Origin of the sequence: Dyadobacter tibetensis Y620-1 (assembly GCF_000566685.1) — a bacterium.
In the GTDB taxonomy this organism is placed as follows: Bacteria; Bacteroidota; Bacteroidia; order Cytophagales; family Spirosomataceae; genus Dyadobacter; species Dyadobacter tibetensis.
The window spans coordinates 1-115,343 of the sequence record NZ_AZQN01000002.1 but is presented as its reverse complement, the minus strand read 5'-3'; the positions used below and the strand labels follow the sequence as shown (position 1 = coordinate 115,343).

The 115,343-nt window shown below is 44.2% G+C and carries 104 protein-coding genes; 53 read left to right on the top strand and 51 right to left on the bottom strand.

What is annotated here, in order from left to right:
* The first annotated feature begins 20 nt into the window (after positions 1 to 20).
* The 13 genes from flxY to X939_RS0104065 all read left to right on the top strand — a co-directional run bounded on the left by flxY (position 21) and on the right by X939_RS0104065 (position 11,554).
* Positions 21 to 1,283: a flexirubin biosynthesis putative acyl-CoA ligase FlxY gene (gene flxY / locus X939_RS0104125; RefSeq protein ID WP_025762001.1), complete on the top strand. Its 1,263-nt coding sequence runs from the start codon at positions 21 to 23 to the stop codon at positions 1,281 to 1,283.
* A 133-nt stretch (positions 1,284 to 1,416) separates the two neighbouring features.
* Positions 1,417 to 2,046, top strand: a complete 630-nt coding sequence (locus tag X939_RS0104120) for a hypothetical protein (protein ID WP_025762000.1) — start codon at positions 1,417 to 1,419, stop codon at positions 2,044 to 2,046.
* 111 nt (positions 2,047 to 2,157) lie between these two features.
* On the top strand, positions 2,158 to 2,862 hold the full coding sequence (locus tag X939_RS0104115) for a YdcF family protein (protein WP_025761999.1): 705 nt from the start codon (positions 2,158 to 2,160) through the stop codon (positions 2,860 to 2,862).
* Positions 2,863 to 2,877: 15 nt separating this feature from the next.
* Positions 2,878 to 3,936, top strand: coding sequence for a methyltransferase (locus X939_RS0104110; RefSeq protein WP_025761998.1), 1,059 nt, complete (start codon positions 2,878 to 2,880; stop codon positions 3,934 to 3,936).
* Complete coding sequence (locus X939_RS0104105; RefSeq protein WP_025761997.1) at positions 3,936 to 4,448, top strand: hypothetical protein; 513 nt, start codon at positions 3,936 to 3,938, stop codon at positions 4,446 to 4,448. Before X939_RS0104110 ends, X939_RS0104105 begins: the two co-directional genes overlap by 1 nt.
* Positions 4,445 to 5,362, top strand: a complete 918-nt coding sequence (locus X939_RS0104100; protein ID WP_025761996.1) for a hypothetical protein — start codon at positions 4,445 to 4,447, stop codon at positions 5,360 to 5,362. The genes X939_RS0104105 and X939_RS0104100 overlap by 4 nt, the downstream gene beginning before the upstream one ends.
* Entirely contained in the window at positions 5,362 to 6,504 is a 1,143-nt protein-coding gene (gene darB / locus X939_RS0104095; protein WP_025761995.1) for a dialkylresorcinol biosynthesis protein DarB, read from the top strand. The genes X939_RS0104100 and darB overlap by 1 nt, the downstream gene beginning before the upstream one ends.
* A gap of 54 nt (positions 6,505 to 6,558) precedes the next feature.
* Entirely contained in the window at positions 6,559 to 6,957 is a 399-nt protein-coding gene (gene DarG, locus X939_RS0104090; protein WP_025761994.1) for a flexirubin biosynthesis protein DarG, read from the top strand.
* 4 nt (positions 6,958 to 6,961) lie between these two features.
* On the top strand, positions 6,962 to 7,996 hold the full coding sequence (gene darH, locus X939_RS0104085; protein ID WP_229235991.1) for a BtrH-related acyltransferase DarH: 1,035 nt from the start codon (positions 6,962 to 6,964) through the stop codon (positions 7,994 to 7,996).
* The gene (locus tag X939_RS0104080; protein ID WP_025761992.1) at positions 7,996 to 8,745 is read left to right on the top strand and encodes an ABC transporter ATP-binding protein; all 750 of its coding nucleotides are present in this window, start codon (positions 7,996 to 7,998) and stop codon (positions 8,743 to 8,745) included. The genes darH and X939_RS0104080 overlap by 1 nt, the downstream gene beginning before the upstream one ends.
* Positions 8,745 to 10,028: an ABC transporter permease gene (locus X939_RS0104075; RefSeq protein WP_025761991.1), complete on the top strand. Its 1,284-nt coding sequence runs from the start codon at positions 8,745 to 8,747 to the stop codon at positions 10,026 to 10,028. The genes X939_RS0104080 and X939_RS0104075 overlap by 1 nt, the downstream gene beginning before the upstream one ends.
* A gap of 67 nt (positions 10,029 to 10,095) precedes the next feature.
* Positions 10,096 to 10,365 (top strand): phosphopantetheine-binding protein, encoded by a 270-nt coding sequence (locus X939_RS0104070; RefSeq protein WP_025761990.1) that lies wholly within the window; start codon positions 10,096 to 10,098, stop codon positions 10,363 to 10,365.
* A gap of 1 nt (position 10,366) precedes the next feature.
* A complete protein-coding gene (locus X939_RS0104065; protein ID WP_025761989.1) occupies positions 10,367 to 11,554 on the top strand; it encodes a beta-ketoacyl-[acyl-carrier-protein] synthase family protein in 1,188 nt (395 codons plus the stop codon).
* A 172-nt stretch (positions 11,555 to 11,726) separates the two neighbouring features.
* On the opposite strand, the gene scpA is transcribed toward X939_RS0104065, so the two are convergent.
* Positions 11,727 to 13,853, bottom strand: coding sequence for a methylmalonyl-CoA mutase (gene scpA, locus X939_RS0104060; protein ID WP_025761988.1), 2,127 nt, complete (start codon positions 13,851 to 13,853; stop codon positions 11,727 to 11,729).
* 151 nt (positions 13,854 to 14,004) lie between these two features.
* On the bottom strand, positions 14,005 to 15,180 hold the full coding sequence (locus tag X939_RS0104055) for a methylmalonyl-CoA mutase family protein (protein ID WP_025761987.1): 1,176 nt from the start codon (positions 15,178 to 15,180) through the stop codon (positions 14,005 to 14,007).
* A 262-nt stretch (positions 15,181 to 15,442) separates the two neighbouring features.
* On the opposite strand from X939_RS0104055, the gene dnaA reads away from it, so the two are divergent.
* Together dnaA and X939_RS0104045 are read left to right on the top strand one after the other, a co-directional pair.
* A complete protein-coding gene (gene dnaA, locus X939_RS0104050) occupies positions 15,443 to 16,870 on the top strand; it encodes a chromosomal replication initiator protein DnaA (protein ID WP_025761986.1) in 1,428 nt (475 codons plus the stop codon).
* A gap of 54 nt (positions 16,871 to 16,924) precedes the next feature.
* Entirely contained in the window at positions 16,925 to 17,947 is a 1,023-nt protein-coding gene (locus tag X939_RS0104045) for a GNAT family N-acetyltransferase (protein WP_025761985.1), read from the top strand.
* Here X939_RS0104045 and X939_RS0104040 read toward each other — a convergent pair.
* Both X939_RS0104040 and X939_RS0104035 read right to left on the bottom strand, forming a co-directional pair.
* Positions 17,891 to 18,685: a DUF3108 domain-containing protein gene (locus X939_RS0104040; RefSeq protein WP_025761984.1), complete on the bottom strand. Its 795-nt coding sequence runs from the start codon at positions 18,683 to 18,685 to the stop codon at positions 17,891 to 17,893. The two genes, X939_RS0104045 and X939_RS0104040, sit on opposite strands and share 57 nt — an antisense overlap.
* A 10-nt stretch (positions 18,686 to 18,695) precedes the next feature.
* Positions 18,696 to 19,730: an aminopeptidase gene (locus X939_RS0104035; RefSeq protein ID WP_025761983.1), complete on the bottom strand. Its 1,035-nt coding sequence runs from the start codon at positions 19,728 to 19,730 to the stop codon at positions 18,696 to 18,698.
* 616 nt (positions 19,731 to 20,346) lie between these two features.
* Between X939_RS0104035 and recA the strand changes: the two genes are divergently transcribed.
* Positions 20,347 to 21,411, top strand: a complete 1,065-nt coding sequence (gene recA / locus X939_RS0104025; RefSeq protein ID WP_025761982.1) for a recombinase RecA — start codon at positions 20,347 to 20,349, stop codon at positions 21,409 to 21,411.
* Positions 21,412 to 21,510: 99 nt separating this feature from the next.
* Here the strand turns inward: recA and X939_RS0104020 are convergent, their stop codons facing one another.
* The 6 genes from X939_RS0104020 to X939_RS0103995 all read right to left on the bottom strand — a co-directional run bounded on the left by X939_RS0104020 (position 21,511) and on the right by X939_RS0103995 (position 28,812).
* Positions 21,511 to 23,052: a magnesium chelatase ATPase subunit I gene (locus tag X939_RS0104020; RefSeq protein ID WP_025761981.1), complete on the bottom strand. Its 1,542-nt coding sequence runs from the start codon at positions 23,050 to 23,052 to the stop codon at positions 21,511 to 21,513.
* A gap of 14 nt (positions 23,053 to 23,066) precedes the next feature.
* Positions 23,067 to 24,638, bottom strand: coding sequence for a ribonuclease Y (rny, locus tag X939_RS0104015; protein ID WP_025761980.1), 1,572 nt, complete (start codon positions 24,636 to 24,638; stop codon positions 23,067 to 23,069).
* Positions 24,639 to 24,789: 151 nt separating this feature from the next.
* The gene (locus X939_RS0104010) at positions 24,790 to 25,101 is read right to left on the bottom strand and encodes a cell division protein ZapA (protein WP_025761979.1); all 312 of its coding nucleotides are present in this window, start codon (positions 25,099 to 25,101) and stop codon (positions 24,790 to 24,792) included.
* Positions 25,098 to 25,442: a hypothetical protein gene (locus X939_RS0104005; protein ID WP_025761978.1), complete on the bottom strand. Its 345-nt coding sequence runs from the start codon at positions 25,440 to 25,442 to the stop codon at positions 25,098 to 25,100. The genes X939_RS0104010 and X939_RS0104005 overlap by 4 nt, the downstream gene beginning before the upstream one ends.
* 88 nt (positions 25,443 to 25,530) lie before the next feature.
* A complete protein-coding gene (gene pheT / locus X939_RS0104000) occupies positions 25,531 to 27,945 on the bottom strand; it encodes a phenylalanine--tRNA ligase subunit beta (RefSeq protein WP_025761977.1) in 2,415 nt (804 codons plus the stop codon).
* A gap of 210 nt (positions 27,946 to 28,155) precedes the next feature.
* Positions 28,156 to 28,812 carry a DUF1684 domain-containing protein gene (locus X939_RS0103995; protein ID WP_025761976.1) on the bottom strand — a complete coding sequence of 219 codons (657 nt, stop codon included), beginning with the start codon at positions 28,810 to 28,812 and terminating at the stop codon, positions 28,156 to 28,158.
* A gap of 187 nt (positions 28,813 to 28,999) precedes the next feature.
* Here X939_RS0103995 and X939_RS0103990 point away from each other — a divergent pair, with 187 nt between their 5' ends.
* Both X939_RS0103990 and X939_RS0103985 read left to right on the top strand, forming a co-directional pair.
* Positions 29,000 to 29,377, top strand: a complete 378-nt coding sequence (locus X939_RS0103990) for a response regulator (RefSeq protein WP_025761975.1) — start codon at positions 29,000 to 29,002, stop codon at positions 29,375 to 29,377.
* Between the two features lie 11 nt (positions 29,378 to 29,388).
* Positions 29,389 to 30,150 carry an MBL fold metallo-hydrolase gene (locus tag X939_RS0103985; protein WP_025761974.1) on the top strand — a complete coding sequence of 254 codons (762 nt, stop codon included), beginning with the start codon at positions 29,389 to 29,391 and terminating at the stop codon, positions 30,148 to 30,150.
* A gap of 158 nt (positions 30,151 to 30,308) precedes the next feature.
* Here X939_RS0103985 and X939_RS0103980 read toward each other — a convergent pair whose 3' ends face one another.
* Together X939_RS0103980 and X939_RS0103975 are read right to left on the bottom strand one after the other, a co-directional pair.
* Positions 30,309 to 32,480: a cation:proton antiporter gene (locus tag X939_RS0103980; RefSeq protein ID WP_044198477.1), complete on the bottom strand. Its 2,172-nt coding sequence runs from the start codon at positions 32,478 to 32,480 to the stop codon at positions 30,309 to 30,311.
* A 5-nt stretch (positions 32,481 to 32,485) separates the two neighbouring features.
* Positions 32,486 to 33,304 (bottom strand): carbonic anhydrase, encoded by an 819-nt coding sequence (locus X939_RS0103975; RefSeq protein WP_025761972.1) that lies wholly within the window; start codon positions 33,302 to 33,304, stop codon positions 32,486 to 32,488.
* Between the two features lie 263 nt (positions 33,305 to 33,567).
* Here X939_RS0103975 and X939_RS0103970 point away from each other — a divergent pair, with 263 nt between their 5' ends.
* The 4 genes from X939_RS0103970 (at position 33,568) to rodA (ending at position 39,587) form a co-directional block, all read left to right on the top strand.
* Positions 33,568 to 34,638, top strand: a complete 1,071-nt coding sequence (locus tag X939_RS0103970) for a PLP-dependent cysteine synthase family protein (protein ID WP_025761971.1) — start codon at positions 33,568 to 33,570, stop codon at positions 34,636 to 34,638.
* Between the two features lie 27 nt (positions 34,639 to 34,665).
* Entirely contained in the window at positions 34,666 to 36,246 is a 1,581-nt protein-coding gene (locus X939_RS0103965) for an NFACT RNA binding domain-containing protein (RefSeq protein ID WP_025761970.1), read from the top strand.
* A 157-nt stretch (positions 36,247 to 36,403) separates the two neighbouring features.
* Positions 36,404 to 38,269, top strand: a complete 1,866-nt coding sequence (gene mrdA, locus X939_RS0103960; RefSeq protein ID WP_025761969.1) for a penicillin-binding protein 2 — start codon at positions 36,404 to 36,406, stop codon at positions 38,267 to 38,269.
* Between the two features lie 34 nt (positions 38,270 to 38,303).
* Positions 38,304 to 39,587, top strand: a complete 1,284-nt coding sequence (gene rodA / locus X939_RS0103955) for a rod shape-determining protein RodA (protein WP_025761968.1) — start codon at positions 38,304 to 38,306, stop codon at positions 39,585 to 39,587.
* A 54-nt stretch (positions 39,588 to 39,641) separates the two neighbouring features.
* Here rodA and X939_RS0103950 read toward each other — a convergent pair whose 3' ends face one another.
* Positions 39,642 to 40,022, bottom strand: coding sequence for a DUF423 domain-containing protein (locus X939_RS0103950; RefSeq protein WP_025761967.1), 381 nt, complete (start codon positions 40,020 to 40,022; stop codon positions 39,642 to 39,644).
* 190 nt (positions 40,023 to 40,212) lie between these two features.
* Here X939_RS0103950 and X939_RS0103945 point away from each other — a divergent pair, with 190 nt between their 5' ends.
* Entirely contained in the window at positions 40,213 to 41,277 is a 1,065-nt protein-coding gene (locus tag X939_RS0103945) for a glycosyltransferase family 9 protein (RefSeq protein WP_025761966.1), read from the top strand.
* A 31-nt stretch (positions 41,278 to 41,308) separates the two neighbouring features.
* Here the strand turns inward: X939_RS0103945 and X939_RS0103940 are convergent, their stop codons facing one another.
* Positions 41,309 to 41,971: a YggS family pyridoxal phosphate-dependent enzyme gene (locus X939_RS0103940; protein ID WP_025761965.1), complete on the bottom strand. Its 663-nt coding sequence runs from the start codon at positions 41,969 to 41,971 to the stop codon at positions 41,309 to 41,311.
* A gap of 139 nt (positions 41,972 to 42,110) precedes the next feature.
* Between X939_RS0103940 and X939_RS0103935 the strand changes: the two genes are divergently transcribed.
* The 4 genes from X939_RS0103935 (at position 42,111) to rplI (ending at position 44,280) form a co-directional block, all read left to right on the top strand.
* Entirely contained in the window at positions 42,111 to 43,052 is a 942-nt protein-coding gene (locus X939_RS0103935) for a DUF8428 domain-containing protein (RefSeq protein WP_025761964.1), read from the top strand.
* A gap of 125 nt (positions 43,053 to 43,177) precedes the next feature.
* Positions 43,178 to 43,552 (top strand): 30S ribosomal protein S6, encoded by a 375-nt coding sequence (gene rpsF / locus X939_RS0103930; protein WP_025761963.1) that lies wholly within the window; start codon positions 43,178 to 43,180, stop codon positions 43,550 to 43,552.
* A gap of 3 nt (positions 43,553 to 43,555) precedes the next feature.
* Positions 43,556 to 43,807, top strand: a complete 252-nt coding sequence (rpsR, locus tag X939_RS0103925; RefSeq protein ID WP_025761962.1) for a 30S ribosomal protein S18 — start codon at positions 43,556 to 43,558, stop codon at positions 43,805 to 43,807.
* A 17-nt stretch (positions 43,808 to 43,824) separates the two neighbouring features.
* On the top strand, positions 43,825 to 44,280 hold the full coding sequence (gene rplI / locus X939_RS0103920; RefSeq protein ID WP_025761961.1) for a 50S ribosomal protein L9: 456 nt from the start codon (positions 43,825 to 43,827) through the stop codon (positions 44,278 to 44,280).
* A gap of 74 nt (positions 44,281 to 44,354) precedes the next feature.
* Here the strand turns inward: rplI and lysM are convergent, their stop codons facing one another.
* Positions 44,355 to 44,810: a peptidoglycan-binding protein LysM gene (lysM, locus tag X939_RS0103915; protein ID WP_025761960.1), complete on the bottom strand. Its 456-nt coding sequence runs from the start codon at positions 44,808 to 44,810 to the stop codon at positions 44,355 to 44,357.
* 227 nt (positions 44,811 to 45,037) lie between these two features.
* On the opposite strand from lysM, the gene X939_RS0103910 reads away from it, so the two are divergent.
* The gene (locus tag X939_RS0103910) at positions 45,038 to 46,675 is read left to right on the top strand and encodes a glycerol-3-phosphate dehydrogenase/oxidase (protein ID WP_025761959.1); all 1,638 of its coding nucleotides are present in this window, start codon (positions 45,038 to 45,040) and stop codon (positions 46,673 to 46,675) included.
* 46 nt (positions 46,676 to 46,721) lie between these two features.
* Positions 46,722 to 47,774 carry a beta-ketoacyl synthase chain length factor gene (locus X939_RS0103905; protein ID WP_025761958.1) on the top strand — a complete coding sequence of 351 codons (1,053 nt, stop codon included), beginning with the start codon at positions 46,722 to 46,724 and terminating at the stop codon, positions 47,772 to 47,774.
* Positions 47,775 to 47,791: 17 nt separating this feature from the next.
* On the opposite strand, the gene X939_RS0103900 is transcribed toward X939_RS0103905, so the two are convergent.
* The 3 genes from X939_RS0103900 to X939_RS0103890 form a co-directional block, all read right to left on the bottom strand.
* Complete coding sequence (locus X939_RS0103900; protein ID WP_025761957.1) at positions 47,792 to 49,039, bottom strand: NAD(P)/FAD-dependent oxidoreductase; 1,248 nt, start codon at positions 49,037 to 49,039, stop codon at positions 47,792 to 47,794.
* 2 nt (positions 49,040 to 49,041) lie between these two features.
* Positions 49,042 to 50,571 (bottom strand): phytoene desaturase family protein, encoded by a 1,530-nt coding sequence (locus tag X939_RS0103895; protein WP_025761956.1) that lies wholly within the window; start codon positions 50,569 to 50,571, stop codon positions 49,042 to 49,044.
* A gap of 93 nt (positions 50,572 to 50,664) precedes the next feature.
* The gene (locus X939_RS0103890) at positions 50,665 to 54,498 is read right to left on the bottom strand and encodes a 1-acyl-sn-glycerol-3-phosphate acyltransferase (protein WP_025761955.1); all 3,834 of its coding nucleotides are present in this window, start codon (positions 54,496 to 54,498) and stop codon (positions 50,665 to 50,667) included.
* Between the two features lie 151 nt (positions 54,499 to 54,649).
* Here X939_RS0103890 and flxA point away from each other — a divergent pair, with 151 nt between their 5' ends.
* The 11 genes from flxA to X939_RS0103835 all read left to right on the top strand — a co-directional run bounded on the left by flxA (position 54,650) and on the right by X939_RS0103835 (position 63,626).
* Entirely contained in the window at positions 54,650 to 56,179 is a 1,530-nt protein-coding gene (gene flxA / locus X939_RS0103885) for a flexirubin biosynthesis tyrosine ammonia-lyase FlxA (protein WP_025761954.1), read from the top strand.
* Positions 56,176 to 56,907, top strand: coding sequence for a flexirubin biosynthesis SDR family reductase FlxB (gene flxB, locus X939_RS0103880; RefSeq protein WP_025761953.1), 732 nt, complete (start codon positions 56,176 to 56,178; stop codon positions 56,905 to 56,907). The genes flxA and flxB overlap by 4 nt, the downstream gene beginning before the upstream one ends.
* A gap of 2 nt (positions 56,908 to 56,909) precedes the next feature.
* Positions 56,910 to 58,133: a beta-ketoacyl-[acyl-carrier-protein] synthase family protein gene (locus X939_RS0103875; RefSeq protein ID WP_025761952.1), complete on the top strand. Its 1,224-nt coding sequence runs from the start codon at positions 56,910 to 56,912 to the stop codon at positions 58,131 to 58,133.
* A 193-nt stretch (positions 58,134 to 58,326) separates the two neighbouring features.
* A complete protein-coding gene (locus X939_RS0103870) occupies positions 58,327 to 58,593 on the top strand; it encodes a phosphopantetheine-binding protein (protein ID WP_025761951.1) in 267 nt (88 codons plus the stop codon).
* Between the two features lie 3 nt (positions 58,594 to 58,596).
* Positions 58,597 to 59,469, top strand: a complete 873-nt coding sequence (locus X939_RS0103865) for a lysophospholipid acyltransferase family protein (protein ID WP_025761950.1) — start codon at positions 58,597 to 58,599, stop codon at positions 59,467 to 59,469.
* The gene (locus X939_RS0103860) at positions 59,462 to 59,875 is read left to right on the top strand and encodes a hotdog family protein (RefSeq protein ID WP_025761949.1); all 414 of its coding nucleotides are present in this window, start codon (positions 59,462 to 59,464) and stop codon (positions 59,873 to 59,875) included. The genes X939_RS0103865 and X939_RS0103860 overlap by 8 nt, the downstream gene beginning before the upstream one ends.
* Positions 59,876 to 59,962: 87 nt before the next feature.
* Positions 59,963 to 60,376 (top strand): acyl-CoA thioesterase, encoded by a 414-nt coding sequence (locus tag X939_RS0103855; protein ID WP_025761948.1) that lies wholly within the window; start codon positions 59,963 to 59,965, stop codon positions 60,374 to 60,376.
* 27 nt (positions 60,377 to 60,403) lie between these two features.
* On the top strand, positions 60,404 to 61,486 hold the full coding sequence (locus tag X939_RS0103850) for a beta-ketoacyl synthase N-terminal-like domain-containing protein (RefSeq protein WP_025761947.1): 1,083 nt from the start codon (positions 60,404 to 60,406) through the stop codon (positions 61,484 to 61,486).
* Positions 61,483 to 62,136, top strand: coding sequence for a hypothetical protein (locus X939_RS0103845; protein WP_025761946.1), 654 nt, complete (start codon positions 61,483 to 61,485; stop codon positions 62,134 to 62,136). Before X939_RS0103850 ends, X939_RS0103845 begins: the two co-directional genes overlap by 4 nt.
* A 27-nt stretch (positions 62,137 to 62,163) precedes the next feature.
* Complete coding sequence (locus tag X939_RS0103840; RefSeq protein ID WP_025761945.1) at positions 62,164 to 62,421, top strand: acyl carrier protein; 258 nt, start codon at positions 62,164 to 62,166, stop codon at positions 62,419 to 62,421.
* Between the two features lie 20 nt (positions 62,422 to 62,441).
* A complete protein-coding gene (locus X939_RS0103835; RefSeq protein WP_025761944.1) occupies positions 62,442 to 63,626 on the top strand; it encodes a beta-ketoacyl-[acyl-carrier-protein] synthase family protein in 1,185 nt (394 codons plus the stop codon).
* 32 nt (positions 63,627 to 63,658) lie between these two features.
* Here the strand turns inward: X939_RS0103835 and X939_RS0103830 are convergent, their stop codons facing one another.
* Positions 63,659 to 64,540: a hypothetical protein gene (locus X939_RS0103830; RefSeq protein WP_025761943.1), complete on the bottom strand. Its 882-nt coding sequence runs from the start codon at positions 64,538 to 64,540 to the stop codon at positions 63,659 to 63,661.
* Entirely contained in the window at positions 64,537 to 64,956 is a 420-nt protein-coding gene (locus X939_RS0103825; RefSeq protein ID WP_131694665.1) for a hypothetical protein, read from the bottom strand. The genes X939_RS0103830 and X939_RS0103825 overlap by 4 nt, the downstream gene beginning before the upstream one ends.
* Before the next feature lie 225 nt (positions 64,957 to 65,181).
* Here X939_RS0103825 and X939_RS0103820 point away from each other — a divergent pair, with 225 nt between their 5' ends.
* Genes X939_RS0103820 through X939_RS0103800 form a run of 5 tightly spaced genes read left to right on the top strand, consistent with a single transcriptional unit; the run spans position 65,182 to position 69,112 of the window.
* Positions 65,182 to 66,132 (top strand): beta-ketoacyl synthase chain length factor, encoded by a 951-nt coding sequence (locus X939_RS0103820; RefSeq protein ID WP_025761941.1) that lies wholly within the window; start codon positions 65,182 to 65,184, stop codon positions 66,130 to 66,132.
* Positions 66,122 to 66,889, top strand: a complete 768-nt coding sequence (locus tag X939_RS0103815) for a polysaccharide deacetylase family protein (RefSeq protein WP_025761940.1) — start codon at positions 66,122 to 66,124, stop codon at positions 66,887 to 66,889. The genes X939_RS0103820 and X939_RS0103815 overlap by 11 nt, the downstream gene beginning before the upstream one ends.
* Positions 66,879 to 67,508: a flexirubin biosynthesis/transport protein LolA2 gene (gene lolA2 / locus X939_RS0103810; protein WP_025761939.1), complete on the top strand. Its 630-nt coding sequence runs from the start codon at positions 66,879 to 66,881 to the stop codon at positions 67,506 to 67,508. Before X939_RS0103815 ends, lolA2 begins: the two co-directional genes overlap by 11 nt.
* A 42-nt stretch (positions 67,509 to 67,550) precedes the next feature.
* Positions 67,551 to 67,913 carry an ApeI family dehydratase gene (locus X939_RS0103805; RefSeq protein ID WP_025761938.1) on the top strand — a complete coding sequence of 121 codons (363 nt, stop codon included), beginning with the start codon at positions 67,551 to 67,553 and terminating at the stop codon, positions 67,911 to 67,913.
* 44 nt (positions 67,914 to 67,957) lie between these two features.
* Positions 67,958 to 69,112: a DUF2062 domain-containing protein gene (locus tag X939_RS0103800; protein WP_025761937.1), complete on the top strand. Its 1,155-nt coding sequence runs from the start codon at positions 67,958 to 67,960 to the stop codon at positions 69,110 to 69,112.
* A 98-nt stretch (positions 69,113 to 69,210) separates the two neighbouring features.
* Here the strand turns inward: X939_RS0103800 and X939_RS22035 are convergent, their stop codons facing one another.
* The 20 genes from X939_RS22035 to X939_RS0103700 all read right to left on the bottom strand — a co-directional run bounded on the left by X939_RS22035 (position 69,211) and on the right by X939_RS0103700 (position 92,867).
* The gene (locus X939_RS22035) at positions 69,211 to 70,332 is read right to left on the bottom strand and encodes a YjbH domain-containing protein (RefSeq protein ID WP_044198472.1); all 1,122 of its coding nucleotides are present in this window, start codon (positions 70,330 to 70,332) and stop codon (positions 69,211 to 69,213) included.
* Complete coding sequence (locus tag X939_RS22030) at positions 70,319 to 71,170, bottom strand: YjbH domain-containing protein (protein WP_052353407.1); 852 nt, start codon at positions 71,168 to 71,170, stop codon at positions 70,319 to 70,321. Before X939_RS22030 ends, X939_RS22035 begins: the two co-directional genes overlap by 14 nt.
* Positions 71,157 to 72,188 (bottom strand): hypothetical protein, encoded by a 1,032-nt coding sequence (locus X939_RS0103790; RefSeq protein ID WP_131694667.1) that lies wholly within the window; start codon positions 72,186 to 72,188, stop codon positions 71,157 to 71,159. Before X939_RS0103790 ends, X939_RS22030 begins: the two co-directional genes overlap by 14 nt.
* A 143-nt stretch (positions 72,189 to 72,331) precedes the next feature.
* The gene (locus X939_RS0103780; RefSeq protein ID WP_025761935.1) at positions 72,332 to 73,702 is read right to left on the bottom strand and encodes an exopolysaccharide biosynthesis polyprenyl glycosylphosphotransferase; all 1,371 of its coding nucleotides are present in this window, start codon (positions 73,700 to 73,702) and stop codon (positions 72,332 to 72,334) included.
* A gap of 330 nt (positions 73,703 to 74,032) precedes the next feature.
* The gene (locus X939_RS0103775; protein ID WP_025761934.1) at positions 74,033 to 74,836 is read right to left on the bottom strand and encodes a WecB/TagA/CpsF family glycosyltransferase; all 804 of its coding nucleotides are present in this window, start codon (positions 74,834 to 74,836) and stop codon (positions 74,033 to 74,035) included.
* Positions 74,837 to 75,011: 175 nt separating this feature from the next.
* Positions 75,012 to 75,551 (bottom strand): acyltransferase, encoded by a 540-nt coding sequence (locus X939_RS0103770; RefSeq protein ID WP_025761933.1) that lies wholly within the window; start codon positions 75,549 to 75,551, stop codon positions 75,012 to 75,014.
* The gene (locus tag X939_RS0103765) at positions 75,551 to 76,477 is read right to left on the bottom strand and encodes a glycosyltransferase (RefSeq protein WP_044198470.1); all 927 of its coding nucleotides are present in this window, start codon (positions 76,475 to 76,477) and stop codon (positions 75,551 to 75,553) included. Before X939_RS0103765 ends, X939_RS0103770 begins: the two co-directional genes overlap by 1 nt.
* 60 nt (positions 76,478 to 76,537) lie before the next feature.
* Complete coding sequence (locus X939_RS0103760) at positions 76,538 to 77,743, bottom strand: glycosyltransferase (RefSeq protein ID WP_084299306.1); 1,206 nt, start codon at positions 77,741 to 77,743, stop codon at positions 76,538 to 76,540.
* Positions 77,744 to 77,774: 31 nt separating this feature from the next.
* A complete protein-coding gene (locus tag X939_RS0103755; RefSeq protein ID WP_025761930.1) occupies positions 77,775 to 78,821 on the bottom strand; it encodes a polysaccharide pyruvyl transferase family protein in 1,047 nt (348 codons plus the stop codon).
* 2 nt (positions 78,822 to 78,823) lie between these two features.
* A complete protein-coding gene (locus X939_RS0103750) occupies positions 78,824 to 80,008 on the bottom strand; it encodes a hypothetical protein (RefSeq protein WP_025761929.1) in 1,185 nt (394 codons plus the stop codon).
* A gap of 13 nt (positions 80,009 to 80,021) precedes the next feature.
* Complete coding sequence (locus X939_RS0103745) at positions 80,022 to 81,056, bottom strand: nitroreductase family protein (protein ID WP_025761928.1); 1,035 nt, start codon at positions 81,054 to 81,056, stop codon at positions 80,022 to 80,024.
* Positions 81,053 to 82,516 (bottom strand): oligosaccharide flippase family protein, encoded by a 1,464-nt coding sequence (locus tag X939_RS0103740; RefSeq protein ID WP_025761927.1) that lies wholly within the window; start codon positions 82,514 to 82,516, stop codon positions 81,053 to 81,055. Before X939_RS0103740 ends, X939_RS0103745 begins: the two co-directional genes overlap by 4 nt.
* Before the next feature lie 24 nt (positions 82,517 to 82,540).
* Positions 82,541 to 83,191 (bottom strand): acyltransferase, encoded by a 651-nt coding sequence (locus X939_RS0103735; RefSeq protein ID WP_025761926.1) that lies wholly within the window; start codon positions 83,189 to 83,191, stop codon positions 82,541 to 82,543.
* Between the two features lie 54 nt (positions 83,192 to 83,245).
* The gene (gmd, locus tag X939_RS0103730; RefSeq protein WP_025761925.1) at positions 83,246 to 84,391 is read right to left on the bottom strand and encodes a GDP-mannose 4,6-dehydratase; all 1,146 of its coding nucleotides are present in this window, start codon (positions 84,389 to 84,391) and stop codon (positions 83,246 to 83,248) included.
* A 43-nt stretch (positions 84,392 to 84,434) separates the two neighbouring features.
* On the bottom strand, positions 84,435 to 85,376 hold the full coding sequence (gene fcl / locus X939_RS0103725) for a GDP-L-fucose synthase (RefSeq protein ID WP_025761924.1): 942 nt from the start codon (positions 85,374 to 85,376) through the stop codon (positions 84,435 to 84,437).
* 354 nt (positions 85,377 to 85,730) lie between these two features.
* Positions 85,731 to 86,735, bottom strand: coding sequence for a mannose-1-phosphate guanylyltransferase (locus X939_RS0103720; protein WP_025761923.1), 1,005 nt, complete (start codon positions 86,733 to 86,735; stop codon positions 85,731 to 85,733).
* Positions 86,736 to 86,861: 126 nt separating this feature from the next.
* Positions 86,862 to 88,193: a UDP-glucose dehydrogenase family protein gene (locus tag X939_RS0103715; RefSeq protein ID WP_025761922.1), complete on the bottom strand. Its 1,332-nt coding sequence runs from the start codon at positions 88,191 to 88,193 to the stop codon at positions 86,862 to 86,864.
* Between the two features lie 483 nt (positions 88,194 to 88,676).
* Positions 88,677 to 91,067, bottom strand: coding sequence for a GumC family protein (locus X939_RS0103710; protein ID WP_025761921.1), 2,391 nt, complete (start codon positions 91,065 to 91,067; stop codon positions 88,677 to 88,679).
* Between the two features lie 36 nt (positions 91,068 to 91,103).
* Entirely contained in the window at positions 91,104 to 91,931 is an 828-nt protein-coding gene (locus tag X939_RS0103705) for a polysaccharide biosynthesis/export family protein (RefSeq protein ID WP_025761920.1), read from the bottom strand.
* A 204-nt stretch (positions 91,932 to 92,135) separates the two neighbouring features.
* Positions 92,136 to 92,867: a tyrosine-protein phosphatase gene (locus tag X939_RS0103700; protein ID WP_025761919.1), complete on the bottom strand. Its 732-nt coding sequence runs from the start codon at positions 92,865 to 92,867 to the stop codon at positions 92,136 to 92,138.
* Between the two features lie 766 nt (positions 92,868 to 93,633).
* Here X939_RS0103700 and X939_RS0103695 point away from each other — a divergent pair.
* Positions 93,634 to 94,275 carry a 3-keto-disaccharide hydrolase gene (locus tag X939_RS0103695; protein ID WP_025761918.1) on the top strand — a complete coding sequence of 214 codons (642 nt, stop codon included), beginning with the start codon at positions 93,634 to 93,636 and terminating at the stop codon, positions 94,273 to 94,275.
* A 21-nt stretch (positions 94,276 to 94,296) separates the two neighbouring features.
* Here the strand turns inward: X939_RS0103695 and X939_RS0103690 are convergent, their stop codons facing one another.
* On the bottom strand, positions 94,297 to 95,229 hold the full coding sequence (locus X939_RS0103690; protein WP_025761917.1) for an AraC family transcriptional regulator: 933 nt from the start codon (positions 95,227 to 95,229) through the stop codon (positions 94,297 to 94,299).
* Positions 95,230 to 95,458: 229 nt separating this feature from the next.
* Between X939_RS0103690 and X939_RS0103685 the strand changes: the two genes are divergently transcribed.
* From X939_RS0103685 to X939_RS0103660, 5 genes are all read left to right on the top strand, one after another.
* Complete coding sequence (locus X939_RS0103685) at positions 95,459 to 97,036, top strand: aldehyde dehydrogenase family protein (RefSeq protein WP_025761916.1); 1,578 nt, start codon at positions 95,459 to 95,461, stop codon at positions 97,034 to 97,036.
* 15 nt (positions 97,037 to 97,051) lie between these two features.
* Positions 97,052 to 97,429, top strand: a complete 378-nt coding sequence (locus tag X939_RS0103680) for a DUF779 domain-containing protein (RefSeq protein ID WP_052353406.1) — start codon at positions 97,052 to 97,054, stop codon at positions 97,427 to 97,429.
* Between the two features lie 241 nt (positions 97,430 to 97,670).
* On the top strand, positions 97,671 to 98,972 hold the full coding sequence (locus tag X939_RS22025) for a DEAD/DEAH box helicase (RefSeq protein ID WP_044198467.1): 1,302 nt from the start codon (positions 97,671 to 97,673) through the stop codon (positions 98,970 to 98,972).
* 391 nt (positions 98,973 to 99,363) lie between these two features.
* Positions 99,364 to 100,098, top strand: coding sequence for a DUF1361 domain-containing protein (locus X939_RS0103665; protein ID WP_229235990.1), 735 nt, complete (start codon positions 99,364 to 99,366; stop codon positions 100,096 to 100,098).
* 21 nt (positions 100,099 to 100,119) lie between these two features.
* Entirely contained in the window at positions 100,120 to 100,812 is a 693-nt protein-coding gene (locus X939_RS0103660; protein WP_025761913.1) for a pseudouridine synthase, read from the top strand.
* Here the strand turns inward: X939_RS0103660 and X939_RS0103655 are convergent.
* The 9 genes from X939_RS0103655 to X939_RS0103615 all read right to left on the bottom strand — a co-directional run bounded on the left by X939_RS0103655 (position 100,807) and on the right by X939_RS0103615 (position 110,368).
* Complete coding sequence (locus tag X939_RS0103655; RefSeq protein WP_025761912.1) at positions 100,807 to 101,781, bottom strand: c-type cytochrome; 975 nt, start codon at positions 101,779 to 101,781, stop codon at positions 100,807 to 100,809. The genes X939_RS0103660 and X939_RS0103655 overlap by 6 nt on opposite strands.
* Positions 101,782 to 102,042: 261 nt before the next feature.
* The gene (msrB, locus tag X939_RS0103650) at positions 102,043 to 102,570 is read right to left on the bottom strand and encodes a peptide-methionine (R)-S-oxide reductase MsrB (protein WP_084299336.1); all 528 of its coding nucleotides are present in this window, start codon (positions 102,568 to 102,570) and stop codon (positions 102,043 to 102,045) included.
* 86 nt (positions 102,571 to 102,656) lie between these two features.
* A complete protein-coding gene (bshB1, locus tag X939_RS0103645) occupies positions 102,657 to 103,388 on the bottom strand; it encodes a bacillithiol biosynthesis deacetylase BshB1 (RefSeq protein WP_025761910.1) in 732 nt (243 codons plus the stop codon).
* A 9-nt stretch (positions 103,389 to 103,397) separates the two neighbouring features.
* Complete coding sequence (locus X939_RS0103640) at positions 103,398 to 104,471, bottom strand: M23 family metallopeptidase (protein ID WP_025761909.1); 1,074 nt, start codon at positions 104,469 to 104,471, stop codon at positions 103,398 to 103,400.
* A gap of 73 nt (positions 104,472 to 104,544) precedes the next feature.
* Complete coding sequence (gene trxB, locus X939_RS0103635) at positions 104,545 to 105,504, bottom strand: thioredoxin-disulfide reductase (RefSeq protein WP_025761908.1); 960 nt, start codon at positions 105,502 to 105,504, stop codon at positions 104,545 to 104,547.
* Between the two features lie 152 nt (positions 105,505 to 105,656).
* Positions 105,657 to 107,555, bottom strand: a complete 1,899-nt coding sequence (locus X939_RS0103630) for an OmpA family protein (protein ID WP_025761907.1) — start codon at positions 107,553 to 107,555, stop codon at positions 105,657 to 105,659.
* Complete coding sequence (locus tag X939_RS0103625; RefSeq protein ID WP_025761906.1) at positions 107,555 to 108,136, bottom strand: 7-carboxy-7-deazaguanine synthase QueE; 582 nt, start codon at positions 108,134 to 108,136, stop codon at positions 107,555 to 107,557. Before X939_RS0103625 ends, X939_RS0103630 begins: the two co-directional genes overlap by 1 nt.
* A gap of 129 nt (positions 108,137 to 108,265) precedes the next feature.
* Positions 108,266 to 109,270, bottom strand: coding sequence for an SGNH/GDSL hydrolase family protein (locus X939_RS0103620; RefSeq protein WP_025761905.1), 1,005 nt, complete (start codon positions 109,268 to 109,270; stop codon positions 108,266 to 108,268).
* A 3-nt stretch (positions 109,271 to 109,273) separates the two neighbouring features.
* Positions 109,274 to 110,368 (bottom strand): acyltransferase family protein, encoded by a 1,095-nt coding sequence (locus X939_RS0103615; RefSeq protein WP_025761904.1) that lies wholly within the window; start codon positions 110,366 to 110,368, stop codon positions 109,274 to 109,276.
* A 178-nt stretch (positions 110,369 to 110,546) separates the two neighbouring features.
* Here X939_RS0103615 and mnmE point away from each other — a divergent pair, with 178 nt between their 5' ends.
* Together mnmE and X939_RS22880 are read left to right on the top strand one after the other, a co-directional pair.
* Positions 110,547 to 111,908 (top strand): tRNA uridine-5-carboxymethylaminomethyl(34) synthesis GTPase MnmE, encoded by a 1,362-nt coding sequence (gene mnmE, locus X939_RS0103605; RefSeq protein WP_044198463.1) that lies wholly within the window; start codon positions 110,547 to 110,549, stop codon positions 111,906 to 111,908.
* 392 nt (positions 111,909 to 112,300) lie between these two features.
* Entirely contained in the window at positions 112,301 to 113,317 is a 1,017-nt protein-coding gene (locus tag X939_RS22880) for a PDDEXK family nuclease (protein WP_025761901.1), read from the top strand.
* Positions 113,318 to 114,637: 1,320 nt separating this feature from the next.
* On the opposite strand, the gene tnpA is transcribed toward X939_RS22880, so the two are convergent.
* Positions 114,638 to 115,099: an IS200/IS605 family transposase gene (gene tnpA, locus X939_RS0103575; protein ID WP_025761899.1), complete on the bottom strand. Its 462-nt coding sequence runs from the start codon at positions 115,097 to 115,099 to the stop codon at positions 114,638 to 114,640.
* Positions 115,100 to 115,343 lie beyond the last annotated feature (244 nt).

The window sequence follows — 115,343 nt, the reverse complement described above, 5'->3', positions numbered from 1 at the left end:
TTCAATGAATCTTTATTCCTATGAATGAAACTATATTAACCGATCCCCAAGCGCAAAAGTTAAATAAGCTTTTGCATTATTTAAATACTTTTTCGCCGTACTATCAGCGCATTATTCAAGAGGCTGGGCTTGATTTACAAAGGCCTGCCGGCCTATCCGACCTTAGGAGACTCCCTTTTACCACCAAGGACGATCTTGCCCGTCATAATGATGCATTTTTATGTGTACCCAAATCGGCGGTGGTAGACTACGTTACCACTTCCGGAACATTAAGCGATCCGGTAGCTTTTTATCTAACCGATTCGGATATCGAACGACTTGCCGATAATGAAGCGGAGTCCTTTCGGTGTGCCGGAGGTGGGAGCGAGGATGTATATCAATTGATGACGACTATTGACAAACGGTTTATGGCTGGATTAGCCTATTGGATGGGGGCACGTCGTCTAGGTGCCGGAATGGTGCGGGTTGGTCCCGGCGCCCCCTTTCTTCAGTGGGAATCTATCTCCCGATTTTCACCCACGGTTTTGATCGCCATTCCTTCATTTATTCCAAAATTAATCGCTTACGCTGAAGCGAATGGAATTGATTATAGAAACAGCAGTGTTCGCTCTATCATTTGTATAGGTGAACCAATTAGACAGTCAAATTTCGAGCTTAATGAGCTGGGCAAACGAATTGTAGGGAAGTGGGACCTGCAACTCTACTCTACCTATGCTTCTACTGAGATGGGTGCAGCTTTTACCGAATGTAAGTATGGTAAAGGAGGACACCTAAATCCTGAACTTCTTATTTTAGAGATGGTCGATGAGCAGGGAAACCAGGTAGCCGATGGAGAACTTGGCGAAGTGGTGATTTCTACCCTTGGCGTTGAGGGTATGCCCCTACTTCGTTACCGAACCGGTGATCTATGTCACTATCATGCTCAGCCATGCGACTGTGGGCGTCCGGGCCCTAGACTTGGTCCGGTGGTAGGTCGTAAGCAGCAAATGATAAAATTCAAAGGCACCACTATCTTTCCTCCGGCTCTTTTTGATGTGCTGGATATGATCAAAGAAATCGACATGTATCAAGTGGTAGTTGCAAAAGATGAATTTCAAAATGATCTGGTAACCATACTGCTACCCATGGATCTGGAGTCTAAAGATTTTCGCAATATGTTACTTTCTCTCTTCAAATCACGCTTACGTGTTACCCCTTATCTATCATTTATTACCACTGACGAACTTTCCTTTAGATTATACAAGCATGAGAAACGCAAACCTGAAAAATTGATCTATATTTGACCACACCCCAACCGTTGTACTGAGGATGAATTAAATATTTTTCCTACATAGGATGGATTGTACGCATCTATTTTACTGGGGTAAGTTTCGGTAATTATTTGTAAACCATTGAAAAGTAAACGTAATGGAAACGATGAAAAAGTGTATTTTTTTATTATTTTTTCTATTGCCGGGTTCAAGTTTATTTGCCCAGCATAGTATGGCCGATTTGTTTTCTGGAAAGGCTAAGGTGGTATTTTTAGGTGTTGACTTTACACATGCCCATTATGTAGGAAAGGCAGGGTTCACCGATCCCTCAGCGATTAAGAATCAACATATTAACAGTTGGAATACCCTGATTGAAGCTGAGCCCAAGAAGTTTTCTCTGGAAAAACCATTGAAACTTAAGTCGGACCAGTATGAAAGTGATGTGGCTGATATGGTGAACCTTAATAAAAAATCAGCAGAGGTAGAAGGCCATATTTCCGAAGAGGCTAAAGCCATAACTGAGGCCCAGGTAAAGCAATATGTATCCCAATATAATCTTTCGGAAAAATCGGGTATAGGGGTAGTTTATATTGCCGAAAATCTTAATAAAAATGAGGAACGCATGACCGCATGGGTTACTTTTATCGACCTGAGCACCAAAAATGTGTTGCATACTGAGCTCATGGAAGGCAAAGCAGGAGGTTTTGGCTTTAGAAACTACTGGGCGGGAGCCATTTACAATATCAATAAACAGGTAGGATCGAATTATAAAAAATGGAGCAAGCAGATGATGTAATTACATTTATTAGAAAATCGATTCAAAAATGGAAAGTACTGTGGAGGGGCTGCTGCTCCCTCCACAGTTTGTTTTTTGCTTAGGCCACTTCCCTCGACATAGCCTCCACCCATGCTGAATAAATTACTTCTGATCGTTATCGCTTTGACCAGTTTGGGATGTAGCCGCTATATATATAAACAAGCCGGCAAGTCATTTGCTGCAGATATCACCCAGCAACCCTACGACGCGATCATAGTGCCCGGCTTCCCCTATTCGGGTAAGAGCTGGGATAGCATACTCCAGATGCGAATCCATTGGGCAAACTATTTGTTCCGGAAAGGCTACACCCGTAATATTATATTTTCGGGGGGAGCGGTCGCCACGCGATTTATAGAAAGCGAAATTATGATGTCCTATGCTGAGGCCTTAGGAGTACCCAAGAAACATCTGTTTGCCGAAAAGCGAGCAGAACATAGTACTGAAAATGTATATTATTCCTATCGGCTGGCCAAAGAGTTAGGCTTTAGACATATAGCCCTGGCTACCGATCCTTTTCAGAATAGTTTTATGGAATCCTTCATAAAGAAATTTGAATTACCTATAGCCAGTTTGCCCATCGTTATTGATACACTTGCGGGCATCGATACCTATGAGCCCTGTATCGATTCTTTAGCCTCAATTAAAAAGGATTTCGTAAAATTGTCGGACAAAGAGAATTTCTTTCAGAGATTTAAAGGAACTTTGGGGAAGAACATCGTTTGGTATCAGGAAGATTTGAAAAAGCCGCGGTTCCGTCGAAGGTACCGTAATCGCATCATAGATCATAAGGAATAATTAGTCAAATAGTTAATGAAAAAAGAATTATCGGCCATAGAGGCTAAGTTTGAAGCCCAAAAGATAGCTTTTGGTCCTATGTATTTTCAGGCCATGGTTGCCATGCGTGATCTTGGGGTTTTGGATTTTATCAGTAGAAATAGGAACGGAGTAAGTCTGCAAAAAATAATCGAAAGTCTGACTTTAAGTGAATATGCTATTACGCTCATGATAGAAGCGGCAGAAGTATTAGGTGTAGTAGAAATTGATGAGGATAAAATTCGCATTTCTAAAACTGGTTTTTTCTTTTTAAAAGATGAGATGACAAGGGTCAATACCAATTTTATGAATGACGTATGCTATCAAGGTGCCAGTGCGATGCGGACGAGTTTTGAGCAGGGTAGGCCTGCAGGGCTGAAAGCCTTAGGGAATTGGCCTACCATTTACGAAGGCCTTTCGGAACTCCCCGAACCGGCAAAAAAATCATGGTTCGAATTTGATCATTACTATTCTGACAATGCCTTTCCGGAAGCTTTGAAAATTGTTTTTAAGAAGAAGCATCGCTCACTTTATGACATCGGTGGAAACACCGGAAAATGGTCATTTGCGTGTTGTAATTATGATCCGGATGTTAGTATTACCATCCACGACCTTCCTGTTCAGATTGCTGTAGCACGTCAGAATGCTGCAAATCTTAACTTGTTGGACAGGGTGTCCTTTTATGAGATTGATTTACTGGATTCAGAGCAAAAGATTCGATCGGGTGCCGATGCAATCTGGATGAGTCAGTTTCTAGACTGCTTCTCCAAAGATCAAATTTTAAGTATATTATTGAATGCATATCAGGCGGCTTCGGATGAGACTACCTTATACATACTGGAGCCATTTTTCGATAATCAAAATTTCCCTGCCGCCAAATATAGCCTCATAGCCACTTCACTGTATTTTACCATTATGGCCAATGGGAATAGCAAGATGTATCGCCTGGAGGATATGAAAGCCTTGGTAGAGAAAGCCGGATTCGAGGTGATCGAGACCTATCCATTAATTGGAGACAGTTATCACACTATTTTAGAGTGCAAAAAGAAGAGATAATGGGACTTAAATGGTGCTTTTGGCTTATTTTTAGTTTGTTCACTGTAGGCTATGCGGAGGTTCAGGGTCAGAACATTGGAGGGTTGTATTTTGACGCACTTTCCAGTAATAATATGGATAGGATAGAGATAGAGCTCGAAAAGCTGAAAGCTGCTAAGTCTACCCCTTTTGTCAGAGCCTGCCAAGGTGCTCTGCTGATGAAATTGGCCAATTTCCAAAAAGGTGCCCCTGCTAAAATTCAGCATTTTAAAAAGGGCAGGGAGCTATTGGAAAATGAGATTAACCAATTCCCACAAGTAGTTGAATTTAGGTTCCTACGACTGACAGTACAGGAAAATGCGCCTTCCTTATTAAAATATCAGGACCAAATTAAAGAAGATGTGCAGATCATTTTGGAGGGATTTCATGGGCTGGATAAAACCTTTCAGAAAGCTGTTAGTTCATATGCACGTCAGTCAAAACACCTTTCGGAAGAGAAGTTATCTGAAGGGGACAAAGTGCTTAAGAAATGAAAAATATTTTAACGGTAAGTTATTCGCAGTCTGGTCAGATGAACCAGATCCTTCATCAGTTTATGAGTGGTTTTCCAACGGCTCAGTATCAGATTGAACATTTTCAGATTACACCGAAAGATGATTTTCCTTTTCCTTGGACTGCAGAAAAATTCTTCGATCTGATGCCTTCCTGTGTACAGGAGGATAGGATCGAATTGGAGCCCTATACATATGAAAGGGACCGGTACGATTTGATTGTGATTGCATATCAGCCTTGGTTCCTTTCCCCTTCTCTTCCGATTACTGCACTATTAAAATCGGAAAAGTTTCAGAGACTGCTCAGAGAAACGCCCGTTGTGACGCTGATAGCAGGAAGAAATATGTGGCTTAACGCTCAGGAGCGGGTAAAGCTTCATATTCTCGAGGCCGGAGGGAAGTTGATCGCAAATATCCCACTGATGGATCGCACGCCCAATCTTATCAGCGCTATCACTATTCTTCATTGGATGCTCACGGGTCGTAAAGATCGTAAATGGAACATTTTTCCCAAACCTGGCGTAGCAGATGAGGATATATTGAAAGCAGGTACTTATGGCGCCATGGTTTCCTTAAGTTTAAGTCAGGAACGGGTAGAAGGCCTTCAGGACCAACTGGTTGCGACAGGCGCTTTTAAAATCCCTACTGACATACTATTTATAGAAGAAAGGGCCAAAAAATTATTTAAAATATGGGCTCGTCTGATTACCGAAAGAGGCACTACTCCCCTGAAACGAAGAAGGTGGGTACGTGCCTATAAGTATTACCTAGTAGTGGCTTTGTTTATTGTAGCGCCTATATTAGTATCTTTATATCAGATTATGGTAGCTCCACTCTCTAGAAATGCCATCAATCGTAGGAAGAAGTATTTTAATTCGATAGAAATTAAGTTATAATGTCTGATACCTTTATTACCCGAATAGCCAGTTTTTTGCCGAATGAGGGTGTCTCCAATGAAGATATGGAGACCTATTTGGGATTTGTGAATGGAAAACCTTCTAAGTCCAGAGCAATTGTGCTTCGCAATAATGGGATAAAACGTCGCTACTATGCCATGGATCAGCAGGGCAGACCTACTCATACGAATGCTGAAATGGCCTCCTTAGCCGTGCGTGCCCTTTGTAAGGATTCTGAAGAGTCTTTGAAAGCGATTGACTTGTTGAGTTGTGCCACTTCTATTCCCGACCAATTCATGCCCTCTCATGGGGTGATGGTACATGGATATTTGCCAGAATTAAACGCTGTGGAAGTAGTATCTCCTTCGGGAGTATGTTGCTCGGGAATGCATGCCCTCAAATATGCGCATATGGCGGTAAGACTAGGAGATAAAAAAATGGCTGTTGCCTGTGCTTCAGAACGGGTTTCTCCTGTACTTCGCGCCCAACAGTTTTCAGAAGAGGTGCAGCAGATGATGAAGCTCGAGCAGAATCCAATCATTGCGTTTGAAAAGGATTTTCTTCGCTGGATGCTGTCCGATGGAGCAGGGGCCTTGATGATTCAGGATAAGCCTAATGCTAGCGGGATATCACTGAAAATTGAATGGATTCAGGGTTGTTCCTTCGCTAATACGGAGGAGCCCTGCATGTATATGGCTGCCGAAAAAGAACCTGACGGAACCCTTACAAGTTTCAAGGACTATACAGCGGGCGAGATTGCTTCCCAGTCGGTATTGAGCATCAAACAAGATGTTAAACTGTTGGGAGAAAAAATCGTTAAACTTGGATTTTCGAAGCTGAAAGAAATCATGTCAGAAAAGGGAACCAGTATGGAGGATGTGGACTATTTCCTGCCTCATTTGTCCAGCTACTTTTTCGAAAACAAAATAGATGAGTTTTTTACTCAAAATGGAATGCCTATTCCCAAGGAAAAATGGTTTACCAATTTAGCAGCGGTAGGGAATATAGGATCGGCATCCATTTATCTAATGCTTGAAGCTGTTTTTAATTCAGGAGCGTTAAAAAAGGGGCAAAGTATTCTACTCGCCGTTCCGGAAAGCGCAAGATTTTCTTATATGTTCTGCCTACTGACAGTCTGCTAGCGCTGCTGAGCACTTGGTAGATTAAACCGGGAAGGCCAATTAAAAATTCGCAAGATGAAAAAGGAAGATTTACCTCAGGATCCCAGTGCTCTTGGCGCCCACACCAGGGAGCTTTGCTATGTTAAAAATGACTCAGGGAAGTATGAAACGGCACTAAGCCAGGGCTGGGAGGTAAAGAAGCTGGCTCTGGACAGTGCCTGGGATGAAGTAGAAGAGAGAATCGCTGCTGCGCAACAGGCCGTAAAGGATGGCGTTTCGAGTCCGATACGTTATTTTATGGAACTCAGACTGATGGATGTTTCGGTTCTTTCGGGCTATACGGGTATTTTTCCATTCTTTATAAAACGTCATCTAAAACCATCGGTATTTAAAAAAATGAGCGATAAAAAACTTCAGAAATATGCCGATGCATTTGAAATTACCCTGGATACATTAAAGAATTTTAAAGGTTAATATTTTGGAATTAAATCATGTGGAGTCATCATTTGAACATTTACAAACGGCGCACTGTGAAAATGGAGTGACCACCGCACTGTTGCGCCATCAGGGGTTGGACTTTATGACCGAACCCCTGGCCTTTGGCATGGGATCTGGATTGTTCTACATACAGATACCTTTTTTGACAGTCAATAATGGACCCGCAATATCCTTCAGGACGATGCCCGGAGCGATATTTAAAAGAACTTGTAGTGCACTGGGGGTGAAAATAAACCATAAGCGTTTCTCCAGTGAGGCAGGAGCCCAGGAGTTTCTGGATTTAAAGTTATCACAGGATGTTCCGGTTGGCTGCCAGGTAGGCGTTTTCCATTTGACTTATTTCCCGAAAGAATATAGGTTTCACTTTAATGCCCATAATCTGATAGTTTATGGGAAGCAGCAGGACCACTACCTGATTAGTGACCCGGTAATGGAAACGGTAACTCAATTGACTGCCGAAGAACTGACTAAAGTAAGGTTTGCCAAAGGGACTTTTGCGCCAAAAGGACATATTTATTATCCCGAAAGTATAAGCGAAGTATCTGCGCACACGGTAAGAAAAGCAATAGTTAAAGGGATTAAAAGGAATATTCGTGACATGTTATATATACCTGGAAGTGTCGCAGGGGTGGATGGTATCCGATATACGGCCAATCATATTCGAAAATGGCGTTCAAAGTTGGGGCCGCGTAAGGCAGGACTTTACCTAGGTCAGATCGTGCGTATGCAGGAAGAAATAGGTACGGGGGGAGGAGGTTTCCGCTTTCTATATGGAGCCTTTCTCGAGCAGGCAGGGGGTATTTTGGAGGACGATCGGGTGGCTCAACTTTCTGACGAGTTTACGAAGTCGGGTGATTTGTGGCGAAACAGTGCCATAAAAATGGCGGGCGTATACAAGGGTAGACTTACCGAACAAAGTGATTTCGATGAAATCGCCGATATCATGCTCGAAATACGGGCAGTAGAAAAGGATGCTTTCAAGCGTTTATCTAAGTTGAATTTAAGTGCGAAGTAATGCGTGACACCAGAGGGATTATCATCGAAGATTTATGCCTGATTTATCCGGGGAGTCCTCGGTTTGCCATTAAAGACCTTAGCCTTTCCATAGCCCAAGGGGCCGTATTTGGTTTGTTGGGGCCTAATGGTGCAGGAAAATCCAGCTTGATAGCGATGTTATGTGGACTAATCCGCCCTACTAGTGGTTTGATACATTTTCGTGATTCCGGTGATTTGATATCACCTGAACTTGTAAAAGGTCACCTTGGTTTTGTTCCTCAGGAATATGCCTTTTACCCTGAGTTGACGGCCGCTCAAAATCTCCATTACTTTGGTGCCATGAGCAATATGTCGAGGGCCAGGATAAGTTTACGACAAAATGAACTGTTTACTGTCCTAGGCTTAAATGATGTCAGGAACAAAAAGGTAGAAACCTTCTCCGGGGGTATGAAAAGAAGGTTGAATTTGGTGATAGGAATCGTACATCAACCCAAGTTTCTTTTCCTGGATGAGCCAACTGTAGGGGTAGACGTGCAAAGCAAAGAAGCGATAATTAATTATCTGAAGAAGATAAAAGATGAAGGGACAACCATCGTGTATACGTCACATCATCTCACGGAGGCCCAGGATATCTGCGATCATATTGCTATGCTGGATCATGGTGTTTTGGTGGCCAACGGCCCCACAGACGAACTATTATCCCGTCATAAATCCCGGAATTTGCAATCATTATTCATAGACTTAACGGGGACGGCCTACCGGGATTGATGAGCTTATTCAAAATTTTTGCTGCGCTAAGAAAAGAATTTATTCAGCTGGTCAATGATCGGGTAGGGCTCATGCTGCTCTTTCTGATGCCCTTGTTATTGGTGGGAATCATTACCATCATCCAAGATGGAGCATATAAAGTTGTGAATGAGAATAAAATTCCAATGCTCGTAGTCAATCACGACCAAGGTGCTCAGGGCGCTGTCCTGATTGGTAAAATGGTTGAATCAGGACTTTTTGAAATGGACGCCTCGCCGGAGCTCAGGGAAGAATCACTTAAAGCTGAACTTCTTGCCAGAGGAAAAATGCTTGCACTGTACATCCCAGATCATTTTAGTGCGGGGATGAGTGCCAATGCCCAGGAGTTAAGCCAGATATTAATGCAAGATCTGGGCCTTTCCGATGACAGTTTGTCTAAAAGAAATGCTGCTATTCCATCTTTGAAGTTCTATCAGGATCCGGTATTACAGGAGAATTACACGCATTCGGTTCTCGGTATAATATATTCGTTACTAGGGGAAATAGAAAATGCCCAGATGGTTTCGGAGATTTATGCAGCCATGGATATAGAAGGAAACGAAAGGATATTGCGTGAAAAAATAGAGTTCAACCGGGTGCAGATTAAGACTGAAATAGCAATGAATGGCAACAGTCGTGTGGTTCCTAACGCGTCGCAGCATAATGTGCCTGCCTGGACCATTTTTGCTATGTTTTTTATGGTTGTATCTTTAGGAAGTAATCTGGTAAAGGAAAGGGCAGGAGGTAGTTTTATGCGTTTGCGAACCATGCCTACTTCATTTGCACTGGTTATGACCAGTAAAATGCTAGTGTATCTGATAGTCGCCGTACTGCAGGTTCTTGTTACCTTTGGTATGGGCATGACCTTTCTGCCAGCCATAGGGCTGCCACCATTAACCATTCCAGACAATTGGCTTGCTGCCTGCGTCGTGGTACTTCTCAGTAGCCTTTCTGCAGTGAGCTATGCCACTTTGGTAGGTGCCATGGCACGGACACAGGAGCAGGCCAATGGATTTGGCGCTGTTTCCATTATTATTTTCGGTGCAGTAGGAGGAATACTGGTTCCTACCTTTGTGATGCCGGGGTATATGCAGATAGCAGCCAATTTTTCACCCCTGCACTGGTGTCTGGAAGGATTTTATATCCTGTTTTTAAAAGGGGGGAGTTGGCATGACTTACAGGAGGTTATTGTTTTTCTGGGGTTGTTTGTCGTGATTTGCCAGTTAGGAAGTTATATAAAATTCAAAATAGATCGAATAATTTAGGGAGGAGAGGCGATTTTCAACTTTTCGCTCCCAACGTACGTAAATTAAGTAGGAATCAAATAGAAAAATGACAGACTCAAACAACTTAAAATCGGTGTTGAAAACTCAGATCGTAACGTATCTGAATCTATTGGACATAAAGCCTGAGGATATAAAAGACGAAGAGCCTCTATTTGGAGGGGAATTAGGTCTGGATTCCATTGACTCTTTGGAGTTAGTAGTATTATTGGAAAGAGAATACGGGATTAAAATCACCAATCCTGCTGAAGGGCGGAAAGTGCTCGTCGATGTGAACCATATGGCTGCCTATATAACCGAGCACTCAAAAACAATTTAAAATGGAGGGTGTTTTGGTTACCGGTATGGGCATCGTTACTTCTTTAGGATTGGATGTCCAGTCCAATCTGGAAGGTTTGCGGGCTGGAAATTCCGGTATTGGCCAGGCTCAATTCTTCGAGTCGATATATACCCAAACTTTACCATTTGCAGAGGTGCCCATCAGTTCGGATGCCCTAAGTGAAATGCTTGAAAAGTTTCAGGGTCATACCCGTACTTGTCTATTGGCAGAAAAGGCATTTAGAGAGGCTATCCTTCAGGCGAAGCTTACAGCCCGGGATTTATCTTCGGTAGACACAGCATTTGTATCAGCCAGTACAGTAGGAGGTATGTGTATTACCGATCAGCTTTATGCTGACGCTAATTTACAGTCTCAGGGTTCCTCATTTTTAGACTCCTATAGTGGATCTGCTCATGCCTTACGAATTATTGAGGCCTACAAAATGAGCGGCTATAGCAATACCTTGAATACCGCCTGCTCATCCTCTGCGAATGCCATTATGATGGGAATGAGGCTGATACAATCGGGCAGAGCGAAAAGAGCCATCGTGGGGGGCGTCGACAGTCTAGCTAAGTATACGGTCAATGGCTTCAATGCCCTAAAAATATTGTCTTCTCAGCCTACCCGTCCTTTCGACCTAGACCGTGATGGGTTAAATCTGGGCGAAGGTGCGGCCTATCTGGTTCTGGAGGCTGAATCTGAGGTAGAGCACAAGCCTATATATGGCAGGGTGGCAGGATATGGAAATGCCAACGATGCCTACCATCCCTCCGCCATGTCCGACCAGGCAGTGGGGGCACAGGCGACGATGCTAGGGGCATTACGCATGGCCCATATTCATCCAGATCAGATCGATTATATCAATACGCATGGCACAGGAACCATCAATAACGATGCCGTAGAGTTATTTGCCATGCAACAGGTTTTTCACAAGCTGCCTTATTTCAGTTCTACCAAATCCTTCACCGGTCATACACTGGGCGCTTCCGGAGCCATAGAGGCTATATATTGTTTCTTATCCCTTCAGCATCAGGAAATATATCCCAATCTTCATGTAAGAAATCCCCTTCCGGGATCGGAAAATGCCTTGGTGACGACTTTACTACATCAGCCAGAAATGAATTGGATGCTTTCCAATTCATTTGGATTTGGTGGAAACTGCACTTCGCTATTATTAGGGAAAGCTTAAGCCGTGTATAAAACGGAATGACCGAATAACTAAGTGCCTTTCTATGGAACAAAGCCATATAAGTACAATAGAATCAGGTTCGACTCACAGGTGCCTGGCTATTCACAATAATCTAGCACGGTTACAATTAAAAGGCAGCATAATTAATCTTGAAAACGAGGATTCATCCCGCTTAAGTTAATAGCTGCTGTAGCACCATTTGAGCCGCTTGGGAGAGGACGGTGCCAGGGCCGAAGATTCCTTTAACCCCTGCTGCATAAAGATCCTTATAATCTCCTGCCGGTATTACTCCGCCGATGATAACCATAATATCCAGCCGGCCTCTTTTCGACAATTCCGCCATGAGAGCAGGAATCAGGGTCTTATGTCCCGCGGCCAGGCTCGATATGCCAATTACGTGCACATCATTATCGATGGCTTGACTGGCTACCTCCGCCGGAGTTTGGAATAAGGGGCCTATATCCACGTCGAAGCCGAGGTCGGCGAAGCCCGTAGCAATAATTTTGGCTCCCCGGTCATGACCGTCCTGACCCATTTTAGCCACCAAAATCCTGGGCCTCCTTCCTTCAACTGAGGCAAAATGATCTGCAAGTCTTAATGCTTCTTCCATATCCGGTTCCTGACTTAATTCTTGTTGGTATACTCCAGAAATGGTCCGGGAGGTAGCCTGATACCTGCCAAAGACCTTTTCCATGGCCATGGAGATCTCACCTAAGGTAGCCCGATTCTCGGCCGCTTCCACCGCAAGAGCCAATAAATTTTCAGACATTTCCTGACCTCCAGATCTGGTACAGGCCCATTCAAGCTTTTGTAAACATTTGTCGACGGCCAGTTGATTCCGCCCCTCTTTGGTTAGCCGAATTCGTTCAGACTGACTATTTCTCACCATCTCGTTGTCAATATCCAACAGCTCAAAGGTCTGCGTATTCGGCGATTTAAAGCGATTGACGCCTACAACGATCTCCTTTCCGGAATCGATTCGGGCTTGTTTACGAGCTGCGGCTTCTTCAATACGCATTTTTGGAACACCACTCTCAATGGCATGGGTCATCCCACCTAGCTTTTCGATTTCTTCTATCAATTCCCAGGCACGCTCGATCAATGAGTCGGTAAGTTTCTCAACATAATATGAGCCTCCCCAAACGTCCACTGCCTGGCATAAATCGGTCTCTTTCTGCAAAAATATCTGCGTATCCCTTGCAATGGCGGCGCTAAAATCGGTAGGAAGGGCAATCGCCTCGTCCAGGGAATTGGTATGCAGCGACTGAGTGTGGCCCATCACAGCAGCCATGGCTTCGGTGGTGGTTCGGGCAATATTATTAAATGGACTCTGTTCAGTAAGGCTATAACCGCTTGTTTGGCAATGCGTGCGTAGCATCAGGGATTTTTCTTTTTTGGGCTCAAACTGTTGAACAATCCTTGCCCATAACACCCTTCCTGCTCTTAATTTCGCGATCTCCGTAAAATGGTTCATCCCTATTCCCCAGAAAAAAGAAAGTCGGGGAGCAAAAGCATCAATGTCCATCCCGGCTTTTATGCCGGTACGTATATATTCCAGACCATCCGCCAGGGTATAGGCCAGTTCCAGTTCTGCTGGGGCGCCTGCCTCGTGCATATGGTAACCGCTGATACTGATAGAATTAAAGCGTGGCATAAATGCTGTGGTATAGGCAAAAATATCCCCTACAATGCGCATGGAAGGTTTTGGTGGATAGATATAGGTATTTCTAACCATAAATTCCTTTAAAATATCGTTTTGAATGGTCCCGGTAAGCTGGGCCAAACTGATTCCTTGCTCCTTCGCGGCAACAATAAAAAAGGCCATAATTGGTATAACGGCCCCATTCATCGTCATGGATACAGACATTTTATCCAATGGGATCTGATCGAAGAGCATTTTCATGTCTTCCACCGTATCGATAGCTACTCCGGCCATCCCCACATCCCCGGCCACTCTTTCATGGTCGGAGTCGTAGCCTCGGTGTGTGGCAAGGTCAAAGGCCACAGACAATCCCTTTTGACCGGCTTTCAAATTTTTTCTATAAAATGCATTCGAGGCTTCAGCTGTGGAAAAACCTGCATACTGGCGTATGGTCCAGGGGCGTTGCAGATACATGCTAGCGTATGGGCCCCTTCGGAATGGGGGATAGCCAGCATCTTCATAGGTAATTTTATGCTCTTGCTGGCTTGAGGCATGCTCCTGACGATCTGGTGCTTCCTGGGTCTCAGCAATACTATTGGTTCTGCCCTGTAGCTCTGGAGTTAGTGTGGGTTTAGTTTTTTTGAAGTCTGGTTTCATTCTAGTTGAAATTTGAAATGCGAGATTTCTGTATGCATGGTATTTCGATCTATAAGAAATGAATGTTTAATACCTAACGGCTTAGCTGACATTTATATCAGGAGACTTGTATTGGGTTTTATAAGTTCGGGTATCTCCTCATTCTGGACATTTACCGAACTTTTTGTAGACTTCCCGATTCATAACAGGGTATTAAGCCTCCTTGTTCTTCTATTTCTAAAAACCTTGACCAGGCTGACTCAGCCAGTTCCAGAGTGGCTGTGTCTATTAGATAGGACCCAGCAGAAGGGTCACCGACCCGATCTTGCAGGACTTCATTTCGGAGGATCAAAGGAATGTTTAAAGATAATTCTATCTGCATATGCCTATTCTGATTCGGCTGCTGAGAGAAGGGAACCATAACCATGGCATCGCAACCGCCAACAGTCATGCTCATGGCTTGGCAACTCATATGGGCAAGATTAAAATAATCGGAGCCTGCAGGTTCGTTGGGCAAGCTGAAACGCCCCTTTATGAAGGGTTCGGGAGCAGATATGGGGAGATTATAATAACTGGCCACACGGTGGATGAGCACCCTGAGAGCTCTCAGTTTCGATATTTCTTGAATATAACAGTTTCCAACTTGTATAGAATAGGAAATTCTTTTAAAAACAGTGGCAGCCGATAATCCTTGATCGGTAAAGTAGTCTAAGTAGGTCACCAAGGCGGCTACTGTCAGTGATAATTCCTGAATTGAGTCGACTTTTCCGTCCAAAAGACGTTGAGCCGAGATTTCCAAGGGCGTAAATGTTGGCGAATGGGTCTCTTTGATAATGGACGTTAATATAGATAAAGAAGTTTCGTAGGGGCCCTGGCCGCACATCCATTGCATAATGGGATCGAATGACCAACCCTTTCCAGAGTTATAGAGGCTTAGCCTGCTTTGAAAGTCAGTTATATCGAATTGAAAATGGAAAGGTATCCCGGGATTGCGGGAAATTGTTTCCCCTAAATTCGCGAGGTCAGCCATGGGCCAGTTTTCAAGATTTACCAATATCTCATCCGCCCAGTTTTCCTTGACTCTATCGATTACATATTGTAGCTGCGATAGTTCATAGACCGGGGCAATAGAGAGAAAGCCAGCCTGTTTTTTTTGTACCTTATGGATGTCCTGAATTTTTGACTCTTCAAGGTATAGTTTTTTATAGTAGGGGGCAAGGCTTTTCCCATTACTCAATTTCAAAAAGGAAAGCTCTGTCGAAGAAATTCCAAGTTCCTTTTCCGCTCTGGTAGCCCAGGCATCGGGGCCAGGATCGGGAAAAAGTGGAGCAGGGGCGTGACTTTGCATAATTTTTATCGTTGAAAAGGAGAAAAGAATTTATTTTTCGTAAAAATCAAAATTGTACTATGGCCTCTATAAGTTAGCTTTTTTGCGAATTAAGAGGGTAATTTAGGGAAAAAAGTTGATAGGTGCCGGTGCCCGTTCGAAATTTAAACTTGCTTCCGGCAAGAGTAGATATTAAATTGAAAATCATTTCGTCGTGGCATGCGGGGATTTTATATCTTTGCCGTCCTTTTAGGGTTTAACATAAGGCTTTGGAATTCAAACATTGGAAAGAGTAACTACATATAGAGAAGTTGATCAGATCTGGGATGCCTGTTTGCGGGTGGTCCAGCAGCACATCCCCGAGGAAAGTTTTAAGACTTGGTTCGAGCCAATACGTCCTTTAAAACTGATCGGAAAAGTGCTGACGATTCAGGTTCCTAGCCAGTTTTTCTACGAGTGGCTGGAGGATAATTATGTAAATCTCTTACGTAAAGCCTTGGACTATGCAATTGGTAGGGATGGTCTGCTGGAGTATTCAATCATTGTAGACAAGGGTAATGAAAGTCACCAACCCTTAACCATGAACGTTTCTGCGCCGAAGTCGGCACATTATGCAGGCCCCGATAATTTTGGTATTGATCCGCGAAAAGGGGTGAGTAGTTCGGGAAAGGATCACGATTCCATGAATCTGGATACCTATCTGAATCCTAATTATTCCTTCGATAACTTTATTGAGGGGGACTGTAATCGTCTGGCTCGTTCTGCTGGATTTGCAGTAGCTCAACGACCCGGACTCACCTCTTTCAATCCTCTGATGATGTATGGAGGGGTAGGACTGGGTAAAACTCATTTGGTTCAGGCTATAGGTAACTATATCATGAATCATTTCGATAATAAAATGGTGCTGTACGTTTCCTCGGAGAAATTTACAAATCAGTTTATCAACTCGATCAAAAACAACACCCTTCAGGAGTTTACCGACTTTTATATGAAGGTAGATGTATTAGCCATTGACGATGTACAGTTCCTTTCGGGAAAGGAAAAAACTCAGGACACTTTCTTCCATATCTTTAATCATTTACATCAATTAGGGAAGCAGATCATTATGACCAGCGACCGTCCTCCCAGGGAGCTACAAGGTCTGCAGGATCGTTTGCTTTCTCGTTTTAAATGGGGACTTACGGCCGACCTTCAGACGCCGGATTATGAAACGCGGATAGCAATCATCCAGAAAAAAATTCAGTCCGAGGGCATATCCATAGATTACGATGTGATTGAGTATATCGCCCATAGCGTAAATTCGAACGTGAGAGAGTTGGAAGGCGTGATCGTTTCCCTGATGGCTCAGGCGTCCCTTACTCGGCGTGAGATCGATGTGGAGCTGGCGAAAAATACGCTGAAGAATATCGTGATGAACGAGCATAAGGAGGTTACCATTGATACTATTCAGGAAATTATTGCCGATTATTTTCAAGTCTCTATAGCCGATCTAAAAAGCAAGAGCCGGAAAAAAGAAGTTGTTTATCCCCGGCAACTAGCCATGTATTTAGCAAAAGAATATACCGAACTTCCACTGAAGTCTATAGGTTATCATTTTGGAGGCCGCGACCATAGTACGGTTATTCACTCGATCCAGAGTATTAATTTGTTGATGGATGAGACCCCCGATGTGGACGAAACATTGCAGAAGCTAAGAAGCTATTTTAAATAGTAGTTGTTCGTAAGGCTTGATCTGGGTTTCTTGATTCATTTTTGGTTCCTTGCCATGAACATAAATCTGCTTTCTCGGCAAGAAATTGATCCTGAGAAATGGGAGCAATATATTTCAGGGTGTTATAATGCAGTAATATATGCAGCATCCTGGTATCTCGACTTAGTCTGTCCACGTTGGGCGGCATTTGTCTGGGAAGAATCGGGCAAGTATCAGGCCGTGATGCCCGTGCCCTTGCAAAGAAAGTTTGGTGTCTGGGTAGTCCAACAACCCTTTTATTGCCAGTATCTTGGTGTCTTTTCTGAGCAACCCCTAAACGACAAGATCCTGCAGGTCTTTGTCAATCGCCTTTGTTCCACTTTTCGATATATTTCCACTTATTCTTTCTGTCCGGAAAATGGCAGTACCTTCGGTCAGAAGTTCAGAACAATAGACCAAGTAAAACCTGATTTTTCAGTCTCTCACACCCATTGGTTGATTAGGCCCGATAACATCGAGGATATTTTTAAGACTTATTCTTCAGAGCGGAGAAGAGACTTTCGAAGGGCAAAAGCCTTTACATGGGACCTGGAAATGTCTTCCGATCCACAATCAATTATCGACCTTTTTAGAAGACATCATGAAGGAAAAATGAAAGGAGAAATTAATGGAAAGGCCTATGCACTATTGGAAAGTATAGTCGCTTCTGCAGCCCTTAAAAATAGCCTATGGTTAGGCTATGCCCGAAAATGCGACATGACCCATGCAGGGGCTCTCATACTGATGCAGTATGGAAGGGCCATTTACCTTTTTAATGCTTCTGACGTCCATGGCAGAAAAGGTCATGCCCGAACCTGGTTGCTGACACATTATCTTACAGCGATGGCAGCCGGATCAATCTTTGATTTCGAAAGTCCGGATATTAAAACTATTAGTAAGTTTTACCGTGGTTTCGGTGCCAAGCCTATGCCCTTTGTCAGTATACAACAGAACCGACTTTATTTCCCATTTAATGTACTGCAAGCCTGGAGAAAATGGTTTTTAATAAAATTTCAGGTCAGACTTAAGGCCCTTAAAATCCTTAATATCCATTTCTAAGGATCCTATAGCAAGTTCAACCTCGGCCTTCAGGGGGATTTTATTGATGTCGTCGGATACCCATAATTGCATAGCCCCTTCTCCTTTAAAAAATTTATTATCGGGTATTAAGGGGTTCAGACGAAGCACCCGCGCCTTTCCAAATTTCGTTTTTATGACATCTTTGCCTAAGTATTTGACTCTTAACTTATAAGTCTTGCCATCGAAAAAGGTCGGCATTTCGATAATATCTCCTTCCTCCACTTTTGAGAAGTCCATGGTTCTCAAATAAAAATAACCGCTGATAAGGTCATGGACATTATTAGGTACCGGATAGGTCTTGGTCTCATTTTTCATGGTTGAAACAGCTACATCCCGGTCATGATGGAATAGAATTGTCTCTTCTTTTCTATATTTATTTTCCTGAATGTTCCGTTGAAACATAATGGGTAAGATGGCAGTAGTATCTACATAGGAACGCCAGGTATCACGTACTCTGGATATAAGATCGAATGCCCCTACTGTCTTGCCAAACACATTGATGCGATAACAGGGCCGATTTTTTACTGTAGAAATATTCTTGGCAATATCCACTCTGGCTTCTGCTGCGTTGATGAATCCGTAATGAACCCGGTATTCGACACGTTCTCCGGTTCCAAAACTTTTATTAGGAACTTGTCGATATTCGTCTGCTTGCCTAAAAGCATAGAAGCCAATACAACTGATGATTAAAAGTAAGCTAATATGTATTTTTTTCATTTATTGGCGCTTATGGTGATTCGTGTATGTCTTTCAGTTTGTTTAGATAGGTTTTGAAATTACTATCATACTTTTCGTCAAATTCTTTCTTAAATGTCTTCTGTTGAGATCTATACGTTTTATATGAAATAAACACGGCATTATTGGGTAATTCCCTGGGTTGTTTGGGTTTTTTGGTATATAACGTCAGCTTTCCTCTCATCAGTGTGTCAATATTGGCGACTATCCCCGATATCGCTTCCTGTTTCAGTGAGTCTTTAACCTTAGCCGACAAATTTTGTACATCAAAACTGGCATATAGGCTGTCTAATATTTTGCTCCCCCGAAGCATATGCTGGGCATAGGCTTCATTATAGTTTTTAGAAAACTGATATTCGTTTAATTGTTTGGAATCGGGACCGTATTTAAAAATCAGAAATCTTTCTGCTCCGTAATTACCAATAAAACTGGCTAAATTTTCATTTAGTTCAAGATTGTTTTTAACAAAAAATGTACCATGAGTCAATTCATGGAGGATTAGGTTGGCCAGGCTACCTTCATTCTTGTAAAGCATACTCGATAGAATCGGGTCTTTTAGATAGCCTAAAGTCGACCAGGCCGAAACTTCTCCAATATCCGTGTCATAACCTTGTTGCTTTAGTTTTTGCTCGTCTATAACTGCTCGTGTAGAGTCGAAATAGCCTTTGTATGGGAAGCTGCCTATAACAGGAAAATGCCATTTGAATGCTTCTATTCTATACTTAGGAGATGCGGTTACCAGCCAGATCAGAGGCTTCCCTTTCTGGTCGTAAAAGGTGGTATAATTGTCGGATTTAGCCAACCCCAATGAGTCCACACCAAACTGTTTGATCTCTTCGATAAGGCGAATGCGCGCTTTAAGTGAATCTGGAAACGCCGGGTCCTGCAACACTTCTTCTACAGGACGAACATTCCATATGATTTCAAATTGTCCTTTGGCCTGCATCAAACCATAACTTAATAACTCCCTATAATACCAGCTTGCGCCTATCAGAATAATGCTTAATATGATGAAAACCTTTTTCAAAGTAGATGGGTTAAATTTATGGTTCAGATTGTCGGAGGAAGCCTGAGGCCTCACTTCAGCAAATTAGACGTATTTTTAATGAAACCATATTCTTATGACCAGAATTAAACCCTATTGATTAATATTAAAATTATTTAACAAATAGATTTCCTGAAATCTGTACTAAAAATACCACAAATCCACATTTTGCTACTTGAGAAAATCCACAGAATCACGATGGTGTCCGGGAAATTAGTTTGGGGCACCCCTTTTATATAAAAGTTATAGAATAGGGCTAATTGCTCATTATTTTGGCCCCAATTGAATATTATTAGCCTAATTGGAGCCTATGTCGAAGCTATTGACTACAGAATTCTCCTCTCGTAATACCAGTTGATTTATGACTAAATATCTAGTAATTAACGGTTTGGTACAAACAGTGATCCTTTGGATATCTAAAAATGAAAATATTATGATATTTTTTGAATCATTTCTATTCAATATTCGGTTTAATACCTTGGGAATACAATTAAAAGGAATAAATTTACATAATGGGAATGGGGACTGACCGTCGAAATTCTATTTAGATTTTTCAGAAGATTTAATTTACACAAACTAATTATCAAGAGACCACAATATGGCACAAGCATCGGATAAGGAAAATAAAATGAAAGCCTTGCAAACAACCCTGGAAAAGTTGGATAAAACTTTTGGTAAGGGAGCTGTGATGCGCTTAAGCGATACTAAAGTTCTAGATGTACCAGTAATCTCTACCGGATCGTTAGGGCTCGATTTAGCGCTGGGAGTGGGTGGCTTACCAAGAGGAAGGGTAGTGGAAATATATGGCCCAGAATCGTCAGGTAAAACCACTTTAGCTATGCATACCATAGCGGAGGCACAAAAGGCAGGAGGGCTGGCCGCCTTTATCGATGCGGAGCATGCCTTTGACCGCATTTACGCTGAAAAGTTAGGAATTGACACCAGCAATTTGTTAATCTCCCAACCCGATAGTGGGGAACAAGCTCTGGAGATTGCTGAACACCTGATCAGCAGTGGAGCAGTTGATATCATCGTGATCGACTCAGTGGCGGCATTGGTACCAAGAGCCGAATTAGAGGGAGAAATGGGTGATAGCAAAATGGGGCTTCAGGCGCGTTTAATGTCTCAGGCATTGCGTAAGCTGACAGGAGTCATCAACAAGACCGGATGTTGCTGTATTTTTATCAACCAGCTTCGGGAGAAAATCGGAGTTATGTTCGGTAATCCTGAAACCACCACAGGTGGTAACGCCCTGAAATACTATGCTTCCGTTCGTTTGGATATTCGTAGGATTGGCCAGATAAAAGAGAGTGCAGATGCTATTCTTGGGAACCGTACCCGTGTTAAGGTGGTAAAAAATAAGGTTGCTCCACCTTTTAAGGTCGTGGAATTCGATATAATGTATGGTGAAGGAATATCCAAGGTTGGCGAGATAATCGATCTGGCCGTAGAGCTTGAGATTGTTAAGAAGTCCGGCTCATGGTTTAGTTACGACGGTAACAGACTGGGTCAGGGCCGCGACTCTGTAAAGGCGCTAATTAAGGATAATCCAGAGTTGATGGAAGAACTGGAGGCCAAGGTTCGTAATAAAGTAAATAATGTTCCTGATCTATTGATCGATACCAGCGAGCCTAATATTGTCGATGAGGGCAGCCCAGAGTAATCGATAGGCATACCGTTCTTATGGTACCTTAGATAAGTGATTATAACATAAAAGCCCGGTTGCAAAAGTGCAGCCGGGCTTTTATGTTATAGATATCGTTTAATAACGGTCCTGGTCGTCCTGGTCATCATCGAAATCGTACCCTTCATCATCATCATCCGGGCCAGAAAACATGCTGCTCACCAGATCCTGGAACTTGATACCTTCATCCAGCGACTGCTTGCCAATCAGAGAGAATTCAGCCATACCATGTAAGGCGAATTCCATCATAAATAATCGGTTAGACTCATCTGATATAAGGTTTATTTGATCCACGAAATCGTCGAGCCCCTCTATGGTACGCAAACGGGCGGCATACTCCCGATCCGTAAGGTCCATGGGCATCTCCATGGTATGTCCCGTGCTAAACCACTCCACCACTTTTTCATAAGGATTAGACTTACTCTTTTTGGCTTTCTCAGGATCGGGGAAATATTGTAAGAATAGACTTCTGATAGCCTTTCCTATAAGATTCTGGGCTACTATAACCGGCCCCTCAACCTCTCCTTCATACACCAGCTCAACCTTGCCGCAAATGGCCGCAACCACCCCATATAAATCTGAGACACGAACGTGGGTGGTATCCTCGGCGTTGAGCAATGCTCGTCTTTCGGCCGTACTGATAAGGCTCTCATAGGCGGAAATGGTCAGTCGGGCAGACACACCACTTTTAGCATCGACATATTCACTTTCGCGAGCCTCCATAGCGATCTGTTCGATCAGATTTCTGACCAGATCATTTACTACAACCATCTCTTTCTGTTGAGACTTTATAGAAGCTTCCTGGCTGGTGATCTTAAGACCAACTTCTATCGATTTGGGGTAGTGGGTAACTATCTGGCTTTCAATTCTGTCTTTGAGGGGCGTCACTATGCTTCCGCGGTTAGTGTAGTCCTCAGGATTGGCTGTAAACACGAATTGTATGTCCAGGGGCAATCGAATTTTAAATCCACGAATCTGTATATCTCCTTCCTGGAGGATATTAAATAAAGCTACCTGAATTCGAGCCTGAAGATCAGGTAATTCGTTAATCACAAAGATTCCACGATGTGATCGGGGAATCAAACCAAAATGGATGACTCTTTCGTCAGAATAAGGAAGCTTTAAGGTTGCTGCTTTTATGGGATCTACATCTCCGATCAGATCGGCAACAGAAACATCCGGAGTGGCTAATTTTTCCGTATAACGCTCCTTGCGATGCAGCCAGCTGATAGGGGTACTGTCTCCATGCAATTCAATTGCAGCCAACGCATAGTGCGATATAGGCTGCAAGGGATCATCATGCAAATCGGAACCGCTGACATAAGGGATATATTCATCCAGCAAATTCACCATCATTCGGGCGATTCTGGTCTTAGCCTGACCCCGTAAGCCAAGAAAGTTAATATTATGCATGGAAAGGATAGCCCGTTCTACATCCGGAATCACCGTTTCCTCGTAGCCCCAGATTCCCGGAAAGTTCTCCTCCTTATTTTTGAGGCGGGTAATAAGATTGCTACGCAGCTCTTCTTTTACACTTATGGACTGATAACCTGCTTGTTTTAATTCGCCGAGGGTTCCGATCTGTAATCGTTGCGAACTGGTAAGCTTCGAGTAAGTCATATCAAGTTTTTCGATTAACGTGCATAGGCCACTGAGCGCATCTCACGGATAACCGTGATTTTGATTTGCCCTGGATACTGCATTTCCTTTTCTATTTTTTGAGAAATTTCAAAAGAGAGCATTCCCGCTTTTTCATCCGAAACGTTTTCGGAATCGATAATTACTCTAAGTTCGCGTCCTGCCTGAATAGCGTAGCATTTCTCCACTCCATCGAAGGCTAAGGCCATATTTTCCAGGTCTCGCAAACGTTGAATATAAGATTCCATCATCTCGCGCCGCGCTCCGGGGCGTGATCCAGAAATGGCATCACATACCTGAATAATTGGAGATAACATGCTGGTCATCTCTATTTCATCGTGGTGGGCACCTATGGCATTGCAAACCTCTGGGTTTTCCTTATATTTTTTGGCCAGTTCCATTCCCAAAATAGCATGAGGAAGATCCGATTCCTCGGGCCATACCTTTCCAATATCATGTAATAGTCCGGCACGCTTAGCAAGCTTGGTATTCAAGCCCAGTTCTGCGGCCATAGTAGCACATAGCTTGGCCACCTCCCGGGAGTGTTGTAACAGGTTCTGACCATAGGAAGAGCGGAAGCGCATGCGTCCGATCATCTTTACCAACTCAGGGTGCAGTCCATGAATGCCCAGGTCTATTACCGTCCGCTCACCGATTTCAACAATCTCATCATCGATGTTTTTTCGGGTCTTAGCGACTACTTCTTCGATGCGGGCAGGGTGAATTCTTCCATCCTGAACGAGGCGATGTAGAGACAAACGGGCAATTTCACGACGCACGGGATCGAACCCGGAAATAACAATTGCTTCTGGTGTATCGTCTACGATGATTTCTACTCCGGTGGCAGCTTCAAGGGCACGGATATTACGACCTTCTCTACCGATTATCTTTCCTTTGATGTCGTCGTTTTCGATGTTAAATACGGAAACGCAGTTTTCAATCGCATGCTCGGCAGCAGTGCGCTGTATGGTTTCAATTACGATCTTTTTAGCCTCCTTGGTTGCCGTGAGTCTGGCCTCTTCCATAGCACTTTTCACATAAGATCCGGCGCGGGTGTCTGCCTCAGCCTTAAGGGCATCCACGAGCTGCTCTCGTGCCTGTTCCGCTGTAAGATTGGCGATTTTTTCCAATTGCGAAACCTGCTGCTGAAGAAGTCTTTCAGCCTCTTCTTTCTTCTTATGGGCGATTTCTAACTGGGAGGTTAGGGTATTTTTTAAATTTTCTAATTCGTTTTCACGCTTTTTGTTTTGCTCAATAGTCTGATTGAGATTTTGCTCGCGCTGCTTTAACTTTTGCTCGTTCGATTGGAGTAAGTTGCGTTTTTTATTTGCATCTTCCTCAAATTCGGTTTTCAAGCGGAGATATTTCTCCTTAGCTTCCAGAATACGGTCCTTTTTGATGTTTTCAGCAGCCCCTTCAGCATTTTTGATAAGCTCAGCTGCCCTATCCATGGCTTCTTTCTCCTTTTCATCGAAAGATTTCCTGAATATGTATTTGCCCGCAAAAATACCAACGCCTACAGCGATGATTACGGACAGTAGTAGAATAAAAATAATTGAACTTGACATTTTAAATAGTGTTTACAAATAGTTGGACTAAACCGACTAAAAGCCTATTATATGTCGAGCTGAAAAAACTGTTTGAACCAGTAAGAGATTTTAAATATTTAGAATGATCGCTGCATTATAATTAGAAAATATATCCTTCTATTATTGGGGCTCAACGGTCAATAGCATTGGTAACCGACTCCTCAAGCCTTTCCACTCGCCCTTGAAACGCCTCCGAAAGGCTTTCCATTTGTTCGCGTATCCGCTGTAGTGCTACCAAACATTCTATGGCTGTCAGTCCTATTGCCTCGATATCATCATATCCGTTTTTTTTTGATTTATGCTGTTCTACACGTTCTATAAATACCTCATACCCTTCACGATAAAACTTCTCCTGGTCCGCAGGGACACTCAGTTTGAAGCCTTTGTCCATGAATTTGATGAAAACAGAAACATCAGGATTCGAAATACTTCCTTTATTCATAAGGTATCTTCAAGCATTAATATGCACTTATCTATCTCTTCTATATATTGTTCAACTGTTGCTTTCAGATCGGCCATACCGGCTGTTGGTGTCAGTTTACTGGTGACAATTTTAGCGAAACTTTTAGACTTATTAAAGTCTTTTTCTAAAGTACTGTATTTTTTCTTTAAATTTTTTGTTTCTTCTGTTAACTTAAGGTTCTCCTTTCGTAAGCCTTCATTTTCCCTTTGTAGTTCATTTACAGTCCAATCCAGTTTTTCTTTTATATTGATTAAAATGGCCAGTTTCTTTTCAAATTCTGACAATTTCTTTTCAAGTATGCGTGCTCGAGTTGGATCCATGACCTACATAATGGTTGTAATTTAAGCTTAAATATTCCCCAGTCAAGTCGAAGCCTACCGTATAAAGCAAGACCTTTATAATGTAGGATTATTTCCGAATAGTGGCTTGTAACTCTCTTTCAAAGGTCGATATAAATCGTTGCATGGTCTTATCGATCACCTTATCTGTAAGCGTCTGTTGTTCGTCTTGTAAAATAAAGCTCATCGAGTACGATTTCCTGCCCCCTAGATTAGCACCTTCATAAACATCAAAAACGTTCACTGAACGTAATAATTGCTTCTCGGTCCGGCGAGCGAGCTGCTGAAGCTGCTCAAAAGTAACATGCTTATCTACGACCACTGATAAGTCACGGCGTACTTCTGGAAATTTGGCAACTTCCTTATAGGCCACAGCGCTATCATATTGCTTGAAAAGATAATCCCAGTCAAATTCTGCCATGAATACGGCTGTCTTAACATCTGCAAGTTTTGCAACGGCAGGTTTTACCAGGCCAAAGCTAACCAGAGGTTTCTTATTCAATAGGTAGGTCAATCCATATTGGAAGATCGCCGAATCGGCGGACTGCTGCTCTACCTGGGCCACCTTCATCATCGCCAGCACCTTCGTTACTACAGCAGCAAGGTCATGAAATGCCACTGCTCGGGAGGGTTCAATCCATGATTCCGCCTTGGCATCTCCAGTCAAAAACAATGCTAACTGCTCTTTTTCATGGGTTTTATCTCCTTTTTTGAAATATATGGTCCCGAATTCAAAGAGCTTTAAATCTTTTTGACGGCGGTTAACGTTATGCGCTACCACTTCCAGACCCGAAAAAATTAAGGTCTGTCGCATTACGGAAAGGTCGGCACTCAGGTAGTTTAGGATCTGCACTGCTTCTCCCGGCATGCTTTCACCCAGTGAAGCCTGCCATTCAGGCTTGGTAAGAGAATTATTGATGGTTTCAATAAATCCTGTCGCCGCCAGGAGTTCAGCAATTCTGTTCTTTAATTTTTCCGGATCTTTGGTGGGAAACTCAGATATATAGCTGGAACTCAATGCCTCAGAAAGTTCTACCTGCCCGAAACCGTATATCCTCAGAATTTCCTCAATTATGTCTGCCTCTCGTTGGACATCGACGCGATAGGGGGGCACGATGGCCGTAAAGCCAGCCCCGTTTGCATCCTTTACCTCTATGTCCAGTGCCCGTAAGATATTCTGGATGGTGTCTTCGCCCAGCGCTTTGCCTATGAGTCGATCTATATTCCTATAGGATACGGGGATCTGGCTATCTTCAATTACCTGGGGATAGGTGTCCGTAATTTCGGAACTTACCTTGCCTCCGGCAATTTCTGTTATGAGTAAGGCGGCACGTTTTAAGGCGAAAATTGGCATATTAGGATCCGTACCCCTCTCGAAACGAAATGAAGAGTCGGTTTTCAATCCATGGTGTTGAGCCGTTTTCCTTATCCATGCAGGAGAGAAATACGCCGATTCCAGGAAAATATCGGTTGTTTTCTGTGATACCCCTGAGGTGAATCCACCGAACACTCCGGCAATACACATGGGCTGCTCCGCATTACAGATCATAAGATCATGGTCGGCGAGCTTACGGGTTTGTTCATCTAAAGTAACAAACTCCGTTCCGTCGTCCACCGTTTTTACGATTACACGGTTCCCTTTTACCTCCGCCAGGTCGAAGGCATGTAAGGGTTGGCCCAGCTCATGTAGGACATAGTTGGTAATATCAACAATGTTATTAATACTTCGGACCCCTATGGTTTGCAGACGCTGCTGCAGCCATGCCGGAGAATCACCCACTTGTAAACCTTTAATGGTCAAACCTGCATAACGGGGACAAGCCTCTTCATTTTCTATGCTCACTACTACTGGTTCACTAGGATCGGATATAGTAAATGAACTGATATCTGGAAGGGTTAAAGGTAGGCCTAAGGCAGCCTTTAAGTCCCGGGCTACCCCCAGATGAGAAGCTGCATCGGCGCGGTTAGGCGTCAGGCCAATTTCGATCTGAAAGTCTGATGTAATTCCAAAAAAGTCCGAGGCAGGTGTCCCTATACTGGCCTCAGCATCTAGCACCAATATTCCGTCATGGGATTGCCCCATACCAAGTTCGTCTTCCGCGCAGATCATCCCTTCTGAAACGGCACCTCTGATTTTGGACTTTTTAATTACGAGGGCATTTTCACTTCCGGTAGGGTAAAGTTCGGCTCCGATGGTAGCCACTACCACCTTTTGTCCTGCGGCCACATTTGGGGCCCCACATACGATAGACAAGGGAGCAGGGCCTCCCACGTCCACGGTTGTTAATTTAAGACGATCAGCCTCTGGATGTTTTTCGCAGGTCAATACCTTTCCTACTACTACATTTTTTAATCCGCCTTTAATGGACTCAATTTCCTCGATACCTTCTACCTCCAGGCCGGTAGAGGTCAATATTTTACCTATTTCTTCTGGTGATTCTGTGAACTCTACGAATTCTTTTAACCACTTATATGAGATTTTCATGAATTTATATTTCTAAGCCAGAGTACTGCCGTTGTGAGCATTTCTTTATAGGTGCTTTCACAACCTGGAGAATGTCGCAGCGATTTATCTTGAATTTTTTTTGTTATTTAATTTTTTGCAAAAATAGCTATTCTACCCTTAAAGCCATGCAAAGCGAGATCTATAGTTTTTAGCAAAGCGCATCCAGGCCTAAAGTATTGCTGGGGGAGATTAATGCATGGCTGCTTCATATTGCTCCCCGGCAAATATGGCTATGGGCAAGGTGTTCTCCTTAGGTGGTACAGGGCAGGCATAACTTTCCTGATAGGCACAATAAGGATTATAGGCCTCGTTAAAATCGATGGTCAGAACGTTATTTTTTACATCGGTAATAGGGTAGTCCAGGTATCTGCCACCTCCGTAGGTCTCTTTTCCGCTAGTTTCGTCCCGGAAGAGAATAGATAATGAGCCCTCGTTCTTTAAAAGCAAAAGCCTAAGATCCTGGCCGTTGATCTGGAATTGAGCATATCCATAACGCTCATATTCATCTTCGGTACCGTCGGTATATTTAATTTTGAGAATTCTATCGTCACCAGTGTATGGCAAAATATTGGCTTTTACCCGATATTCAGGGTTAACTTTAAAATAATGAATCCCATGAAAGGCCTCCTTATCTTCTATAGGAGAGTCTTCTCCTGAGCGGAAGAGTTCGTCTTTAGCGGCTCTTTTCTTCATCACTTCGTCGATATAGGCGGCTGGGTTGGTTGCAATCAGCTCATCGGTGGGGTCTCCGCTTTTGGGAGATGTGAAATTCTCTACGAAAAAGAAGGCCAATATGGCTAGCAACATGGCTATAGTGCTGTAGCGGATGAGTTTATTTTTAAACATAATGAGGATTAAATAGGCATTGATTTTTTGCAAACTTACATTTCAATTCGAGGTTTGGGAAGCAATAGATAATTTATTTACTTTTTTGTCCTAATTTTGATCCAGAAGTGTCATCGATTTGGGTAGTTGAATGAATTATCTTTAAATTGAGCCGGCAAATATTTAAAACCAATACCTGATTCTACATATGTCCTACACAAAACGCGTTCTCATTGCCGAAGATAGTTCCGTAATACAAAACCTGGCAAGGAAGATTCTTGAATTTCAGCACTACGAAATCACTTCAGTGAAAAACGGAGAGCAGGTCTTACAATTATTGGAAAAAGAAGATTTCGATATTATTCTATTGGATATTAATATGCCCATTATGGATGGTATGGAATGTGCCCGTGCCATTCGTGGACTGTCCGATACCAAAAAGGCCAAAACTCCTATTGTAGCCATCACTGGAAACGCAAAAAATTATTCAGAAGAAGACTTTAAAGAGGCTGGCTTCGACGACGCATTAATGAAACCTCTGAACTTCGACCGCTTGGTAGAGGTAGTGGCTCATTTGACAGAATAAGTAGCGGTTGCATGAAGGTTACCCTATTAGGAACAGGCACTTCGCAGGGGATACCCGTTATCGCCTGCGAGTGTGCCGTTTGTCAGTCCAAGGATCCAAGGGATAAACGGCTCCGAGTCTCTGTATGGATACAATACCAAGGCGTATCGCTGGTAGTAGACAGCGGACCCGACTTTAGGCAACAGATGTTACGTGCGGGGGTTAAACATTTGGATGCCATTTTATTTACTCACCAGCATAAGGATCATACGGCGGGTCTGGACGATGCCAGGGCCTTCAATCATTTGCAGGGTATGGATATACCACTGTACGGGCGGCAGACGGTCCTCGATCAGATACGTACCGAATTCGCCTACGCCTTCTCCGAATATCGCTACCCGGGAGTACCACAGTTCGAAACCCATCCCATTCAGAACAAAGCATTCGCCATTCAGCAAGTGACCATAACGCCCATCGAGGTCATGCATCACCAGCTCCCTGTTTTTGGCTTCCGCATAGCGGACTTCTGCTATATTACCGACGTTAATTTTATCTCTGAAGCCGAACAGGAGAAAATAAAGGGGGCCAAAGTCCTGGTACTGGACACCCTTCAAAAACAGCCTCATCTTTCTCATTTTACCCTATCCCAGTCTTTGGCATTGATAGAAAAGTTAGAAATTCCACAGGTCTACCTCACCCATATGAGCCATAAGCTAGGGCTACATGCCGAAGTGGAAAAGGAACTCCCTTCAAATGTACGCCTTGGATACGATGGTATGGAAATCGTCCTGTAACAGTTTAACCCGGCCGAAACTGCTTTATCCAGCCCACAACTCCATGGGGGGCATCATAGAAATGAGCGGCAATAGGCCCTTGGCTTTCGACCTGGGCGCATCCCCGCTCATATTCATACGAATAATAAACCTTCCCACAGCCCCATGGCAGAGGCTGCTCAATCGGGTCGTAATATATTTTTAATTAATTTGTCCCCCGTTTTACCTAGCTGGGTGATACCTTGTTGGAGGAACTCTCCGGTTCTTTCAAACTCATGGCTAGGGCTCTGGGAGAAATCAGAGCGTTGATCGGGGTACATTAACAAATAATTGTATTTGCCAAAATATTTTGCCAGGTGTCGGGGCACCTCTTCCAGACCAGCGTGGTAACTAACATTTCCAGGCCTGGCCGACATAATTACAAAAAAGTCTTCAGCCTTCACTTCTCTGGAAAGTATCAGGAAGTCATTCCAGTTCTCAAATTCTGTATATATAGCCTCAGGACCTTTCATTCTTTCATTCAGACGTTTAACGGCTTCGAGGGTTCTGGAAGTACTATAATAATGTATGTCACAGTTAAGCTGCTGGGCTATAGTGGTAATTCGCTCCATCAATATAATAAACGAGGGTTCCAGGTCGGCCTGATCAGGACAAACAACGGTCATATTATGCAGAGTGTTCAGAGGCTGAACCCCATGTATCAGGTATATGATCTGGGAACAGCGGTCGAGTAGGCGCTGCGATTTAATCCCGGTGGCCGAATAGCCATCATATTTGCTTTTGTCCTGGCCGATGATCACCTCATGAATTCTCTTCTCCTCTAAGGTGTGCTGTATGCCCGATACGAAATTGACATCATAACGGATAAGTGTATTCAGGATAACATCTGTAGCGGCAGCGGTGGCGACCATTCGATCTTGGTAGGCTTTCAGCCTACGTTCTTCGGCCTCCCGATCGTCCGTGTCAGAGCTGATCACCGAAAGTACATATATATTCTGTTCCAACTTTCTGGGCTGCATCAGTAAAGCGAGTTCTGTCATCGGATCTATAGTTTCCGCCTTGGAAGCGGCGATCAGGATGTTTCTCGTGTCCTTATCCGTACTGTCTTTCTTCCCTTTGTCTCGTTCCTGAGCCAGTTTAGCCGATGCCTTGGCTGTTGCCACCGAAGACACGGAACAAGTAATTAAGATCATGATCAAACATCCGTTCAGCACATCTTCATTGAGTAGACGCAGGGGCTCCCCTAATTCATTCTGCCCCAGGATAATATTATATCCTACCAATACAGTAGCCAGAGTAGCAGCTGCCCTGGCAGAGCTAAGGCCAAATATAAGGGTTCGTTCATGGGCGTTCATTTTATAAATTTTCTGGGTTATAAAGGCGGCCAGCCATTTAGACAATAAGGCGGCCGCAGTCATTACCCCAGCTACTTTAAGGGAATCCAGGCTTTTAAAAAGGACTTTCAAATCGACCAGCATCCCTACTCCGATCAAGAAGAAGGGAATGAATAGGGCATTGCCCACAAAATCGATGCGGTTCATCAAGGGAGAGTGGTGTGGTATTAGCCGATTAAGTGCCAGCCCGGCCAGGAAGGCTCCAATGATAGCTTCAATTCCTGCCAGTTCGGCAAGGAATGCGCCGAGGAAAACCATTGCCAAAACAAAGATATACTGGCTGATATTATCGTCGAAGCGTTTGAAAAACCACCGAGCTATGATGGGAAATATAAACCAAACGATCAGGGCGAAAATAACTACGGAAATGCTCAGCTGTACCCAGAAGGCCTGAGTAATATCGCCTTGGCTCATTTTTGCAATTACCGCCAAAACTAAAAGTGAAAGGATATCGGTGATGATTGTTCCTCCAACAGCAATGGTCGCTGACATGATCTTATGAACATTGAAGCGTGCGGCCACAGGGTAGGCAATGAGGGTATGTGAGGCTAACATACTGGCAAATAAGATACTGGACATCCAGCTGAAATCCAATAAGTAACGTGCCGCTGGCGTGGCCACAATCATAGGGACAAGGAAGGTGAAAATTCCGAAAACCAGACTCTTCGAGCTGTTTTTCTTGAACTCTTTCATGTCTATTTCCAATGCCGCCAAAAACATGATATAGATAAGGCCTACCGTACCGAACAGTACGATGCTACTATCGCGACGAAGCAGATTAGCTCCATGTTCTCCTATTACCACTCCAGCTAGGATGAGGCCTATAACGTAGGGGATTCTAAGCTTGTTGAGAAGGAGGGGTACAAAAAGTATAATAAACAGAACCAATGAAAATATCAGTACTGGATTGCTAAGAGGGAGTTGAAACATGCCCTCCGCATTTAAAAGCAAAGCCATACGTTTTAGTTTTTAGTCAGAGTATTGAGTGGGTTATTGTCTTGTAATAGGGAAACGACACCTGTTGAATGATTATAATACGCACTTTTAATGATGACTTTCCCTTCGGATACCCAGTTTTTAAGTTGAGGACTCTGGGCTAATATTAGATTGAGTGAGATTTGAGCCTGGTTTTGAGCGACATGATTAACAAAATCCTTGTTTGCTGACGACCGATCGGCAAATTCCTGAGCGGTAGTCATCGCATTCTGAAGCTCCTTGGTAATATACGGGAAGAGCCCAGTTTGAACATTATCACAAGCGGCACCTATAATTCTGCTGTTGTTATGGGCCAGAATCAAAATGACCTTGGTGCCTGCATATTGGACGGCATACTCCATTACCGCCATCTGCTTAGGATTGGTCAGTCCGGCCGGACTGGAAACCTGCATAAACATCGACTCATTCAGATCGAATATCTTTTCAAGCGATTTGGGCATATCGATATCTGTTAATATCAGAAAAGGCTTGCGACGAAGTGCCGTGTCCGGAATGGTCTCCTGGGATTTGAGGACAAAATCGGTTTTCTGACTCGCCCTTTCATTCCCCAGTAACAGGGCTGATAATACATTGCGGGGGTTAGATTGATATACCGAGTCTAAGGTTGCAAAATACAGCAATCTGTCCCGGGTACGCGAATCCATCTCCAAAGAGTCGGCAATATGATTGGTTAGGGAATCCGACTCCAGGCCACTATCTGGCTTATTGCTGGTATTACAGGAAAATAACAGGTTGCAACCAAGGGCAATGGCAATAGCGAAATACAGATTTCTAGCTTGTAACATCGTTTATTTAGTGTCAAATTAGGTAGTCAATATTCAGTTTCGGCATCAATATAGTAAAATTGAACTGTAGAAAAATTAAATTTCAAGGAAAGATTAAGTAAAGTGGTTACATCGGTCAGGATGGTTTATTACAAACTATCCTTAGCAGTACCTTTCCACTATCAATAATATGGAGGCAAATAGCATAAGTTATGCATCAATTCCGTTAAATTGCCAGAAGATTGGTTTGATCCCCTTTCCATCTTTATTTATCATCAACTTATATGAATTATAACCAGCATGGTCGCGACTGGGTGGCTTCTGCCGTAGGTATCATTGAGGCAGACTACCAAAGGTCGGCAGACACACATCTGATCTTACTTAACTTGCCGTCCTTTCCAGATATAGATTTTTACTTTAAAGATGAGTCTACCCATCCCTCTGGTAGTCTCAAGCATCGTCTGGCGCGTTCTCTGTTTCTTTACGCCCTTTGCAATGGATGGATAGCGGAGAATACGCCGATTATTGAGGCTTCCAGCGGATCAACTGCAGTCTCAGAAGCCTATTTTGCTCAGCTATTAGGGCTGCCATTTATTGCCGTAATGCCTCGGTCAACGAGTACCGACAAAGTTCAGGCTATAGAGTTCTATGGAGGCAGTTGCCATTTTGTAGACCATCCTTCCGAAGTATATTCCGTTTCCAGGCGCATAGCGGATGAACAGCAAGGTCATTTTATGGATCAGTTTACCTTTGCAGAGCGTGCGACTGACTGGAGGGGTAATAATAATATTGCGGAGTCGATCTTTCGACAGATGGAAAGAGAGCGTTACCCCATCCCTTCCTGGATTGTAGTGGGGGCTGGAACCGGTGGGACCTCCGCCACTATCGGGCGATTTGTACGCTATGAGCGCTACGATTGCCAGCTTTGCGTGGTGGATCCGGAAAATTCCGTATTTTATCCTTACTGGAAATCTGGTGATGATCAGGTAACTTCCGAAAGAGGATCCAGGGTAGAGGGGATCGGACGACCCCGGGTTGAGCCCTCTTTTATTCCGTCTATTGTAGACCATATGCTATGCATACCCGACTGCGCCGGGTTTGCTGCCATGCGTGTCCTTTCAAAGTTGCTTAACAGACGGGTAGGTGGATCCACAGGAACAAATTTTTGTGGAGTGATGGCCTTGGCTCAACAAATGAAAACTGAAGGGAAAAAAGGTTCTATCGTCTCTTTGATTTGCGACTCAGGTGAGCGATACCTTAACACTTACTTTGACGATACATGGCTTAGTGAGCATGGTCTGCTTGACCGGGTTCAAAAGGAGATAAGCCTACTGGAATCTAAATTGAAAGATTAATAATTATAGAAATTCAATTTCATTATTTTGCACCAAAACTATTATTTTTTAAAAAAACTAGCCCCCCGATTACATCAGCATTTGGCGGGGTATTATTTTATTGAGGCTTTTAGCCAGGAAAAAAATGAGTTGCTAATCGTTTTTGATTCTTTGCCGCCAGGAGAATCACTAAGTGCTCCATTTTTTATTAAGTTAACCTTGAGGCCCGACTTTTCATGTCTGAGTTTTCCGGAAAAGTTCGACCGGGCCCGGCGGAATAGTGTGAACCTATTTACTGAATTTGAAGGCCAAAAGCTTCAGAAGGCACGGGTATGTCTTAATGAACGAGCCATTCGTCTGGACTTTGAATCAGGAGTCGTTCTGGTCTTAAAAATGTTTGGAAACCGCTCCAATCTGATCGGTTTTGATGAAAGTGAAAACGTCACCAGCTTGTTTAATAATAAGTTGATTGCTGATCAGGAAGTTGCTCTAAGTAACCTGGATCGCCCCCTTGATCAGTCTTTCGAGGCATATCTGGAAGCAGATATGGACCATAAAGTCCTGTTTCCCACATTCGGGAAATTAATTAATTCAGTTTTGACCTTACGACTTCAGGGGCTCACCAGCCCTGAGCAGAAATGGGCGCAAATACAATCGCTGTTAGAGGACCTTGATCGGGATCAGTATTATCTGAGCACATTGGACCTCAATCCTACCTTGTCTTTATTGCCCCTTGGAGAACAACCCCAGATTATAGCAGACCCTGTAGAGGCCCTTAACCAATTTTATCTACGGCAAGTACGCCTGAATGGAATTGAAAAGGAAAAAGGAGAGATCATCAGGATTCTTCGTAAACGGATTACCCAGACTGAAAACTACCTGGAAAATACGTTTAACAAATTGGTGAAACTGGAAAGTGCAGTCAAAAATGAAGAGATTGGCCATATAATCATGGCTAATCTGCATGCCATTCCTGCCCGGGCTGAATCTGTGGAATTATACGACTTTTATCGAGACAAGAATATAATTGTCAAATTAAAAAAAGACTATAGTCCCCAAAAAAATGCCGAAGGCTACTATCGGAAAGCCAAAAATGAAAAAATTGAACTGGAAAAGTTGAATGATAGTATCACGGTAAGGCAGGCAGCACTAGAAGAATTAAAAATGCACCTCTCCGTTATTGAAGGTATAGAGCAATTGCGGGAGTTAAGGGCTTATATCAAAAATCAGCAACTCACGGGAAGCAAGGCCAATATGACGGAAGAAGTTGCCCTATTTAAAAAGCTGGATTTTATGGGCTTTACTATACTTGTCGGGAGAAATGCGAAAAATAACGACCTGTTAACAAAACAGTATGCCTTCAAGGAGGATATGTGGCTGCATGCACGTGATGTGTCAGGAAGTCATGTGGTAATCAAATACCAGCCAGGGAAAAACTTTCCGGACCTGGTAATTGAACGTGCCGCAGAAATTGCCGCATTTTATTCCAAAAGAAAAAATGAGTCGCTTTGTCCTGTAATCGTTACGCCGAAAAAATTCGTTAGGAAGCCGAAAGGTCTGCCCGACGGGGCTGTGGTAGTTGATAAAGAAAGGGTCGTAATGGTAGTTCCAAGGTCCGAAAAGGCTTAACCTCTCCAGCGGCTACGACCATTATACAGGGAAATATTGGATGGATTAGCAATAAATATAAACATAGAAAACATATTCAGGTGACGAAGCCGCAGATAAGTTTGTTGTTATTAGGTAATTGGTTTAATTTTGGAAGAATTGGAATAGTTAGTGCAGAATGCTTGAAAATCGTCGCTTTGTCATCATAGGATTTTTTGCTTTAATAGGATTAATATACCTGTTACGGCTGTTTTACTTACAGGTTTTAGACGAAAGCTATTCCATTGAGTCCTCTAGTAACTCCATAAAAAGGGTAATTGAAATCCCTTTCAGAGGACAGATTCATGATCGCAATGGAAAGCTGATCGTTTATAATACCCCCGTTTACGATTTGGTTGTAACGCCTAACAAGGCTAAAGTAGCCGATACCTTGCGCTTTTGTAAGGTGCTGGGGTTGGAGCGTTCTGAGTTTGACAGCCTGATGCAGGCGGCAAGCTCCTATAGCCGGAACAAACCTTCGTTATTTCTGAGGCAGCTCTCAAAGGAAGATTTTGCCTCCATTCAAGATATTATGGTGGATTATTCCGGTTTCGAGTTCGTTAAAAGCTCATTAAGGACCTATACAGCCCCAACCTTAGCGAACACTTTAGGCTATGTAAGTGAGATTACCGGAGGCCAGCTTGAGAAACAGGAAGTGAAATATTACCGACAAGGGGACTATATCGGCCAAAATGGAATAGAAAAAATATATGAAGAGCAACTTCGGGGGCGACGGGGAATTAAGTTTGTGATGCAGAATGTAAATGGTGTTTACAAGGGCCCATGGAAGGGGGGAATCCTGGATACCATGGCTGTCGCTGGCGAAAATTTATATACCGGGCTAGATCTGGATCTTCAGCAATATGCCGATAGCCTCATGATCAATAAGGTAGGGAGTGTGGTGGCCATTGAGCCTAAGACCGGGCAGATTCTGGCCATGGTCAGTGCGCCTTCTTACGACCCTAATATTCTAGCAAGTCGCTATTTCTCCAAAAATTTTGCTGCACTGGCACGTAATCCATACAAACCGCTATTTAACCGGGCCGTTATGGCGAGTTACAGGCCAGGATCTACTTTCAAATTAATACAGGCACTGGTAGGCCTTCAGGAAGGCGTTATTTCACCATCCAGTGGTTTCTCTCATGCTGGCTCGCCCATCAAATGTCATAATCACCCCTATACGGGTACGGTCTCCATGGGCGTAACCCACTCCTGTAACCCTTATTTTTATAATGTATTCAGAAGGATTGTCTATAATAATGATATAAAAAATACCTATAAGGCATCGGCATATGGCCTTGAACGGTGGTATGATTATGTAAGTAAATTTGGTATAGGCCAGCGCCTGGGTGTAGATGTATCTAGCGAGTATAAGGGGAATCTGCCCAACAAAAAATACTATGACAAAATCATAGGAGAGGGGCGATGGAAATTTTCTAATATCTATTCTCTGAGTATCGGAGAAGGGGAGCTTTTGATTACTCCCATCAAAATGGCAAATGTGGCTGCTATTATCGCTAATCGAGGTTATTTTTATACGCCTCATGTGGTGGCCGGGGTGGGAGAGAGCAGAAGAATTGACACGACCTTTACCAATCGTCGTGAAACGGGTATTGCCCCACATCATTTCGATCCGGTGATCCAGGGAATGATTGGAGCCGTAGAGTCAGGAACAGCTCGGCGCTCAAGGGTAGAGGGGATATCCATTGCTGGCAAGACAGGGACGTCACAAAATAGGGTGGGAGACGACCATTCCATTTTTATCGCCTTCGCACCCGCCGATAATCCTAAGATAGCCATAGCGGTATTTGTGGAATATGCAGGAGCAGGAGGCTCCGCCGCGGCTCCCATAGCCAACCTGGTGATAGAAAAATATTTAAGAGGTACCATTTCTAATAAGGCACTGGAAACGAGAATGCTTCAGGCAAACTTTATAAATAAGGTGATTTTGCCGGGCCCTCCTAAGAAACCTGTTTCCAAAGACACGACGAGAAAGAAACCATAAAATTTAATTTTAACACCGAAATTATTTCCCCCTTATGGCTGAAAGCAAGCCGATGACGAAAAATGTGGATTGGGTAGTACTGCTCATCTATATTGCCTGCCTTTTTATAGGTTGGGTGAATATTTATGCTGCAGTTTATAATCCTGAAACGCAAACCAGCATGTTCGACTTAAACAATAATGCTGGTAAGCAGCTGATGTGGATCGGGACAGCGGCACTGCTGATCATTTGTATCCTGGTGATCGACTATAAGTTCTACGAAACTTTCTCATTTGTCATATATGCCATTATCATTGTCCTGCTCATTCTGGTATTATTTGCGGGTTCCAATATCAATGGTTCTCGTTCCTGGATTAAGATTGGCGCTTTTTCCCTGCAACCGGCCGAGTTTTCTAAATTTGCCATTAGTCTGGCCATCGCAAAATATCTCAGTGATCCGGCCATTAGCCTCACCCGGAAGTTGAAGGACTATTATCCCATCATAGGCATAATCGGTTTGCCAGCCTTGCTCATTTTGATGTCCAACGAAACTGGTTCTATGCTCGTTTTTGCCTCATTTGCGGTGGTACTCTACCGGGAGGGCATGCCGGGAATCATTCCTGCTATTGGTATGATTCTGGCCGCTTTACTGATCATTACCCTGCTCTTCGCCAAATGGTATATAGCTGCGGTGATCGTTTTTATTGCCGCTGTTGTCATATGGATGATGCCTACCCTTACGCGCAGAAACGGCGGACTCATGGCCACTGTCCTGATCTCCGGACTAATGATCGGCTTCGTATTTGGAGTAGATTTTTTTATGAATAATGTCCTGCAAAAACACCAGAGAGGCCGGATTATGGTCTTGTTGGATCCGGATTCCGATCCTCGTGGCGACGGCTGGAATGTAATTCAATCTAAGATTGCTATTGGTTCGGGCGGGTTCAGCGGGAAAGGATTTCTGGAAGGTACTCAAACGAAGTTCGACTTCGTGCCCGAGCAAAGTACCGACTTTATTTTCTGCACAGTAGGAGAGGAACATGGATTTATAGGCACTCTAATCGTAGTTTCACTATTTGTAGTGCTGATCTGCCGGCTGGTAATATTAGCTGAACGACAGCGGAGCCGATTTGCCAGAGTGTATGGGTATTGTGTCGCCGGGATCATCTTTTTCCATTTTATGATTAATGTCGGCATGACCATTGGGCTGATGCCCGTCATTGGAATCCCCCTTCCTTTTTTCAGTTATGGAGGTTCTTCTCTTTGGTCCTTCTCCATACTACTCTTCGTGTTTTTGAAAATTGACGCCCAGCGCCCCTTCACCCTTTCCAGGGGGTAAGGAGCTTGGATAATCCCCGGGCCTGCGGGCAGCCCCCCTGGCCCGGGGCTAAGATCAGGCCAGTTTAGAAGCTGCCAAGACCAGTAAGATCCAGCCTGCAATCAGCAAAAGTCCACCTATGGGGGCTACTGCTCCAAATTTGGTAATTCCGGTAAAACAGATGGTATATAGGGAACCTGAAAAAATAATGATTCCGGCAATCATGGCATGCCCCGACCATCCTAGCATACGCGTAGCCTCAGGGCTAGCCCGTTGAACCAGAAGTCCAATCAGGAGTAAGGCAAGTGCATGATAAAACTGATATTTTACTGCGGTTTCAAATGTCTCGCTCCGTCCGGAGGCCGCTAACATGGCCTTAAATGCATGAGCTCCAAATGCCCCCAGGGCTACTGCCAATGCCCCTAATAGCCCCCCGGCTTGAATTAAAAATTTCATAGTTTTTGATACGGTTTATAATTTAAGGCCTTCTATTTGTTAAAATAAGCTGGATTTTCCTGACGAATAGTTAATCTTTGCACTGCATTCGGCCAGGCGTATGGCTCATGGGTAAAATTAGTCTGCACCTCATAGGCTTCCTAATGTATCACTTAAGTTTTTTTTACGATCGATCGACAAACGGTACATAATGACAATACAACGCTTCACACAACTTTGGACCCATCGATACTATAAGTACACCCATAAGCTGAAAGCCATCTGGTTAGGCTACCGCGCTTTCCTGGAATTTTGGATTTTCAAGCGTTTCCGATTGTATGGAAGGCCCCTGATCGCCATCATCCGAACGGAGCATTTTGGTGATATTGTGGCTGCAGAGCCGATCTCCCGATTGGTTCGTGAGCGGTATCCCAAGGCTCATATTGTCTGGTTTGTCAAGCCGTCGTTTACAGAACTAGTCCTGTATAACCCTAATATAGACCAGGTCTACAAGGAGTTTTGTGTTACCCAGCGGACCGTGTTACTAGGAACTGGCATCTTCGATCAGGTTTTTGAACTGCAGTTTCGAAATAATAATGAATGTCCCAAATGTCAGTTGTTTCGCGAAAATCCTGTGGCCGTAAAAAGGGATATACATGTAGGCAATTACTTTGCCTTTGGCAATTTATTACAGGTATTTGCCCAATGTGGAGGACTACTGCAAAATGGTGATATTTTCCCTATAGACGACCAGCCTCGCCTGGCCTTACAACCCAGACATCTTAAGAAGGCGGAGGCTCTGAAACTGCCGACCACCTTTATTGCCATACATTGCCAGTCCAATTATGCCCCTAAAGACTGGCCTGCCGATCGGTGGAATCAACTGGTTTTATGGATTTTGGATCATTACCCGGTACAAATCGTGGAAATAGGACTGAAAAGTAATCTGAGCATACCTTCGGAGCGGTATACCAATCTCACGGGTAAGCTATCTATTATGGAAACTGCGGCGGTAATAGGCCGCGCAGCGGGTTTTATAGGGTTGGACAGTGGTCCTTCTCACCTAGCCAACGCCTTGGGTGTTCCGGGATTTATCCTCATGGGAGCACTTAATAATTTCAAAGATTATAACCCGTATTCTGGTAATTACGGCACAGAACGAAATGCTACTCTGATTAAGGAAGCCGGGCTGCCCTGTGCCGCAATGTCTTTCGAATATGTAAAAGATAAGGTACAAAAAAATCTGGATCGGGTCATCACCGCAAACATGCCATAGGTTCCGGCTTCGCCGATCCATTTGATATTCGTTATCTATGTCCGAAAATAGCGCTGCCAATGCGAACCATGGTGCTGCCCTCTTCGATGGCCAGAAGATAGTCTCCACTCATGCCCATGGATAATTCTTTCATCTGCATATTTTGGGTCTCCTGCTTCTTCAGTTCTTCGAAAAGTAATCTTAGCGAACGGAATTCAGCACGAACTTTTTCTTGGTTATCGGTATGGGTCGCCATACCCATCAGGCCAATAACCCGGATATGAGCTAGGTTTTGAAAATCTGAAGATAATAATAGCTGATAGGTCTCTTCGGCCGACAATCCAAATTTCGTCTCCTCATCAGCAATATATATTTGGAGCAGACAGTCGATGACTCTGTTATTTTTTTTTGCTTCCTTATCTATGGTTTGAAGAAGCTTTAAACTGTCTACCCCGTGAATAAGACTCACGAATGGGGCCATATATTTAACCTTATTAGACTGTAAATGGCCGATCATATGCCATTCTATATCCTTGGGTAAGGACTCATATTTGCTGCACATTTCCTGAACTTTATTTTCGCCAAAACGTTTGAAACCGGAGTCGTAGGCTTCCTGTAAGTCGGAGAGGGGTTTGGTCTTGGTTACTGCCACCAATTTGGTGTTTTCCCCAAGTTCTGAACATATTTGTGCAATATTATTCGCGATGTTAGGCATTAAAATTCTGGTAATTTTATGATTAATAGATTTTTATAATTGTACTTTTGCTCATTAGTATAGTTTTTAACGAGCTATATTTTTCAAATTAAAGAAAACATACTTCTTTTACCAGTATAAAATCTAAATAAACCATTGTATGGATTATAACCAGGAACAGAAACAAGACCGAAAAACCCTTTTGTGGGCTGCGTTAGCGGTTTTGCTTATCCTTAATTTAGTACTTGTGTATTTCATTTATCATGAAAAACAGGAGAATAATGTAAAGGATGAAATCATCACCGCTAAAACGGAAGAGGTACTACTTATCAAAACCAAACTGGATTCTATCTCTGTGGAACTGGATAACCGCATTGCTGAAATTCAGCAACTCGGTGGAAGTGTAGATTCCTTGGTAGCAATAAAAAACCAGCTGGAACGCGACAAGAGAGAATTGAAAAATGTCGCATCCTTCTCAGCATCCAGTTATGATAAAAAAATCAAGTCGTATGAGTCGGTCCTGAAACAAAAGGATATGGAGATTAGTCAGCTTAAGGAGCAGCTCGGTATTATAACCTCGGAGAAAATGGAACTTACCGAAAAACTGTCGGGACTTGAAGCGGCTCAGCAGCAGCTGGCCGACTCCATTACCTCCTATTCGGTGCAGAATAGGGAGCTTAAAGAAAAGGTGAATATAGCCTCCGCCCTGCGCGCCGAGAATATTGAAATCAATGCTTTGTCCTCTAAGGGCAAGGAGCGGGATGGCGGAAAGTATAAGTCCAAACGTATTGATAAACTGAAAGTGAGCTTTAAACTGGCGAAAAATGCGGTGGCCAAGCAAAATCAGAAAGAGGTCTATATGCGTATTCTGGATCCGGACGGGGCTGTGCTTTCCGATATGGCCACAGGTTCGGGTACCTTCGCCTATGGGGGTCAGGATGTGATCTATAGCTCCAAGGAGACCGTCGCCTTTAACAACACAGGTCAAAATGTAGATATTTATTATGGCCGTGGGGGTATTCCTATGAAAGCAGGAAAATATGTTATAGAAATCTATAGTGAAGGTTTCAAGATAGGAGAGGCCGATTTCCAGGTAAAATAAACTGATATCCAGGAAAATAGAAGTTAGGGCTTGGAAATTCATTTTCTAAGCCCTATTTTTGCACCCTCATTTCCGTTTTCTGGGAGTGGGGAATACATAATATTTAACAAATAATCAATTACCGTATGTCTAAGCATTATGAAACGGTGTTCATTCTAACTCCCATCTTGTCTGAGGCCCAGGCAAGGGACGCCGTTGAAAAATTCAGTACGATTATCACTCAGAATGGTGGTACCATGGTACATGAAGAAAACTGGGGATTGCGCAAGCTGGCCTACCCTATCCAAAAGAAAAACTCAGGCTTTTATCAAATTTTCGAATACTCATCTGAAGAAGGTGGAGTAGTTGACGTTTTGGAGACTGAATTCCGTCGTGATGAGCGTGTATTACGTTTCTTGACTATTGCTCTTGATAAGCATGCATTGGCTTATAACGATAAGAAGCGCAAGGGTCTTGTTGGTAGAAAGAAAGAAGTAGCAACCGAAACTAAAGAAGCTTAAGTTATGTCACTAGTGAACGAACCGGTTGAAAAGAACATCAACCGCAAAAAATATTGCCGTTTCAAAAAGTCCGGTATCAAGTATATTGATTACAAAAACCCCGATTTCCTTTTGAAGTTGGTGAATGAGCAGGGAAAAATTCTTCCTCGTCGTCTTACCGGAACAAGCTTGAAATATCAGCGCAAAGTATCCCAAGCAATTAAAAGAGCACGTCATTTGGCTTTAATGCCATTCGTTGCTGATCAATTGAAATAATTAGAAAGAGCACGAAAATGGAAATCATATTATTGACAGATATCGCCGGAGTAGGTTACAAAAACGATATCGTAGCTGTGAAAGCAGGATACGGTCGTAACTACCTTATTCCCCAGGGTTTTGCATTATTGGCCAACGACTCCAATCGCAAAATTGTCGCAGAAAACGTACGTCAGGCGTCTCATAAAGCGGAGAAACTGAAAAAAGATGCTGAAGATATCGCTGCAGCCATCGGAGATTTGGTTATCGAAATCCGTACTGTTGTAGGTGAAAGTGGCCGTATTTTCGGTCGCGTAACCAACACACAGGTTGCTGACATCTTAAAGTCGAAAGGTTTTGATATCGATCGTAAGAAAATTACGGTTGATGACGTAAAATCAATCGGAAGTTATACCGCTACTATCGATCTTCATAAAGAAGTGAAACATACCGTAGCAGTGAACGTAATGGCTTCTGAAGAAAACAATCAGTAGTGATTCGAATACATAAAAAAGGAGCTGGCTCATTTGAGTCAGCTCCTTTTTTATGTATCTGCCCGATCCGTTTACTATAGGGCAGGTATGCGAAGAACTTGTCCCGGATATATTTTGTCAGGGTGTGTTAGCATGGGCTTATTAGCCTCAAAGATTACAGGGTATTTCATGGCATCACCGTACACGGTCTTGGCGATCTTCGAAAGGGTATCTCCCTTTTCAACCGTATGGAAGGTAGCTTCAGGTGCAGGAGTAGCCACCTGCAGCAGGTTATTTACTACCTGAACCCCTTCTACGTTCCCTACTGCCAGGGATATTTTTTCTGAGTCCTCCTGAGCAGCTACTTCGCCTTCGAGGGTTACAGTATCTCCGGTCGTTTTTACAGTTAATGCATTATAGGGTAGTCCCAAGGATTTTACATGTGCCAAAAGGGCACTGGCACGTAATGGCTCCGTCTCAGGAGTAGGAGTGGCTTCTTCTTTTTTGAAAACTTTGTCGCCTACACCTTTTAAAAATGATAATAATCCCATGTTGTGTGAATGTTATTTAAAAGAATTAACTGATTTGTATAATTCAAAAGTAAACCTATTTTCGAATTTTCCTATTCTAGGACTGAAAAAGATGGTATACGTCACCGGATATGGCCTATTTATTAAATGAAATAAGCTCTCTGCCTTTATTTTTGAGATAATCAGCAGATACTCTTGACGGATTCGTATTTTTGCCTCACTCAGTAGCCAACATACCATTCCTGAACATGAATAGAGACCTAGCCCTCGGAAAGTTAAAAACCGAATCCTTTGATATATGTATAATTGGCGGCGGGGCCAGTGGGGCCGGCTGTGCTTTAGATGCCGTATTAAGGGGCTATAAGGTCGCCCTGATTGATGAACAGGATTTTGCCAGTCAGACCTCCTCCCGCTCAACAAAACTTATTCATGGCGGGGTACGTTACCTGGAGCAAGCGTTTAAAAAATTAGACTTTGGCCAGTTGAAGCAGGTTCGCCATGGTCTGCAGGAAAGGCATATTGTCCTTAGCCTTGCGCCTCATCTGGCACGTCCACTCCCCCTGCTTACTCCGGTAGGCTCCTGGATTGAAGGGCTTTATTTTACCATCGGACTTAAACTGTACGACCAGTTCGCCGCCAAGGATAGCCTGCCCAAAAGCAGATGGTTAAATAAAAAGGAGGTACTGGAAAAGATGCCAACCCTGAACCGATCTAAATTGCACAGTGCCGTGCTTTATTATGACGGGCAGCTCGACGATGCCCGCTATTGCCTGGCAATGGTCCGCGCCGCAGCCCAGGCAGGGGCCGTAGTCGCCAACTATATCGGCTTGCAAGACTTCGACAAAGATGACAAGGGAAAAATAACCGGCTTACTGATTGCCGATTCCCTAACCGGGGAGCGGTCAGGAATAAATAGTAAGCTGGTAATAAATTGTACCGGACCCTATGCCGATCGAGTTCGGTTGCTGGCAAATACACAATTGACACCCCGTATGCGGCCCAGCAAGGGAGTTCACATCTCCTTACCAGCGGCCACACTCAAAAGTAATCATGCCCTGCTAATCCCTAAAACCAGTGATGGGCGGGTCGTTTTCGCCATTCCTTTTGAAGGAGGAACCATGCTCGGAACTACAGACACTGAATATCAGGCCCTGGAGGAAGAACCCTGCTTAACCAAGGAGGAAAAAATGTACCTGGCCGATACGCTTAATCCCTATCTAGAGAAGCCTATTGCTTTGGATGACATCAAAGCGGGTTTTGGAGGTTTACGTCCGCTGTTAAATGGTGATGGAGCCAAATCTACCAAGAGTCTGGTGCGCGACCATGAAGTAGAAGTAGAGCCCGTTTCCGGGCTGATTAGCCTGCTGGGAGGGAAGTGGACCACTTATAGGCTTATGGCGAAGGATACCATCGACGAGGTCGACCGGCTGATGGGGGAGTTCCGACCCTGTACAACCGAAACGCATATACTTACCGGCGGAGTAGGGTATCGATATGATCTCTGGAAACAGGTAAGCGCCCGTTATGGTCTGGATACGGAGATGAGCCAGCATCTGCTTTCAAAATATGGAAGTCTGGCCATGGAAGTGGCAGAGCTGACCTTAATCAATTCCGAATGGAAACATAGGATTCATAAAGACTACCCCTATTGTGCGGCGGAAGTTATCTACGGGGTACGTAAGGAAATGGTCCTGACGCTTAGGGACTTCCTGGCTCGCCGGACCCGGTTAGAAATTATGGACTGGGATGCCTGCCTGCTTGCCATACCGTACGTAGCTGACCTGATGGCCTCAGAACTGAACTGGACTGAGCAACAAAAGAATACTAATGTCGAGGAATACAGCTCTTTACTAGAGAATTATAAGATCCAGGCTGGGGTGATATAGGAGTGACAGAGGGGGATAATGATGGTATGAGAAATTTATTCTTAAGATGGTTTATATAAACGACACGATTTGCATATCCGCTCAGCGAACCACGGAGTCGGATTTTTTTAGTTCTTTTCCCCTCAACCTAAAGGGGAACAGATTTTTTGCCATAGAACCGAATTATATGGGCCTGATCCCCTCCAGCCAGCTCCGACGAATGGGAAGAGCCCTTCGCATGGGGGTAGGAGCCGGCCTAACCCTTGCCGGCCGCTGGTCCCATATGGACGGGATCATTCTGGCTACTGCCAATGGGGGGCTCGACGACTGCCTGAAATTTCTGAACCAGATTGTAGATTATGCGGAAGGTACGCTCACCCCAACCAACTTTGTGCAGAGCACCCCTAATGCCGTGGCCGGAAGCCTGGCCCTGATCACTAAAACAACTGGTTATAATATCACCCATGTCCATCATGGACTCGCCTTCGAAAATGCGCTTCAGGATGCAGCCTTACGACTGGATTTGGGCGAAAGCAAACGATTATTGCTGGGTGCTGTGGATGAAATATCGGACTATAATTATAATATAGATTGGCTGAAAGGTTCTTATAAAAAGGAACCCGTAGATAGCCAGCATTTGCTAGATTCGGCAACAAAGGGGACCGTTTGCGGAGAAGGAGCCACTTGGTTTGTGCTGGAACAGGAAAAAAGCGAACAATCCCTGGCACAAATAGCAGATGTGCAGGCTACCAGCTATATGAACTCCGAAGGTCCCCAGCAATGGATTTTAGACTTTCTGCGGAAAAACCAAATGACTGTTCATGATTTGGATGCCATTATTTTGGGTTTCAACGGGGATCAGCGTACCGATACGAGTTACCAGCAGGTATATGATGAGTTGTTCGCAGGAAAGTTACTAATCTGTTATAAACAGTGGACAGGGGAATATCCTACCGCTGTGGCATTTGGAACCTGGCTGGGCGTTCAGCTCCTCAAAGAGGGGCGACTACCCGAAGCTTTTATTAGAAATGGTGAACTGAATTCTCCTTGCCGGCACATCCTGATCTATAATCAATATCAGGGTTTTCAACATGGCTTACAACTTTTGAAGGCTGTATAGGTAAGGGTAGGAGAACCCTAGGCTTCTGGATTTTGGTTAAGGCTTTCTTTCATTTTTATGACCTTAGCCAGAGTAGCTAAAATTGTATCGTGTTTTTTGACAAAAGGATTGGACAGATCCCATACGTAGCCGGCCAGGACGGAACAGATTTGCTTTTTAAATCCCTGGTCTATCTCACTGGCAAAAACAATGCGTTGAAAGTCTCCGTTATACCAGCCAGTCACATAGCTGCGAAAGACCTCCAGTCCCGATTGTACCTGTTCTTCATAGTCTTTTTGCCAATCCACATTTTCACCCTGAAACATCCTATGTGTCAGTTTGGCCGCCCTCAGTCCGGAAGAAGTGGCGAAAGTAACTCCAGAAGAAAATATTGGATCCAGAAATTCGGTGCTGTTGCCCGCAAGTACGAAGCCTTCCCCCCACATGCGGCTAACTCCTATAGAATAGCCCAGCATTACCTTGGGGGGAAAGACTAATGGTGCCTGGGAAAATCTCCCCTGAAGATCTTCAAAATTTTGAATTCTTTCCAGATACCCTTTTCCCTGATCCATTGCCAGCCTTTCCGTCGTTTTCTGATCGCTGACGATGCCCACCGAAGTGGTTCCATCCGAAAATGGAATGGCCCAGAGCCAGGCCTCAAAATCGTTAAAGGCATGTACAAAAATGTTCTGGCTCTCGTCCAGAGAGCGCTTTTGGTCTACCACATGCGCAAACACCGCTCCACGTGGTTGAAAATTGGAAGGTTTGTTCAGATTAAATAAGCGAGGCAGTACCCGGCCATAACCGCTGGCATCTATAAGGAAGCGAGCTCTGGCCTGTTGCGTGATTCCCTGCCCGTCCCTATAAGTAACTTTCTGTTCCGTAGGGCTACAGAATACCTGCTCCACCGTACAATTATAGTGTATGTCTACACCTTTTTGCCGGGTCGCCTCGGCAAGCGCCAGGTCAAATTCGGCCCTTTTTACCTGCCAGGTCCAGGTCCAACCCTGGGTAAATTGTTCTGAAAAATAAAACTCACATCGCTGACTCCCCTTCATAAACGCCGCTCCGGTTTTCTTCTGAAAGCCCAACTGTGAAACCGCTTCCAGAAGCTCCGTCTCCTGTAGATGATCCATACAACATGGCAATAAGCTCTCTCCAATCTGAAAACGTGGGAAGGTATCTCTTTCCAGAATACATACCTTATATCCTTGGTTGGCAAGATAAGAGGCGGCTACGGTGCCCGCAGGTCCGGCACCGATGATCAGGACATCAATTTCTACCATGATTAAGCATTTTTAACTTGACCTATTAGTTTTTCCTTGTCTGCAAATGAAAAGCAGGTTACAAAGGCACTTACGGTTACTCCTAATATTCCGTGCAGAGAAATGTTCTGACCGGTAAGATATAAGTTGGGTATCTTAGTTTTGGTGTTAATCTGCGTACTATTAGGGTGCTGCGAATTTTTCCGTATGCCATAAAGGCTACCATCTTTATTGCCCAGATAGTCCCTGAAAGTGAGGGGGGTAGCACTGTGTACGGCTAGTATTTTCTCTCGGATATTCGGGAAGACGGTTTCAATATATTGAAGGACCCGTTCTTCCTTTTGCTTTTTAAAATTGCGGTAACTTTCCCCCCGATCCCCCTGATCGGCCACAGTCCGGAAGCTATCTGCCCATGGCTCGGTCTCTGCGCTGTCCATATAAGTCATTACCGTCATAGAATCAGCATATTCGGGATGCCTTCCGGATATTGGTGTGCAAATGAAATAACTCTCGGGCCATGTCTCCGATCTGGGGGTGGTGGCCTCCCATACATCCTCCTGATGATGTTGGTAAATATTATAATTGAGATAGGGGAAGGTCCCTTTCTTAAAGGAAATATGTACCAGGAAAGTGGAAATGCTATTGGGCAGGGACTTAACCCGATTTTTGTATATTTTAAGAAACCGGTCCTCACCAAAAATATCGATAGTCACCGCCGGATGAGTATTAGATATGAAGTGATGGCCCTTTATTTCACTTCCGTCTTTTAGCAGTACACTCTGGACGGCGCCATTATCATGATATTTAGCGCCAACAACCTCCTGTCGCTTTTTTATGGTGCCACCCATTTCCCTTATACGTCTGCTCAGCAGAATGGCGATTTGGGAACCCCCGTCGATTAACTTATAGGCGCCCGTCAGATAGCTGTTGAGAATAAGTGCATGTACATAAAAGGGGGTCGTTTCCTTATAGCCTGCATACAGCAGGTTGGAGCCGGCCAGAACATTCCGCAAACGTACATTGCCCGTAAGGCTGGCAATATAATCATGGGCATTCAGCTCCAGTAGTTCATTATTCAGTTGGTAATTCTTTCCTCCCGACCGTAGGTTATAAAGAGGAAAGTAAGCACAGATCTCTTTGATTTTCGAACAATATTGAGCTATGGCTTCTTTTTCCTCAGGAAAATACTCCACGAGCTTTTTTTGAAAATTTTCATAGCCCTGAGCATAGCAATAGCGACTCCCATCTGCGAAGCGAATCACATCGAAACAGTCCTCATCGAGTCTATGTAGCTTCAGTTCATCCAGTATTTTGAAATATTTAAAAAACTGATATAAATTTTCACCAGGATCCATACTTCCCAAGTAGTGTACCCCTGTATCGAAGATAGATTTCTCCCTACTGTATACCTGTAAATTTCCTCCGATCTGGTGATTCTTCTCCAATACAATAACCGACTTTCCCTCGGCGGCCAGGATATATGCACAGGATAAGCCTCCCAGGCCGCTGCCTACGATAACAAAATCATATGTCCTGGATTCTATATCTTCCATCTTTCGGAGAATTTCCCCTGGTTAGGTATTTTGTTGTAATGCGACCCAATATACTTTATTACCCTTTAGTACTTCAAATTTTTACAAAAATAGTTAGTAACTGGCTCGTTTTAGGGTAAAAAGAACATTCGACGTCTTCTCAGAATGTCTTTTTACTTTCAATTCCATTTTATGCGCCAATGCAAATCGGGCAATTTCATCGGAGTGAAAGAAATGGAAATCCTCTTTTTTCTTATTAAAATTGAAGAGGCCCGTGGAAAGTTTTTCCGTCAGTCGCGTATTTTTATGAAGCGCTGAAAAATCAGTCACCCCGTCCCGGATAAAAAGCATTCCTTCATTTGAAAGTGCTGCTGCACACCGCGACAGTAAAAGAGTCTGTTTTTCGGCCGAGAGATAATGCAGCACGTCATTAAGGAAAATAACATCCTGCTCTCCAAGATCCTGTTGCATGATATCGCCATTAACAAATTGTAACCGCTCCGTCTTATTATAAGCATGTTCTGCAATGCTTATTTTTTCCGCATCGTAATCGATGCCGGTTACAAAACGGTCAGGATCCTTATAATGAAGATAAAAGGATAGGTAACCATATCCACAGCCTATGTCAAGGATTCGTTTTCTGCTGCCTATTTCCTGATGGTACTGCTCGAAATTTTCAGCCTCCAACTGCCATTTAATTTTGAAGTACCACTCGAGTACTGGCCCCTTAAAGACGTAATTGGTAAAGATCCGATGCTTTAAGTACCGGGGTGTTTCCATCTCCTGAGTAAAGGCATGATGGGCAGATTTGAAGTAAGTGGAGATGTTTTTGGTCTTATCCCTCAGCTGCTGGCCCCAGATAGGGTCCTGAATATCGATGGGAGGCAGCACCCGTACGTTTAAGGCGCCTTTTTGTATCACAAAATCGTTTTTGGGTAATACTTCCGAAGCCCCATGGATGAGGATGGGTTGCACGGGGACCCCCAGCTCCATGGCCAGCAGGAAGGCTCCTTTGTGAAATCGCGCTATTCTGCCGTCCGGAGATCGGGTACCTTCAGGAAATAACAAGATAGAATAGCCATCTGCAATAAGTTTCCGGGCATCAGCCAGATTTTTTTCCGGACCATTCTCAGCATGCATATAACCGGCATAGCGGATCAGTGGACCGAAAAATGGAGAGTTGTATACCCAGCCTTTGACCATCAATACCATCCTGGGATTGATCATAATGGTGAGCAATATATCCAGAAAGGAGCTATGGTTTGCAATGAAGATGGCCGGTTTTTCAGGATTTATATGAGCCAGTCCACTGATATTTTTACGGACATGTGGGCCCGAGTAGATAACTGTTCTGGCGTAGAAGGATAGAGCCCCATTCATTAAATTGCGTTTCTTAATTCTGCTGATCGGCAAAAGGGCAATGGTCACCAGATGCGAATGCATGATGAGGCAGCCTACCAGAAAATAGGTGAAGCTGCTGACGCTGATCAGAAAAGGGAGAAAGGTTACCGGTGCCTTGCCTTTATCTATTCGATTTTGTATGAAAATGTGAAACAGAACCGGTTGCACTACGAAAGACATGAGCAAAATACAGGTGATCCCCAGCATACTAATCAAGGCAATGCTGTGAATTGCGGGATGTTTTGCAAATATAAGACAACCTGTTCCCAGGAGGGTGGTAAACCCGGAGAGCAAGATGGCACTCCGGTAGGAGGCAAGGCTATTTCGACGGTATTGATATTTCTGCAGCAAACCATTGCTCACAAAGATGCTGAAGTCGTCGCCCAACCCGAATATAAAGGTGGTCACCACGACATTGACAAAATTGAATTCGATGCCTAGTAAAGCCGCCATGCCCAATATCCATATCCAGCTAATAACCATAGGCAAAAAGGTGAGCAAGGCCAGTTCTATACGTCCAAAAACAAGGAGTAGCGTGATAAATACTACTGAAGCCGAGAGGGCCAGAAGGTAGTTAAAGTCGTCTTTTACCAGGGTTACCAGTTCAGAAGCTAATTCCCCACGATCGAATACTACAATTCCTTCCAGGCTCCTGAGTCGCTCCTTAACGCCGGCTACGGACGTATTGGGCAGGGTGATAGGAGTAATATAGGTTGTTTTCGTTGCTTCGGTATTTACCAGATTGCCCATCCCGATTCGTTCCAAAAGGGCATGTGGGTGCCCGGTGGTATCGCTCCGGTTTAACCAGCTCTCGAACCCCTCAAAAGCATCTGGTTCAAAACCCTGCTGGGACGCCTGTTGCCTTAGAAGGCTTATGGTCTCCTGTTTTTTTTCCGGGGTCCAGTATGTTTCCCAGCGTTGCGTACGTAACCTGTGAGTCGGCTGGGGAATCACCCAGGCAGCGGCGGAGAGAAAGTTACCTACCATTCCCTTCGACTGAAGGTTAGTCAAAAGCTGATAGGCTCGAAAATTGGCCTCGGCGGCTTTTTGCTGGTCTGCGTTTTCGGCAAAAACATAGATACGTTTCTCCTTAGAAGGATCGAGGCCTGTCAGCTGTGCTTCCCGGCTTTGAAGTCCTTCGTCCTGAAGGCTAAGGTTTTCAAACTGACTATCGAATCGGATATTTTGGGCGTGATATAAGAAAAATAAAGTAGCCAAGAAAATAAAGCCCAAGGTCATGAAGGGATATCGATTCCAAACGGGGCTAAGGCCTGGGAGCCTGGGTGCTCCCTTGGAAGTGTGGTCCCATTTAAGTCCCCAACTATGAATCAGCACGGGCAGGGCGACAAGAGTAAAGAGGGCAGCTCCAAAAAGCCCCAAAGAAGCGAACAGTCCGAAATCTTGTAATACGCTTGAGTTGGCAAATAGCAGTGCACCAAAGGCTAGAAGGGTGGTAAAGCTCCCGGTGAGCAAGGGTGCACTTATGTCGTTCAGGACTCGGGAAATCGATCTTTCATGCTGATAATGCGTAAAGAAATGAATGGCATAGTCCAGGAGTATTCCGAAAATTGCGGCCCCTGTGGCCAGGGAGAGGCCTGACACTTCGGGACGGAAGAAACCGATCATCCCCAGGGCAAATAAGGCCCCGAAAGCACCGGGAAGGGCGAGCAAAAGAGGAATTCCGATTTTTCTATAATACCAGTATAATAGGGAAAGGATCAGACCCAGAGATAATAGGGCAGTGAGGTAGCTGTCGGTTTTAATCTGCTTGGCGTTGCGAGCCGATATTTCGAATGTGCCGAAATACTGCAATGGCTGGTCGGGATACCGGAGGTTCCACCGTTCTTTGAATGCATCCAGCTCCTCAGAAAGAAGTAGATCTTGTCGGGAGTCTCCGGAAGGATAGGCCGTATTGGCCAGCACCATGACTTGTCGGCCATCGGCACTAAGCAGAAGTCCGTCCTCTACCGTCAGGTTAGATCTGTTATTGGTTTTATTAAGCTGCTGAAAATAGGGACTGCTGAGCCCAAGAGGATCGTCGAGGAGAAAGGATTTTACAAAGCCTCCCCCAGGAGCCAGTAGTTGCTGGCGGACCTTTGCCACTGTATTGCCAATCGAATCAGGATGTGTGCGGTGGTCGAACACCGCATAATAGCTACTGTCGATAAGCACCGCGAAATTCTGCCGACTCCATTGGTAGATGATCTGCTGTGCATCTGGGTGTGATTCGGAGATATGGGTGATTCGGGAAAAGGTCTGTAGGCTGTCGGCCAGCTCCATCACCCTCTCTTCCGTTTCATAAAGATCCTGCCCAGGTGCTCTTTCTAAGGAAAATACAATTTGATTGATGAAGTTTTTACTTTCAACCAAACGGTTAAATTCCTGAAAAGATTTACCCTTCGGCAGGGTGGCAAAAATGCTTTCAGATATGCGGAGGCGGGAGACTCCATAGCCCAGAATCCCGGTTATTATGGCTAGGCTTATATAAAAAGCACCTTTGTTTCGGATCAGGAGTGCATTTAACTTAACGAATAGTTCTCCGGGCATGTATGGTAGTAGTCGAGCGTTCGCCGCAAAATTAAGCAAATGTATTAGCCTTGCCAAGTTATTGGCTAAGCCACTCCAATGAGCCATTGGTTTGACAAACCGACAAAAAAACCTTTATTTTACGCCATATTTTTAACTCTCGAAATAATTAATGAATTATATTTCACTGGCTCATATTGAGCGGTATGCCATTCATAAGCAAGAAGTTGTTCTGAAGGAAGATGCATTAGAGAAGGTCTCTCAATCTTTTCAGTTTCTAACCGATTTTTCTAAAGACAAGATTATTTATGGAATCAATACCGGCTTCGGGCCTATGGCACAGTTCCGTATCGAGACTGATAAGCTGAATAGTCTGCAGTACAATCTGATTCGAAGCCATGCCAGTGGAATGGGCAAGCCATTGGATGAAGTGTATGCCCGCAGCGTAATGGTAGCGCGCTTAAATGCCTTTTTACAGGGAAATTCGGGGGTAAGCACGGCGGTTATCCATCAGTTGATCCTGTTTTTAAATCATGGCATTGTGCCCGAGATCTTCGAACATGGTAGTGTTGGAGCGAGTGGTGATCTGGTACAGCTTTCGCATTTAGGACTGAATCTGATTGGCGAGGGGCATGTTTATTATGGTGGTCTGCGCCGGCCTACGAGTCAGGTATTGGACATGTTGGATATAAAACCCCTACGCATGCAACTGAGAGATGGGTTGGGGTTGATCAATGGCACCTCCTGTATGACGGGCATTGCCGCCGTCAACCTGATTTATGCACATCGGTTAACCACTTGGGGTATAGCGGCTTCGGCCTTGTTAAATGAAGTGATTGAAGCCTTCGACGACTCGTTTTCGCTACAGCTCAATGCCGTAAAACTCCATGAAGGGCAGCGAATGGTGGCGGAGAAAATGAGGGCATTTGTAGCTGGCAGCCAAATGATACGCAATCGGGAGGAGTTATTTAAAGATGACTCTGCCCTACAAAAAAGAGAATTTGAGAGAAAAATACAGGAATATTATTCTATTCGATGCGTACCGCAGGTAATAGGGCCGGTACTGGATACCCTGAACTATGCTCAGTTGGTGGTTGAAAACGAACTGAACTCGACCAATGATAATCCGATAGTCAATCCGGAAGAAAATAATGTGTACCATGGGGGCAATTTTCATGGAGATTATATCTCCCTGGAAATGGATAAGCTTAAACTGGTGCTTACCAAGCTTACCATGTTGATGGAGCGACAGCTGAATTTTTTAATGAATAGCAAGCTCAACAACCGATTTCCGCCCTTTCTAAACGCTGGAACCTGGGGGTTAAATTTTGGTTTTCAAGGGGTGCAGTTTACGGCCACGTCTACCACTGCCGAAAATCAGGCGCTATGTGGATCGATGTATGTACACAGTATTCCAAATAATAATGATAATCAGGATATTGTTAGCATGGGAACCAACAGTGCCGTGATGGCCAGGCAGGTGCTGGAAAACGGTTACCAGGTTATGGCGATCCACCTGATGGCCCTCTGCCAGGCCATAGACCTACTTTCGGAGGCCGAAAGAGAGCGACTGTCCCCCAAAGCCAGGGAGGTTTACAGCCTCATTAGAACCAAGGCCTCCTTTGTGCTGGAAGATGTACCACAGGCTGAAGCCATAGCCTCTGTCTGTGTATTATTGAAAGAAACCCATTTTGAATTATGAAGTGTGCTTTAGTTACCGGTGCATCCCGGGGGATAGGAAGGGCCATAGCCCTGCAACTGTCTCAGGATCACCAGTTATATATTTTGGTAAATTATGCCAGCAATCAGGAAGCTGCTGAAGAAACCCTGAGACTCATCAGAGCAGAAGGAGGAGACGGGGAGTTGCTGCCTTTTCGTGTACAGAATAAGGTGGAGGTAGATCAGGCCCTTAACGATTGGAAAACGGGTAATCCTGAAAAAAATATACAGGTTCTGGTGAATAACGCAGGGGTGACCCGAGATGGGCTTTTTATGTGGATGTCGGAGCAGGATTGGGATGAGGTCATGGACATTTCTACCAAAGGGCTTTTCAATGTCACCCAGAATGCCATCCAGGAGATGCTGCGCAAAAGGTCGGGTAGGATAGTCAATATTGCTTCCGTTTCGGGTATGAAGGGTGTGGCGGGACAGACCAATTATTCTGCTGCCAAAGGTGCTATCGTAGCCGCTACCAAGGCCCTGGCACAGGAAGTTGCCAAGCGCAAGATCACCGTGAATGCCGTGGCTCCGGGTTTTATCAGCAGTGATATGACCAGTGAGCTAAACGAAGCCGAATTGAAACAAATGATTCCGGTCAACCGTTTTGGCCGGGCAGATGAGGTAGCCCATTTGGTAAGTTTTTTAGTATCAGATAAGGCCGCTTATATTACCGGAGAAGTAATTAATATCAACGGAGGGATATATTCATAATCATGAGCAAGCGCGTAGTAGTAACAGGAATGGGAATCTATTCCTGCCTGGGAACGAGCATCGATCAGGTAAGAGATTCCTTGTATAAAGGTGAAAGTGGCATCATTTTCGATCCAATCAGGAAAGCTTATGGCTATCGGTCTGCCCTGACGGGCATGGTAGCCCGCCCCGACCTCAAACCCCTTCTCTCGCGTCGGCAACGTATGGGCATGCATGAGCCTGCCGAATATGCTTATATGTCCACTCATCAGGCGCTCCTTCAGGCCGGGTTGGATGTGGATTTTCTGGAAACCACAGAAACAGGGATCATTTTTGGCAACGACAGCACCGCCGCCTCCGTCGTCGAAGCTTCGGACAAGGTGCGTGAAAAGAAGGATACGACCTTGATTGGCAGTGGGGCTATTTTTCAGAATATGAATAGCACTGTCAATATGAATCTGTCCACCATCCTTAAACTCCGGGGGATCAATTTTACCCTGAGTGCCGCCTGCGCCTCAGGCTCTCATGCCATAGGGATGGGTTATCTTATGATCAGCCAAGGTCTTCAGGACAGGGTGATTTGCGGAGGGGCTCAGGAGATTAACCAGGAGGCTATGTCCAGTTTCGATGGCCTGGGGACATTTTCGGTACGAGAGTCGGACCCCGGCAAAGCCTCCCGACCCTTCGATCGAGACCGGGATGGGCTTATTCCCAGCGGGGGAGCTGCAACGGTGATTCTGGAGTCCTATGATGAGGCCATCCGTAGGGGGGCACCTATTCTCGCTGAGGTGGTGGGTTATGGCTTTTCCTCCAATGGGGAACATATTTCTAACCCCAATATAGAGGGTCAGGTACGTGCCATGCGTATGGCGATGCGAGCCAACGCCATCCGAACCGACCAGATCGACTATATCAATGCGCATGCAACCTCCACGGCCGTGGGGGATAGTAGCGAGGCTAGAGCCATTTACGAGTTATTTGGAGGAAATGTTCCGGTGAGTTCCACCAAGTCCATGACCGGGCACGAGTGTTGGATGGCAGGAGCCAGCGAGATCGTCTATTCTATATTGATGATGCAAAACGATTTTATTGCTCCTAATATCAATTTCGAAAATCCAGACGAAGACTCTGCTCGTATTAATATTATCGGTCAGACCGTTCAGCGAAAGTTCGATTGTTTCCTGTCCAATAGCTTTGGCTTTGGCGGAACCAATTCGGCGCTCATTCTCAGGAAACCGGGTGAATAAAGCGTTTATACCGGAAATGTTTATGTGAACGGTATAAAAAGTAGGATTAGAAAATTGTAAATTTGTTGGAAGCTAAGCAGCCGGCTTCGGGAAGATGAGTTGATTGTTGTCTTTTGAAGAGAATTAGAAGGATTAATCCAGAAAACTTGGGAAGGACTTAGAACTATCAGTCAGAATAAATTAATTTTGTAGTATGTATGTAAACGACGAAAAAATAGCATTTGAAGAGATCATCGAAGGAGTCCGTGAGTTTTTGGCGGAGGAATTTGAAATTGACCCTTCCGATATCCTTCCTGAAAATAGTCTTAAGGAAACCCTGGATCTGGATAGCCTTGACTATGTAGATCTGGTCGTTCTTATTGAAGAGCATCTGAATATTAAACTTACGGGTGAAGACTTCAAAGGTATCGTAACCTTTAGCGATTTTTATAGCCTGGTACGGCAAAAACTTGGACGCTAAATAATGAGCCGTTGGGACGGTAAGACGAAGGGTTCATTAATAGGATACAAGATATTCCTGTTTTTTATAGGGCGTATTCCCATCAGGAGAATATATGCTTTGCTCAAAATTGTAACTAATTATTACTTTCTTTTCTCCGCCAGGCCCCGAAGGGCTCTGATAAGTTTTTATCAGGTTTTTCTTGGTTACACCACGGCGGAATCCAAAAAGCTAGCTCAGGAAAATTTTTATATTTTTGGCCAGACCCTGATAGACCGGGCCGCCTTTTTGCTGGGACGAGGTCATCAGTTCACCCATACTTTCGAAAATGAAGCCCACCTTATAGCCATGCGGGAAGCAGGGAAGGGGGGGATCCTCCTGAGTGCGCATGTAGGTAACTGGGAGACCGCCGGCAACTTGCTGGAGGGCCGCATTACCCCTACCATCCATATCGTTATGTTGGATGCCGAGGTCGAGAGTATCAAGAATCTTATGGAAGAGACCACTGGCGGGTCCCGTTTCCAGATTATCCCTATCAAAGATGACCTGTCGCACGTCATCGCCATTCGTAATGCACTTCGGAAAAATGAATTTGTAGCCCTTCATGCCGACCGTTACCTGGAAGGAGCCCGGTATCTTGAAATGGACTTCCTTAACGCTAAAGCACGATTTCCCTTGGGGCCCTTTACCATCGCCTCAAAATTCGACGCACCGGTAACTTTCGTTTTTGCGAATAAAAATGGCCCCTTCCATTACCATTTGAGTGCAACGACGCCAATATTTTCCAGACATAAACCCGAAGAAATTGCTAAATTGTATATCCAAACCCTGGAAAAGAAACTGAAACAGTATCCGGAACAGTGGTTTAATTACTTTGACTATACGATAAATGATTGAAAAACAGTCGATCACCGACATTATCCCCCAACGTGCCCCTTTTGTGATGGTCGATTCCATCCTGTCCGTAGCGCCCGATCGCTTCGTATCTACCCTTTTTGTAGATCCGGAAAACACCCTCGTAAGCCAGGGGCTGTTTACTGAGAGTGGAATGCTGGAAAATGTGGCACAGACCAGCGCCGCTGGCTTTGGAACCCTGACAGGGGAAGAAGGTGAGGCGCCAAGAAGAGGTTATATTGGTTCCATTACCAGGGTAGAGGTCTATAGCCTCCCGGAGGTGGGTAGCCAGATACGAACCGTCGTCACGCCTACGCACCGGCTCGATAATATCGTGATGGTGAGTGGGAGATGTTATTTGGACGAAATACTTTTATTGGAATGCGAGATGAAAATTGTATTGGCCTAATCAAGGTTTTTCGTTTTTTCTTGCAAAGAATAGGCTTCCAACACAATTTTGTCTATTCTTGTTAACAAAAAAAATTGATTCAATATAATGCTTTCGTCCGAAATTGAAATAGAGATACGCTTTAGTGAAACCGACGCGATGGGAGTGGTATGGCATGGCAATTACCTGAAGTTTTTCGAAGATGGCAGGGAAGCATTCGGGAAACAATATGGCTTGGAATATCTCACCATTTTCGATCATGGCTTTTTTACACCCATTGTCAAGTCGGAAATCGATCATAAGGCCCCCGTTTATTATGGACAAAAAATTAAGGTAATAACGCGATACCACCCTAGCCGTTCGGCTAAGGTGCTCTTTAGCTATGAGGTTATTAATATGTCTACCGGGCAACTTGCGGCGGCTGGGCAGACCATGCAGGTATTTCTGCGTCGTGAGTCCAGAGAACTGGAATTGATCACACCAGAGTTTTACCGCGCCTGGAAAGAGAAACATCAAATCTAACATAAACCAACAGAACAGCAGGTTGTCATGATGTATATTGGAGCTGAAACGATGATCAGTCCTATGGGGGCCTCGACGGAGGAAAATTGGAAGTCCATGCTGGCCAATCGTTCAGCGATTGGATGGGTAGACCAGGTAGGACTCCATCATGAAAAGCTTCCTTTGGCCCGATTTGATGCCCTAACCACCGATCGACGCTTTCATTCTCTGGTATTTGACTGCCTCCAGGCTGTTTCCCAGGCGATAGATGCTTCCCTTTTGTGGCACGCTTCCACCCAGGTAATCGTCAGTGCTACCAAAGGAGCTGTGGACGATCACCTCGACCGCCCTTTCGATGGGGTGATGCACCCCCTGCAAAAAGCCTTCGATCTGAAAAGATTGCCTTTAATCGTTTCCAATGCCTGTATCTCCGGTGTGCAAGCGATTAATATAGCCGACGAATTGGTGGCTGCTGGTGAAGCGGAACATGTAATTGTAATCGCGGCCGATCTGGCTTCTCAGTTCGTTATCAACGGGTTTCAGTCCCTGTATGCCATTAGCGATAAACCCTGCGCTCCCTTCGACATAGCCCGGAAAGGGATTACGCTAGGGGAAGCGGCAGCGGGAGTGGTGGTCAGCCGTAATCGGGGGATATTTAAAGAAGAGCCCTTAAGCCTGCTGGCAGGTTACTCCTCCAACGATGCCAATCATATCTCTGGCCCTTCACGTACGGGCGAAGGGCTGGTACGCGCCGTAAGGCGCACCATGGCCAGGCATCAGAAACAGGCTGCAGATCTGGACCTGCTGTCTGTTCATGGTACTGCCACCCAGTATAACGACGAGATGGAGGCCATCGCTATTAATCGACTGGGCCTTCAGAACCTACCCCTGCTTAGCCTTAAAGGATATTTTGGCCATACCTTAGGTGCTGCGGGCGTATTGGAAACTGTTGCTACTATGCAAATGTTGAGGCATGGTGTACAACTGAAAAGCCTGGGTTTCGAAAAGTTGGGAACAAGCCAGCCCTTAAATGTATTGGCCAATAATAAGGTTAAAGAATTTAACTGCTTTTTGAAAACCGCCTCGGGATTTGGCGGGGGCAACGCAGCCTTAATGGTTGAGAAAATATGATTAAAATAACTGGATACTGCCATATTACGGATCTGCTCTGCGCAGTGAATGGAAAAATATTATTGCAACCTTCCCCGGATTCTGAACATAGTTGGTTCCGTCAGATTTACAACTTTGCCGATATACAATATCCAAAGTTTCATAAAATGGATGCCCTGGCCCAGGCCGGGGTTCTGGGCGTGGAGTTGATAAGGTTATTTGCTGCCCGGCCTATGGACTTTCAGGATGAGGGTGTCGATCTGGTCTTTGCCAATCGCTATGCCAGTGCGGCTACAGATCGTCGTTTTCAGGCCAGCTATGCCGATCATATGTCGCCTAGCCCAGCCATCTTCGTGTATACCCTGCCCAATATTATAACCGGGGAAATAGCCATTCTTAAGAAATGGTACGGAGAAAATACTTTCGTGGTCATGCCTGAGTTTGACCCAGGTTTCTTTACATCGTACATCCAAAGACATATCGCCAGGGGTTGTGAAGCCGTGATTGGCGGATGGGTACAGATTGACGAAGAAAATACCGAAGTATTTATCTTTCTAGCCGAGCCTATTCCGGCCGAGCCTATTCCGGCCGAGCCCATTCAGGCCGACGATGGGGCTGTCAGGTTGGGTGTTCGTGAACTACTGGAAATATATCAACAACATTTATCGTAATTATTGAATCAATTAGGAATTTATCATATGGACCAGTTAAAAGAAGATTTAAAACATCAGATAATTGAACAATTAAATTTGGAAGATGTAACCGCAGCCGATATCAGTGATGACATGCTGCTGTTCGATGCAAACGGGTTGGCACTGGACTCCATCGATGCTCTGGAAATGATCGTACTGCTAGAAAAATACCATGGTATACAGGTAGTCAATCCGGAAGAAGGAAAGTCAGCATTCCTTTCCGTTAACAGCCTGGCGGAATACATTCGTCAGAAATCTAATTGAGCGCATAAAACCTAGAGAAGTTGAAAATTAATATCACAGGACTTGGGGTCATCTCGGCCATAGGGCATACCGTTTCAGAAAATCTGCAATCACTGATCGCAGGGCGCTCCGGCATTGGTCCTTTAGGAACCTCTCCGGAGACCATGGGCCTGCTTGTCGGAGCCGTTAATCTCACGGATAGGGAACTCATGGACCAAAACCATTTGTCTGATGGATATTACTCGCGTAGCACATTGCTGGGCCTTACCGCGGCGCGGGAGGCCTGGGAGGGGCAGCAACCTTCCGCCCTGCTCCGGACTGGTTTTATTTCCGCTACCTCAGTGGGTGGGATGGACCGGACCGAGGTGGTCTATGAGAAGTATCTTCATGGAGAAGCTATCGACTATGGTGTGTTCCTTACCCATGACAGTGGCTACACCAGCGAGGTGATCTCTAAAGAGTTGGGTATCAGTGGTTATGTCAATACCATATCTACCGCTTGCTCTTCTGCAGCCAACGCGATTATGATGGGCGCCAGGCTTCTGCGGCAAGGAAAATTGGACCGGGTACTGGTAGGGGGCATGGACCCACTTACCCATTTTACAGTCAATGGCTTTAAATCTCTGCTGATATACGACGATCAGGCCTGCCGTCCCTTCGACGACAGCCGGGCTGGGCTCAATCTGGGCGAGGGGGCAGCTTATCTGGTTCTGGAAAATGAGAAAAGCCTGCAGGTTACCGGCAACGAACCAATTTGTCAGTTAACCGGATGGGCCAATGCGGCCGATGCCTATCACCAGACGGCCTCCTCACCCGAGGGGAAGGGAGCTACCCTGGCCATTCAAAAGGCCCTGGATTGTGCAGGTATTGCCGCCGGAAAGGTTAGCTATATCAATGTTCATGGAACGGGTACCCGCAATAACGACCTCTCCGAATCCATGGCTATGAAAACTGTGTTTGGCGATAAAGTTCCTCCATTTAGCTCCACCAAGGCCTATACCGGTCACACCCTGGCTGCAGCCGGCTCCATAGAGGCGGTTTTCTCGGTGCTGGCCATTCGGGATGGTCTATTATTCCCTAACCTGAATTTTACTAACCCCCTGGCTGAAACGGGATTGACTCCTGTTACCATGCTCCAAACCCAACAACCTGTAGAAGTGGTGCTCTCCAATTCCTTTGGTTTCGGGGGGAATAACAGCTCCCTTATCTTCGCCAGAAACGAATGATATGTCCGCGGAAGGCATAAGACTGGAAGGGCCTATAACTTCACCTTAAGGCTTAGGGCGTAATACGATTGTCTCCGAAAATTTTGACTGGGATTTTCCCCTGCGCTATAGTCTACTCCCAGGCTGGCAAATTTTTGCTGATCCATATCCAGAAAGAAACGATAGCTGATTCCGGTAGATATAAAATGATGATTGGCCTGATTCAAGTCGGCTACGTTTTCGAAAATATTCTGGCGGTACTGCCAGTCAGCTACCAGAAACAGGAGTCCTTTGGCATCCTCCGTACGCCGACCTAGCGACAGACTGGAAGAAACCCGCCCCGTGGCCCTCAATATATTGCCTGCCGAAGCATCCTGAGCCACCGTCAACCTGTTTTCTGACTCCAGCCCCAGATAGGGAGCGTAGTAGAACTGTAGATAATCGCCAAATTCGGTCGGATGATTGGGAACCCAAAAATTGGCCGCATCCTTGCGCTTACCCTTGAGTATGGCCGTGCCATACACACTGGCCTGAAGGGATGTCACCTCATGGCTGCGGTCTTCATTGTATTTGACAGAACTAATCAGAATCGGTGACCAGGAGTTTTTGCTGATATCATGGGTTTGCCATTGGGAGCTTACCCCTGCCTGCCAATTGTCCTGAACTTTTTCCACAAGCGTGTTCTTGTGGTATTCTATATATGGCTCAAGGGTGAGAACGGCCCTTTTAAATGGCGCTAGGTCGTAGCCTACTGCGGCATGAAGCAGCCAGGAGGCCCTTAGATTTTCAGGCTTGGTTACGGATATCATCGCTGGCTCCGCCGCCTCGTCAGTATTCTGAAAGGACTGTCTCAACGTAAATCGCTGGTAAAAATTCTGCTGACTGTAGGCATGTCCTGAACATACCATCAGCAATAAAAGGCCTACCCATCTCATAGCTTCGCATTTACAAGGTTCAGACAATCAATTACTTTAGTGAGTGTCTCACATTCTTTTACCGCGATCACTTCCTTAGACCCCAGACTTTCAATCGTATTCTGAAAATAATTTTTCAGGGATCGTTTATGATAATTACTTAACCCTAAATCGGCTTTGAGGTCGCTGCTATCGTTGAATGCTTCCTGTTGGTAGCCGCTCAAGTCGGAAAGGGCCTGATATACCTGCTGGCGGATGTAGGCTTCCTGATCTGCACGACCTGCCAAGGTATTTAGGGCCGTCTTGAGTCCTTCCAGGTCGGTGTCCTTGATCAGGGATAGGAGCAATTTTACCTCAGCGTCAGATAATGTTAGGTTGATACGGTGCACCATAGGGTAGGAAAGGTTGGTGTGATCTGAAATGAATATACTATTCAATATAGTCATTTAAGCAGAAGTCCGCAATGAAATTACATTCCTGATGGGAGAGATAGGTTAGGATGCCAGTAGTATCCGGGAGAATTAAAGGTCGGGCTAACTAAAATTTAGTCTCCAACCCTGAACGGATTAAAAAAACATCACTAAATTTGAATGCGCTTGCTTCGGACCAAGGCAATATTCCGAAATCGGGCCACACATGACTTAGAATAAATACACCACCCAGTGCAGTATATAACCGCCTCGTCCTCCATTACCCATCAGCCAACATTTCAGCGTAAGGGCTTTTCTGAGCATCTTACTGCCTTGCAGCAAGACACCGAGGTGATGGCACCCAATTATAAGGATTATATCGATGGTGGACTCCTGCGGAGAATGAGCAAGATACTGCGTATGTCCATTGCCTGTGCCAAGGATTGCCTGCAGCAGAGTGGGCATCAGCAGCCACAAGCCATAGTGGTAGGAACGGGCCTGGGGTGCATGCACGAGACGGAAAAGTTCCTGAGTAACAGTCTCACTTTGTCCGGGATGTTGCCGCCTACTTCCTTTATACAGTCCACGCATAATACCATAGCCGGTCAGATTTCCCTTATTCTGGGAAATCATGGTTATAATATGACCCATTCACAAAACAGCCTCTCTTTTGAACATGCACTGATAGATGCCCAACTGTTGCAGTCAGAAGGGGAAGGGCCTGTACTGGTAGGTGGTGCCGATGAGCATATCCCGTTTCTGGACATTGTTACCCAGCAGTTGCTGCCCGATAACAAATGGCCTGTTACCTCTGGCGCTAGTTTCTTTATGCTCGAAAATACCAGGAAGCCACAATCTGTCGCCTTATTGGACGTGGAGGTCCACTATCTGGCCGACGATCAGGATGCCTGTCTGCGGGGATTCCTGGGTCGGAATGGTATAGCCCTGCAGGATTTAGACCTGGTGATCAGGGCCCGGACTGGGGATGTTTGGGACGACCTCCTCCCTGGCAAGCTATTTGCAGCGAATCGGATATTACCCTATCTGGCATGTTCGGGACTGTATATGGCTGCCGCCGCCTTTGGCTTTCATTATGCCGTCGATAAGATGCTGGCCAATGGCCATATTAAACACACATTAATTCTTAACAATTTAAGCTCCGATCGACTGGGCTTAATCATACTCAAAAATTGTGAAGCATAATATCATTACTGTATTATTCGCAACCGCATTGGTCGTACTAGGATTTATTTTCTGGCAGACTGACTATGTTTTTTATATTCTGGCTGCCGTTTTTCTACTGTATATCATCGTGACGGTATATGGTGTTTTTACCATACAGTCCAATTATTTTCTGACTTCGTTGAACAAGGGAAAATCCAATGCCGTAACCCTTACCTTCGACGACGGTCCCGATCCTGTACAAACCCCCTTGATACTGGCCGCACTAAAGGAGCAGGAGGTAAAAGCTACTTTTTTCCTCATTGGAAAAAAAGCGGATCAGTACCCGGAGCTGGTCAATCAGATCGTTCAGGAGGGACATATTGTAGGCAATCACTCCTATAGCCACCATATGTTGATAGGTTTCTTTTCCAGAAGGCGTCTGAAGAAGGATCTGGAACAATGTAATGCAGTGATAGAGCAGATCACTGGTAAAAGACCCCTTTATTTTCGCCCTCCCTTCGGAGTCACTAATCCGCGGTATGCCGATGTGCTCAAAGAATTGGGGATGCAGTCGGTAGGATGGTCGCTGCGCAGCCTGGATACCAAGGCCAAAAATAAATATGCCCTTATCGAGCGCATATTGGTACGTCTTAAAAAGAAGGATATTATTCTTTTGCATGATAACCAGGAGGTGACAGCCGATGCTATCGACGATATCGTACAGCATTGTCGTCAAAAGAAAATCGCTATTGAAACCCTGGATTGGGTCACCAAAACTGCTGCTTATGCTTCGTAATAAACCCTGGTACCTTCTATATCTTTTTCTGATCGCACATGCCGTTCCGGCTCAAAATTTTCAGGCAGCCAGGCAGCCTCAGCAGGTGCAGGAATTCCTTAAAAAATCGGCCGATAACACGGAGAGTATTCAGGCAAAATTTACAGAAGAAAAAAAAATGTCGGTACTAAAAGGTGTTCAAAAGGCGAGCGGAAACTTCTATTTCAAAAAGCAGGATCGCATGCGTTGGGAGCAGAAGCTACCAGACCCTTATATTATTTTGATAGACGGTGCTGCCGTTCGTATTAAGGATGGGGGTAAAGAGAAAAACCTGGAAGGTACGCGGATGGCTCAGCAGATACGCATGCTTATTCTGGGGCTGATCAATGGAAATTTTACTGAGGACAAGAGTTTTGAAAAACTGTACTTAGAGCATGCAACCGCCTATCAGGTCCGGCTTTTGCCTCGAAACAAAAGACTGAAAGCAATATATCAGGAAATAAGACTGATTTTTGATAAAAAAAGCGGTATTTTGGAGCAGTTGACCTTTATAGAAAAAGGAGGCGACCGCAGGGATATGTTATTTTATGACCAGGTCATCAACAAGCCCTTGGCCGAGAGCCTGTTTTCTAAATTTTGATATTTACTCGTATTTTAATAAAAGTATAACTCCAGACGACCAATGAGCGCTTTATTAAATGAATTATATAGCATTGAAAATCTGTCGGAAACGGACACGATGCTCAAGGCCCGCGTCCGGATTAACGCCGATCACCCCATATTTTCCGGGCATTTCCCTGGAAATCCTATTACGCCCGGGGTGATTCAGATGGAAATGGTAAAGGCTGTGATGCAGGAAAAATTGGGACGAAGGTTAACTATGAAATCGATGAAGACCTGTAAGTTCCTTCAGATTATCAATCCGGAAGCTACCCCTTTGATCGATCTGGAAATCGTGTACAACGACGTAGAACTGCTGGAGGTTGCTGCTACCGGGGTATTCGGGGAGACGGTGTATTTCAAAATGCAGTCGGCCTATTGTTAGGGGTAGCCTGTATAAAGACTCTGCTAACCTGACCTGTTTACCCAATGAGCCTTAAGGAAATTCGCTGCTGCGTACTGATTCCTACCTATAATAATCAAAACACCCTGCTCAGGGTGATACAAGGGGTATTAGAATATGCCGATCATCAGGAAGTGATCGTGGTGAACGATGGCTCTACCGACAACACCAGGGCTCTTCTTGAAAGCCTACCTGCAGGCCTGATCATATTGCATCAGGAGCGGAATATGGGGAAGGGGAGGGCGCTTCAACGAGGATTTGAGGAAGCCATTCGTCGGGGTTATGAGCATGTGATCACCATCGATTCCGACGGCCAGCATTTGCCTGGTGATATCCCGCTCTTCCTACAAAAAGCGCGGGAAATGCCAGGAGCTTTGGTCATGGGGGCGAGAAATATGAATCAGGAGGGGGTGCCTTCCAAGAGTTCTTTTGGCAATAAATTCTCTAATTTCTGGTTTAAGTTCGAAACCGGTATCTCATTGCCGGATACACAAACCGGCTTCCGCCTGTATCCCCTTGCCCCCCTGCGTACCACCCGACTCTATACCTCCAAGTTTGAGACGGAAATAGAAGTTATCGTCAAGCTGGCCTGGAAAGATGTGCCCGTCGTCCCAGTCGACATTCGGGTAATTTACGATAAGGCTGAGAGGGTATCTCATTTCCGTCCCTTTCGCGACTTTACCCGTATCAGCATACTTAATACCTATCTGGTAATATTGACTTTATTATACCACCTCCCCCGTCGGATATTGCTAAAGACCTTGCAAAAGGGGCTATGGACCATGATCAGGGAGGAGGCGGTGAAGCCAGAGGAAAGTAATTTGCGCAAGGCGGCATCTATTGGTTTTGGCTTCTTTATGGGCATCGTTCCCATTTGGGGTTTCCAATTGCTCCTGGGCATTCCTTTGAGTATCTACTTCCGCCTCAATAAGGTGTTATTCCTGGTAGCTGCCAATATCAGTCTCCCCCCCATGATCCCCCTAATTATCTTTGCCAGTTATAAGTTTGGGGGGGTATTCTATAAAAACGGCGTGCAGCTGAATAGCTTTGAGGATCTTACTCTGGAGTCTATTCATATGAATTTCCTGCAATATTTTTTGGGTGGGACGGCCCTGGCACTCATTGCCGGAGCCATTGGCTTTACCCTTTCTTATCTACTGTATTCCTTTTTTCGAAGGTAGCTGGTTGGGCAAATAAATGGAATTTCGACGATATGATGACTGCCGGTTTATAGATTTGAAATACTGTCCCATATAAAAATACAGAGTCTACCAATCTATTACCGATCCTGTTTTCTAAGATAATCGACCTGATATTGTCTGAGTTTCTGGTCCAGATTATACCCCATACGGTAGCGCTCTCCTATGCGGTAGCCCCGGGAATAGATATATTCCCAACGGAATTCTTCTCCTGTCCTTAGTCGAAGCTGTTTGTTCTGAAGAATCTTGCCTGGAGGAATGGGTACGGCAAAATTGAAACCTACCGTTGAGCCGTTCTGAGTTTTGATCGCATAAAGTCCAAGCTCTACGCTGGTAAACTGGCGGATCAGTTCTACCCGGAAACCCTTGTCCTGATGCATATATTGCCCCCCGCTTAGCTTAACAGTCAGGTCGGGGCCTTTAAACCGGTAAGAGATATCGGCAAGGAGCAACAGCTGATCGGGAGAATCGTAATAAATCCCGCCCCTTGGGTAATAATAAAAGCCCGTATAGCCAACCTCCAGTCCATAGGACCAGGCCCCTGCCAGATTGGCATGGCGATACTGAATATTCCCTCCATACTGGTCATTGGCAAAAAATCCTAAGGATGCGCTGACGAAATGCTTACCCTGGGTCCAGAACTGGTTCAAATAGGTAGGTGCAGGACGTACTCTTCGGGGGCGCCCGTCCAGGTCATTGGTGATAGGGAATAAAACGCCTGTATGGAGGGCCATGCCGGGCCAAAGCATCAGCTGAGTCTGCAGGGCTATACTGGTATTGCTCTCGACAGGTTTAAGAAAATTACCGAAATTGACCGTAAAATAAGGCTGAATATAAAAGTCAAACTTATAGCCCTGCAGCTGTAAGGGAGCTTTGGTCGACGACCATAAGCGCTTGCGCTCGGTCCTGGTCAATGGGGAATAGGTGAGTCCGTCTTTCCAGGTATAAGTCCCCAGGGGCATGCCCTGAAAAAGGGGCCTGTAACTATCTACCAGGCTATCGGCCGTGATTTTACGCATTTCAAAGAGACCTATAAATGGATTTCTGTAGAGTCGTTGCTCATAGCTGACCACTGAGCCATCCTTTTGGATACGCTCATAATCCACAATCAATTTTTCAGGAGAATAAGAATCTTCTTGCGCAAATAGGTAGCCATAAGAACTTAATAGCACCCATAGCAGGAGGAATTTACTGGCTTTCATGGGTTTGCTTTTTAATGCGACGGGCAGGGTCTAGTAAAGAAAATGCAAACGAGGTTCCAAACGAAACCTGGTCAAAATTTAGCAGGGCGGCTTGAACGGTCCAGCGCTTGAATATCCGGCCATAGGCACCTATATTCATTTGCTGGCCATCCCATTCGGCCATCAGTCCCCCCACATTCCGGTAATGAAGGCCTACTCCGGCAAAGGGCCCTTCCAGATACATATTTTTATAACTGTCTTCACTTTTTTTCTGCCAGGCGAAATTAGTCAGAACGCTGGTATTTTTCAGATTGCTGTCGTCCCGATATAGATAATAGGGGCTGCCATATCCCGCGCTTACTTCTAGTATCCAATCGGTTTTCAGCTGAAAATTCTTGGTAGCCACCAATGCATGGGTCAGCATGGCCCCATCCGTGGTAAAAGGGGTGCTCACCATCACCGCCAGAGAAGGCCAATTAGCCTTTTCCTTCAGGATCAGGTAGCGAAGATCTATCTGCCGGTCGCCTATGGCTTCCCTAACCGGACGGGTTTTTGTAGCTCGAGATTGTAGGAGCAGAAAATTTATGTCAAATCTTTTTAAAAATGTAAGATTGGCAAATAGAATCTGTTCCGGATTCTTACCTCTTTTCCTAAGGCTATAGCGTATGGGATTATAATTATAGCCAAAGCTCAACTGTCCGTCGGGAGATTCCCGGGCGCTGGGGGTGTATATCAGCCCGGGTTTGCCTACCAGATTGACCTGCCCCTTGACCAGGCTGCAGCAAAACAACAAAAGGAAGGACAGCACCAGGCCGCCCTTCCTTAGGCATATTGTTTTGGAATAATTAGTTTCCTCCACCTTGGTTATGGCAGCTTTCTACCAATTTAGTTTTCGCTTCCGTTGCCGTAGCTAAAGCCGTAGTATAATTGGCCGTTACCTTCGCGATATCCGCATCTCTGGCTGCAGCCGCATTGGTGGTGCCAGCCGTAGTTTTGGCCGCACAAGCCTTCAGATCCGCAGCCTTCAAGGTATTCAAAGAACTCAGATAAGATAAAAGCTGGATTTTGTTTAGGGCTGAAAGCAGTTCGTAATTCGATCCTAAAGCCGACTGGGCAGCGTCAAGTTTAGACTGTGCACTTGCCGAAAGGGCATTGGCTTCAGTAGCCAAGGCAGCATATTTCGCAGGAATAGCGCCTGTACAGGCAGTTTCTGCAGCCGCAAGAGGAGCAATATTAGCCGCATAGGCATTTGCAATTTTAGTGTTTTCTGCCGCTCTGCTGGCATCAAGCTTCGCTTTTACAGCATCAAATACTGCATTTGCCTTTACCAGACAAGCATCTTCTACCAATACACCATTGGTGCTTTCTACTGCTTCAGGAGCAGATGTTCGTGTTCCCGAAATTGTAGTTCCACCCACTGTAGGAAGGGTAAGAGCCGGCATATAGGCCTTTAGAACGGGATTGGCGGCGATCTTGTCCATAACAGTCTTAAGGTTGGCCGGAAGGGCTCCACCTGCAGAAATAGCAGCGATGGTCTCTGCATTCACAGAGTTCAGGGTGCTTACGTCCCCTGCGCTAAGGTTTGCAGAAACTTCAGCAGCCGCTTCTGTCGCCGCAGCGGGGATGTTATCAGGGGTAATTTCCGACATAGCAGAGGCTACAGCAGCAGTTTTGGCAGAAACAGCGACAGAAGATTCCGTTGATGTTACAGCCGCAGGCGTAGTCAGGGTAATGGTCGGAAGCTCAATTTTGTTAAGTTCTTCTGTCAGACCCTGATCTGGTTCCGTTGGGAATGGCTCGTCCTTCTTTTTGCAATTGTACATCACACTGGTGATGAGCATTGCCAATGTTAAAAGCTTCAGTGTACGTTTTTTCATTGTGATTGTTAAACTGTTAGTGATAATTATGACTCTTTATGGTGTTTGTTTTTTGTCCTATGGCAGCCATTGCTGGAAGCCCAGGAGGGTTGATGCTTCCGTAGAAGCCATATTCAGCCCAGGGTAAGGCATGGGGGCACTGATTATTGTCCTCGTCCCAAAACCATTACCTGAACGGTTTTGAAGATAAGCTTGATATCGTCTAATATGCTGTAAGATTTTAAATATTGCACATCGTACTGTAGTCGTTCCACATTTTTGGCTACTGTGTCGGCATAGCCCACATTGATCTGGCCAATAGAGGTGATCCCTGGCTTCACGGTAAGCAACCGCTGAAAGTCGTGGGGCTCGGCCTCCATCAGCATATCCACGTCATATTTATACAGAGGACGGGGACCGACTACCGACATATCACCTTTTAGTACATTATAGAACTGAGGAAGCTCATCCAGCCTGGTTTTTCTTAGGATTTTTCCAACAGGGGTGATCCGGGGGTCATTATCGCCCTGAGAATGTTGCAGTCCCATCTTGTCACAGTCGGCATACATGCTTCGGAATTTATAGATCTCAAATATTTCTCCCCAGCGTCCCGAACGTTTTTGACGGAAGAAAATCGGTCCCGGAGAGGAAAGTTTTACTACCAGCATAAGTATAAGAAAGAGTGGCGCACCCAGGATCATTACAATACTGGAGAAGACCAGGTCGAAAACACGTTTGATACTCTGTTCCTGAATATTGGAAAAGGGTTTGGTATTGACCTGAATTACCGGATACAAATCGTGGTATTCGATACGGGCCATTTTGTCCATAAAGCCCCTGAAATCGGGTACCAGGCGGATTTGCGTACGGTGGCGCTCGCCCAGGCGAATCAAGTCGCGCACTTGTTCATCGGTCAGGTCGGACAGGCAGCAATACACATAATCCAGTTTTTGCTCGTTGATCATCGCTTCCAACCGGTTCATCTGTTCGGGGTCGTCGTTGGTAAAGGGTACGGTACCGTAGAAGCGGTAGCCAAGCTCGCGGTTCTGGCTGTAGAAGTTGCGGATCATGGTAGCCAGTTCTCCCTTGCCCACCACCACATAGCGGTTGTAGTTATAACCGGCATGGCGATAAAGCTTTAAAACGCTCACCGCCACCGCCCTGGACAGGGTGCTTGCCAATAAAAACAAGGCATAGGTCAACAGAAACTGTGAACGGGAATATAGATCACCCACCTGAGCGAAATACATAAAGCCCATCAATAATCCAGCATGTGCTACTGCCGTTTTGAGCAGACTGGTAATCTGAATATTAAAATGGTAGGATAGTCGGGTAAAATAATAGGTTCTTGCCAGGTTTGAGCACAGGAGCCATAAGAGGTTGGCTACCAGAAGCATATTGGTATAAGGATCTCCTAGTAAGGTCGGTAGAGATTCAAAACGGAGGGCGTAGGCAAGAAAAAAGGATACATTGAGTAGGACGAGATCCGTCCATAGATGGACCTTCGGCAGAAGGCCAGCGAATCGATTCTTCATGATGTTTTTATAATAACGTTGAGTAATGACTTGGCCGGACTGAGTAAGGTTCGACAAAGCTGAATTTTAGGTTTTACATGTTTTAGCTAAATAGCCTAGACATGCAAATGCAAATATATAGAATAACTTCTAACTATTTATTATTAAAACCCTTGTATTCTAATACGAATATACCAAATATTGTACAGTATCAAATAAATGTTTTTAGGACAAAAGTTATTTTGTTATTAAACTTCAAAAATTTAACTGAATTGTACTATTAAAAGGTTAAAAACTTAGTTAATGGTAATAAATATGTGGCTGGAAGGTTGATTTTTAAGGATATATGTCCTAAACCCAGTTCTCCCTTTCTTTATGACTAACCTTACCACGTATGACTTTATGATAGTACTCCTGGGCGAAAAGCTTCATAAAAATGGTATTAGTAACCAGATAGCGTTTCCACAATCTACCAGGTTCCTGATATAGCCGGAACAACCACTCCAGCCCTTTGTCCTGCATCCATTGAGGAGCCCTGGTTTGAGTGCGGGCATAGACGGGAAATGCTCCACCCAGTCCTATCATCACGGAATGGATTTTGCCTTGCATTTTGAACATCCATTTTTCCTGTTTGGGACAACCTAATCCTACAAACACAAAACCAGGCTGTACCTTGTTGATCATAGAGATTACTTCTTGATCTTCTTCTTCTGTCATTGCCCGAAAGGGAGGAGAGTAAGCACCGGCCACATTCAAATGTGGGTATTCGCTAGTGGCCCTTTTGATCATCGCATTCAGAACTTCATCCGTTGAGCCATAAAAAAAGACGCCAATCCCACGCTTCGCAGCTTCTTCTATCAGGGAAGGCAGCAGATCCATTCCAGCGACCCGATCCTGTTTGGCTCCATAGATTATTTCCAGACCCTTAGCAAGAGGCATACCGTCTGGAGTGACTACATCGGCACGATTCAGAATTGCCTGCATAAATATGTCCTGATTAGCCTCCACCAGCATATGCACGTTAGCTACACAAACTGTTGTGGAGGTAAGCGTAGCTGCATTCAGGGTTAACGTATTAATAAAGGCTCTGTAACTGCCTATACTAATGTTGCAATTTAAGAATTCCCTTTTCTCTGTTAATCGTTCTATAGGCATTTTTTAATACATCTAGACTAATGGATGGAGTATAATATTCGTTATAGTGTAATACGGCATTTTTTTGAAAAGCACTACGATCGGTAGGAGAGAAATCTTATTTCCCTTTACTAATATCTGCTTCGTCCGAATTAAGGCGGTCTATATATGTTAGTACTTATCAAAAGTTATTAGTTTAATAACTTTTGATAAGTTTATACTTGTGTAACTTCAAATCTTCAGCAGTCTCAAATCTATCCCTAATTTTCTTAGCGGGATTACCTGCATATATGGAATAAGGGTCAACATTTTTAGTGACGATACTTCCTGCTGCAATTATTGATCCCTCTCCAATTTGGATACCCCCCATAATTATGGCCCCATAACCTATCCATACGTCATTGCCAATATAGGTTATAACGTTCTTGCCTTTCCAACTATAATTTTTGTCCCTAATACTTTCAGCCAATCTAATCGGTGTTCCTATTTCTTGATAGTTATGATCGTATTTACCTATGATGCCCACACGATTTGCAATTAGGACATAATCGCCAATTACACAATCAGTTTCAATAAACGAATCACGGCCGATATAGAAGCTTTTGCCTATTTGTAATTGATGGGGGGCCCATAATCTTACTCGAGCTCCTGCATGAAAACCAGACTTTATATTATAGGAGCGGTATTTAATATGAACCAAATATAAATCACGTAGTTTTTTAATCAATTGGATCATTATTTTGAAAAATTTCGTGAAAATTTGACTATATATGATTCAAGCTTAGAAAGAAACCTTTGCTGTAGACCCATTTTATCATTAAATTTCTTCTGAAAATGTTTGGAAAGCGCAATAGTTTTCGGAAACTGAAAATCGAATCTACATAACTTATCGATATTCGGAATATATCGTCTTTCTGAGCCTGTTGTATGCGTCGCGTCGCTGTCAAAACCTTCATTAAATATCTTTGAATAGACAGGATATAATGTTAAAGTCTTGGTTTTGAATTGATGATAAAACCAGCGAATGGCCCAGGAATCTAAGGATCCTTCCATCTGTTTATCTAACATGGCATTGAGGTCAGAGCCTCCTTTGGCAAATTCCTTACGAGCTTTGAGGTTATTTTTGAAGCTTGGGTAATCATTTACCGACCAATCCACATTATCCCATCTGTCCAACCATGTAGCCCAACCCCAAGACCACCCTCTGTTGAGAAAATATGCGTCATCATCGTTATGTTGTTTTTCGCCAAGATTAAATGAATAGCCTGAAATGGAAAGCACCTCCGTATTGGTATGATATGACTCCAAACCTAAGTTCATAAATTGTAAAAAGTTTTTGGTCGTTATCAGATCATCCTCCAGAACTATCACCTTTTCAGATTGCTTAATAATTAGAGATACTCCATCTATTATGGAAGATGCCAGACCCTTATTTACACGAGATTCGTAAATGGTAATATTTCTGAAGCCTGTAACAGTTTTTAAATAATCTCGTAGACAAGCAATTATTTCAGCATCCTTTTCATTCTTAGGGCCATCCGAAAAGATATATAGATCACTTTCATCCGCTAAGGCATTTTCTTTAAGTGCCTCTATAGTCTTTTTAACCGTTGCCAGACGTTTATAGGTAAATAGCAAGATTGGAGCTGGTTGAAAAATCATAATTTAAATAGTAGTGAGGAATGGATTCGCAACGGCTATCAATTTTTTAGACTTCTCTTATCAGTTTCGAGTCGATTCAAAATTGAGGAGGGCACTAAAAGCGTTATTATAAATTAATTTATACTGATCAGCAACCGCCTTGCCGCTATAATTATCTAAAATACGCCTTCGAATTTTAACGGAGTCGAACTGAGATTTATTGGCGATTAAGTGTAAAATTGCCTTTTGTAAATCTTCTGAAGTTTTTTCTACCAAAATACCTGTCTCAGGACTAATGATATCCTCCGGTCCCCCTGATCTAGTCGATATTACCGGAACACCCATTGCCATAGCTTCAATGAGAACTACTCCAAATGTTTCTACATCACTTGGTAGTACGAATATAGAAGTCTTGGATAACTGATCTTTTACTTGCTCCTTTGTTAAAAATCCTGAAAATGAAATCTTTGAATCAAGATTTAACCTTTTAACCTGAGCTTGCAGACGACTTGTTTCAGGGCCTACGCCTCCTATAACTAATTTTACATTAGCAACTTGTTGGCAAATATTATGAAATGCTTCAATAAGTCTATCTATCCTTTTCTTTCTTTCGTGGTAACAGACAGTAAAAATTGTCAAATAAGGTAACTGTGATGAATCTCCAATTGCCGTATTTTGAAAATAATTGGTATCTATAAAATTAGGAATCACTTCAAATAAATTGACCGGTAGAGATAGTTTGTTAGCTAATAATTTTTGGAATTCTGTACTCACTGCTATTACTTTAAATGCATTCGAATATACTTCGTTTATTGCAGACTTAAGTTCTACGCTTAAAGGCTTCAAAGCATAAGCAGTTGAATGCTCAGTAATTAAATATGGGATGTTATATTTCCTCTTTATATGGAGTGCTACCATGCCTGCATTTTGAGCACAATGTGCATGAATGATATCGGGCTTACCATAATTATTAATGTAATGCTCGAACAATTTTATAGAATTGTATATCCAAATCTTTGATCCTAGTTTAAATTTTGTAGGAATTATATTCCATCCTCTTTTTCTAAAAACAGGTACATTGTTCTCAATCCCGTAGGTGGTTTGAAAGTGAGCCAAGCGAAATTTTTTTATAGTGAATGATCTAATAGATCGGGATTCATTGAAAAGTACCGTCGCATTAACTCCGTTTTGTACGAGCATTTCTGTTTGTTCTTGGAAAAAGTTACCGCGTGGGAAATCCATTTCCATTGGATAAAAAGAAGGGAGAATAAGTATTTTTGGCGGCATTGCGTTTCTAAATTATCTAAATAGGTTTAATTTAAGCTTTATTATTAATTAAACATTCGTCCAAAAACTCATACGAAGATTTTCTCATTTCTTTTAGCAGTTTATTAGTTATGTTATAATCAATATCTGTGCTAAGAATATTACTCGATAATATATCCTCCTTTTGATAAAAAAACCTGTCGCTAAGATTTAAGCTTTTTAACAAGGACAACATTCTTCCAATTCTCTCCGGATGTGCTGGTAATACTACAAATGGTTTATTGAATATAATTGCGAACACCATGCAATGAAAAGAATCTGTGATTACGAACGAAGCTTCCCTTATTTTCCGGACCCATTCTTCTACAGAAGTGAAGGGAGAAATTTTAACGTCCTTCTGGGGTTTATTTTCATTAAGAGCAATGGGATCTAAATTTAGTTGGACACTAACAGCTCTTACAAAACTGAACCAGTCATCATCTTTAGCAAACTTGTATGTTATTAGCGAGCTTTTTGTAGTAGTAGGGCCTGTTAGATTATCATAGTTATCAAGCAGAAGTGTAGGGTCCAATACTTGCTTTGATCGGATACCAAAGATTTCTTTGGCAATCTCTACTCCCGAATCTTCCCTAATACCGACAGAATCAAATTTTCCCAGAAAGGTTTTAATATCGTCATCAAATTGGGTTGATGTCCAAGAACTTAATCCAAAACTTGCAGCATATGCTATCCTTTTTTGACTATCTTGTAAAAAGCTAAAAAAGTACTCCAAACAGTTATCGCCGGTGATTTGTGGATTCCAAACCTGATCACTACCAACAATGAAACAATCAGCCACAGGTAAATCTGCTTTTAGTTCAGAATAGTTAATATACTTTCTGGTCGGCTTAGGAAGATATTCCTTTCTGAATTTGTTTAGGCGATAGTGATAGATTGCAAATCTTATCCTATTCCTTAGACTAGTTTTTTTTGGGGGTTTGTTTAAGTTCAATAAGTTTACGGTGTGTCCTTTTAATTTTAATACCTCGGATAAGGCGTAGCACTGCAGTAAAGCTCCGTAATTATTGGCATAATGAAACGTTAAAATTACAATTTTCATAATTATGATTTTCTTTTAGATATATCAATTAAGTAAAGAACCATCGCCTCAATTCCAAACATTCCATTCCGATATAGTTCCACAGTCGTAAGTGAGGCAATAAGAATATAAAGAAAGTAAGAACTTAAATAGAAAGTGTCTTGGCTCGTTTTCGTAAAAATGGCTTTAATAAATATTGATATAAACAATATAAGAGCAAATATTCCATAGATAAACGCAAATCCAATGATACCCAAATCAGCGAAGATATATCCGTTTAGTTTTGCGCCAATATTTAATACAAGATTACCATATCTACTATCCTCTTGAGGAAACCCATTACCAAAAATTAGGCTTCCTATATCAACATTGACTTTATCCGAAAAAAAATTAAAAGTTCTTACACGAATATAATCTTGACCATCTACATATTGGTTTTTGGTTTGTTCTGTCATACTATCGATATAATCTTGAAAGCTTGGTAATAGATAAATACATCCTAAGAGAAGACCAATAATACACGTATTTCTAATTATTTTAAAAGGGTTTGCTGTTAACCTTATCACCAATACATATGAAGCAATTACGCCGGAAATGAGTAGTGTGCGGAAACCCAATAAAAATAAAAATAAAAACCCGACTGCATAAAATATTATATATTTCGTTTTTCGTGTAAGAATAAATCGGTTCAGGGCTAATAAAGTAGATAACATCAAGAAACCCGCACCTTCAATTCGAAACCTCAGTAAACCTCTATCAAATCCTTCAATACTACCGTAGTTTACTATTTTATATGGATATAGTAAAAATTGTGTTAGAAATACGGTCATATAAACCATTGCCAATATAAATATTAGCTGTTCAAGAAATTCTTTATGAATACGTAATTTGTGCAATTGGAAATACACTAAAAGATAAAAAAAATACCTCATAGCAATTATAGTAGCAACTATATTTTGGTCATGATATAGCCAGCAAGAAACTGCACTTAGCAAAATGGCAACAAAAAATAATTGCAATAAAGTCGACGAGCTTCTCTTTTTTGTGGAAGAGTAATTATGGCTAATTAAATCTCGAAATATTAACACTAAGGCAAGTGCATCTAATATAAAGTATACAGATTCCCCTACTCGAAAATATAAACCAAAAAGGTGAACTGAGCACAACAAAGTCGCAGCTATTGATATATTATTGCTTTTTTTAATCATAATATCTTCAATACTAACTTATCAGTTCTTTAATTCTAATTGAAGGAATATATGTAGTCATATAATCCATGGAAAAACGTTTGGAGCTTGCGATTTTAAACGTTTTGGGTGGTATTCCACAAGAAATCATTGCAATAAAAACCTCGGATTCCTTAATTCCACAAACTCTTCTTAGTTCTTTATCTTTTTTAGGATCCGTACTACAATTTAAAATACATCCAGCTACTTGGTGATAATGTAATGAATAGAGTATATTCATTGCATACATACCACCATCAATGAAGGCCTGGTTCCTTTCCGACACACTATTAAAGACGCCTAATTCCGCCGTCATAATTATTAATTTATTAGCTAAGTGTCCAAAGCCACGATTCCCACCTTGAATTTCTAATATTTTGCTAATTTGTTGTTTGTCTGTATATACATAAACTCGTGAGGTTTGCCTATTACAAGCCGAAGGAGTATTTCTTGCAATATCAATTGAGTCCGTTATTTTTTGAATTGGAATTTCCTCGTTACAATAATTACGAATACTCGAACGAGAACTTGAAAACTCTAGAAAGGACTTATTTGTTTTAGCAAAGTAGTCTTCTCTTGAAATTGAAATTTGAGAAGAGGCATCTATTCTACCATATTTCAAGATTAAATCGTTATATTTAGAAATTATTGCTTTATTTAATTGATAATTATTTTCTTCATGAAATGTTATATACTCGGCTATAACTTGGCTCGCATGCTTTATCTGCTCATCATTTCGATCAAAGTATGAAATATATCTAATACATTGATCTATAAGCTGAAGCATTCTATCTTGACCAAATCCAAGGCGAGTTTCAGGCATCGTTAGGCCCTTTTCAATTACATGATAATTCCTTATTATTGTGGCGACTAGTTTAATTCCTTGATTGTCATATTGCAACATGCTAGAATGATATAAAAAGCGTTCGGCATCATGCAAATACGCCCGTAATAGATTAATTCTTTCAATATGAGTCTTAAAGAAGAGAATTACAGGATACGGAATCCATTTTTTTACCAATGTCTTCATTTTCTTATTTGTTTTTTAATAGCATTTAAGATCGATAGATTCATATGCTTTGAAAGATAATAGTTAGTCCATCCGGCCATGATAAGTAAGATGGAAATAGCCATAAATATGAGGTAGGTTCCACTCGTGTAATTAGAAATTATCCATGCTGCACAAATAAAGATAAATGAACCACATACTATCTGTCGTAATATATTTGTACTATGAAAATTATAAAGCCTTTTGGCAATAAGCCAACACAATAGAAGATAGACGATATAGGCTACGAAATAATTTACTCCCAGAGCGCCGACGCCATACGTTTTACTTAAGAGTACTAAAAGGATATAATCTAAAGACCAGAATACAGCTTGTAAGATTACATAAATAATGGGTTTGTTTTTAGCCATGATAGCGTGACTAAATGGGAATCCTAGCACCCGAAGTGCTACGCCTAAGACTTGCCATTTGATTATATCATTTGCTAAAAGGAACTCACTAGAATACAATATTTCTAAAATTGATTTCGAGAACAATAATATAAACACGACACCGATACTTGAAATAAGAGCTCCTAATTCCATTTGTTCATTAATAAGTGAAGTTAGTTTTTTAGAATCATCAATCACCTTTACTAATCGGGGCATAAAATCTATACCCATCGCCGATAAAATAATTCCGATGTATAAATTGGAAATTGTCCAACTCGCTTGATATAAACCAACTGTACTGATATTAAATGCTTCACTTAGGTATGTCCTTGAGAAGTATGAGGAAAAGGCTGCAATTATAGCTGTAATGCTAAAACCTAAGCCCAAGAACAATAGCGATTTTATTTTATTGTATGAATATTTTCGGGAAATTATAGTATGTTTTAAATTGTGTCTTTTTAGAAACCACCAGGTACTTATTAATGTTGACAATCCAACTAAGCTCAAGTACCATGGTATTCCTTCTAATCCTAGCCAATAAACCAAACTTATAGTAATTATTGATCCTAAGGCAGAACCGATTATTTGACTTAAAGCAAGCCCCTTCATATCCCTAAGACCATTCAGTATAGATTTATGACCTTTACTTACACCATTAAATATGATTGATGAAGAAATTATAATAATTCCTATATAATAGCTTTCTGACTGAAATAAGGACCGGCTTATGGACTTAGAAAAAAAAATAGAAAAAATTGCAGCTATTAATGAAAAACATAGAATTGTTATTTTGGTTAGATATATATATTGTTCCTTTTCCTGGATATCTTCTGTTTTGGCTATTTCTCGTACTGAACTTTGATCAACTCCCAACGTTGAGAATGTTGATACCATTTCAATATAAGTTTGATATAGTCCCCAAATACCAAATCCATGAGTGCCTAAAAACAATGCAATAAACTTATTTCTAATTAAACCAAAAATAAGCTGAACCACTTGAACAAGAGCAATTAACCCTGTCGATTTTAAGATACTTTTATAAGTCGACATAATATTAATCTAATGTTGACATAGTTAAAATTTCCATTGAATGTTTCTTTTTATAACTTTAGCTGGGACTCCTGCGGCTAAGCAATTTTCTGGAATTGATTTGTTTACTACTGACCCTGCTCCAATGATTGAACCATCGCCAATAGTAACTCCCTTTAGAATTGTAACATTTAGTCCAATCCATACATTATTACCTATAGTAATAGGTTCTGCTTTCGGTCGCGTTGAGTCCACTAACTCATGAGCATCACTATCCCATATGGTAACATTTTCGGAAATTGCAACATTATGACCAATATTTATTTCTTTGAAACATCTAATTTTGGCAAATCGGTTAATGAAACCGCTACCCAAGGTTAATTGGGCATCTTTGGATAGGATTATATGGGATCCTGATTTAATTGAAAAACCATTTTGAATAATTATTCTAGAATTTTCTTGTAATTCAATTAAACCTGGGAATGGCTCAATAACTGAACTGCCTGAGTTAAATCTAAATATGCCTTTATTTATTTCTACTCTTGAACTGCGACAAGCACGTATCCATGAATTACCGTAGACTAGAATTTTGTTTTTACCAACGTGATTGCCATTTATTAGAATATTTAGAAATAGACTCCGAAATAGGTTTACCCGTTTGAGACTATTGAATAAAATTATTAAATTTTTGATCATAATTGAGAAGCAATAGCTTTAAAGGCTAAAGCTATTACCATTTATATTCTCTATTTATTCAAAATAATTCAATACCCCAAAGCCTTCTTTCATTAGCAGTCGGTCTTTTTGGAACAGACGTAGATCGGCCGAGGTCATATCTTCGATCAGGGTCTGCAGGGTATATTTAGGTTTCCAGCCAAGTTTTTCGTTGGACTTGGTAGGGTCTCCGATCAGTAGCTCAACCTCGGTCGGGCGGTAGTAGCGGGGATCGATTTTCAGAACGGTAGCCCCGATTTTCAGATGATCTGTTTCGGTGATATTTAGCTCCGTCATACGATCCTTATCGAAAGAAGCAATGGTTGCTACCTCATTCTCTTCGCTTCCGGTAAAGGCAAGCTCTACTCCTAAAAAGGCGAAGGTCTGACGGATAAACTCCCGTACCCGGGTAGTGACACCGGTGGCGATGACATAGTCTTCGGAAACTTCCTGCTGCAGAATCAGATACATGGCTTCTACATAATCCTTGGCGTGTCCCCAGTCGCGTTGTGCGTCAATATTACCCATATACAGACAGTCCTGCAGGCCTAAAACGATTTTGGCAGCGGCACGGGTAATCTTGCGGGTTACAAAGGTCTCTCCACGCAGGGGAGATTCATGGTTGAAAAGAATCCCGTTCGACGCAAACATTCCATAGGCTTCCCGGTAGTTTACGGTAATCCAGTAGGCATACATTTTCGCTACGGCATAGGGAGAACGTGGGTAAAAGGGAGTCGTCTCCGACTGGGGAACGGCCTGAACCAACCCGTAAAGCTCCGAAGTGGATGCCTGGTAAATCTTAGTTTTTTTCGTTAATCCCAGCAGGCGTACCGCTTCCAGGATACGTAGGGTACCGATACCATCTGCATTGGCGGTGTATTCCGGCATTTCGAAACTTACCTGTACATGGCTCATGGCGGCCAGGTTATAAATCTCGTCGGGCTGTACCTCCTGAATGATCCGGGTAAGATTCATGGAGTCGGTAAGGTCTCCGTAATGAAGGATAAATTTGGCATTATCCACATGTGGATCCTCATAAAGATGATCGATGCGGTCGGTATTGAACAGGGAGCTTCTGCGTTTTACACCATGCACGGTATAGCCCTTGCTTAAAAGAAGTTCACTTAGATAGGCTCCGTCTTGTCCGGTTACACCGGTAATTAATGCTACTTTATTTTCCATTTTTATATAAGTTCAGTAAAGTTCGTACAATATCAATAGGTTATCAGGCGGAATAAACGACCTGGTGTTGAAGGAAATCCTGATAGGCCAGAGTCACACCCTCCGGCAGTTCTACCCGGTGTTTCCATCCCAGGGCATGCAGATTGGTAACGTCCATGAGTTTTCGGGGCGTCCCATCGGGTTTGCTGCTGTCCCAGACGATTTCCCCAGTGAATCCTACGGTCTGGGCTACCAGCTCAGTAAGGGCCTTAATGGTGAGGTCTTCACCGGTACCAATATTGATCAGGTCTCTTCCATTATAGGATTCCATCAGGAATAGGCAGGCGTCGGCCAGGTCGTCGGCGAACAGGAATTCCCTTCTGGGAGAGCCCGTGCCCCAGGCCTCTACGGTAGGGCTATTACTTTCTTTGGCCTCATGAAACTTACGGATCAGGGCCGGAAGTACATGTGAATGATGAAGATCGTAATTATCACCATAGCCATACAGGTTGGTGGGCATCACGCTGATAAAATTACAGCCATATTGGTCTCTATAGGCCTCACATAACTTGATCCCAGCGATTTTTGCTATGGCATAAGGCTCGTTGGTAGGTTCCAGGGGGCCGGTAAGCAAAGCGCTTTCCTGCAAGGGCTGGGGGGCCAGCTTGGGGTAGATGCAGGAGGAGCCCAGAAACATAAGCTTGGTAACGCCATGTACATAGGCCTGATGAATGATATTGGCCTCAATCATCAGGTTTTCATAGATAAAGTCGGCACGGTAGGTATTATTAGCGACAATGCCCCCAACCTTGGCCGCTGCCAAAAACACATATTCAGGTTTTTCGGCTTCGAAAAAATCCGCCACAGCCTGCTGATTGCGCAGGTCAAGCTCGGAAGAGGTTCTGACGACGATATTGTCGAACCCTCTTTCTTGTAAGGCTCTTCTGATAGCGGACCCTACCATCCCCCGGTGCCCTGCTATATATATTTTTGCGTTCTGTTTCATTTTAATATATGCCCTTAGCTTTAAGGCTATTTGCTGGTTTATAATATCTGTTCTTTTACACTTCGACAGGCTCAGTGTGACACTGTTTTTCCTTGCTGTCAGCCTGAGCCTGATCTGTCAGCCTGAGCTTGTCGAAGGCCCCTTCGGTTACCTCCTGATATCTACTCTTTAACACTTCGACAGGCTTAGTGTGACACTGTTTCTCCTTCTTGTCAGCTTGACCTGTCAGCCTGAGCTTGTCGAAGGCCGAAGCTATTCCTGTCAGCCTGAGCTTGTCGAAGGCCCCTTTGGTTATCTAATAATGTCTGCTCTTTTACACTTCGACAGGCTCAGTGTGACACCGACATCCTCTCCCTAAGCTACTAACTCGGGCTTTTCAATTTCCAGGCGTTCGTAAACCTTTTTTACATCCTGGCTACACTTTTTGGATAGGACAAGAATGGCATCCTCGGTTTCTACCAGTACCAAATCCTCTACTCCTACAAACTCTACATGTTTTTTGGAACCTACTACACAGTTATTACTAACAAAATGCTGTTGTTCTCCCTTCGTTTCCCAATGTTCCCAGATAGACTCGAAAGAACCCAGGTCGGACCAGCCGAAGGAGGTTTGAACCACCTTTATTCTTTTAGACCGTTCCATTACCGCATAGTCGATACTTTTCGAGGGTATCTCCATGGTCTCTGCTTCGGGCAAAAGACAATCCTGACTCAGTGCGAAGCAATTCCTTGATTTTTCAAGTATTTCGGGTTCGAAGGCTTCCAGTTCGTCCAGGTAAGCCTGAGCCTGAAAACAGAACATTCCGCTGTTCCACAGGAAATTTCCTTGTTCCAGAAAAAGTTGAGCCGTACTCTGATCGGGTTTCTCCCGGAATCCCAGTACCTCATTCCCTGCTGTTTCTATATAACCATAGCCTGTCTCCGGCTTGGTAGGGGTAATGCCAAAGGTCACCAAATGACCCTGAGCAGCCAGTGTTTTGGCTTCTGCAATGGCCGCGGCATAGGCAACTTCATTGGTGATAATATGATCGGATGGGGTGATGAGCAGAATGTCTTCGGGAGCAGCTGCCAGGGCCGCAAAGGCGATGGCGGCCGCAGTGTTTCTGGGAGCGGCTTCTACGATTTCCGTATAATGCCCAATTCCAGCCCGCATCAGATCTGACTGTGATAATAAGTAATTGTCTTTATTGCCCACCACCATCAGATGGTCGGCCAGGGCACGGTTGCGTTCAGCAGTGAGTTGAAACAGTGACTTGTCGTCGAACATAGGAATGTACTGCTTCGGCATGGACTTGCGTGACACAGGCCATAAACGGCTGCCAACGCCACCAGAAAGTATTACATGAATGATCCTGGACATGTGCTTATATGATTCATTTCTATTTCAGTGATGAGGGTCGCTCCCCCGGTTTGAAGAGCTTAAGGCGGGGAGAGGATTTTACCTTAAGGGCATAGGCTGGGGCCCGGGTCGTCGGGCCCCATTATATTAATCGGCCAGGGCAGCTTCGGCTGGCACCAGTGCGGAACGGCCAATACTGTAATAAGCAAAGCCTTGTTCCTTCATCGTAGATAGTTCATATAAATTACGGCCATCGAAAATGACTTTATTTTTAAGGAGTTTGCCCATTTTATCAAAATCCGGGGTGCGGAACTGTGGCCATTCCGTAAAGATCATCAGCACATCGGCATCGTCCAAAGCCGCATAGGCCGTATGACAATAGGTGATTTCGGGGAGGAGTTTCTTTACATTATCCATGGCTTCCGGATCGTAGGCGGTAACTTTGGCACCGGCGGCGATCAGGGCTTTGATATTTTCCAAAGCAGGAGCCTCACGGATGTCGTCGGTATAGGGCTTAAATGCAAGTCCCCAAACGGCTATGGTTTTCCCTTCCAGGTTGCCTTCAAAATAATCCTGTACGATAGGAATTAGCTTTTTCTTCTGATCTTCGTTGACGGCCATCACCGAGGTCAGCGTGCGGAAGTCGTAACCATAATCCCTGGAAGTACGGGCCAGTGCCTGCACGTCTTTGGGGAAGCAACTCCCTCCGTAACCGATACCGGCAAAGAGAAAACGCTTGCCTATGCGACTGTCGGTCCCGATGCCCCGGCGGATATCGTCTACATTGGCGCCTACCTTTTCGCAGAGGTTGGCGATCTCATTCATAAAGGTGATCTTCAGGGCAAGGAATGAGTTGGCAGCATATTTGGTCATTTCTGCCGAACGTTCGTCCATAAAAATAACGGGGTTGCCCTGACGCACCAAGGGAGCATATAGCTTCTCCATCACTCTTTTGGCCTGCTCCGACTGAGTCCCTACCACTACACGGTCGGGTTTCATAAAGTCTTCAACGGCAACTCCTTCCCGCAAAAATTCGGGATTGGACACTACATCGAATGGAACGGTAGCATTGGCGGCGATGGCCGCCTGAACCTTCTGTGCGGTGCCCACCGGAACCGTGCTCTTATCGATTACTACCACATATTGATGCAGAAGGGGGCCCAGGTCATTGGCTACGCCTAATATATATTTGAGGTCGGCTGAGCCATCTTCCCCTGGAGGGGTAGGGAGGGCCAGAAAGATTACCTCGGCATCCTGAATACCCTCTGCCAGATTGGTGGTAAAGCTGAGACGCCCTTCGGCAATATTGCGGTCGAAGAGCACATCCAGACCGGGCTCATAAATGGGGATCTCTCCATTCTGCATCCGGGCTACCTTATGCGCATCGATGTCTACGCAGGTAACCTGATTCCCTGTTTCGGCGAAACAGGTTCCCGTTACGAGTCCTACGTAACCGGTTCCTACTACTGCAATTTTCATAATAACGTTGAGTAAAATAAAATGCTATACTTCAAACTGTTGGTCCATAACTCTAAATAAAGGAATCCTGGCCCGTTTGTAGAAATCTGTTGTTATTGCTGTCAGCATCAGGTAGTAAACCGCTATTGCCCCGGAGGTCTATTCGGCTTACTGCCTGATTTTTATGCTAACAGACTTTTCATAACGTTGAGTAAATATGATAACGTTGAGTAAAATCCAATATCAATTCGAAACTAAATAGAAAATTTACTATTAATTATCTCAAATGCATACTATTTTGACTTATTCTGTGGATTGTCTTGGTATAAGACAATCCACAGGGACGAAATTAGGATTTTTTTTACAATTGGCAAAATTTATTAGGTTAAATTTTCTTATTATATACTAAATATTTTGACAAAATACTTGTTAGTTTACTTTTTTGGATGAATTAATTATATTATACCAATTTATGAATAAGTATACTAACGGTTATGATAAATATTAACCTTTGCCTATCAGTTTTTTCAGCCTGTCTACGCTTAAGGTTTTGGTTTTGGCGCTTACCTCATCTTCGGTATAATAGCCATATCCATACCCGCCATAGCCATAGCCATAGCCATAACCTGCCCCGTAATTGACCCCGTTATAGATAATGGAAAGGTTTTTGAATCTTTTGGTTCTATATAAATCGCCAATGCGTTTCAAATGATCGAGTAAGGTATAGTTGAAACGAACCACATAAAGGGAGGCGTCAACAAAATCACCGATCAGTGCTGCATCGGTCACCAATCCATAGGGAGGGGAGTCAATAAGCACATAATCGTATTCCTTGCGCAGCTCAGCAATCATTTGAGGCAGGCGTCCGTTGGTTAAGAGTTCAGAAGGGTTGGGAGGTAGGGGACCACTGGTAATCACGTCGAATCTGGGGTGTACACCGGTCGATTGGATCAGATTGGGGAGGTCCGATTGTCCGATCAGATAGTTGGAGACTCCTTTGGAATTGCTCACCTGCAAACGGTCCTGCAGGGAGGGCTTGCGCAAATCGAGCCCAAGCAATACCACCCGTTTGTCGGAAAAGGCCAGAGAAGCCGCCAGGTTGATGCTGATAAAGCTTTTCCCTTCTCCACCCACCGAAGAGGTAAACATAATGGTCCGGCAACTACCATCTCCCAGATATTGAAGGTTGGTACGAAGAGCCCTAAACTGTTCGGCTACTGCACTCCGGCTGGTCATTTTGATAATGGCATCGGAAGCAGGCTGGTCCTTGCTGACTTTCATCATACCAATTTCTCCCAGAATGGAGGCGTGGGTTCTTTTTTCTATATCTTCCCGGTTCTGCACGGTATTATTGATCAGGAATATCAGATTGATCAAGAGCAGGGGGATGGCCAATCCGGCCATTAAAGCTCCCAGGGCGATTAGGGCCTTCTTGGGTTTAATAGGTTTGAAAGTTGAAATTGGGGCGTCTATCAACCTGCTGTCCGTTACCGTGGAGGCATAGGCCAGAGCCGTTTCTTCTCTTTTCTGTAACAGATAAAGATATAAATTTTCTTTGATGGTCTGCTGGCGCTTGATGCCCACATATTCCCGCTCTTTTTGCGGTATGCTTCGCAGGCCTGCCGAGAAGCGGCTGTTAATCGACTGTAAGTTTTGCTTGGTAACATCCATACCCCGGCGAAGATTTTGCACATTCTCGCGGATAGACTGCCTTACACTGGCCAGCTGGGTATTGATGGTCTCCAGCAAGGGGTTGTTGGCGGTGGTGGTACGGGCATAGCGTTCCCGCTGAAGTTCCAGCTCGTTAAATTTGGTAAGCAAAGACACCAGCACCGGATCGTTGATCATATAGGTAGCGGGTGCTACGGCCCCAGCACCTGCGTTCTTAATGTAGTTGTCTACGCTTTCCAGAATGGATATCTGGGTATTCACCTCATTAAGCTTGGCATCATTTTCCTTAATATTTTCCAGAAACAGCTCCGACTCGGCACTGATATCGGTCAGTCCCTTGCTGGTCTTATAGGTCTCTACATCCTTTTCTACATCCCCCAGTTCTCCCGTTATCAGGCCCAAACGGGTTTCAATAAATTTCAGGGTATTGCTGGCCTCACTGTTTTTGTCGGCCAGGGCAGAGCGCACATATACATCCAGGAGTTTATTCAGAACATCCCGGCCCCTCTGGACATTTACATCTTCAAAGGTGAGTTCGACCACCGTGCTCTTTACATTGGGTTGCTGTACACTCAGGCGAGCCAGCATACTCTCTGCCAGGCTTTTGGACTGTAAAAAGCGTATGCTCAGATCCTGAACCTTCGATTCGTCCCCTTTTTGCACGATAAAAGCTCCCCAGGCATTGGTGATCCGGCTATTGAATGGGTATACCTCATCATTTCCGTTAAGCGTGAAATGAGTGCTGTCTACCATTTCTATCTGCATAGGTTCTTCATAACCATACTCTGTAATCACCTCTGGAGTAACCTTAACGGGACTGCGGCCATAGATATTTACCGTTCTTAAACCTTCTTTGGTGGTATAGCTTACATCCAGCGCGAGCTCCTTGATGACCTGTTCGGTCAGGTTCTGAGATTTCAGAATTTCGATCTCATTTTCTACGAGTTTATTTCCTCCGAACTGATTGCTGAGTTCAGAGAGAATGTCTCCCTGTGCCCCGCTGATCCCCTTTTTCTCATCTTTGATAAGCATAGAGGTCTTGGTGCTGTATACAGGCTGGGTAATCTGTAGATAGAAGAATGCGGCCGTCAGGGTGATGGCTACGAAGATTGGAAACAGATACCAGTAGCGGAAATAGCGGCGGATATATTGCTGAAGGTCGAACTCTTGTTCTTCTTCTTCAAAATATTCCTGGGACCTGTTGCTGTTTTGTATTTCTTTCATAAACGTTGAGTAAACCGAATACTGGCTAATATTGAATTATTTTACAAAATTTAGAACGAGGATGGTGAGGGTACTTACTGCGGAAATTACACTGGCTATCAGAGGAAGGCGACGGGCACGGATATCGGACTCCAGCATTTTTGCTTCAACGGGCTCGACATATACTACATCGTTTTTGTGCAGATAGTAATAGGGCGAGTTAAAGACTTCGCGGCTTGTAAGGTCGATACGGGCATATTCTCTTTTGCCATTTTCTTCCCGGATCACCAGCACATTTTTTCTGTTTCCATAGATGGTCATATCTCCTGCGAGACTCAATACCTGAGGCAGGGTGATTTTCTCATCGGGAACCACATAAATAGCGGGGGCTTTTACTTCTCCCAGGATTGAGACCTTGAAGTTTACGTTCCGGACGATTACGGAAGGCTCCTTCAGATATTCTTTCAATCGGGTACGGATCAGTTCGGAAGCCTGTTCGGTTTTTAATCCCTGCAAGGATATTTTCCCGATCAGGGGCATTTCGATGGTACCGTCATTTTGAACCAGATAGCCTAAGGGTTGCAATTTGGCTCCGGCTCCTGAGGTTGCATAATTGGTGCTGGCCGTAGTCATAATGGCGGCTGCATTAAACATTTCATTTGATTCGGGACTAAGGCTCCCCACGATTATGGTCAGGATGTCGTTAGGTTCGATGGTGGGAACGTATATCTGGGTAATGGTATCGGCATGATATTTTAGGGTATCACCTTGGAAATATACAATTGACTTGGGAGAGACACAGGAGCTAAAAGATCCCGCTATTACTGCAAGAAGGGGAAGTAGAACTAATGTTAGGTTTATGCCCTTTTTTAAATTCGTAATCATAGGTAAGTATTCACAGCGTTAATAGGTATAAAATTCTTTATTTTCTGCGTTTAGATCGATTTTGTGCTAAGTATTAATGTTTTATAGAACCGCACTTCGAACTATCCAAGACGTACTTTGTCACCATGTCTAAATAATATCTGCTTACTTTAGTTATATTTCAGAGTACAAATGTAGCAGATATTCTATCATTCAATATGAATTTTACAGAAGTTTTTGATTCATAAAAGGATAGGTTACTAAATAATTCTGTTTATTATTTCGGCCCATTTGCTCTAAATGCTGAATTTTATGCGCGTCCGAACCCAAAAAAGTGATAAGATTGTTTTTAAGTAACCAGTTCGCCATTTTTTGAACATTATCTCCGTAATAGGACCCCAGGGACAGGGCATTGACCTGGAGTTCGCAACCCTGACCAACTAATTTCTGATAGATCGACGGGTCGGAGTAGTAATAGGTATATCGTTCAGGGTGTGCAAGTACGGGTTTATAGCCTTTTTCAATAATTGAAAACAGGGTTTCTGAGGTGTTGAGCAGGGGAGTGGAGTAGGGAAGTTCGACCAATAAACGATTCCCCGGAAGGGTAAGTAGTTCTTGCCCATTCTGCAGCATATCCACAAAATGCTCGTCTATAAAATATTCCGCGGCAGCATTGATTTCCAGAGTCAGGCCAGCCTTTGAGGCTGCCATCCTAACTTCTTCTAATCCATTAAGAATTATTTCAGGTGTGTTCTTATAGCAATCCCAGATAATATGGGGAGTGGTATAGATCCGGCGATAGCCTAGTTCCTGAAAGACTTTAATCATCTCCAACGCTTCCTCGATGGTTTCCACCCCATCGTCGATCCCAGGGATCAGATGTGAATGGATATCGATTTCGATATGTGAGAAGTCTTTGGTACGTGTTTCTTTCTTTTTGTATAACCAGTTAAACATAACTATTCCCGGATGTTTAAATTCTCTGTCGAGGGTGAAACAGATTGCGAATCCACTCCGAAATTTTCGAAATTGTTGAGTATTACAAATTTAGGGTAAATATAGTAGAATTATTTATTCTGTACTCCATTATTTTAGCCTTCGTAATCGGGATATTAAAATAACATTATAGAACTGTACTATACCTATTGCTGTTTTTTTTACTATGATAAATTTTCTTAATCTGTCTAATGGTTTGTAGGTATATAATAAAACTACTGTAAAATATACTACAAGGCCGGCTCTCGAATTTGGATTTCTTCTCTGTAAGGTTTCGATCAGCTCTCTGGCATTACTGTGGTCAGTCGTAAAAGGACTATTTCATTTTCTTATTTATTTTTGATTAGCTATACAATATTAATTCGGCCATAAGACCGATGAGATTACTATGGAAGAATAAGAATAACTTATCTTAATTGTATAGCTGAGGATAGAATTAGCCCTGAGGCCAAGTTTGCTCGACCACACTGATTCCAAAACTTGGAATAGCTGCTCTCAGGACTGGATACATAAATAGGATAATTTTGTTTGATCGGAAAATTCATGTTCGCCTGCCTGACTAAACCTGGGTGGACCAAGGATGAGGATAGGAAGAGCTTGACTTCCTAACTGTTTATCTGAGGCAGTAAATGCCTGGCCTCGGGTCAGATTTATCCTGAAGGAATGAGTAGTTTATCTTTGAATTCTTCCTTAATGGTATTATACATCATATTAATAGGAATTAAGCATGAAACGATTCGGGAGGATAATAGTATTTATAGCGGTATCATTGCTGCTGGTAGGAACACAGGTCCACGCACAGGATGGCTGGGTCTCGCTTTTTAACGGTCAGAATCTGGATGGCTGGGAGGTAGGAGAGAATGCCTCCTCATTTTCGGTCTCCGAAGGAAGGATAAAGGTGGCGGGGCCTAAGGCCCATTTATTTTATATGGGACCGGTGAAAAATCATAATTTTAAAAACTTTGAATTTCAGGCAACGGTGATGACCATGTCCGGAGCCAACTCAGGCATTTATTTCCATACCACCTTTCAGGAGGCGAGTTGGCCGAAGTTGGGCTACGAGGTTCAGGTCAATAATTCTCATACCGACTGGAAGCGGACAGGGAGCTTATATAATGTTGTGGACATTAAGGAGAATTATGCCCGGGATAATGAGTGGTTCAGCGAATATATCAAGGTAGAAGGAAAGCATATCACCGTTAAAATTAATGGTGTTACGGTAGTGGATTATGAAGAAAAGGACGTGGACAAGCGCCCGGAAGATACCATCGATAGAATTATCAAAAGTGGAACCTTTGCCCTTCAGGCCCACGATCCTAAAAGTGTCGTCTATTATAAGGATATTAAAGTACGACCGCTTACCGAGTAAGCATCTTTGTCTGGAGAGAAATTATTTTTTCTGGCCGCCGGGCTCCTGTAGGCTACGGTATTGGCTGGGGCTGATGCCCTCCGACTTTTTAAATTGGCGGCCAAAATAATTCAGGTCTGAAAATCCTAACTGGTAGCATACTTCTGAGATGCTGGTCCTGGAATCGGACAGGAGTTGTTTGGCCTTTTTTATTTTTTCCTTCAGTATAAATTCCAGGGGACTGAGGTTAAACTCCCGTTTAAAGGCTCTATAGAAGGAGGTTCTGCTCATACATGCCTTTTCACTTAGCTTTTCTACAGCAATCTTTTCGGTCAGGTTGGCCCGGATATAGCCAATGACATAGTCCAGCGGCTGCTCCTGCGCCTGGGGATGCTCTTCTGTCAGCTTCAGGTTTTGCGTTTGTATGATATGGACGATCATTTCCTGCAGAGCCAGGTCGGCGAGAATATCCTTAGCCAGGCCGCCTCCTGTGCAGATATGTATGAGTTTATTTAGGTTTTGCGCCAGGGATACATTGTTTAAAAAATGGTACTGATTGCGATGGAGCTGCCAGTATTGACCGGCCCCCTCCCGGGGGTAGTCTTCATTCAGTCGATGTATAATCTGATCGATCTTGGACTGGTCTAGTGCCAGAGCGATGCACTGGGTAGGATTGTCAGCACTGGCTTCCGGAAAATCAATCTGCATGGTGACATGGGCTGGTACCAGTACGCTCTGACCTGGTAGATAGTCGAAACCCGGTTGGTCAAATAAGTGCATAATTTTTTTACCTCTTAGCATGCTGGTGACTACGAAGTCGGGGAAAGTCAGCGGGACCATGGCCGAGTATTCCTTGGTTTCAAAAACATTCAGCTCACAATTTTTCAAGGTAAATGCACGGCGATTTTCTACCAAGGTTTTAAGGGATTTTTCTTCCGTGAGCGCTAAGGTATGGAGTAGATGGCCTTGGGGCATAATCGCTATGGGCTTTTTTGTAAAATGTAAACTTTAACAAGGGTCGCATGTATAATTTACAATATAGTGAGAAAATATTACATTTTATTGATTTTGAAGATCTATAATATTTTTTGTAAAAAATGAGATTATTATGCTATAAGTTGGAACGATCGTCCCAGTGAAAGGGCGAGGAGGTATGTAGTTTTGAGAATCCTAAATAAGAAAAACACTTAATCTTAACTACAATATGTCGACTATAACAGAAGATCACAAAACGGTTGCCACCGGGGCGGTTTCCACCGGGGCGGTTGCCACCGGGGTAGCTAATCTGGCCGAGCGTCCAGAGTTTAAGGCACGTTACGAAAATTTTATCGGAGGGCAATTTGTTCCTCCTTTTCGGGGCGAATATTTCGATAATATATCTCCCATCGACGGGAAGGTGTTTACCCAGGCGGCCCGCTCCACCAAAGAGGATGTAGAGCTGGCCCTGGACGCCGCCCATAAGGCATTTCCTTCCTGGAGTAAAACAGCGGCTGCGACCCGTAGCAATTTGCTTTTGAAAATTGCGCAGGTAATCGAGGATAATATAGAATACCTGGCGGTTGTAGAATCCATAGACAACGGGAAGGCGATTCGGGAAACCCGGGCCGCCGACCTTCCCCTTTGTGTAGATCATTTCCGATATTTCGCAGGGGTAATTCGTGCTGAGGAAGGTGGGATTTCAGAGCATGACGAGAACACGATTTCTATTAATTTACATGAGCCCATTGGTGTGGTTGGGCAGATTATCCCCTGGAATTTTCCCTTATTGATGGCCACCTGGAAAATTGCGCCGGCCTTAGCGGCTGGCTGTTGCGTGGTAGTGAAACCTGCCGAACAGACTCCCACTTCCATTATGATTCTGATGGAACTTATAGGAGATATCCTGCCTGAAGGGGTGCTCAATATTGTTTCCGGGTTTGGAGTAGAGGCAGGGAAACCCCTGGCATCCTCACCGAGGATAGCCAAGGTGTCTTTTACCGGCGAGACCACTACAGGAAGGCTTATTATGCAGTATGCATCGGAAAATCTGATTCCGGTTACTATGGAATTAGGGGGCAAATCGCCCAATATTTTCTTCCCTTCGGTAGCCGATGCCGACGACGCCTTCTTCGATAAGGCCATTGAAGGAGCAGTCCTCTTCGCCTTTAACCAGGGCGAAGTTTGTACCTGCCCTTCCCGGATTTTGGTTCACGAAAGTATTTATGACAAGTTTATGAGCAGGGTGATCGAGCGAACCAAGGCCATAAAAATGGGACACCCCCTCGATGGATCAACGATGATGGGAGCTCAGGCTTCCAACGATCAGTATGAAAAGATACTGTCCTATCTGAAGATTGGGAAGGAGGAAGGAGCCGAAATATTGGCGGGTGGGGAGGCGCACCGTTTCGAAAATGGTATTGCAGGAGGATATTATATCCAGCCCACCATCTTCAAAGGCCATAATAAAATGCGGATTTTCCAGGAGGAAATCTTCGGGCCGGTCGTTTGCGTGACCACCTTCAAAACGACCGAAGAGGCTATAGAAATCGCCAATGATACCTTGTATGGACTGGGAGCCGGAGTATGGACACGGGATGCCCACGAGATCTATCAGGTGCCCAGAGCCATTCAGGCGGGTAGGGTATGGGTCAATAACTACCATGCTTATCCTGCCCATGCTCCTTTTGGTGGCTATAAAAAGTCAGGCTTCGGAAGGGAGAATCATAAGATGATGCTAGGATATTACCGGAATACGAAGAATATGCTGATTTCCTATGACCAGAACAAGCTAGGGTTTTTCTGATCTTATAAACTTTAAATGCCTATGAGGACTACCCAACGCGTACTAATTAGCCCGGAAGCGGAAAGGATTGTGGAACAACTAAAATCGCGATATGGCGAACTGATGTTTCATCAGAGTGGGGGCTGTTGCGATGGTTCCCAACCCATGTGCTTCGAAGCTGGTGAGTTTAAAGTAGGAGATAGCGATGTGCTCCTGGGTTATATCGTCGGAGCCCCCTTTTATATGAGTCGCGATCAGTTTGAATACTGGAAACATACCCAGCTGACCATAGATGTGGTGCCAGGTCGGGGTTCAAGCTTTTCCCTGGAGATTCCCATGGGGATACGCTTTATCACCCGCTCCCGGCTCTATACAGCGGAAGAGGAGCAAAGTCTGCAACCCTTGACGGTATAACCATACCCAATCATTCCGGGGTAGCCCAATGGAAATATACCTCCATTGGGCTATTTATTTTTCGGGTAAGTCCTCTAGCTATCAACCAGCTGACAGGGGTATCCATTTTTTCCAGAACGATATATCTGTTATATTTGGAGTAAATCAAGCGGTTTGCTGACTCAGAAATCAAGGTCAGCTAGTATATTAAACAACCTCAAAGCCTTGTTATAAAGGGTTTTGAACAAAAAAAAGCTGAATTTTGAATTTTAACGAATTTGAGCTCCACGAAGACGTGCTTAACGCCGTGGACTCTATGAACTATCAAGCGGCAACCCCCATTCAGGAACAAGCCATCCCCATTATTCTCGAAGGCGGCGATTTGCTCGCCTGTGCTCAGACTGGTACCGGTAAGACGGCCGCCTATTTGATCCCTATATTAGATAAAGTGGCCCATGAGTCCGATGGCAAAACAGCCGCCCTTATCCTCGTTCCTACCCGTGAACTGGCCGTTCAGATCGACCAGCAGATTCAAGGTCTGGGGTATTTTGTAGGCGCTACCAGCATAGCCGTTTATGGAGGCAATAAGGGTCCGGAATGGGACCAACAAAAAAAGGCCCTTTCTCAGGGAGCCGACATCATTATTGCTACCCCCGGCCGCTTAATCGCCCACCTGCAACTGGGTTATGTGAAGTTTGATGGGCTGAAACATCTGGTGCTCGATGAGGCCGATCGCATGCTCGATATGGGTTTCCTGGGCGATATCATGAAGATCATGAGCTTTCTGCCTTCTCCAAAACAGACCCTGATGTTTTCGGCCACCATGCCGTCGAAAATAGGAGATCTGGCCAAAAGAATTCTGCATGATCCAAAAGAAGTGCGACTGGCGGTTTCCCGCCCTGCGGAGCGAATCGATCAGCAGTTTTATATGGCCGGTGACAGTCAGAAGCTGCCTCTGCTCTCCCACCTGATGACCGACGTAGCCGATACCAGTATGGTGCTATTCACCTCCAGGAAAAACACTGTGGAGCCTATCGTCAGGGCCCTGCGCAAACTGGGTCTGAAGGCTCATGGCATCTCTTCCGACTCCGATCAGACCGACCGGGAAACGGTGTTGAGGTCCTTTAAAAATCGGGAATTTCCTGTTCTGGTAGCCACCGATGTGCTTTCCAGGGGAATTGACATCGATAACCTTAGCCATGTAGTCAATTACGATGTGCCCCGCGACCCCGAAGACTATGTTCACCGGATCGGTCGTACCGCCAGGGCAGCATCCAAAGGGACGGCCATTACCTTTATTAATGAAGCCGATCAGAAATATGTTTTGAAAATTGAAAGACTATTTGAGAAAGAAATAGAAAAACGTCCTATACCTGCTGAGCTGGGTCTGGGAGCCTCTCCCATATTTAACGCCAAACGCAATAGTGGGAGCGGAGGAAACAGTGGAGGCCGTGGACGTAACGACCGCCGGGAAAAAACGGGTAAGACCGTCCAGGAAGGGTCAGGTCCGGCTAAAAAGCGCCCCTTCCGCAGGAAGAAGCCTAATCCGAATCCCTCGACTTAAGAGGGCAATCAATCCTATTATTAACAAGCTTGCTGGGCTGTTACCCTTACCGGTTTCAGCCCAGAATTTTAAGTCCTCTTTCGTTTCTATTGGGAACATGCTCACTTTGGCTGAAAAGACGGACATCTGACTCGGCCGGCTTGTATTATGATCTTCCCTCTAACCGCTGTCTGAAGCTTGAGTAATCCATTTGTACAATTCCAATATTAATCAATAGAAAATTACTTATCAATAAAAAAAAGTCACCGTTTCTAACTTAATTCCTGTTAATATTTTGGGTTTGGAATAATATTTTTACGTTTGAGATCAGAAAGCTACCTCCAGAGCTGGAAATGGTACTATTACAAGTGCTTTTGTGGCTAATCTATCCCAACGTTCTTGAAAAATATAAATGAACCCATTGCGAAAATTATACAACTGGTTTCGGAGTTATCGGTTTACTGTTTCTGATCCTCCTATTATTTCCCTGGAAGGGCTGTATTCCCTGCTTTTGTTACTGGGGTTGAGTCTCATCGCCGTTTGCTTTCATCTGGTTCGCATACTCTATAATGCTCCTGTGGACTTTTCCATGGACTGGAACTTATTCCTGAGCTGGATTCCCCTGATTGTGGCATTTTTGGCCAATAATTATTCAGTACATTTTAGAGAGGGAAGGGTAGGACTGGCGCTGATGAGTATTTTATGGCTTGCTTTTTTCCCCAACGCCCCCTATATGATCACCGATCTATCGCATCTGGTGGTAGACTTTCATAGAGATCTTACCTGGCATGACAATATCATGCTGTTTTTCTATGCTGAAGTGAGCTTATTCAACGGTCTGGTTTCTTTATACTGGATTCATACGGCCTGGAACAGGGTATACGGAAAACGCCTTAGTTGGATGTTTTTATTGATCAGTTTTCCTTTGGCTGGTTTTGGCGTATATTTGGGTCGGGTAAGGAGAATGAACAGCTGGGACATCGTCCATGATCCCTATAAAATTCTTGAAAGCCTAGGAGAGAGTCTACTGGATAGAACGGCCCTGGTCTTGAGTCTGGAAATAGGGGTGGTTCTGGCCATGTTGTATTTGGTATTATGGACCATCATTCGATTTAGAGTCCGCTTCAAGACCAGTTTAGATAAATAAAAATCTGCCAGATAATTTTTCATGACCTTAGAAATCTGTTATGCCGACGACCACCTGGTGGCCATTAACAAACCCCATGGCCTATTGGTACACCGCAGTCCTATCGCTGCCGATGCCCAGGAGTTTGCGGTTCAGATTCTGCGCGATCAGCTGGATCGTAAGGTTTACCCCGCTCACAGGCTCGATAGGAAGACAGCGGGTCTGCTGCTATTCGCTCTGGAAGAAGATGGAAACCGGAAACTACAGATGCTATTTAGCCAGGGTAAGGTAGAAAAGACCTATAGGGCTATTGTACGCGGGTATACGCCCGATACCCTGGAAATCGACTATCCTATCAAAAAGGAAAATGGCCAGGAGCAGGAAGCTTTTACGACACTACGTACCCTTTGCCGTACGGAGCTGCCTTTGCCCTCGGGAAAGCATGCCAGTTCCCGATATTCCCTGGTAGAGCTCCAGCCTGCTACAGGACGTATGCATCAGCTTCGCAAGCATATGGCTCACGTTTTCCATCCGATTATCGGCGACAGGCCCCATGGTTGCAATAAACAGAATAAACTATTTCTGGAACGTTACCAGATGAACACCATGCTCCTGCATGCCCAGGAGCTGAGTTTTGCCAGCCCCTGGGACGGTCGCCACTATCATTTTACGGCGCCATTACAGCCCGAATTTCAGCGTATGATGGAAACTCTTCAACTGTATCGCGCCTTATAATTTCGTAAATTTCTCTACCTTATGATTTTTTGGTTCCAGGCTTTCTAAATAGGCATAAATGGCCTTGAGATCGTATTCTTTCATGCCTCCGTACATATTCCAGGGCATAGGGGTGTTCATTTCTCCCGCTGCCACTTTCGGTGCCGAATAATTGCTGTCGGCATGCATTTTAAATCTGGCAACAAACATAGCCTCGGTCCATGTACCTATACCGGTGGCTTTGTCGGGAGTAATATTGGCAGAGCGAACGACGCCCCCGGGCATAGGAAACTCCATACCTCCACCAAATTCGGTACCAGGTATAATCGTCCCCTTGTCTATCTGACTGTGACATTCCACGCAGGCGGCCGCATTGGTCAGGTACTTGCCATAACTAAGCAACTCGTCTTCGCTGGGCAAAATGGAAGGCGTTGCCGGAGCAGGCATGGTGTTGATCAGGATATTTACAGGAAAATCGGCTACAGAAGCTGGAGGTGTATTGATGACCGAGGGAAGGGTACGCAGATAGGCGATGATTGCGTAGATATCATCGGAATCCATTCGTCCATAATTATGGTAAGGCATCACCGGAAATAATGCCGATCCATCCTTGCTGACACCGGTAGTCACCGCTCTGAAAATCTCACCATCAGTCCAGTTTCCCAATGAGTAGGGCGTGATGTTTCGGGAATAAAATGAGCCTGGGAAACCCATTTCAGGACCAAATTTTTCTCCTCCACCCCCCAGGTTTCCAGGAGCAATAGGACCGGCGAAGCGGCTCCAGTCCCTGGTACTGTGGCAGTCAATACAAAGGGTGACATGATTGGCCAGGTATTCCCCGCGCTCGATCCGGGCCTGACTTTTATCGATGAGAATATCTGGAGCCGGAGCGGCGTCGGGGAGCTGCCATTTAATGTATCCGGCTGCTGCAACGAGCAGGAGCAAGAGTACCCCGATCACTAATCCAATAATTTTAAAGGTCTTTTTCATACAGCTGAGCAAGTTTAGTTGTCCCTTTAAAATTAATATTAAATTAGAAAAATGATTGCTAAGTGGCTGAAAACTAGTCTTTAAAATGTGTAAATGGTAGAATACAGGGAGAAGTAATTATCAATTCGTATATATTCTTTATTAATTCAAGAAAACCTGTCTAGCAAATGAATGGAATTGAATAAGAAAAATAGCAGATAATTATGCGTATAGTTACTATTGTTCGGAGCCAAAAAAAGACCCTCGAAAGGGTCTTGTAAATTAACGGCTGCCTGTCTTCGGCTTTTTGCCCGCGTTATACGCTTTTTCTGCCGTTTGAGCCTTGGTGAAATCCAGCACGACCCCGTTAATGCAGTACCGTAGGCCGGTAGGTGGTGGGCCATCCTTAAAGACATGCCCCAGATGGGAGTCACATTTGCCACAGACTACTTCTGTCCGAACCATGCCATGACTTTTATCGGTATGGTAGACAATCGACTGCTTGGAAATAGGCTCATAAAAGCTAGGCCATCCGCAGCCACTGTCAAATTTTGTATCACTTTTGAAAAGCGCATTTCCACAAACGGCACAGTAGTACGTTCCTATCTCTTTAGAGGTCTCATACTTGCTGGTAAAAGGACGCTCTGTTCCTTTAAGCCGTGCAACTTCGTAGACTTCTGGAGATAATATTTTACTCCATTCGGCATTTGTCTTTTGAATTTTTTCCGGCTTTTTTGCCAACTGACCATAGCTGGTATGATATAGGCCCAGGCTCAGGAGCAGTAAGGTTATTTTAATTATCTGATTCATGATGGCTTCATTTGATTGATATACCTGATATACGAACAACAAGATCAAATGGTTTTAAGGTCATGAAAATAATAAAACCTTTTGCATTACAGGATCTTACTGATATCCTTCAGGCCTAACATCCGTGCGGAGGTGAAGCCTTCACCGAAGGGTACGCCAATGGCATGGCCCATTTCTCTGGCACGGGCAATAATAAATTCTAAAAATTCTGGAGAGGAAATATAGCTCTGAGGTTCGTTGCTGCTGGCATTATAATCGGGGTCGAAAAACTGGCTTTTAAAGGCTCTGATAGCTTCAATCTTCTGATCATGCACGGCAGTAATATCAATAACAAAGTCAGGTTTGATATAACGATCCTGGATAGCGTGAAATACATTCCGGGGCCTCCAGGCTTCCTGAGGCAGCCCGTTTTCATCATAAGTCTCCAGCATGCGCAGCCCCGAGTAGAAGGCGCTGTCGGCCACGATACGCGCACCTCTTCCATGGTCGGGGTGGCGGTCGTCAATGGCGTTGGTGATCACGATATCTGGCTGATACTTCCTTATAAACGGAATGATCTTTTTTTGCTGCTCTTCACTATTGGTAAAAAAACCGTCTCTAAGTCCGACATTTTCGCGTACACAAACATTCAATATTTTTGCCGCCTCCTGTCCTTCGAGCAAACGACCTTCGGGGGTGCCCCTGGTGCCCAGTTCTCCCTTGGTCAGGTCGACGATTCCGACTTTTTTGCCCAGGGCGATCTGCGTGAGCAGGGTGCCTGCGCAGCAGAGCTCCACGTCATCAGGATGGGCCGTAATGGCCAGAATATCTAATTTCATAACGATGGTCTATTTGACACGTAGCTTTTGTCCGATTCTTAAGGTGGATCGGGTGGAAATACGATTTTTACGGGCCAATGCCGAGACACTAATACCGTATTTGCTGGCAATAGATGAGAGGGTGTCTCCCGAGCGCACCCGATAGAGTATCGAGCGATCATAAGCTGCTGGAGCATCCCCAGACTCAAACTCGCTTTTGCTGGACTTACCCCTTAAATGGTTCCAAACGTCGGGAGTAAGGGTGAAATGTGGGGACCGCACCTGACGGTTGGGCCAGTCGAATATATTTCGAGGATCGAAGGGATTACCTTCATATCGGTTTTCATAATGCAAGTGTGAGCCAGTACTCCTTCCCGTACTTCCACCCAGGCCTATTACTTCCCCTGCTTTCACGGTTTGTCCCGATTCCACAAGCTGTTTGGAAAGGTGACCATAAAGGGTTTCTAAACCATTATAATGGCGGACTACAATAAATCGTCCATAACCACTACCATCGTAAGCTACAATGCGTACCATTCCATCGAAAGTGGTCCTGACAGAGTCACCCGTGTCCAGATCCAGGTCGGTGCCGTTATGCCAGCGACCCCAGCGGTAGCCAAACTGAGAGGTAGTGGGCGTACGCTCCATCGGTGTACTCCAAAGCTGATTAATAGATTCGTTGTATAAGGTAAGCTCCACGGGCTCATCAAACTCCAGGGGACTCAGGCCATAAGGGTTGATGACCCGCGGGTCCCAGATGGCGTAATATTCAGCCGCCTTTACCCAGTCGTCGGCAACCAGCAGGGAGTCTACCACTTCTACGAGTTCAGGTTCTCCTTCGTCTAGGGTAATGGTATCTTCGCTTACCACGGGATTGAGGGGTTTCACGGGCTCAAAAGCATTCTGAAAACGGAGTCCTGAAGTTACCGTCTTATATTCGTCCTCCGTTTGAGGCACCTCCTTGGTTGTAGGGCCTTCATTATTATTTACCCCTGCCTGATTGATTTTGGGGTTATTCTTAAATTTTCCCCGCTCCTGGGCCTGAACATTCCAGGTCAGCAAACAAGTCAAGGAAAGAATCCCGACAAAAATCTTATTTTTCATAAAAAAACGGTTACCCTACCCACTTTTTTATGAAAAATGGGTAGGGGAAAGGTTAGAAACTTTATAGGCCCGTTTAGGCTGTTTGTATGATTTCGTGCTCTACCTCCAGAGCAGCAAGGAAACGCTCGGCGTCCAGGGCCGCCATACATCCTGTTCCTGCCGCTGTTACAGCTTGGCGGTAGACATTATCCTGAGCATCACCACAAGCAAATACACCTTTTATATTGGTCAAGGAGGTTCCTTTTACCGTTTGAATATATCCTGTCTCATCCATATCCAGAAAGCCTTTGAAGATATCGGTATTAGGTTTGTGGCCTATGGCGACAAAAAATCCTGTGGCCTCCAGCGTTCTCTCCTCACCTGTAACATGGTTGCGTACCAATACCCGCTCAACTGCCTCTTCTCCCTGCACCTCTACCGTTTCAGTATTCCAGAGGATTTCGATATTGGGGAGTGTTTCCACACGTTTCTGCATGATTTTCGATGCCCGCATTTCATCGCGCCTAACCAACATATATACTTTACGACAAAGTTTGGCAAGGTAGCTAGCTTCTTCAGCCGCCGTATCTCCTGCACCTACGACAACAACGTCCTGGTTACGGAAGAAAAATCCATCACAAACGGCACAGGCAGAAACTCCCTTACCATTGAGGCGCTGCTCCGATTCCAATCCCAGCCATTTGGCAGAGGCTCCGGTTGATACGATAACCGTTTTAGCTTCTATTTCTTTTTGACCATCTACGACCACCTTATGAGGAAAGCCTGTGAAGTCTACAGACGTAACCATTCCATAGCGCACATCGGTCCCGAAACGCTTGGCCTGAGCTTCGAAATTCTGCATCATTTCCGGTCCCGTTATTCCATCGGGATAGCCCGGATAATTATCCACTTCTGTGGTGATGGTCAGCTGGCCTCCCGGCTGTATTCCCTGGTACATTACCGGGTTCAGTCCGGCCCTTGAAGCATATATAGCGGCCGTATATCCGGCAGGTCCCGATCCGATGATCAGGCAATCAATTTTTTCAATTTCCATAATTCTTTTTTATTCTCGTTCTTTGATATCATTAGATTTTTAGAAGGAATAGGAAGGGCCCATTCCTGAATGCCTTACGACTTCCGCTTATTACAGTTCAAAGAACGCAAGTTGCGGTGCAAAAGTGCAATTTTTAGTCGCTTTATGCAAGCTTATGAAAGTATACGCCATTCAATTCTCCTATTTTTTTGACGGTTTTCATCTGTATCATTGGGAGCCACAGGCTGTGCACTTCCATAACCTTTGGTCAATAGCCGTTCCGGACTAATTCCATATTTTATTAGAAATTCTGTCACGGTCTTCGCTCTTAGCCGTGATAGCTCCAGATTTGCGGCATCTGTCCCGGTGTTATCCGTATATCCGGCCACTTCAATCCGTAGGTCTGGATTATGCTTTAGAAATTCTGCCAACCGATTAAGCTCTACCTTCGACTTTTCGTCGATTTCGTAGGAGCCTGTTTTGAAAAAAATATTATGCAATACCTCCCTTTTGTCTTTCTCCACCGGTTCCAGGGTTAAATCCAGATTGATAACCGACGAAGAATCCTGTACCTGGAAGGTGAGGCTCTTAAAAAGAAAGCCCCTTTTTTCTACATAAACAGCATATTCGCTGCCCCGGTTAAGTACGGCCAGAAACTGCCCATTCTGACTGTCTGAGGTGTATTCACCCACTTTGGCCTGTGCTTTTAAATCGAAAAGGGTAATCTGTGCCGCCATAGGCTTGCCGGTAGCTTTGTCGAGCACCCGTCCCTTGGCATAGCGGGAGGGGATAATTTGCTTTTTTAAGCTGGCCGGGAGCTCAAATTGATATAACATAGATCGACCCTGATTGGCTTCATCGTCGGTATAAAAGGCGTGACGACCGTCAGAGGTAAGAAAGAGTCCTACCTGATCGCCCACCGTATTGATGGGATAGCCCAGATTGACAGGAGTGGCCCAACTGCTATCGGTATGCGTAGAACGAAACAGATCGAAACCACCCATGCCAGGGTATCCATCGGATGAGAAAAACAGGGTACGTCCATTGGCATGAATAAATGGCGCCACTTCATCAAATGGACTATTGATTTTTTCGCCCAGATTTTTGGGTGTCGCCCACTGACCACCCTCTAGCAGTTGAGAGTACCACAGGTCCTTTTTCCCTAGACCATCCCGCCGGTCTGAAGAGAAATAGAGGATATGACCGTCAGCAGAAAGGGAAGGTTGAGATTCCCAGGATCGGTCGTTGATCTGGGGGCCCATATTGGTAGGCGTGCTCCAGCGATCTCCTTGTTTATGACTGATATACAAGTCGCAACTTCCATACCCGTCGCTGCGGTTGCAGGCAGTGAAGACTAGGGTCCGCCCATCCGCAGAAATACTGCAGGTGCCCTCATTATTTGGGGAATTGATATCCGTAGAAATAGGGGTAGGGGGTTCCCAGCGCCCTTCTTTCTTATGTGATATATAAATATTCTCATCCCGATCGCTGGTCTGACCCGTAAAAAGCAGGGTTTCGCTGTCGCCTGTCAGTACGGGAAAATATTGGGTAGAAAGGAAATTTACCGTGTCTCCCAGACTCTTTTTCTGAACTTCCAGGGGTGCTTCCTTGGCTTTTCTGGCAAATTCGCAGCTAGCAATATATAGCTCCGTCAGCCGGGACATATTGGAGGACGAGGGTAGCAGGGGCATTGATTTTTCAAAAAAATACTGCGCCGAATCATAGGCTTCCTGCTGGAATTTCCTTTTCCCAAGCCATAGATAGGCGGTCCCGGAAGCGTTGTCAGCGGGCCTTAGCCTGATCAAAGTTCTAAAATGACGTTCTGTCTGCACCGTATTACGCTGGAGCTCTGCAATCTGTGCAAGCCGCAAATGGCTGTTATAATGATCGGGCTCCAAAGCTATTACCTTTTCAAACCATTCTGCTGCCATAGGAAGCTGCCGGGACTGATAAGCCTGCTGGGCCTTTTGGTAATGATCACGCGCGCGCCGGGAGGTGGGCAGATCCTGACCCGCAGCATCGGGGCCATACCATAAGAGCAGAAGCGTCAGTAACAGCAGTATTCTTTTCATCAGGGAATATTCATATATTTATGCGTTTGTAACGACATTTTCCATTTTGGATTGTCCTTGATATAATCAATTATCAAAGGCAGCATAATATCCTGACGGCTCCATTCTGGCTGTAACAACAAGGTACACCCGGCACCTACTCTGGCGGCGTGCATTTCGGCAAATTCGAAATCACTTTTATTGTAAATAATGGCCTTCAGCTCATTGGCGGCCGGGTAAATGTCCGGATGAGGTTCCTTGAATTTTTTCGGTGAAAAACAAATCCAATCCCAATATCCCGTAAGGGGATAGACTCCCGATGTTTCTATATTCGTTTGGAATCCGGCTTCCTTTAGTTTTCCGGTAAGTGCATTCAGGTTATACATCAGCGGTTCTCCACCGGTTATCACCGCTAGCCGTCCTGGGTGAATGGAGGCCTGATGGACGATTTGGTCCAGATTCGTTTTGGGATGTATGTCGGCGTCCCAGGACTCTTTAACATCGCACCAATGGCAACCCACATCACAGCCCCCCAGACGAATAAAATAGGCCGCCTTACCACTATGTTGCCCTTCCCCCTGAAGGGTATAAAAGGCTTCCATAATGGGCAATTCTGTCAGGATGGGTAGTTGTTCTGCTTTCAATTTTCTTAGTAATAATTTGGTGATGATATTTTGCTGACTTGTCTAGCACAACAGGAGCGGAGCGATTTTAGTTTACTGCCTCTCCAGTTATAGTTCCTTGATAATAATATCTGCAATGGCTTTCATACCCTTATCTCCCGGGTGCCCGGCCACGGCGCTATTGCTAAATAATCCTTTAGCGGTATAAATGCTGTCCTGGGAAAGGGGTTCCAGTTCGGCCACATGATAGCCCCTCAATTGGGCTATATTACGGATGCGATAGGTAGCCTCGATGGTGGACCTCCAAAACGTAGTCGAACAGATTACTTTGGCATTAGATTTGGATATGAGCTTCAGAATATATTGATCGTACTTTCCCTGATAATCGTTCAGGTACTTCATATTGGTGTTTTCACCAATGCGCATGATCACCAGGTCCGGTGCGAAGTTGGCCAGATCGTTAAGCTTTTCGAAATCGTAACTATTATAATTCGTTTCAAATCCCACGTCGAAGTTCACGCGAATCTGCACGTTAGGGTTGAGCATTTTTAGTTTCTGGCTCACCTGCGAAAGATAATCTTTGTCCTTGGCCGACGCCGCCATACCCCAGTCACCATACCAGCCCATTTCGGCTGAAGGGCCATGACTGGTGATGCTGTTGCCCACCACGACCACTCTTTCATAATAGGGGTGTACCTTGATTTTTACCACTGGAGAAATGATGTTTTTGCATTTAAGGCGCCCCCATGCCTCCACCGAATCAGTGACGATCAGGCAATTGGCTTCGGTCCATTTTTCTCCCATGCTGGTACTGATTTCAAACTTGGTGTCTTTAGGCAGACTGTCGGCCAATAAGAAGATTTTGGTGCCGAATGGGTAGCCCTTCAGTGTATCTGAAAATTTCGGCGCTGGCAGCTCCTTAACCGGGGTACTCACAAAAGTGATGGAATCAATCTTGTCGGAGCACATGCATGTGTCAAGCTTTTCAACAGGAGGGACGATCCCGGGAGCGAAGCCCGGAGGGGCTTCACGACAGCCTGCAAAACTGAGAACCAGGGCCAGGCCAGCGACCAGGGCATAATGATGCAGGCGTAATAAAGGAGCAGCTTTCATATATTATTTTGTTTGCTCGGTCTGTAATTGGTAGGGACGACTCAATTTGTTTTTTAAGCGTAAACTAGGCTCTTCAATAAATTTCCAGGACATCCAGGCCAGAGGCAGCACTCCGACAAGGGAAATAAAAAACATACCCATCACCGAAAGCCCCTCTCCCAGGAAGAAAGTAGCGACCAGCTGCTGAACGGGATAGGCATAAATATACAATCCATAAGATAGATCACCGATTTTTTCGAAATTTCTCCAGACAGGAGGTTTGAAGCCAATATATAGGATGAAATATGGTAGAAACAAGTAACGCACCCAACCGATGACCGATAAGGGCAGCCAGCCCAGGGTAGAAGAAAGGAAGTAGCTCAGTACAAAGGCCAGAAATAATACAACGGCGATCCAGCCTTTTAGGGGGAGCCATTGCCTGAATAAATATAACAAGCTTCCTACAACAAAATATAAACCGAAATTGAATAGATCGAAGAGGTTCAGATGGATAATACGCAAAGGGAAATGGGTTTGAAGGAGGGTGTCGTGCCATAGAAAATAGCTTCCCCAAACTCCTGCGAATAATAACAAAACGGCATAACCTAGATACTTTCGCAAGATTATAAAGAAACCCAGTAGCAACATATAACAGGTAACTTCATAGGCCAAGGTCCATAACGATCCGTTGACATTGGTAGCGGGAATGTCCTGGAATACCCCGGGTAAGGTGTCGGGGTAGGCAGGAAATATCTTCATTACTTTTAGATATTGGAAGGTAGCATTACTGCTAAAATAGTCGGACAAAGGGAGATTGGTAGCGATAGGCCCAACAACAAAAATAGTAAACAGAACTACTACAACGAGTCCAGGCATAATGCGAAGGAAGCGTTTCCAGCAATAGCTCATTAGGGTACGGCTATCGAGTAGACTCTTGGCAATAAGATAGCCACTAATTGAAAAGAAGATACATACACCCATATGTGCCGTAGGGAAGGTCCCCGCACTGAGCTCCTGGATATAATCCAGATTTCCAAGACCCATTAGCGGGTAGGAATGACCATAAATGACCATTACTGCGGCGATGAACCGAATTAAATGAAAATTATTGGCGTGCATGTGTATGGCTTAATAGGCAATTTTAGTTGTATATGATGGCTAATGATGCTGCGAATTTAGCGGTTTTTGCAGGTATCTCCTTGCTACCATATAATAATTACTGCTTTAGCCGTGGAGATGATAGGGGAAATCGAGAATTTTGTTCCTATAATTATGGAATGTGTCGCATCTTTGCAGCATGAATGAAGGACAGATATTACAGCAGGAAATGATATGTGCGCTGGCAACAGCGTCGGGGGTAGGGGCCATAGCAGTCATCCGCCTCTCGGGAGAGGGATCCATAGCCCTTGTCAACGGGGTTTTTAAGGGGGCCGACCTGGAGCGTGCTGCCAGTCATACTGTTCATTTTGGAACCCTGCGGAATGAAGATACCCTTATCGATGAGGTATTGGTAAGTGTATTTCGTACTCCTCGCTCTTTCACCAAGGAAGATTCCATAGAAATCAGCTGCCATGGCTCGGATTATATCGTAAGGCAGATATTAAAATTATTGATTCAAAAAGGAGCCAGAATAGCCAGACCGGGAGAGTTCACGCAACGTGCGTTTTTGAATGGTCAGTTCGACCTTGTGCAGGCCGAAGCCGTAGCCGATCTGATTGCCGCCGACTCCGAAGCAAGCCATAAAACGGCGCTCAACCAGTTGAGGGGAGGATTTTCTAAGAAGCTAGGTGCCTTGCGCACCGAATTGATACACTTTGCTTCTCTGATTGAGCTCGAGCTCGACTTCGGAGAAGAGGATGTAGAATTTGCCGAGCGTGAGGACCTCCGGCGGCTGATCAATGCCCTGTTAAACACCATCAATCCACTGATCGACTCTTTCGATTTTGGGAATGCCATCAAGGAGGGTTTTCCTGTAGCCATTATAGGCTCGCCTAATGTTGGCAAGTCGACCCTCTTAAATGCCCTTCTCAACGAAGAGAAGGCGATTGTCACCAGCATTGCAGGAACCACCCGCGACGTAATCGAAGATACAATAGTCTTGGGAGGACTTAAATTCCGCTTTATCGATACCGCCGGCATCAGGGAGACCACCGATGAAGTGGAGACCATTGGCATAGCCCGTTCCAAGCAAGCCATGGAAAAGGCCGATATTGTTGTTTTTCTATTCGACGACGAACAGACCTTGCAGGAGCTGCACCCGCTTTCGGCGGCTCTGGATCCAGGTAAAAAGCGGCTCTGGGTACGCAATAAGGTAGATGTCAACGCTACAGAAATCACCCGGATTGACGGCAGCCCGGTGCTGGCTATTTCAGCGAAGGGGCAACAGGGGCTGGAAGCATTGAAGGACGAGCTGATCCGCCAGGTAAAGACCCAGTCTGCCAGTGACACCGTCGTCAGCAACGCCAGGCATTATGAGCACCTGCTTAAAACCCGTGATGCCCTTCACGACGTCGTAACCGGCCTCGATACAGGCATCACTGGCGACTTCCTGGCCCAGGACATCCGCCTCTCTCTCCACCACCTGGGTGAGATCACCGGCACCATCGTCACCGACGATCTGCTGGATAATATTTTCTCGAAATTTTGTATCGGCAAGTAAAGGGGAGTACTGAGCCAAATAATTCTTTTATTCGGCTCGGTCTTTTATTGAATTTGAGCCGAATGTTATAAATAAACGGCTCATGAGCTATATTTGGGAACAACCAGACCGGCCAAATTTTTCCTATTCCTTAAAAGGATATTGAAACTTTGCTGTAACAATTTGCAATTGAATCGGGCGGAAGTCGTGAATTTTAAGATCCTTGCCTCAGGACGTACAAGAAGCCTTTTTGCGGGATATTATGCTTTTAGAAGTAATTAAAGCTTCTGATATTGAAGGGGAGTTTTTGAGCAAGCGGAGAATTTTAAGTAGAATAGGGGACAGTGGTGTCTCTGAAAATAATACCACAAAGATATTACCCAGGTTATTGAATTACATTACAATTTTAGAAGATGCTATTAGTAGTAAATAAAGACAAGCCCTCCGATTTTGAAAAAATTGATTCTGGGAATTTCGGGAGTCTGAATATTTGGGAGCGAAGCCATATACAAGAATGGATCCGGAAAGTACCGGAAATTTTAGGTGAAGACTTGCTGATTGTGTCTATTGAGTTCGATAAATTTACCAATTCCAGCGATCGTCTGGATGTTCTGGCGATAGATACCAAGGGTAACCTGGTCGTGATCGAATTAAAGCGGGACGGCTTCGCCGGATATGCAGATTTACAGGCAATTCGGTATGCAGCCATGGTATCATCCATGACACTTGCGAAGCTTATACCCTATTATATAAGCTATCAGAAAAAGTACACGTCCACGCTAGAAGTTGATGCGGACAAAGTAATGGAAGAAATAAAGGAGTTCGTTGCTGATAGTGTAGGTTTCGAAGAACTTTCAAACAGACCCAGGATTATTTTGTGCTCGGAAGATTTTTCGCAGGAACTTACTACCACTGTATTATGGCTCAATCAGTGCGGCCTAGATATTACTTGTGTAAGGATCAAACCGCATTTAGTGGAAAATAAGATAATCGTTATTCCGACGATTATAATACCGATACAAGAAGCGAAACAATATCTTATTGAGGTCCAGGAGAAAGAAGAAGCGAAGCAGCATGTTAGAAACAGGGTTAAAAGACCCACCACCATTCGAATGTTGCTCAATAATGATTGTGTAAAATCAGGAGACCGTATCTTCTTAAAAGATTACCTGCCGGACTTTTTCCCTACGGAGATTGATCCAAATTACATCACGGCCGAAATTACCGGTAAAATGGGTAAAGCGGATAGCGTTAGGTGGTTGCATGATGGCCAGGAATATTCGATATCCAACCTTACCCATGTCATATTTCAGCAACTTCATCCGGAAAAAGCCCATCCCGGTGCGTTAGCGGGTGGCTTGTACTGGCGAACTGAGCATGGGAAGAATTTATATAAGTGGGCGGATGAGGTTTGGAAAAAAAATGAATAGGCTCCGAATTACTTAAAATGTGGAAATGACCATGGCTAAATGGGTTATGTTATTGATAGAGCGATAGGCCATTCTTTGGAACTAATAAGTATTTAATGCTTACAGATGCCGATTCAGCACACTATTAATCAACGCTTAACCGTATCCATTACCTCCGGATTGCTAGCAGTTGTAAAAGCTTCAAGATAGCAAGTGTCTCTTTAGTTAAAGCAAATCTCCCTCGTTTGATTTCAGCCAGCCGTTCATCTTTCGTCGGAAAAGGAAGCGACAGGGGTTGATAAAGGGGCGTTCGCCCTGCATTCTTGGTAAAAAAAAGGGGAAAGAGATTATTTAGGGGCGCTAGCCCCGTATTCTTCATCGGAAAATGAGGTGACAGGGGTTAATAAAGGGGCGTTCGCCCCACTTTCTTCATAGGAGACGACAGGGATTATTTTAAGGTCGCTAACCCAGTTTTCATGGTAGGAAAAAAGGGGAGAGATTATTTAAGGAGCGTTAGCCCTGCTTTCTTGGTAGGAAAAAAGGGGAGAGATTATTTTAGGGGCGTCAGCCCTGCTTTCTTGGTAGAAAAAAGGGGAAAGAGATTATTTAGGGGCGCTAGCCCCGTATTCTTCATCGGAAAATGAGGTGACAGGGGTTAATAAAGGGGCGTTAGCCCCGCTTTCTTGGTAGAAAAAAGGGGAAAGAGATTATTTAGGGGCGCTAGCCCCGTATTCTTCATCGGAAAATGAGGTGACAGGGGTTAATAAAGGGGCGTTAGCCCCGCTTTCTTGGTAGAAAAAAGGGGAAAGAGATTATTTAGGGGCGCTAGCCCCGTATTCTTCATCGGAAAATGAGGTGACAGGGGTTAATAAAGGGGCGTTAGCCCCGCTTTCTTGGTAGAAAAAAGGGGAAAGAGATTATTTAAGGGGCGCTAGCCCTGTTTTCTTCATCGGAAAGGGTTCGACAGGGATTCGTCATGGGGCGTACGTCCGTGACCTGCGTATGTGCCATCCTGGATGCTTGGAAGGTCTGTTTTTTCTACTAAGATTTTAGGGCTAACGCCCCAGTCTTATCTTGTATGGGTTTGTTACGGTGAAAATATTGATCAATAAAAAGGGCGCTAGCCCTGCTTTCTTGGTAGAAAAAAGGGAAAGAGATTATTTAGGGGCGCTAGCCCTGTTTTCTTCATCGGAAAGGGGGCGACAGGGGTTAATAGAGGGGCGTTAGCCCCGCTTTCTTCATAGGAGAGGACAGGGATTCGTCAAGGGGCGTTAGCCCTGTTTTCTTCATTGGAAATAGGGTCATCGCGGAAGATTAAGGGGTGTATGGCTGAAGATCTTTCTAATGGTACCATTCAAAAAGATATTTTTCATCAAATGGGATATCAAATTTGTCAAGTAGTAATATATATTCATCCCGAAATGTTTGCTTTTTATGGTGATTTGGTTGATCTAAAATATATTTTACTACTCGGTCGATTTGTGATTTGGAATAAGTAAAGGCACCATATCCATCTTGCCAGGAGAAACGGGTTGGGATAATATTTTTTTCGTTGAGCCATTTTGAAGAACCAGATTTAGCATGTTCCATTAACCTAGATGGGGAAATGGTTGGATTCATGCTTACGAATAAATGAGTGTGGTCGGGATTGCAATAAATGGCATATGCTTTGCAATGGTTATTGGTAACTATTTTGCAGATAACCTTTTCCAACTCATCTCGAAAAGATTCGTGAATTAAACACTTCCGGCCTTTGACGGAGAAAACAAATTGGATATATAGCTGAGAGTATGTATTTGCCATAAATTAAAAAGATTTCAGGGCTAGGCCCAAATGTTATATTAATATTACTCCGCATTTTATAGTTTGGTATGTACGTATATTGGTTCTGTTAAGTTACTAAAAATGATAAACCATTAGTCTAAAAAAGTTTATTTTTTTTTACATTTTAGATCTGATATTCTAAAAAATAAGGTCCTTAGCCTTGGGGTCTTGTATGAACCGCTTTTTAACTAAGATGTCAGAGCTACGCTCCTGGATGTTTGGG

What these genes read in the sequence shown, in the direction of transcription:
- X939_RS0103755 (WP_025761930.1), bottom strand. Translation starts at nt 78,821, where the DNA reads ATGAAAATTGTAATTTTAACGTTTCATTATGCCAATAATTACGGAGCT.
- msrB (WP_084299336.1), bottom strand. Translation starts at nt 102,570, where the DNA reads ATGAATCAGATAATTAAAATAACCTTACTGCTCCTGAGCCTGGGCCTA.
- X939_RS0103890 (WP_025761955.1), bottom strand. Translation starts at nt 54,498, where the DNA reads ATGCCCGGAGAACTATTCGTTAAGTTAAATGCACTCCTGATCCGAAAC.
- X939_RS0103705 (WP_025761920.1), bottom strand. Translation starts at nt 91,931, where the DNA reads ATGATTACGAATTTAAAAAAGGGCATAAACCTAACATTAGTTCTACTT.
- X939_RS0103945 (WP_025761966.1), top strand. Translation starts at nt 40,213, where the DNA reads ATGACAATACAACGCTTCACACAACTTTGGACCCATCGATACTATAAG.
- rpsR (WP_025761962.1), top strand. Translation starts at nt 43,556, where the DNA reads ATGTCACTAGTGAACGAACCGGTTGAAAAGAACATCAACCGCAAAAAA.
- X939_RS0104075 (WP_025761991.1), top strand. Translation starts at nt 8,745, where the DNA reads ATGAGCTTATTCAAAATTTTTGCTGCGCTAAGAAAAGAATTTATTCAG.
- fcl (WP_025761924.1), bottom strand. Translation starts at nt 85,376, where the DNA reads ATGAAACAGAACGCAAAAATATATATAGCAGGGCACCGGGGGATGGTA.
- X939_RS0103990 (WP_025761975.1), top strand. Translation starts at nt 29,000, where the DNA reads ATGTCCTACACAAAACGCGTTCTCATTGCCGAAGATAGTTCCGTAATA.
- X939_RS22880 (WP_025761901.1), top strand. Translation starts at nt 112,301, where the DNA reads ATGCTATTAGTAGTAAATAAAGACAAGCCCTCCGATTTTGAAAAAATT.
- lysM (WP_025761960.1), bottom strand. Translation starts at nt 44,810, where the DNA reads ATGGGATTATTATCATTTTTAAAAGGTGTAGGCGACAAAGTTTTCAAA.
- X939_RS0104020 (WP_025761981.1), bottom strand. Translation starts at nt 23,052, where the DNA reads ATGACTTACTCGAAGCTTACCAGTTCGCAACGATTACAGATCGGAACC.
- X939_RS0104065 (WP_025761989.1), top strand. Translation starts at nt 10,367, where the DNA reads ATGGAGGGTGTTTTGGTTACCGGTATGGGCATCGTTACTTCTTTAGGA.
- X939_RS0104080 (WP_025761992.1), top strand. Translation starts at nt 7,996, where the DNA reads ATGCGTGACACCAGAGGGATTATCATCGAAGATTTATGCCTGATTTAT.
- X939_RS0103865 (WP_025761950.1), top strand. Translation starts at nt 58,597, where the DNA reads ATGAGCCGTTGGGACGGTAAGACGAAGGGTTCATTAATAGGATACAAG.
- X939_RS0103970 (WP_025761971.1), top strand. Translation starts at nt 33,568, where the DNA reads ATGAATTATAACCAGCATGGTCGCGACTGGGTGGCTTCTGCCGTAGGT.
- rodA (WP_025761968.1), top strand. Translation starts at nt 38,304, where the DNA reads ATGGCTGAAAGCAAGCCGATGACGAAAAATGTGGATTGGGTAGTACTG.
- X939_RS0103850 (WP_025761947.1), top strand. Translation starts at nt 60,404, where the DNA reads ATGATGTATATTGGAGCTGAAACGATGATCAGTCCTATGGGGGCCTCG.
- X939_RS0103720 (WP_025761923.1), bottom strand. Translation starts at nt 86,735, where the DNA reads ATGTCCAGGATCATTCATGTAATACTTTCTGGTGGCGTTGGCAGCCGT.
- X939_RS0103780 (WP_025761935.1), bottom strand. Translation starts at nt 73,702, where the DNA reads ATGAAGAATCGATTCGCTGGCCTTCTGCCGAAGGTCCATCTATGGACG.
- darB (WP_025761995.1), top strand. Translation starts at nt 5,362, where the DNA reads ATGTCTGATACCTTTATTACCCGAATAGCCAGTTTTTTGCCGAATGAG.
- X939_RS0103790 (WP_131694667.1), bottom strand. Translation starts at nt 72,188, where the DNA reads ATGAAAAAACGTACACTGAAGCTTTTAACATTGGCAATGCTCATCACC.
- X939_RS0104110 (WP_025761998.1), top strand. Translation starts at nt 2,878, where the DNA reads ATGAAAAAAGAATTATCGGCCATAGAGGCTAAGTTTGAAGCCCAAAAG.
- X939_RS0103775 (WP_025761934.1), bottom strand. Translation starts at nt 74,836, where the DNA reads ATGCCTATAGAACGATTAACAGAGAAAAGGGAATTCTTAAATTGCAAC.
- X939_RS0104100 (WP_025761996.1), top strand. Translation starts at nt 4,445, where the DNA reads ATGAAAAATATTTTAACGGTAAGTTATTCGCAGTCTGGTCAGATGAAC.
- X939_RS0103805 (WP_025761938.1), top strand. Translation starts at nt 67,551, where the DNA reads ATGAGCGCTTTATTAAATGAATTATATAGCATTGAAAATCTGTCGGAA.
- X939_RS0103770 (WP_025761933.1), bottom strand. Translation starts at nt 75,551, where the DNA reads ATGATCCAATTGATTAAAAAACTACGTGATTTATATTTGGTTCATATT.
- pheT (WP_025761977.1), bottom strand. Translation starts at nt 27,945, where the DNA reads ATGAAAATCTCATATAAGTGGTTAAAAGAATTCGTAGAGTTCACAGAA.
- trxB (WP_025761908.1), bottom strand. Translation starts at nt 105,504, where the DNA reads ATGGAAATTGAAAAAATTGATTGCCTGATCATCGGATCGGGACCTGCC.
- mnmE (WP_044198463.1), top strand. Translation starts at nt 110,547, where the DNA reads ATGAATGAAGGACAGATATTACAGCAGGAAATGATATGTGCGCTGGCA.
- X939_RS0103875 (WP_025761952.1), top strand. Translation starts at nt 56,910, where the DNA reads ATGAGCAAGCGCGTAGTAGTAACAGGAATGGGAATCTATTCCTGCCTG.
- rny (WP_025761980.1), bottom strand. Translation starts at nt 24,638, where the DNA reads ATGTCAAGTTCAATTATTTTTATTCTACTACTGTCCGTAATCATCGCT.
- X939_RS0103685 (WP_025761916.1), top strand. Translation starts at nt 95,459, where the DNA reads ATGTCGACTATAACAGAAGATCACAAAACGGTTGCCACCGGGGCGGTT.
- X939_RS0103985 (WP_025761974.1), top strand. Translation starts at nt 29,389, where the DNA reads ATGAAGGTTACCCTATTAGGAACAGGCACTTCGCAGGGGATACCCGTT.
- X939_RS0103905 (WP_025761958.1), top strand. Translation starts at nt 46,722, where the DNA reads ATGGTTTATATAAACGACACGATTTGCATATCCGCTCAGCGAACCACG.
- rpsF (WP_025761963.1), top strand. Translation starts at nt 43,178, where the DNA reads ATGTCTAAGCATTATGAAACGGTGTTCATTCTAACTCCCATCTTGTCT.
- X939_RS0103655 (WP_025761912.1), bottom strand. Translation starts at nt 101,781, where the DNA reads ATGAAAAAGACCTTTAAAATTATTGGATTAGTGATCGGGGTACTCTTG.
- X939_RS0104010 (WP_025761979.1), bottom strand. Translation starts at nt 25,101, where the DNA reads ATGAATAAAGGAAGTATTTCGAATCCTGATGTTTCTGTTTTCATCAAA.
- flxA (WP_025761954.1), top strand. Translation starts at nt 54,650, where the DNA reads ATGAATTATATTTCACTGGCTCATATTGAGCGGTATGCCATTCATAAG.
- X939_RS0103840 (WP_025761945.1), top strand. Translation starts at nt 62,164, where the DNA reads ATGGACCAGTTAAAAGAAGATTTAAAACATCAGATAATTGAACAATTA.
- X939_RS0104070 (WP_025761990.1), top strand. Translation starts at nt 10,096, where the DNA reads ATGACAGACTCAAACAACTTAAAATCGGTGTTGAAAACTCAGATCGTA.
- X939_RS0103700 (WP_025761919.1), bottom strand. Translation starts at nt 92,867, where the DNA reads ATGTTTAACTGGTTATACAAAAAGAAAGAAACACGTACCAAAGACTTC.
- X939_RS0104045 (WP_025761985.1), top strand. Translation starts at nt 16,925, where the DNA reads ATGAACATAAATCTGCTTTCTCGGCAAGAAATTGATCCTGAGAAATGG.
- X939_RS0103615 (WP_025761904.1), bottom strand. Translation starts at nt 110,368, where the DNA reads ATGCACGCCAATAATTTTCATTTAATTCGGTTCATCGCCGCAGTAATG.
- X939_RS0103750 (WP_025761929.1), bottom strand. Translation starts at nt 80,008, where the DNA reads ATGATTAAAAAAAGCAATAATATATCAATAGCTGCGACTTTGTTGTGC.
- X939_RS0103690 (WP_025761917.1), bottom strand. Translation starts at nt 95,229, where the DNA reads ATGCCCCAAGGCCATCTACTCCATACCTTAGCGCTCACGGAAGAAAAA.
- X939_RS0103660 (WP_025761913.1), top strand. Translation starts at nt 100,120, where the DNA reads ATGACCTTAGAAATCTGTTATGCCGACGACCACCTGGTGGCCATTAAC.
- X939_RS0103940 (WP_025761965.1), bottom strand. Translation starts at nt 41,971, where the DNA reads ATGCCTAACATCGCGAATAATATTGCACAAATATGTTCAGAACTTGGG.
- X939_RS0104040 (WP_025761984.1), bottom strand. Translation starts at nt 18,685, where the DNA reads ATGAAAAAAATACATATTAGCTTACTTTTAATCATCAGTTGTATTGGC.
- X939_RS0103630 (WP_025761907.1), bottom strand. Translation starts at nt 107,555, where the DNA reads ATGAAAAGAATACTGCTGTTACTGACGCTTCTGCTCTTATGGTATGGC.
- X939_RS0103975 (WP_025761972.1), bottom strand. Translation starts at nt 33,304, where the DNA reads ATGTTACAAGCTAGAAATCTGTATTTCGCTATTGCCATTGCCCTTGGT.
- X939_RS0103900 (WP_025761957.1), bottom strand. Translation starts at nt 49,039, where the DNA reads ATGGTAGAAATTGATGTCCTGATCATCGGTGCCGGACCTGCGGGCACC.
- X939_RS0103710 (WP_025761921.1), bottom strand. Translation starts at nt 91,067, where the DNA reads ATGAAAGAAATACAAAACAGCAACAGGTCCCAGGAATATTTTGAAGAA.
- X939_RS0104115 (WP_025761999.1), top strand. Translation starts at nt 2,158, where the DNA reads ATGCTGAATAAATTACTTCTGATCGTTATCGCTTTGACCAGTTTGGGA.
- X939_RS0103620 (WP_025761905.1), bottom strand. Translation starts at nt 109,270, where the DNA reads ATGAAAGCTGCTCCTTTATTACGCCTGCATCATTATGCCCTGGTCGCT.
- X939_RS0103640 (WP_025761909.1), bottom strand. Translation starts at nt 104,471, where the DNA reads ATGAAAAATAAGATTTTTGTCGGGATTCTTTCCTTGACTTGTTTGCTG.
- X939_RS0103715 (WP_025761922.1), bottom strand. Translation starts at nt 88,193, where the DNA reads ATGAAAATTGCAGTAGTAGGAACCGGTTACGTAGGACTCGTAACGGGA.
- scpA (WP_025761988.1), bottom strand. Translation starts at nt 13,853, where the DNA reads ATGAAACCAGACTTCAAAAAAACTAAACCCACACTAACTCCAGAGCTA.
- X939_RS0104005 (WP_025761978.1), bottom strand. Translation starts at nt 25,442, where the DNA reads ATGGATCCAACTCGAGCACGCATACTTGAAAAGAAATTGTCAGAATTT.
- X939_RS0103895 (WP_025761956.1), bottom strand. Translation starts at nt 50,571, where the DNA reads ATGGAAGATATAGAATCCAGGACATATGATTTTGTTATCGTAGGCAGC.
- tnpA (WP_025761899.1), bottom strand. Translation starts at nt 115,099, where the DNA reads ATGGCAAATACATACTCTCAGCTATATATCCAATTTGTTTTCTCCGTC.
- X939_RS0103950 (WP_025761967.1), bottom strand. Translation starts at nt 40,022, where the DNA reads ATGAAATTTTTAATTCAAGCCGGGGGGCTATTAGGGGCATTGGCAGTA.
- flxY (WP_025762001.1), top strand. Translation starts at nt 21, where the DNA reads ATGAATGAAACTATATTAACCGATCCCCAAGCGCAAAAGTTAAATAAG.
- X939_RS0103870 (WP_025761951.1), top strand. Translation starts at nt 58,327, where the DNA reads ATGTATGTAAACGACGAAAAAATAGCATTTGAAGAGATCATCGAAGGA.
- X939_RS0103760 (WP_084299306.1), bottom strand. Translation starts at nt 77,743, where the DNA reads ATGCCGCCAAAAATACTTATTCTCCCTTCTTTTTATCCAATGGAAATG.
- X939_RS0103800 (WP_025761937.1), top strand. Translation starts at nt 67,958, where the DNA reads ATGAGCCTTAAGGAAATTCGCTGCTGCGTACTGATTCCTACCTATAAT.
- X939_RS0103740 (WP_025761927.1), bottom strand. Translation starts at nt 82,516, where the DNA reads ATGTCGACTTATAAAAGTATCTTAAAATCGACAGGGTTAATTGCTCTT.
- mrdA (WP_025761969.1), top strand. Translation starts at nt 36,404, where the DNA reads ATGCTTGAAAATCGTCGCTTTGTCATCATAGGATTTTTTGCTTTAATA.
- X939_RS0104120 (WP_025762000.1), top strand. Translation starts at nt 1,417, where the DNA reads ATGAAAAAGTGTATTTTTTTATTATTTTTTCTATTGCCGGGTTCAAGT.
- X939_RS0103735 (WP_025761926.1), bottom strand. Translation starts at nt 83,191, where the DNA reads ATGATCAAAAATTTAATAATTTTATTCAATAGTCTCAAACGGGTAAAC.
- X939_RS0103995 (WP_025761976.1), bottom strand. Translation starts at nt 28,812, where the DNA reads ATGTTTAAAAATAAACTCATCCGCTACAGCACTATAGCCATGTTGCTA.
- X939_RS0103680 (WP_052353406.1), top strand. Translation starts at nt 97,052, where the DNA reads ATGCCTATGAGGACTACCCAACGCGTACTAATTAGCCCGGAAGCGGAA.
- X939_RS0103980 (WP_044198477.1), bottom strand. Translation starts at nt 32,480, where the DNA reads ATGGCTTTGCTTTTAAATGCGGAGGGCATGTTTCAACTCCCTCTTAGC.
- X939_RS0103860 (WP_025761949.1), top strand. Translation starts at nt 59,462, where the DNA reads ATGATTGAAAAACAGTCGATCACCGACATTATCCCCCAACGTGCCCCT.
- X939_RS0104055 (WP_025761987.1), bottom strand. Translation starts at nt 15,180, where the DNA reads ATGCAAAGTCACGCCCCTGCTCCACTTTTTCCCGATCCTGGCCCCGAT.
- X939_RS0103665 (WP_229235990.1), top strand. Translation starts at nt 99,364, where the DNA reads ATGAACCCATTGCGAAAATTATACAACTGGTTTCGGAGTTATCGGTTT.
- X939_RS0103625 (WP_025761906.1), bottom strand. Translation starts at nt 108,136, where the DNA reads ATGGAAGCCTTTTATACCCTTCAGGGGGAAGGGCAACATAGTGGTAAG.
- X939_RS0103935 (WP_025761964.1), top strand. Translation starts at nt 42,111, where the DNA reads ATGGATTATAACCAGGAACAGAAACAAGACCGAAAAACCCTTTTGTGG.
- X939_RS0104105 (WP_025761997.1), top strand. Translation starts at nt 3,936, where the DNA reads ATGGGACTTAAATGGTGCTTTTGGCTTATTTTTAGTTTGTTCACTGTA.
- gmd (WP_025761925.1), bottom strand. Translation starts at nt 84,391, where the DNA reads ATGGAAAATAAAGTAGCATTAATTACCGGTGTAACCGGACAAGACGGA.
- flxB (WP_025761953.1), top strand. Translation starts at nt 56,176, where the DNA reads ATGAAGTGTGCTTTAGTTACCGGTGCATCCCGGGGGATAGGAAGGGCC.
- X939_RS22035 (WP_044198472.1), bottom strand. Translation starts at nt 70,332, where the DNA reads ATGAAAGCCAGTAAATTCCTCCTGCTATGGGTGCTATTAAGTTCTTAT.
- X939_RS0103845 (WP_025761946.1), top strand. Translation starts at nt 61,483, where the DNA reads ATGATTAAAATAACTGGATACTGCCATATTACGGATCTGCTCTGCGCA.
- X939_RS0103695 (WP_025761918.1), top strand. Translation starts at nt 93,634, where the DNA reads ATGAAACGATTCGGGAGGATAATAGTATTTATAGCGGTATCATTGCTG.
- lolA2 (WP_025761939.1), top strand. Translation starts at nt 66,879, where the DNA reads ATGCTTCGTAATAAACCCTGGTACCTTCTATATCTTTTTCTGATCGCA.
- DarG (WP_025761994.1), top strand. Translation starts at nt 6,559, where the DNA reads ATGAAAAAGGAAGATTTACCTCAGGATCCCAGTGCTCTTGGCGCCCAC.
- X939_RS0103855 (WP_025761948.1), top strand. Translation starts at nt 59,963, where the DNA reads ATGCTTTCGTCCGAAATTGAAATAGAGATACGCTTTAGTGAAACCGAC.
- bshB1 (WP_025761910.1), bottom strand. Translation starts at nt 103,388, where the DNA reads ATGAAATTAGATATTCTGGCCATTACGGCCCATCCTGATGACGTGGAG.
- X939_RS0103765 (WP_044198470.1), bottom strand. Translation starts at nt 76,477, where the DNA reads ATGATTTTTCAACCAGCTCCAATCTTGCTATTTACCTATAAACGTCTG.
- X939_RS0103745 (WP_025761928.1), bottom strand. Translation starts at nt 81,056, where the DNA reads ATGAAGACATTGGTAAAAAAATGGATTCCGTATCCTGTAATTCTCTTC.
- recA (WP_025761982.1), top strand. Translation starts at nt 20,347, where the DNA reads ATGGCACAAGCATCGGATAAGGAAAATAAAATGAAAGCCTTGCAAACA.
- X939_RS0103830 (WP_025761943.1), bottom strand. Translation starts at nt 64,540, where the DNA reads ATGAGATGGGTAGGCCTTTTATTGCTGATGGTATGTTCAGGACATGCC.
- rplI (WP_025761961.1), top strand. Translation starts at nt 43,825, where the DNA reads ATGGAAATCATATTATTGACAGATATCGCCGGAGTAGGTTACAAAAAC.
- X939_RS0103910 (WP_025761959.1), top strand. Translation starts at nt 45,038, where the DNA reads ATGAATAGAGACCTAGCCCTCGGAAAGTTAAAAACCGAATCCTTTGAT.